The sequence below is a fragment of the Streptomyces sp. NPDC031049 genome, assembly GCF_055571015.1.
Window position 1 is genome coordinate 121,106 of the sequence record NZ_JBVIGC010000009.1, and the last position, 115,343, is coordinate 236,448.

The window sequence follows — 115,343 nt, forward strand, 5'->3', positions numbered from 1 at the left end:
AAGCTACTCACAGAACCCCCTCCCCTCTCGGTGCAACAAACACCACCCCCCCCCCCCCCCCCCTCCCCCCCCCCCCCCCCCCCCCCCCCCCCCCCCCCCCCCCCCCCGGTGCGCCCGGGCGGCACTCTTTGCGATTACGGCAACTGGATTTGTCGTATCGCGGTGTGCCGTCGCACGCTGGCGGCATCGCGAGCGAGAGGGTGACCACCATGGCGCACGACCACGACCACCAGCACCACCCGCACCGGCAGGGGCACCACCACGGCCACGACCACGACCACGACCACGGTCACGGCGACGTCGACTGGGCCGCGATGGCCCCGCTGCTCGAGGCGCAGGCGGAGCTGTACACGCCGCTGTACGAGCAGGCCATGGCCTGGCTGGCCCGGGAGGTCACCGAGCCGGGACTGGTCGTCGACGCGGGCAGCGGCCCCGGCGTCGTCTCCTGTCTGCTCGCCGACGCCTTCCCCGGCGCCCGCGTGGTCGCCGTCGACGCTGCCGTACCGCTGCTGGAGCGCGCCCGCGACCGCGCGGAGCGCCACGGCGTGGCCGACCGGTTCGCCACCCTGGCCGGCGAGTTGCCGGGCGTGCTGGACGACCTCGACTATCCCGCGGACCTGCTGTGGGCCAGCCAGAGCCTGCACCACCTGGGCGACCAGCGCTCCGGGCTGGCGGGCTTCGCCGCACGGCTGGCGCCCGGCGGCACCCTGGCGATCCTGGAAGGGGGCCTGCCCGCCCGGTTCCTGCCCAGGGACCTCGGCATCGGGCGGCCGGGCCTTCAGGCGCGGCTGGACGTGGCGCACGAGGACGTGTTCGCCCGGATGCGCGCGGAACTGCCCGGCTCCGTCGCCGAGACCGAGGACTGGCCGGCCCTGCTGGCCGCCGCCGGACTGAAGCACACCGGCACCCGCAGCTTCCTGCTGGACGTGCCCGCCCCGCTCCCCGACCGGGCCCGCGCCTATGTCGCCGAGCACCTGTCCCGGCTGCGCGAGCGGGTCGCCGACGGGGTCGACCCCGACGACCTGGCCACCCTCGACCGGCTCCTCGACCCCGAGGACGAGGCGGGCGTCCACCGCCGCCCCGACGTGTTCCTGCTGGTGGCGCACACCGTGTACACGGCGGTCAAGCCGGCCTGAGCACGCACGGCGGCCCGGCACCCCGGTGCGGGGTGCCGGGCCGCCGTGTGCACGCCGATGGCCGGGGGCCGTCAGTCCGCGTTGAACTCGGCCGGGTCCGGGCCCAGGCGACGGTCCTCGTTCAGCGCGCTGATCGCCGCGAGGTCCTCGTCGTCCAGACGGAAGTCGAAGACGTCGATGTTCTCCTTGATCCGGGACGGGGTCACGGACTTCGGGATCACCACGTTGCCCAGCTGGAGGTGCCAGCGCAGCACGACCTGGGCCGGGGTGCGGCCGTGCTTGCGGGCGATGGCCACGACCGCCGGGACCTCCAGCAGGCCCTTGCCCTGGCCCAGCGGGGACCAGGCCTCGGTGGCGATGCCCTGCTCGGCGTGGAACTCGCGGACCGCGTGCTGCTGGAGGTGGGGGTGCAGCTCGATCTGGTTGACCGCGGGGACGACCGACGTCTCGTCGATCAGCCGCTTCAGGTGCTCCGGCAGGAAGTTGGAGACGCCGATGGCCCGGACGCGGCCGTCGGCGTGCAGCTTCTCGAACGCCTTGTACGTGTCCACGTAGCGTTCCTTGGCCGGCATCGGCCAGTGGATCAGGTACAGGTCCACGTACTCCAGGCCCAGCTTGGCCAGGGACGTGTCGAAGGCACGCAGCGTGGAGTCGTACCCCTGGTCGCTGTTCCAGAGCTTCGTGGTGACGAAGAGATCCTCACGGGCGATGCCGGAGGCGGCGACGGCCCTGCCGGTGCCCTCCTCGTTGCCGTAGATCGCCGCTGTGTCGATGCTGCGGTACCCGGCCTCCAGGGCCGTCGCGACGGACCTCTCGGCCTCGTCGTCCGGCACCTGCCAGACGCCGAAGCCCAGCTGGGGCATCTCGACGCCGTTGTTCAGGATGATCGGGGGGACCTGGCTGCTCACGAGCTGTTGATCCTTCGGTTTGTGGTCAGGTGGTACGCCCATCCTCAACGATCAGGGGGCGCCGTGCATTCCTGACCGGGGAATCCCCTGCCGGCTCACGCCCGGTAGAGGGCCTCGACCTCGTTCGCGTAGGCCTTCTCGATCGCCTTGCGCTTCAGTTTCAGCGACGGGGTCAGCAGCCCGTGCTCCTCGGTGAACGGCTGGGCGAGGATCCGGAACGTCCGGATCGACTCGGCCTGCGAGACCAGGGTGTTGGCCGCCACGACCGCGCGGCGCACCTCGGTCTCCAGATCCGCGTCGCGCACCAGCTCGGCCGGGGTCATCCGGGGCTTGTTGCGCATGGTCAGCCAGTGCTCCACCGCCTCGTGGTCGAGGGTGACCAGGGCGGCGACGTAGGGCCGGTCGTTGCCGACGACGAGGCACTGGCTGATCAGCGGATGGTCGCGGACCCGCTCCTCCAGCGGGCCGGGGGAGAGACTCTTGCCACCGGAGGTGACCAGGATCTCCTTCTTGCGGCCGGTGATGGTGAGATAGCCGTCCTCGTCGAGGCTGCCCAGGTCGCCGGTGGCCAGCCAGCCGTCGAGCAGGGTCTCGTCGGTGGCCTCGGGGTTGTTCAGATAGCCCTGGAAGACGTTGGCGCCGTGCAGCCAGATCTCGCCGTCCTCCGCGATGTGCACGGTCACGCCCGGGACGGGCCGGCCCACGGTGCCGTACCGGGTGCGCTCGGGCGGGTTGGCGGTCGCCGCCGCCGTGGACTCGGTCAGGCCGTACCCCTCGTAGATCTGTACCCCGGCGCCCGCGAAGAACAGCCCGAGCCGCCGGTCCATCGCCGAGCCGCCGGACATGGCGTTGCGGATCCGGCCGCCCATCGCGGCGCGCACCTTGGTGTAGACGAGCTTGTCGAAGAGCTGGTGCTGCATCCGCAGGCCCGCCGACGGCCCGGGCCCGATGCCCCAGGCCTTCTCCTCCACCGCCTCGGCGTACCTCACCGCCACCTCGACGGCCTTCTCGAACGCACCGGCCCTGCCCTCCTTCTCGGCCTTGCGCCGGGCGGCGTTGAACACCTTCTCGAAGATGTACGGCACGGCCAGGACGAAGGTCGGCCGGAACGCGGCCAGGTCGGGCAGCAGCGCGGCGGCGTTCAGCTGCGGCTGGTGCCCGAAGCGGACCCTGCCCCGGATCGCCGCGACCTCGACCATCCGCCCGAAGACGTGCGCGAGCGGCAGGAACAGCAGGGTGGAGGCCTCGTCGCCCTTGCGGGAGTGGAACACCGGCTCCCACCGCCCGATGACCGTGTCCGCCTCGAACATGAAGTTGCCGTGCGTCAGGACGCAGCCCTTGGGGCGGCCGGTGGTGCCCGAGGTGTAGATGACGGTGGCGACCGTGTCGGGCGTGACCGCCTGGCGGTGGCGGTGCACCACCTCGTCGTCGAGGTGGGCGCCGGCCTCGTACAGCTCCTGCACGGCGCCCGCGTCGAGCTGCCACAGCTGCCGCAGCCCGGGCAGCCTGCCGATGATCGTGGCCATGGTCATGGCGTGGTCCTCGTGCTCCACGACCGCGGCACAGACCTCGGCGTCGTGCAGCATCCAGAAGCACTGCTCGGCCGAGGACGTGGGGTAGACCGGCACCACCTGGGCACCGATCGTCCACAGGGCGAAGTCGAACAGGGTCCACTCGTAGCGGGTACGGGACATGACGGCGACCCGGTCGCCGAACCGGACGCCGCGGGCCAGCAGGCCCTTGGCCAGGGCGAGCACCTCGTCGCGGAACCCGGCGGCGGTCACGTCCCGCCAGCGGCCGTGCTCGTCCTTGCGGCCCAGCGCGACACGGTGCGGGTCTTCCTCGGCATACCGGAAGACCACGTCGGCCAGACCGCCCACCGGCGGTGCCGCCGCGGACGGAGGGCTCGTGAACTCGCGCAAACCTCGCTCCCCGCTCCTCGTGACGCCCCGCCCAGCGCCGTGAAAGCTACCTCACGCCGGGTGGCGGTGGGAGGGGCGCCGACCGGGCCCCGCGCCCGCGCGGGCAGGGGCGGGCGACGGGAAATGGGCGCACATGGGGAAGGGTCGGACAGATTCCTGACCGTTGAGTAAGTTTCGGAGCCGTAACCTCCACCGAATCTGTACAAGCCGCGTACCCGCGGGTCGGTCGGGTCCCCGGGGCGGTGGCGGGCGCCGGGCGGACTCCGGGCGGGTGCCGCCGGGCGGTTTCCGGGTTCGCGGGCCGGTCCGGTGGCCGGGTGCGGCGGGCGCCGGGCGCATGTCGCCGGGCGGGTTGTGGGGCGGGGTGTCGGCGGGTGCCGGCCGGGGCTGCGAGGCCGCCGGGGCGGCCGGTGGAGGCCGGGAGGGACCGGGCGGGGGTTCAGCGGCGGGCGGCGGGGGCGTGGAGGCGGTCGCCGGCTGTCAGGACCGCTCTCGCCAGGGCGTCCGCCGCCTCCTGGGCGCTCGTGGGCCGGTGGCCGGTGGCCAGGACGAAGTCGACGCGGCCCAGTTCCGGCAGCCCGGCGCGCTCCGGCATCCGCACCAGACCCGGCGGGATCAGCCCGTGCGAGTGCGCCATGACGCCGAGGCCGGCGCGGGCCGCCGCGATCAGCCCGTTGAGGCTGCCGCTGGTGCAGGCGACCCGCCACGGCCGGCCCTGCCGCTCCAGCGCCTCCAGGGCGAGCGCCCGCGTGATGCCGGGCGGCGGGTAGACGATCAGCGGCACCGGACGGTCGGGGTCCAGCCGCAGCCGCTCCGCGCCGATCCAGACCAGCCGGTCGGGCCAGACCAGCCGCCCCCGCCGGTCCTCGGGCCGCCGCTTGGCCAGCACCAGGTCCAGCTTCCCGGCGGCCAGCCGCTCGTGCAGGGTCCCGGACAGCTCCACCGTCAGCTCCAGGTCCACCTCGGGGTGGTCGTGCCGGAAGCCCTCCAGGATCTCCGGCAGCCGGGTGAGGACGAAGTCCTCCGACGCCCCGAAGCGGAGCCGGCCGCGCAGCCGGGTGCCGGCGAAGAACGCCGCCGCCTGCTCGTGCGCCTGAAGGATCCGGCGGGCGAAGCCCAGCATGGCCTCGCCGTCCTCCGTCAGCTCCACCGAGTGCGTGTCCCGGGTGAACAGCGCACGCCCCGTGGCGTCCTCCAGGCGCCGCACGTGCTGGCTCACGGTGGACTGGCGCAGTCCGAGCCGCCGGGCGGCCTGCGTGAAACTCAGCGTCTGCGCCACCGACAGGAAGGTCCGCAGGTGGGTGGGGTCGTACACGGCTGCCATCCTAGGCCTGCTCATCATGGAACGCGATGACAGTCAGAGCGGTGTACCGGTTTCCCGATCGCCGGGCCGACGCGCACCATGGTCACGGTCCCCGCGCCCCCGGGGGGACCGTGACCCGAGCGAGCAAGTGGAGAACCGTGACACGCCTGCGACCGCGGCGCCGACCGCCGATCGACCCGTACCTCCTGCTGCTCCTCGGGACCGTCGGCCTCGCCGTGCTGCTGCCCGCCCGCGGCACCGCGGCCGACGCGGTCTCCGGCGCCTCCACGGCCGCCATCGCCGTGCTGTTCTTCCTCTACGGCGCCCGGCTCTCCACCCGCGAGGCACTGGACGGACTCAGGCACTGGCGGCTCCACGTCACCGTGCTGGCCTGCACCTTCGTCGTCTTCCCGCTGCTCGGCCTGGCCGCCGGCGGACTCGTCCCGGCGATCCTGAGCGACCCCCTCCACCAGGGCCTGCTCTTCCTCACCCTGGTCCCGTCCACCATCCAGTCGTCCATCGCCTTCACCTCCATCGCCCGCGGCAACGTGCCCGCCGCGATCTGCGCCGGCTCTTTCTCCTCCCTGGCCGGCATCGTCCTCACGCCGTTGCTGGCCGCCGCGCTCCTGGGCGGCGCCGGCGGCTTCTCCGCCGACTCCCTGCTGAAGATCGTGCTCCAGCTGCTGGTGCCGTTCCTCGCCGGGCAGCTGCTGCGGCGCTGGATCGGGGGGTTCGTCGTCCGGCACAAGAAGGTGCTGGGGCTGGTCGACCGCGGCTCCATCCTGCTCGTCGTCTACGCCGCCTTCAGCCAGGGCATGGTGGAGGGCGTCTGGCACCGGGTGAGCCCCGCCGGGCTCGGCGCGCTGCTCGTGGTCGAGGCCGTGCTGCTGGCCCTGATGCTCGCGCTGACCTGGTACGGCGCCAAGGTGCTGCGCTTCGGACGCGAGGACCGCATCGCGATCCAGTTCGCCGGCTCCAAGAAGTCTCTCGCCGCCGGACTGCCCATGGCCGGCGTCCTCTTCGGCGCGCAGGCCTCGCTGGCCGTGCTGCCGCTGATGCTGTTCCACCAGATGCAGCTGATGGTGTGCGCGGTCATCGCCGGACGCCGTGCCCGCGCCGCCGCGGCGGACGCCCCCGCCGAGGTCACCGGACCGGGGCCAGACGCAGCGTCACGAACCGCGGCCGGTACAGCGACACGTTCCGGCTGAGCTGCGCCGCCGCCCCGGTCGTCTCCAGCCAGTTGACGTCGTAGCTCAGCACCAGCCGCCCGTCCTCGCTCAGCACGGGATGCGTCTGCGGGTTGTACGCCGCGACCTCCCCCTCGGGCAGCGGCGGCCGGAACCGCGCCGCCGGGCCGTGCCACGGGCCCGTCGGGGAGCAGGCCCAGTACGCGGCGACCGTCGTCAGGCCCTCGGTGCCCGCGGCCATGGTGAACAGCACGTACGTGCCGCCGGTGCGGACGACGGAGAACGCGCTGCCCACACCGGTGCGCCGCCCGTCGCCCAGCACCGGCCGGGGAGGTGCCCCCGCCGCCCAGGCCGTGCCGGTCCAGTACCGCCAGGCGGCGGGGTCCGCGAGCCGGCCCTCCGGCACGCGTGCGACGTACGCGTGGGAGACCGGGCCGGAGCCCGCCTGCCGGTCGTCACCGCCGAACACGTACGTGAAGCCGTCCTCGGCCAGCAGTGTGGTGCCGAACAGCACCCGCCGGGACGGGTCGGGCACCAGCCGCTGGTCGAGCACCGGCACCACCGACTCCAGCCGCAGCCCCGGCAGCGACAGCGTCGCCACCTCCGTCGCGGTCGGCACCCCGTAGATCCACGGCGCCGAGCCGGCCGTACGCACCCACAGCAGCACCCTGAGGACCTGCTCCGAGGCGCCGGGGGAGCGGGGCTCGACCCGGGCCGCGACCGGCCAGCGCCACTGGTCGGGGGCCGGGTCGGTGAAGAGCGGGGCGGGCAGGGTGCGCTCGGGCCGGCCGTCGCGCATCACCACCGCCGAGTTGCGCACCAGCGGGGCCGTGGTGTCCCGCCAGGCGTAGGACTCGCCGACCGGGTTGGGCGGGGCGTGCACCCGGCCCAGGAAGGTGTCGGAGAACAGCCACAGCACCCGGCCGTCCGGCAGCCGCACCGAGTGCGTGCCGTCGCCGCCGGTCCAGTCGTCGGTGCGGGAGGAGTCGTCGCCGTACCGGGCGAACGCCCCGGTGAGCCGCTGGTCGGGCTTCCAGGCGGCCACCGTGTGCGGTGCGCAGCCGCCCCCGCCCTCCCGGGCGCCGTCGTCCGGCAGGGCGGTGAGCAGGACGGCCGCGAGAACCAGGGCCAGCAGCAGGCCGAGCCCCGTCCCCCACCGGCGTCGGGCGCGTGCGTCGTCGGGCACGCTCCGCGACGTTAGCCGCTCGCGGCCACCCGGTCCATGGGCAGGTGCAGGACGGTGTCCCCGGCCGCCGACGCCGGGTCGCCGGCGGCGATCTCCGCGTCGGTCAGCGCCCGGTCCCAGACGTGCACGTCGTCGACGGCGCCGGCGAAGTGGGCCCGGCCGTCCGTCCGGGTGCCGACGTGCACCCCGAACGGCGAGTTCCGGCTGACCGAGCCCGGCACGTCCGCCGTGCTCACCCGCGCACCGTCGACGCTCAGCGTGAGCCGCCCGCCGCCCCGGCGCAGCACCGCCCGGTGCCACGCGCCGTCGTTGTGGGCGCGGTCGGTGCGCACGTACGCCGACCGGGGCGCCGACGCGCCGTCCCGTACGGTGATCAGCCCCTGCACCCGGCCGTGCGCGGGCTCCGCGCGCAGCCAGACCTGGGGCTGGCGTACGCCGACACCGCCCATCCACAGCAGCGGCTGCTCCCCTTCCGCCGCGGTGTACCGGAACCACAGGGACACCGTGAAGTCACCGTCCCCGAGCGGCAGTCCGGGGCGGTACGGCAGGCGTACGGAGTCGTCGGCGCCGTCGAGCGCGAGGGCGGCGCCGACCGCGCCGTCCGTCGTCCGGGCGCCGCCGAGGACGGCCGCGGGCAGCGCACCGGGCGCCAGGTCCGGGGTGGCCGGGTCGGGTCCGCGGCGCGGCCGGAGCCACTCCTCGGTGAACCGGGCGAACCGGATCTCGTCCCGTGCGTCGGCCGCGCCCGCCTCGTACAGCAGCCCCACGGCGGAGCCGCCGACGGCGACCATGTCGGAGTAGCCGGCCCAGTCCCGGGTCACGATCGCGGCCCGGTCCGGGGTGTCCCAGGTGGCGCCGCCGTCGTAGGAGGAGCGGACCGCCATCGTCCGGCGGCGGTCGGGGTCGGCCGGCGCGGACAGCAGCAGACGGTCGCCGAGGCGCAGCAGTGCGCCCTGCACCTGCGGGGTGTAGAGGTCCGGGAGGGCGCGGAAGGGCGCGGCGAAGGAGCCGCCGCCGTCCCGGCTGACGGCCTGGGCGCGGTGGCCGAGGTCGGTGCCGTTCTCCTCCCGGCCGCTGACCAGCAGTGAGCCGTCGGCGCGTTCGACGAGGGTGAGTTCGGAGGGTTTGAGGCGGTGGGTGCCGTCGGGGGAGTGGCGCCCGGTGTCGGTGGCGCCGATCCGCCAGGTGTCGCCGCCGTCGTCGCTGACGACGAGGGCCGCGTGGTTGGCGGTGATCCGGGTGCCGTCGAAGGTCTCGGCGTTGACGCCGAACACCAGCCGCCCGGCGTGGGCGCCCCGGGTGAGCTGGACGCCGTGCACCGGGCCGGTGGCGTACCAGGAGTTCCAGTCGGGCGGCAGGATCTGGGGGCTCAGGTCGCGCGGCGCCGACCAGGTCGCCCCGTCGTCGTCGCTGTACTGGAGGTGGGGGGTGCGGTCGCAGGGCACGTCGCAGTTGCCGCTGTCCGTGCGGCCGGTGTTGTACGTCTCGGCCAGCAGGATCCGCCCGGTGGCGCGGTCCACGACCGGCGCCGGGTTGCCGTGGGTGTCGCCGCCGCCCTCGTTGACGACCGTCAGCGGTCCCCAGGTGCGGCCGCCGTCGGTGGAGCGCTTGAGGACGATGTCGATGTCGGCGGCGTCCCCGCAGTTGAGGACCCGCCCCTCGGCGAAGGCGAGCAGCGTGCCCTTGGTGGTGCGCACGATCGCGGGGATCCGGAAACAGGCGTATCCGGGGTCCCGGCCGGCCTTGAACAGCACCTGCTGGGTGAACGGCGCCTCCTCGCGGCGCGGCTGGGCCTGCGAGGGCTGGGCGGTGGCGGTTGTGGTGGCCAGGGCCAGCAGGGCGGCGAGGGCGGTCAGCGGCGCCCTGGCCGAGCGCGGGCGGGAGGGGGGAGAGGACGGCATCAGAAGCGGTCTGCCCTTCAGGCGGCTGGTGGGGAGCCGGTCGTCGGGGCATCAGTAGATCAAGACATGGATGTCCGATCCGTCTGGTTCGCGGTGCGGGGGGTGCGCGTGTCGCCCGTGGGGGCCGGGGCGGCGGTGTCCAGGGCGATGCGGTCCTCGCCCGCGTACACGTTCATGGAGCCGCCGCGCAGGAAGCCCACCAGCGTCAGATCCGACTCCGCGGCCAGGTCGACGGCCAGCGAGGACGGCGCGGAGACCGCCGCCAGCATCGGGATGCCGGCCATCACCGCCTTCTGCGCCAGCTCGAACGAGGCCCGGCCCGACACCAGCAGGATCGTCCGGGACAGCGGCAGGGCGCCGTTCTGGAGGGCCCGGCCCACCAGCTTGTCGACCGCGTTGTGCCGGCCCACGTCCTCCCGGACGTCGAGCAGTTCGCCGTCCGGCGCGAACAGGGCCGCCGCGTGCAGGCCACCGGTCCGGTCGAAGACCCGCTGGGCGGCCCGCAGCCGGTCGGGCAGGCCCGCCAGCAGGTCCGGGGTCACCCGGAGGCGGGGGGTGTCCGCGATCGGCCGCCGGGCCGCCGTGCGCACCGCGTCGAGGCTGGCCTTGCCGCACAGACCGCAGGAGGAGGTCGTGTAGACGTTCCGCTCCAGCGTGATGTCCGGGACCTCGACGCCCGGGGCGGTCTGCACGTCCACCACGTTGTAGGTGTTGGCGCCGTCGGCCGTGGCGCCCGCGCAGTACACGATGTTGCGCAGCTCGCTCCGCTCGCCGAGCACGCCCTCGCTGACCAGGAAGCCGGCGGCGAGCGCGAAGTCGTCGCCGGGGGTGCGCATGGTGATGGCGAGCGGTGCGCCGTTCAGCCGGATCTCCAGGGGCTCCTCCGCGACGAGGGTGTCCGGGCGGGTGGACACCGCCCCCTCGCGGATGCGGATGACCCTGCGGCGTTCCGTGACCCGTCCCATGCGCTGATCAGCCCCGGTCTCGTCGTCCTGGCGGCCGAAACGGCCCTGGGTACCGAGGGTGCCACGGGCGCCCGGCCCGCCGTGCGACGGGGCCGCCGCGTGGCGGACGGGGCTGACCGAAGCCGACAAGCCGGCCGTCCGTTTCCTGTCACTTCACCTGCCCTCGTACCGACCGGTCACTGATCAGACTGGTGGCCCCCGTACCCGAGGCACCGAGGGGGACGCCCACCCATGAACGGCTCGCGCATCACCGCCGTCGGCCACTACCAGCCCACGCGGGTCCTCACCAACGAGGACCTGGCGGCCGTGGTCGACACCAGCGACGAGTGGATCACCTCCCGCGTGGGCATCCGCACCCGCCGGATCGCCGGGCCGGACGAGCCGGTCGACGAGCTGGCCGCGCACGCCGCCGCCAAGGCGCTGGCCTCGGCCGGAGTGGCCCCCGCGGACGTGGACTACGTGCTCGTCGCCACCTCCACCGCCGTCGACCGCTCCCCGAACACCGCCGCCCGCGTCGCGGCCCGCCTCGGCATCGCGTCCCCCGCCGCACTGGACCTCAACGTGGTGTGCGCGGGCTTCACCCACGCCCTGGCCACCGCCGACCACGCCGTCCGCGCGGGCGCCGCGAGCCGGGCGCTGGTGATCGGGGCCGACAAGATGTCCGACGTCACCGACTGGACCGACCGCACCACCTGTGTGCTCGTCGGCGACGGGGCGGGGGCCGCCGTCGTGGAGGCCGCCGCCGAACCGGGCATCGGGCCCGTGCTGTGGGGTTCGGTGCCCGAGATGGGGCACGCCGTGCGGATCGAGGGCACGCCGCCGCGGTTCGCGCAGGAGGGGCAGAGCGTGTACCGCTGGGCGACCACGCGGCTGCCGGCCATCGCGCGCCAGGTGTGCGAACGGGCCGGACTGCACCCGCGGGACCTCGCCGCGGTCGTCCTCCACCAGGCCAATCTGCGCATCATCGAACCGCTCGCCGAGAAGCTCGGCGCGGTGAACGCCGTGGTCGCCCGCGACGTCGTGGAGTCCGGCAACACCTCGGCCGCCAGCATCCCGCTGGCCCTGTCCAAGCTGGTGGAACGCGGCGAGGCCCGCTCCGGGGACCCGGTGCTGCTCTTCGGGTTCGGCGGCAACCTGTCGTACGCGGGTCAGGTCGTCCACTGCCCCTGAGCGAACCGGCGGACGCCTCCCCCGGACCCCCGGCCGACGGGTCTTTGTCCTGTCAGTGGAGAAAGTTGGCAGCAATTCATGCGCGACTTCTTCCCACACCGGGCGCCCACTGCTACGTTCCCTCCGAAAGCAGGCCACGGACGTGGCCGGAAACCGGCACGCGCAGGCCATTGAGGCGGGGAGGGGCTCGTGAGACGGATGACGGCACGACCCGCGAACGCCCATCAGGCCCGGCTGCTGAAGCTGCTGCGTGACGGCGGCCCCAACTCCCGCGCCCAGCTGGGCGACCAGGTCGACCTCTCCCGGTCCAAGCTGGCCGTGGAGGTGGACCGGCTGCTGGAGACGGAGCTGGTCGTGGCCGACGGACTCGCCGCCTCCCGCGGCGGGCGCCGCTCGCACAACATCCGGCTCAACCCCGGACTGCGTTTCCTCGGCGTCGACATCGGCGCGACCTCGGTCGACGTCGCCGTCACCAACGCCGAGCTGGAGATCCTCGGGCACATCAACCAGCCCATGGACGTACGCGAGGGGCCCGTCGCGGTCTTCGAGCAGGTGCTCTCCATGGCCGCGAAGTTGAAGGCCTCGGGAGTCGCGGAGGGCTTCGACGGCGCCGGCATCGGCGTCCCGGGGCCGGTCCGCTTCCCCGAGGGCGTGCCGGTGGCTCCGCCGATCATGCCGGGCTGGGACGGCTTCCCCGTGCGGGAGGCGCTCAGCCAGGAACTCGGCTGCCCGGTCATGGTCGACAACGACGTGAACCTGATGGCGCTGGGGGAGCAGCACGCGGGTGTCGCCCGCACCGTGCACGACTTCCTCGTCGTCAAGATCGGCACCGGCATCGGCTGCGGCATCGTCGTCGGCGGTGACGTCTACCGCGGTACGACGGGCAGCGCGGGCGACATCGGGCACATCCAGGCCGTGCCCGAGGGCCGTCCGTGCGCCTGCGGCAACCGGGGCTGCCTGGAGGCCCACTTCAGCGGCGCGGCACTGGCCCGCGACGCCACGGAGGCCGCCCAGCAGGGCCGGTCGGGGGAACTGGCGAGCCGTCTGGAGACGAACGGCGAGCTGGACGCCGCCGACGTCGCCGCCGCGGCCGCCGCCGGGGACGCCACCGCCCTCGAGCTGATCCGGGAGGGCGGGACCCGCACCGGTCAGGTCATCGCCGGCCTGGTCAGCTTCTTCAACCCGGGCCTGGTGGTGATCGGCGGCGGGGTGACCGGCCTCGGCCACACCCTGCTCGCCGCGATCCGCACCCAGGTCTACCGCCAGTCGCTGCCCCTGGCGACCGGCAACCTGCCCATCGTCCTGGGCGAGCTGGGTCCCGTCGCCGGAGTCATCGGCGCGGCCCGGCTCATCAGCGACCACCTGTTCTCACCCGCGTAACCGGCACCGTCGTACCGCACTTCCGGCACCTCGTACCGCACCTCCGGACCCGCGCACCGCCCCGCTCCGCCTTGCCCTGCCCCGACAGCACCGCATCACCGCGCCGCACCGCACCTCACCCGCCCCGCTCCGCGCTGCCCTGTCCCGACCCACCGCGCCGCCCCGACCCGCTCAGCCCTGCCCTGCCCTGCCCTGCTCAGCCCTGCCCTGACACCGGCCCGCACCGCCCGCCGAGGGGACCTCACATGGCACCAGAACCACCCCTGCTCACCATGTCCGGCATCACCAAGTCGTTCCCGGGAGTCCGGGCCCTGGACGGCGTCGACCTCGACGTCCAGGCCGGCGAGGTGCACTGCCTGCTCGGCCAGAACGGCGCCGGCAAGTCCACGCTCATCAAGGTCCTGGCCGGCGCACACCAGCCCGACACGGGCACCATCCACTGGCGCGGCGAGCCCGTCACCCTCCGCTCGCCCATCGCCGCCATGCGCCTCGGCATCGCCACCATCTACCAGGAACTCGACCTGGTGGAGCACCTGTCGGTCGCCGAGAACGTCCACCTCGGCCATGAGCCGACCGCCGCCGGTTTCGTCGTCCGCACCGGCGCGGCCCGCGAGTCCACGGCGCGGCTGCTGCAACGGCTCGGGCATCCCGAGATCGACCCGGCGCGCCTGGTGGGGGAGTTGTCGGCGGCCCAGCAGCAGATCGTGTCCATGGCACGGGCGTTGTCCCACGACGTACGGCTCATCGTGATGGACGAGCCGTCGGCCGCCCTCGACCCGGACGAGGTCGACAACCTCTTCCGCATCGTCGGCGACCTCACCGCCGAAGGCGTGGCCGTCGTCTACATCTCGCACCGCCTGGAGGAGATCCGCCGCATCGGCGACCGGGTCACCGTCCTCAAGGACGGCCGGGCCGTCGCCCGGGGGCTGCCGGCGAAGTCGACCCCGACCAGCGAGGTCGTCGCCCTGATGACCGGCCGCAACGTCGAGTACGTCTTCCCGGAGCGGGCCGCCGCGCCGCCGCGGGCCGAGCCGGTCCTCACCGTCCGCGGCCTCGCCCGCGACGGGGAGTTCGAGCCGCTCGACCTGGCGGTGCGGCCCGGCGAGATCGTCGGGCTGGCCGGGCTGGTCGGCTCCGGCCGGTCCGAGATACTGGAGACCGTCTACGGCGCCCGCAAACCGACGGCCGGTCAGGTCCTCGTGGAGGGACGACCGCTGAAGCCGGGCAGCGTCCGGGCCGCCGTCCGCGCCGGCCTCGGGCTCGCGCCGGAGGAACGCAAGGCGCAGGCCCTGCTGATGCTGGAGTCCGTCACCCGCAACGTGTCGGTCTCCTCCATGTCCCGCTTCGCGCGCGGCGGCTGGATCGACCGCGGTGCCGAACTGGGGGCGGCACGCGCGGCGACCCGCGAGCTGTCGCTCAGGCCCGACAACCCGTCGGTGCCGGTGCGCACCCTGTCCGGCGGCAACCAGCAGAAGGCCGTCCTCGCGCGCTGGCTGCTGCGCGGCTGCCGGGTCCTGCTGCTCGACGAACCCACCCGCGGCGTCGACGTCGGCGCCCGCGCGGAGCTGTACGCGGTCGTCCGGCGCCTGGCCGACGAGGGCCTCGCCGTCCTGCTGGTCTCCAGCGAGGTGCCCGAGGTGCTCGGCCTCGCCGACCGCGTGCTGGTGCTGCGCGAGGGGCGCGTCGTGCACGAGGCGCCCGCCCGCGAACTCGACGAACACCGCGTACTCGACCTCGTGATGGAAGGAAGCCCGGCGTCATGACGCAGCACGTGTCCCCGCCCCGGGACGGCACCGGCAAGGCGGCACCGGCGGACGGGCCGCCCGCCTGGCGGGGCGTGATCGCCCGCGCCGACGTCCGCACCCTGTCCCTGCTCGGCGTGCTCGCCGCCCTGGTGATCATCGGCGGCATCACCAAGCCCGACCAGTTCCTGGACACCCGCAACCTGCAACTCGTCCTCACCCAGGCGTCCGTCATCGGCGTGGTCACCGTCGGCATGACCTTCGTGATCATCTCCGGCGGCATCGACCTGTCCGTCGGCGCCATCGTCGCCCTGGCCTCGGTGTGGGCGACGACGGTCGCCACCCAGGAGTACGGGTTCGTCGGCATCCTGTTCACGGCCGTCGTGGTCGGCGTCGGCTGCGGCCTGGTCAACGGCGTCCTCATCGCCTACGGTGCGATGGTCCCGTTCATCGCCACGCTGGCCATGCTGGCCTCCGCCCGGGGCCTGGCCCTCCAGATCACCGACGGCCGCACCCAGATCGTCACCGTCGACAGCGTCCTGGACCTCGGGCTGCGCAGCTCCTACGTGCTCGGCATCCCGCCGCTGGTCCTGGTCTTCGCCGCCGTCACCGTCATCGGCTGGCTGGTGCTGAACCGCACCACCTTCGGGCGCCGCACCGTCGCCGTCGGCGGCAACGCCGAGGCCGCCCGGCTGGCCGGCATCGACGTCCGCCGCCAGCGGCTGTACCTCTACCTGCTGTCCGGGCTGTGCTGCGGCATCGCCGCCTTCCTGCTGATCGTCCTGTCCGGCTCCGGACAGAACACCAACGGCAACCTCTACGAACTCGACGCCATCGCCGCCGCGATCATCGGCGGCACCCTGCTCAGCGGCGGACGGGGCACCATCGTCGGCTCCGTCCTCGGCGTCCTGATCTTCACCACCATCACCAACATCTTCGCCCTGAACAACCTGCAGAGCGACGTCCAGCAGATCGCCAAGGGCGCGATCATCGTCGCCGCCGTGCTGGTCCAGCGCCGTACCGCGAGCACGACCTGAGGAAAGGGTTCACCGCCATGCCAGAGCACATGCCTTTCGCGAGCCGCAGAGGGCTGCTCTTCGGAGCCGCCGCCGTGTCCGCCGGTGCCTTCCTCACCGGGTGCACCAGCAACGAGCCGAGCGACGGCGACGACAAGCCGGCCGCCAACGACCAGCCCGCCGCCGACGACAAGCCCGGCAAGCAGGTCACGATCGGCTACGCCGGCCCGCTCGCCGACCACGGCTGGCTCAACGCCATCAACGACCAGGCCAAGGGCCGCGCCGAGAAGTACTCCGACGTCACCCTCGAGGTCACCGAGGGCTCCAACGACACCGCCCAGCAGATCGGCCAGATCGAGACCCTCATCAACAAGAAGGTCGACGTCCTGGTGGTGCTGCCCGCCGACGGCAAGGCGCTCACCCAGGTCGGTCTGAAGGCCATGCGGGCCGGCATCCCCGTGGTCAACCTGGACCGCGTCTTCAACACCCCGCAGGCCTACCGCTGCTGGGTCGGCGGCGACAACTACGGCATGGGCCTCAACGCCGGCCACTACATCGGCGAGAAGCTCAAGGACAAGCCGAACGCCAAGGTCGTGGAGCTGGCCGGGCTGGACAACCTGGAGCTGACCAAGCAGCGCACCCAGGGCTTCGACGACGCCCTGAAGAACTACCCGAACATCAGGAAGGTGGCCCGGCAGGCCGCCGAGTTCACCGTCGAGTCGGGGCAGTCCAAGATGGCCCAGCTGCTCCAGGCGCAGTCGCAGTTCGACGCGCTGTGGAACCACGACGACGACCAGGGCGTGGGCGCCCTGCGCGCCATCGAGCAGGCCGGCCGCGACGACTTCCTGATGGTCGGCGGCGCGGGCGCCCTCTCGGCGTTCCAGGCCATCAAGCGGGACGACGGCGTGCTGAAGGCGACGGTCCTCTACCCGCCGACCATGGCCGCCTCCGCCATCGACCTCGCCCGCGCCCTCGGCCAGGGCAAGGGCATCGGCGGACTCGCCGAGTACGAGATCCCGGCCTCGATCACCCTCTACTCGGCCGTCGTCGACAAGGAGAACGTCGACCAGTACATGTCCACCGGCTTCAAGTGAGGCCCGCCGGGGCGCCCGCCCCACGAGCCTGACCAGCTCACGGGGCGGGGGCCCACCCCCCACAGCGCACCGACGACGAGGAGGACATCCGCATGGGACAGCCGCAGCAGCCCGAGGGGGCCGGGGCACAGTCAGCCGCCACCACCGGGACCGGGGCAACGGGGGCGACGGCGACCGCACGGCCACTGCGCATCGGCATGGTGGGCTACGCCTTCATGGGCGCCGCCCACTCCCAGGGCTGGCGCACCGCGGGCCGGGTCTTCGACCTGCCGCTCACCCCCGTGCTGGCCGCGATCTGCGGGCGGGACGCCGACGCCGTCCGGGCCGCGGCCGACCGGCACGGCTGGGCCGCGGCCGAGACCGACTGGCGGGCCCTGATCGAACGGGACGACGTCGACCTCGTCGACATCTGCACCCCCGGCGACAGCCACGCCGAGATCGCGCTGGCCGCGCTGGCCGCCGGCAAGCACGTACTGTGCGAGAAGCCGCTGGCCAACACCGTCGCCGAGGCCGAGGCCATGACCCGGGCCGCCGGCGAGGCCGCCGCCCGCGGCCAGGTGGCGATGGTCGGCTTCAACTACCGCCGGGTGCCCGCCACCGCGCTCGCCCGGCGGATGATCTCCGAGGGCCGGCTCGGCAGGCTGCGGCACGTGCGCGTGGTCTACCTCCAGGACTGGCTGGTCGACCCGAAGGCGCCGCTGACCTGGCGGCTGCGCCGGGAGCAGGCCGGCTCCGGCGCGCTCGGCGACCTCGGCGCGCACATCGTCGACCTCGCCCAGTACCTGACCGGCGAACACCTAGCCGGCGTCTCCGCCCTCACCGAGACCTTCGTCCGCGAACGCCCGCTGCCGGGCGGCGCCGCCCAGGGACTGTCCGCCGCATCGGCCGACGGCACCACCGGCGAGGTCACGGTCGACGACGCCGCCGTCTTCACCGGCCGCTTCCCCTCCGGAGCCCTCGCCACCTTCGAGGCCACCCGCTACGCCACCGGCCGCAAGAACGCCCTGCGCATCGAGATCAACGGCGAGCGCGGCTCGCTCTCCTTCGACCTGGAGCGGCTCAACGAGCTGGCGTACCACGACGCCACCGAGCCCGGGGAGCACGCCGGTTTCCGCACCATCCTCGTCACCGAGCCCGAACACCCCTACCTCGACGCCTGGTGGCCGCCGGGCCACGGCCTGGGCTACGAGCACACCTTCGTGCACCAGGCCCGCGACCTCCTCCACGCCGTCGCCCACGGCAGCCGGCCCCAGCCCTCCTTCGCCGACGGACTCCAGGTGCAGCGGGTGCTCGCCGCCGTGGAGGAGAGCGCCGAGAAGAACTCCGTCTACACCCCGATCGCCGTCCCGTCCGACGCCGCCTGAGGAGGCCGAAGCGGATGCCCCGCAACTTCACCCTGTTCACCGGCCAGTGGGCGGACCTGCCCCTGGAAGAGGTCTGCCGCCTGGCCCGCGACTTCGGCTACGACGGCCTGGAACTCGCCTGCTGGGGAGACCACTTCGAGGTCGACAAGGCACTGGCCGACCCCTCTTACGTCGACTCCCGCCACCAGCTGCTGGACAAGTACGGCCTGAAATGCTGGGCCATCTCCAACCACCTGGTCGGCCAGGCCGTCTGCGACGCCATCATCGACGAACGCCACCAGGCCATCCTGCCCGCCCGCATCTGGGGCGACGGCGACGCCGAGGGCGTACGGCAGCGGGCCGCCGCCGAGATCAAGGACACCGCGCGGGCCGCCGCCCGGTTCGGCGTCGACACCGTCATCGGGTTCACCGGCTCCGCCATCTGGCATCTGGTCGCCATGTTCCCGCCCGCCCCCGAATCCATGATCGAGCGCGGCTACCAGGACTTCGCCGACCGCTGGAACCCGATCCTGGACGTCTTCGACGCCGAGGGCGTCCGCTTCGCCCACGAGGTCCACCCCAGTGAGATCGCCTACGACTACTGGACCACCCGGCGGGCCCTGGAGGCCGTGGACCACCGGCCCGCCTTCGGCCTCAACTTCGACCCGTCCCACTTCGTGTGGCAGGACCTCGACCCCGTCGGCTTCCTGTGGGACTTCCGCGACCGCATCTACCACGTCGACTGCAAGGAGGCCCGCACCCGCCTCGACGGCCGCAACGGCCGCCTCGGCTCCCACCTGCCCTGGGGCGACCCGCGCCGCGGCTGGGACTTCGTCTCCGCCGGCCACGGCGACGTCCCCTGGGAGGACGTCTTCCGGATGCTGCGCTCCATCGGCTACCAGGGCCCGGTCTCCGTGGAGTGGGAGGACGCCGGCATGGACCGGCTCCAGGGCGCCCCCGAGGCCCTGACCCGTCTCAAGGCCTTCGACTTCGAGCCCCCGAGCGCCTCTTTCGACGCGGCGTTCAACAGCTGAACCACCCGCCCGGCAGGCCGGGAAACGGGGCCGGCGCCACCGCGCCGGTCCCGGGTCAGGCCTGCCCATATCCCGCTTTGTCCAGAGTTGGGAAAAAGTTCAACCGGTCCGGGCCCAAGGGGTGTTGGACCCGGAAGAACGCGGTTACCGTCCCTGAAGTGCTCAGGGCAGCCACGCCTCCGGGGTGACGGCGCACCCCGGCGCCCGCACCGCACGTCTTCGCACCCGTTCCGTACGGCTCCACCCGTTCCCGGAGGGACTTCGTGCACAGAAACACACGCAGAGGCACCAGGGCCACCAGACGCCCAGGGCTTCGTACCACCCTCGCCCTCTTCACCGGCCTGATGCTGGCCGTGGGCACCCCGGCGACCGTCGCCGGCGCCCAGCCGGCGGCCGACGAGCCGGCCGCCGCCGAAGGGCAGTTCCAGCAGGTACCGCTCGCCAAGGGCGAGCCCGAGATGGGCGAGCCGATGTCGCTCGCCGTGCTCCCGGACCGCAGCGTCCTGCACACCTCCCGCGACGGCACCCTGAGGATCACCGACCAGGGCGGCGTCACCAAGATCGCCGGCAAACTGGACGTGTACAGCCACGACGAGGAGGGCCTCCAGGGCGTCGGCGTCGACCCGGACTTCGAGAACAACCGGGCGATCTACCTCTACTACGCCCCGCCGCTCGACACCCCCGCGGGCGACGCCCCGGAGACCGGCACCGCCGAGGACTTCGCGAAGTTCGACGGCGTCAACCGCCTCTCCCGCTTCGTCCTCAACCCCAACGGCACACTGGACCTGTCCAGCGAGAAGAAGGTCCTGGACGTCGCGGCCTCCCGCGGCACCTGCTGCCATGTCGGCGGCGACATCGACTTCGACGCCGAGGGCAACCTGTACCTGTCCACCGGCGACGACACCAACCCCTTCTCCTCCGACGGCTACACGCCGATCGACGAGCGGGACAACCGCAACCCGGCCTTCGACGCCCGCCGCACCTCCGGCAACACCAACGACCTGCGCGGCAAGATCCTGCGCATCAAGGTCGCCGAGGACGGCTCGTACACGATCCCGGAGGGCAACCTCTTCGCTCCCGGGACCGACAAGACCCGTCCCGAGATCTACGCGATGGGCTTCCGCAACCCGTTCCGGATGAGCGTCGACGACAAGACCGGCACGATCTACGTCGGTGACTACGGCCCCGACGCCGGCGCCGCCGACCCCAGCCGCGGCCCGGCGGGGCAGGTCGAGTTCGCCAAGGTCACCGGGCCCGCCAACTTCGGCTGGCCGTTCTGCACCGGCGCCAACGACGCCTACGTCGACTACGACTTCGCCACCGGCGCCTCCGGTGAGAAGTTCGACTGCGACGCCCCGAAGAACACCTCCCGGCACAACACCGGCCTGGTCGACCTGCCGCCGGCCCAGCCCGCCTGGATCCCGTACGACGACGGTTCGGTGCCCGAGTTCGGCACCGGCTCCGAGTCCCCGATGGCCGGCCCGGTCTACCGCTACGACCCCGAGCTGGAGTCCTCGGTGAAGTTCCCCGAGGAGTTCGACGGGGACTTCTTCGCGGGCGAGTTCGGCCGCCGCTGGATCAAGCGGATCGAGCAGAACGCGGACGGGTCCGTCGCGAAGATCAACGACTTCCCGTGGACCGGCACCCAGATCATGGACATGGAGTTCGGTCCCGACGGCGCGCTCTACGTCCTGGACTACGGCGTCTCCTGGTTCCAGGGCGACGAGCACTCCGCGCTCTACCGCATCGAGAACGCCGAGGACGGCTTCTCCCCGATCGCCGAGGTCAGCGCGGACAGGACGTCCGGCGCGGCCGGGCTGAAGGTCAAGTTCACCGCCACCGCCAAGGACGCCGACTCCGCGGAGCTGACCTACAGCTGGGACTTCGGCGACGGCACCACGGGCGAGGGCCTGACCCCCACCCACCAGTACAAGAAGGTCGGCACCTACACCGCGACCTTCACCGCGAGGGACCCCGAGGGCAACACCGGCAACGCCAGCGTCCGCATCGTCGTCGGCAACACCGAGCCGAAGGTGAAGATCGAGGTCCCGGGCAACGGCAGCCTGGCCGCCTTCGGCGAGCCCGTGCCCTTCAGGGTGACCGTCACCGACCCCGAGGAGACCGTCGACTGCTCCAAGGTCAAGGTCGCCTACAGCCTCGGCCACGACTCCCACGCCCACGAGCTGACCAGCGAAATGGGCTGTGAGGGCACCCTCAACCCGCCGCCGGGCGACGGCGGCCACGACCCCAACGCCAACATCTACGGCGTCGTCGGCGCCAGCTACACCGACGGCGGGGCCAACGGCCAGGAGGCCCTCACCGGCACCGCGCGCACCGTGATCCAGCCGCTGCACCGCCAGGCCGAGCACTTCTCCACCCAGCAGGGCGTGTCGGTCATCGACAAGACCGGCGCCAACGGCGGCAAGACCGTCGGCGACATCCACGACGGCGACTGGATCTCCTTCACCCCCTACCGGTTCGACGGGCAGAAGAAGCTGACCGTCCGCGCCTCCTCCGGCGGCTCCGGCGGCTTCGTCGAACTGCGCACCGGCTCGCCCACCGGCAAGCTGCACGGCTCGGCGTACATCCCGCCGACCGGCGGCTGGGAGACGTTCCAGAACATCGACGTACCGCTGCGCGGGCTGCCCTCCCGCACCACGGAGATCTACCTGGTCTTCCGCGGCGGCGACGGCGCGCTGTACGACGTCGACGACTTCGAGTTCTCCAAGGACCCCTTCAAGAAGGGCAAGAAGGTCCTGGTCTTCTCCAAGACGGCCGGTTTCCGCCACGACTCCATTCCGGCGGGCATCGCCGCGCTGAAGGAACTGGGCGCCCCGGCCGGCATCACGGTCGACGCGACCGAGGAGGCGAGGCAGTTCACCACCGCCAACCTCGCCAAGTACGACGCCGTCGCCTTCCTGTCCACCACCGGTGACGTGCTCAACACCGAACAGCAGAAGGCGTTCGAGAACTACGTCAAGAACGGCGGCGGCTACATGGGCATCCACGCCGCCGCCGACACCGAGTACGACTGGGAGTTCTACGGCGGCCTCGTCGGCGCCTACTTCGACTCGCACCCGGCCATCCAGAAGGCCACCGTGCGCGTCCACGACCACGACCACCCCTCCACCGCGCACCTGGGCGACACCTGGGAGCGCACCGACGAGTGGTACAACTACCGCACCAACCCGCGTGAGCAGGCCAAGGTCCTCGCCACCCTCGACGAGACCACCTACGAGGGCGGCACCATGAAGGGCGACCACCCGATCGCCTGGTGCCAGAGCTACGGCGGCGGACGCTCCTTCTACACCGGCGGCGGCCACACCAAGGAGTCCTACGCCGACGAGGCGTTCCGCAGCCACCTCCTCGGCGGCATGCAGTACGCCACCGGCCAGGTCAAGGCGGACTGCAAGCCGAGCAAGGGCTACCGGGACATCTTCAACGGCCAGACCCTGGACGGGTGGAAGCAGGCCGGCCCCGGCCGGTTCGTCGTCAAGGACGGCACCATGGAGTCCGAGGGCGGCATGGGCCTGCTCTGGTACCAGGCCAAGGAGCTGAAGTCGTACTCCCTCAAGCTCGACTGGAAGATGCAGGGCGACGACAACTCCGGAGTCTTCGTGGGCTTCCCCGCCTCCGACGACCCCTGGTCCGCGGTGAACAAGGGCTACGAGATCCAGATCGACGCCACGGACGCGCCCGACCGCACCACGGGCTCCGTCTACTCCTTCAAGTCGGCGAACATCAAGGCCCGTGACCAGGTCCTGCGTCCGCCCGGCCAGTGGAACTCCTACGAGATCAAGGCCCGGGGCGAACGGCTCCAGGTGTTCCTCAACGGAGTCAAGATCAACGACTTCACCAACACCGACCCCGAGCGGAGCCTGACCGACGGCTACATCGGCCTCCAGAACCACGGCCCCGACGACCAGGTCTCCTTCCGCAACATCCAGCTCAAGGAACTGCCCTCCTAGGGCACCAGAACGGCGGCGGGCGGAGGACGCCGGACCTCCGCCCGCCGTCTCCCCGGGCGCCCCGCCCGGCTCCCCGCTTCCGGCGCCCGCACCCGGTTCGCGTACGACAAGGAGGCTGCCCATGTCCGCCGAACCGTCTCTCCCCGTCCCCTCCCCGGCCCCGCGCTTCGGCGTCTGGCTCATCGGGGCGCGCGGATCCGTGGCCACGACCGCGATCGCGGGCTGCGCCGCCGTCACCGCGGGGCTCCACCCGCCGACCGGCATGGTCACCGAGAACCCGCCCTTCTCGTCCTGCGGCCTGCCATCGTTGTCGTCCCTCGTCTTCGGCGGCCACGACACCGTGGACTGCCCCCTGCCCAAGCGGGCCGAGCACCTCGCCGCCGGCGGCGTCCTGCCGCACGGGCTGCCGTCGGCCGTGCACGCCGAACTGGCCGCCGCCGACCGGGAGATCAGGCCCGGCGGCCCCCTGCCCGGCGACACGGACGGTCCCTCGGCCCGGACCCAGGACGAACTGATCGAGGTGTTCACGGCCGACATCCGCGACTTCGTGCGCCGCCGGGGCCTCGCGGGCGCCGTCGTGGTCAACGTCGCCTCCACCGAGCCCGCACCCACCGACGGCACGCTGCCGCCCAGCTCCCTCTACGCGGCCGCCGCCCTGCGCGCCGGCTGCGCCTACGTCAACTTCACCCCGTCGGCGGGCCTGCACCACCCGGCGCTGGCCGACGCGGCCGCGAGGGCGAGCGTCCCCCACGCGGGCCGCGACGGCAAGACCGGGCAGACCCTGCTGCGCTCCGTCCTCGGACCGATGTTCCAGCAGCGGGCCCTCGCCGTGCGCGCCTGGTCCGGCACCAACCTCCTGGGCGGTGGCGACGGTGCCGCCCTCGCCGACCCCGCAGCGGCCGCCGCCAAGAACGCGGGCAAGGAACGGGTCCTCGCCGACACCCTCGGCGCCGCGCCCGAGGGGGAGGTCCACATCGACGACGTGCCCGCGCTCGGCGACTGGAAGACGGCCTGGGACCACGTCGCCTTCGACGGGTTCCTCGGCTCCCGGATGATCCTCCAGACCATCTGGCAGGGCTGCGACTCGGCGCTCGCCGCTCCGCTCGTGCTGGACCTGGCCCGGCTGACGGCCCGCGCCCAGGAGCGGGGCCTGTCCGGCCCGCTGCGCGAGCTGGGCTTCTACTTCAAGGACCCGGTCGGCGACGGCCCGTCGGGCCTGACCGAGCAGTACGCGGAGCTGCTGCGCTTCGCTGCGCGGCTGCGGGACGGTGCCGATGGTGCCGTCTGGGCCGGCGGTGGTGTCGGCGGCGGTGTGAGCGGTGTCGGTGGTGCCGGTGACGGCGGCGGTGACGGGGAGCGGTTGCGGGACGGTGCCGACGGTGACGGGGGGCGGCGGTGAACCGCGCCGTCGCCGGGGCGCAGGGGTCGCCGGGACCGGGCGGGTCGCCCGGACCGGCCGGGGCTCCCGGAGCGGCTGGCGCTCCCGTGCCCGCCGGGGCTCCCGGAGCGGCTGGGATGTCCGTGCCTGCCAAGACGCCGCCCGTGCCCGCCGAGACGCCCGTGCCTGCCGAGACCGCCGTGCCCGCCGGGGCACGCGGGCCGGCCGAGGAGCCCGTGCCGGGGCCGGATGGGTCGCCGGCGGGCGACAGGGCACCGCACGGGCCCGTTGGCTCCGGCGGCACCGCGCCCCGCAGCCCGCGCCTCCCCTCCCGTTCCGCGGACGCCTGGGCCGAACTGCTCCGCCTGCCGGCGCTGTTCACCGTCCCCGGTGACGCCCTGGCCGGAGCGTCGGCCGTGGGCGCGCGGCCCGGACCGCGCACCCTGCTCGCCATCGGCTCCTCCCTCTGCCTGTACGAGGCCGGCATGGTCCTGAACGACTGGGCGGACCGTGCCGAGGACGCCGCCGAACGCCCCCACCGCCCGATCCCGTCCGGCCGGGTCCGTCCGGCCGCCGCCCTCGCCGCCGCCTGCGGCCTCACCGGTGCCGGCCTGGCGCTGGCCGCCCGGGCGGGGCGCCCGGCGCTCGCGGTCGCCGCGCCGCTGGCGGCGACCGTCTGGGCATACGACCTCGCCCTGAAGCACACGCCCGCCGGCCCCCTGGCCATGGCCGCGGCCCGGGGCCTCGACCTGCTCCTGGGCGCCGCGGCCACCGGCGGCGGCACCCGGGCCGCGCTGCCCTCGGCCGCGTTGCTGGGCACGCACACCCTGGCGGTCACGGCCGTGTCCCGCCGCGAGACGACCGGCGGTTCGGCCCTGGCCCCGCTGGCCGCCCTCGCGACGACGGGAGCGCTGGCCCGGCTGGTCACCCACCGCCGTACCCGACTCCCGGCAGGCCGGCGGGCAGCAGCCGCCCCCGGCCTGCCGGGCACCAACCCGGCCCCCGACCTGCCGGGCACCACCCAGGCGGCCCGTCGGCCGGGCACCACCCAGGTGGCCGGTGGGTCACGCATCAGCCAGGTGGCCGGTGGGCTAGGCGTCAGCCAGGTGGCCGGCAGGCCGGGCGTCAGCCAGGTGGCCGGTCTGCCGGGCATCGCGCCGGCCCCCGGTCTGCCCGGGCTGCCCGGCGGAACCCCGGCGGACCGTGCCCGCCGGGCCACGGCCGCCCTCACCACCGCCTTCGCCGCGGCGTACGCCGCCACCGCGGCGCGCCCCTGCTTCCACGCCGCCCTCAACCCCTCGCCCCCGCTCACCCAACGGGCCGTGGGCGGCGGCATCCGCGCCATGGTCCCCCTCCAGGCCGCCCTCACCGCCCGCTCGGGCGCGACCGTCACGTCCTTGCTCGTCGCGTCCCTGGCACCGGCCGGCCGGAGATTCGCGAAGCGGACGAGCATGAGGAAGGTGAGCATCACGTGAGCCGGGACGCACACCGTTCGACGGTCCCCGGGCCGGTCCCGGACGCGGACGACACACCGCCACCGCTTGCCGCCCTCCGCTTCGGGTACGGCACCAACGGACTCGCCGACCTCCGCCTGGACGACGCCCTCGCCCTGCTCGCCGACCTCGGCTACGACGGCGTCGGCCTGACCCTCGACCACATGCACCTCGACCCGCTCGCCCCCGACCTCGCCGCCCGCACCCACCGGGTGGCGCGGCGGCTGGCGGACCTCGGTCTCGGCGTCACGGTGGAGACCGGCGCCCGCTATGTGCTCGACCCGCGCCGCAAGCACGGCCCCTCCCTCCTCGACCCGGACCCCGACGACCGGGCCCGCCGCGTGGACCTGCTGCTCCGGGCCGTCCGTGTCGCCGCGGACCTGGGCGCCCACGCCGTCCACTGCTTCAGCGGCGTCACGCCGCCCGGCACGGACCCGGACACCGCCTGGAAACGCCTGGCCGAGGCCCTCGCCCCGGTGCTCGACGCCGCCGCCGACGCCGGTGTACCGCTGGCCGTGGAGCCCGAGCCGGGGCACCTCCTGACCACCCTCGACGACTTCCACCGGCTGCGCCGCGCCCTCGACGACCCCGAGCCCCTCGGCCTCACCCTCGACATCGGCCACTGCCAGTGCCTCGAACCCCTCCCGCCCGCCGACTGCGTACGCGCCGCCGGCCCCTGGCTCCGCCACGTCCAGATCGAGGACATGCGCCGCGGCGTCCACGAGCACCTCCCCTTCGGCGACGGCGAGATCGACTTCCCGCCCGTGCTCGCCGCCCTCGCCGCCACCGGCTACCGGGGCCTGACCGTCGTGGAACTGCCCCGCCACTCCCACGCGGGCCCGCACTTCGCCGAACACTCCCTGCCCTTCCTCCGCCGGGCAGCCGCGGCAGCCGCCCGTACCGGCCCCGCACCGGAGGCCCCACTCCCGGGCGAGCCCTCCGCCACCCCGGAAGGGAGCAGCACATGACCCACGAGCCCGGTGCCCGCACCACCCGGTCCACCACCCCGGACCCCACGGTCACCCCCACCGCGCACGACGGCCCCGGCACCCCGCCGACGCAGGCCCCGGCCCCCACGCCCGCCCGCACGTCCCCCGCCGACCCGCCGCTGTCCGCCGGCCTCGCCGCGCGTCTCGACGGGGCCGCTCGCGCCTGGCTCGACCAGGCCCTCGAGGAGGCCGCGAACCATCCCGGCGGCCACGGGCCCATCTCCGTGTGGGAGCTGCGCCTCGCCGAGGCCGGCCGCCGCTGCGGCCCCGAGCACGCCGACGCCGCCCGCGTCCTGATCCTGCGCGCCGCCCGCGCCGACACCGAGGCGCTGACCCGCGTCTACTTCCAGGGCACCGCCGACGAACGCCGCGCCGTCCTGCACGCCCTGCCCCACCTGGTGGCCGGCCCCGACGCCCTGCCGCTCGTCGAGGACGCCCTGCGCGCCAACGACACCCGGCTGCTGGCCGCCGCCCTCGGGCCGTACGCCGCCACGCACCTCGACGCCCACCAGTGGCGGCACGCCGTGCTGAAGTGCCTGTTCACCGGCGTCTCCGTGGACCACGTGGCGGACCTGGAGCGCCGAGCCCACGCGGACGCCGAACTCGCCCGCATGCTCGCCGACTACGCCGCCGAACGCACCGCCGCGCACCGCCCCGTCCCCGGGGACCTGCACCGCGTCCTGGCCCTGACCGGGACCGGGACGCCGCCGGTCCAGGCCGCCCCCCACGGCAAGGAGTCCTGATGCGCATCTTCGACCCCCACATCCACATGACCTCCCGCACCACCGACGACTACGAGGCCATGCACGCCGCCGGAGTCCGCGCCGTCGTGGAGCCCTCCTTCTGGCTCGGCCAGCCCCGCACCTCTCCCGCCTCCTTCCGTGACTACTTCGACTCCCTCCTCGGCTGGGAGCCGTTCCGCGCCGCGCAGCACGGCATCGCCCACCACTGCACGATCGCCCTCAACCCCAAGGAGGCCAACGACCCGCGCTGCGCCCCCGTCCTGGACGAACTGCCCCGCTACCTCGTCAAGGACCGTGTCGTGGCCGTCGGCGAGATCGGCTACGACTCGATGACCCCCGCCGAGGACACCGCGCTGGCCGCCCAGCTCCAGCTGGCCGCCGACCACGGGCTGCCGGCCCTGGTGCACACCCCGCACCGCGACAAGCTCGCCGGGCTGCGCCGCACCCTGGACGTCGTCCGCGAGTCCGCGCTGCCCACCGACCGGGTCCTGGTCGACCACCTCAACGAGACCACCGTGAAGGAGGCCAAGGACAGCGGCGCCTGGCTCGGCTTCTCCGTCTATCCGGACACCAAGATGGACGAGAAGCGGATGGTGGCCATCCTGCGCGAGTACGGACCGGACCGGGTCCTGGTGAACTCGGCCGCCGACTGGGGCAGGAGCGATCCGCTCAAGACCCGCAAGGTCGGCGACCTGATGCTCGCCGAGGGCTTCACCGAGGACGACGTCGACCGGGTGCTGTGGCGCAACCCGGTCGCCTTCTACGGCCTCAGCGGACGCCTCGCCCTGGACGTCGCGCCGCCCGACCCCACGCACGAGGGCAACTCCATCCTGCGCGGCGGGGAGTGAGCGATGCGCTTCCGCCACCCGGACGGCTCCACCGTCCACCTCGCCTACTGCACCAACGTCCACCCCGCCGAGACCCTCGACGGAGTCCTCGCCCAGCTCCGCGACCACTGCGAGCCGGTGCGCCGCCGCCTCGGCCGCGACCGCCTCGGCATCGGCCTGTGGCTCGCCCGCGACGCCGCCCACACCCTGGGCACCGACCCCGCCGCCCTGCGCGCCCTGCGCACCGAACTCGACCGGCGCGGCCTGGAGGTCGTCACCCTCAACGGCTTCCCCTACGAGGGCTTCGGCGCCGGAGAGGTCAAGTACCGCGTCTACAAGCCGGACTGGGCCGACCCCGAACGCCTGGAGCACACCACCTCCCTGGCCCGCCTGCTCGCCGGGCTGCTGCCCGACGACGTCACCGACGGCAGCGTCTCCACCCTGCCGCTGGCCTGGCGCACCGCCTACGACGACGCCCGCGCCGACAAGGCCCGCGCCGCCCTGGTCACCCTCGCCGAACGCCTCGACGCCCTCGAGGAACTGACCGGCCGCTCCATCCGCGTCGGCCTGGAACCCGAACCCGGCTGCGTCGTGGAGACCACGCGCGACGCGATCGCCCCGCTCACCGCGGTCGCCCACGACCGCATCGGCATCTGCGTCGACACCTGCCACCTCGCCACCTCCTTCGAAGACCCGCACACCGCCCTGGACGCGCTCACCGAGGCCCGCGTCCCGGTCGTCAAGTCCCAGCTGTCCGCCGCCCTGCACGCCGAACAGCCCCATCTCCCCGAGGTCCGCGAGGCACTCGCCGCCTTCGCCGAACCCCGCTTCCTGCACCAGACCCGCACCGTCCCCGCCCCGGGCCCCGCCACTGCCGCCGGCTCCGCCGCCAGCCCCGGCTCCGCCACCGCCCCGGACTCCGCGGCCGGTCCCGCCGACCCCACCGCCGTCCCCGGCTCGGCCGGCCTGCACGGCACCGACGACCTCGACCAGGCCCTCACCGGCCGCACCCTCCCCGACACGGCTCCCTGGCGCGCCCACTTCCACGTCCCCCTGCACGCGGCCCCCGCCGCGCCCCTCACCTCCACGCTCCCCGTCCTCGAGGCCGCCCTGACCCGGCTGGTCGGCGGCCCGCACCCGCTCACCCGCCACCTGGAGGTCGAGACCTACACCTGGCATGCCCTCCCGCCCGAGCTGCGGCCCCGCGCCCGCGCCCAGCTCACCGACGGCATCGCCGCCGAGCTGACCCTCGCCCGCGACCTGCTCACGGACCTCGGCCTGAAGGAGCTGCCATGACCGCCACGACCCGCCCCGGCCGCTCCGCCGGACCGACCCCGCTCCTCGTCCTCGACGTCGTCGGCCTCACCCCCCGTCTCCTCGACCACATGCCCCACCTCAAGGCGCTCGGCCAGTCCGGCTCCCGGGCCCCGCTCGGCACCGTCCTGCCCGCCGTCACCTGCGCCGCCCAGTCCACGTTCCTGACGGGCACGATGCCCTCCGAACACGGCATCGTCGGCAACGGCTGGTACTTCCGCGAACTCGGCGACATCCTGCTGTGGCGCCAGCACAACGGCCTCGTCGCCGGCGACAAACTCTGGGACGCCGCCCGACGCGCCCACCCCGGCTACACCGTGGCCAACATCTGCTGGTGGTACGCCATGGGCGCCGACACCGACATCACCGTCACCCCCCGTCCCGTCTACTACGCCGACGGCCGCAAGGAACCCGACTGCTACACCCGCCCCGCCGACCTGCACGACGAACTCACCGGAAAATTCGGCACCTTCCCCCTCTTCCACTTCTGGGGCCCCGGCGCCGACCTGGTCTCCAGCCAGTGGATCATCGACGCCACCCGTCACATCATCCGCACCCGCCGCCCCGACCTGACCCTGTGCTACCTCCCGCACCTCGACTACGACCTCCAGCGCCACGGCCCCGACGACCCGCGCTCCCTCAAGGCCGCCGCCGACCTGGACGCGGCGATGGCCCCGCTGCTGGACGACGCCCGCGCCGAGGGACGCACGGTCGTCGCACTGTCCGAGTACGGCATCACCCGCGTGAACCGCTCCGTGGACATCAACCGCGCCCTGCGCCGCGCAGGCCTGCTGGAGGTGCACACCCAGGACGGCATGGAGTACCTCGACGCGATGGCCTCCCGTGCCTTCGCGGTCGCCGACCACCAGATCGCCCACGTGTACGTCCGCCGCCCCGAGGACCTCGCCGCGACCCGGGCCGCCCTCCAGGACCTGGCCGGCATCGAGCAACTCCTCGACGACGAGGGCAAGAAGGCCCACCACCTCGACCATCCCCGCGCCGGCGAACTCGTCGCCGTCGCCGAACCGGACGCCTGGTTCACGTACTACTACTGGCTCGACGACGCCCGCGCGCCCGACTTCGCGCAGCTCGTGGAGATCCACCGCAAACCCGGCTACGACCCGGTCGAGCTGTTCATGGACCCGCTCGACCCCTACGTCAAGGTCAAGGCGGCCACCGCCCTGGCCCGCAAGAAGCTCGGCATGCGCTACCGCATGGCGGTCGTACCCCTGGACCCCTCACCTATTCGCGGCAGCCACGGCCGCCTCCCAGCGAGCGACGACGACGGTCCGCTCCTCATCTGCTCCACCCCCCGCGCTGTCGGCGACCGCCTCGCGGCCACCGACGTCAAGCAACTCCTGCTCCACCTCGCCGGACTCGACTGAGCATCGGCGCCATCACGCTCCGTCGAGGTCCACCTGCTGAAAGTGAAACACACGCCACTGACAACGGCCGGTCCGGGCGCCCCCGCTACCGGCCACGGCAGAAAGAGGCACCCGTGACCAGATCCAGCGACGCCCACCGTCACGACGGCCCCGACGCCTCCGCGGCCGGCGGCCCCGACGAGTCCCTGCGCCGCAGCCTCGGCGTCGACCGCCGGCGCTTTCTGAGCACCTGCACCGCCGCCGCGACCGCGGTGATCGCCGCGCCCGTCGTCGGCGCGGCCCCCGCCCTGGCCGCGGAGGACCGCTGGGGGAGGGGCGGCCACGACCGCGGCGGTGACGTCCTCGTCCCGTGCGACCGGCGCGGCATCATCCTCTACACCGTCCGCGACGCCACGGGCCGCGACCCGCTCTCCACCGACCTGCCCTCCGGCTTCCGCGAGGTCTTCAAGGAACTGGCCCGCCACGGCTACCGGCAGGTCGAGTTCGCCGGGTACCACCAGCACGCCAACGCGCCCGGCGGCGCCGACCTGGGGACCGTCGAGGGCGCCCGGCTGCTGCGCCGCTGGCTCGACGAGTACGGCCTGCGCGCCCAGGGCAACCACGGCTTCATCCCGTCGTCCTGGCCGCTGACCACGGCGGACCTGGACACCTTCAAGAAGCACCTGGAGATCGCCAACATCCTCGGCCTGGGGCACATGGGCACCGGCGGCGACCCCACCGGCAGCTCCCACCGCGCCGACTGGGACGTGGCCGCCGACAAGTGGAACACCCTCGGGGAGATCGCCCGCCGCGAAGGCGTCAAGCTGTACACCCACAACCACGACGCCGCCTACGGCTTCCTCCTCGACGGCGGCCCGCTCGACGACCAGGGCCGCCCGACGCGAAGCTCCGGCATCCGCAAGCTGGAGTACTTCCTGAAGATCACCGACCCCAAGGCCGTCTGGCTGGAGATGGACATCTTCTGGGCGCACGTGGCCCGGTACAAGTTCCACACCTACACCGCCCACGACGGCTCCACCCGGGAGAACGTCTTCGACCCGGCCGGCCTGGTCGCCCGCCACAACAAGCGGTACCCGCTGTTCCACGCCAAGGACGGCACCGTCAACACCTCGAACGGCATGGGGTACGACATGGTCCCGTTCGGCACCGGCGACATCGACTACCGCACGTTCTTCACCCGCGTCGGCCACCGCAACTACCACAACCCGATGGTCGAGCAGGACAACGCCCCGAGCGGCACCGACCCGGCCCAGTCCCTGCGCTACGCGCAGATCGGCTACCGCAACCTCGCGGCCCTGCGCAAGCGGCGCCGCTAGCCCCCGTCCCACGGGCACGGCATCCGGCCCTTTCCGCGCCGCCACCCGGCGCGGGAGGGGCCGCCGCGGTCACGCCGCCGGCCGCCCCGGCTCAGCCGATGCCCTGCCGGTCCGGCCGCAGGGCGAAGGCCCGGTCGGCCGCGGTCGCCGCCTCCCGGTCGACCGCCTGCCGCAGCAGCTCGCGGTGGCGCAGCAGCGGCTCCTGCCGTTCGGGCGGGGCGAGCAGCAGCAGATCGTCGAGCCCGGCCAGCATGCGCCGCGCCACCTGCGGATTCGCCGCGGCACACGCGCGTACCTCGGCGAACCCCAGGTCCACCAGCGCCGTCCACCCCGGCACGGGCTGCACCAGCCGCACCGCGCCGTGCCGGTCCCGGTGCGCCACCGCGTCCAGCGGACGCCGGCTCAGCGCCGCCAGGAACTGCACGACCCGGTCGAGCGCCTGCACGGCCGTCGTCGGATCGTTGACCGCCGGGGACAGGGCGCGCAGTGCGATGTCCGACAACTGGCGCAGCCCGAACCCGAGGTCCTGGTGATAGGTGCGCTCCACGCCCACCGACACGGTGTACCGCAGCGCCCTGTGCGGCGGGGCCTGGCCCCCGTGGACCGCCAGGACGGGCGTGCCGGGAACCACGAAGTCCCCGATCCGCGGAATCAGCCGCAGCACCACCCCGTGCTTGCGCGCCACCCGCACCAGCCGCGCGATGTGCACGTCCCGCAGCACCCCCGCCCGCCCTTCGTGCGGCACCCACCCGGTCTCCGGCCCGAGCCCCGGGGCGTCGTCGCCGGGCGCCGGGACGGGCATCGCGGCCGCCACCCGGAAGGACTCCGTGGCGATCCGCGCGATCACATGGCTGATCCGCATCAGCCGCAGTGTCGTGTTCACGTACAGCACGAACAGCAGCAGGCTCACCGCCACCATCAGCAGCGTCAGGACCGACTGCACGAGGGGGACGGTGGTGACCAGACGGGGGTCCCGGACGCTGTCGTAGTTGGTCAGCACGAGCAGCGTCAGGACGAAGGTCGCCAGGAAGACGGCGAACGTCGCCTTGGTGATCCGGCTGCGGACGAAGAGCCGCACCACGCGCGGGGTGAACTGGCCGCTCGCCATCTGCACCGCGACCAGCGAGATGCTGAACACCACACCGATGAACGTCATCATCGCCGAGGCGACGGTGTTCACCACGGTCTTCGCGTCGTCCGTCCACCGCAGCAGATCACGGATCGTCTCGAGGTCGCCCTCTTCCCTCAGCACCTCGACGACGGCCGCGTCGATCTCCTGCGCCAGCAGCCACACCAGGAACACGCCCACCATCGCCGCAGTCGGCGCGAACCAGAAGGTGTCCCGCAGATGCTCCCGCAGCGGTGACAGGGCCCGCCCCCGACTCCCCGGCGACGGACCCTGCGTAACCGTCCACTCACTCATGGTGCGACCCTAGGCGCAAGGCCGCCCCACGTCCCGGAGCGCCGCCCACGCGACGGAAACGCAGGTGAAAGGCACTGCGAAACCTTGGTATGGTTGAGCATGTCGCCGCGCGGGGATCCACCCCGCCCGAGCGGCGGACACCTTGTCCGGGTGGCGGAATGGCAGACGCGCTAGCTTGAGGTGCTAGTGCCCTTTATCGGGCGTGGGGGTTCAAGTCCCCCCTCGGACACTGAACAGACGAGGACCTCGGCCTTACGGTCGAGGTCCTCGTGGCGTTTCCGTCACGCACCGTTAACCCCCGGGGTCCACGCAGAGCACCCTCGACCCGGTGCCCTTGGCCTCCCGGCCCCCGCCCCCGCCCCCCGCCCCCCGTCCGCGGCGGCCGTCACAGGGCCCCGGCGTCCCGGGCCGTCCAGACGCTCGGGTAGATCGGCCGGAAGCCCAGCTCCCGGCGGGTCCGCAGGGTGGAGGTGATCCCGGACCACGGGTCGGGGTCGGTCAGCTCGTCGAGCCCGGCCGGCACCTCGACGCCGTTGAGCTGGTACAGCTCGACCGTCGTGACGGGGGCGTCATCGGCGATGTTGTAGATCCGCCCGGCGATGCCCGGCGCGTACAGCAGACGCATCAGGCCCTGGGCGACGTCCGCGTGGTGGACCATCTGGAGGCGCTGGTGCGGCGCCCAGTGGGCTGCCCACCGCAAGGAGTCGGCGAGGTGCGGGTCGCCCTCGCCGTAGACGAAGGGGAGCCGCCCGACGCGTACGTCCAGGCCCCCGAGGGCGAGCAGTTCCCGCTCGGCCTCGGCCTTGGACGCCGGGTAGGCGCCCCACAACGCACCGCCCGGCCGGCTCTCGTCCTCCTCGGTCAGCGGACGGCCCCGTCCGACGCCGTACACCAGGTTCGTGCTGACCTGCACGAACCGGTCCACACCGGAGGCCCGCGCGGCCCGGCCCAGGGCCACCGCCGCGTCCCGGTTGACGGCCCACGCCTCCTCGTCCGGCACCCCGCGGAAGGAGGCCGCGACGTTCACGACGGCGTCCACCCCCGCGAGCGCCTCGCCGAGCGTCTCCCCGTCGCGCATGTCGCCCACGGCGACCTGGGCGCCCAGCTCCGCGAAGCGCTCGCCGCGGGCCGCGTCCCGCACCAGGACGCGCACCTGCTCGCCCGGCTGCCGCTGGGCCAGCAGCCGCGGCACGAAGCGGCGTCCGACCTGTCCCGTCGTACCGGTCACCAAAGTCAGCATGATGGGCTCCTCACGCACTGTGTCGCCGTGCCGGCTGTCGACCCGGCGACGACCAGCCTCGGCGGATGCGGGGGCGACCGGGAGAGACCTCCCCATCAGGGGACCGGGAGTCCCTGGATGAGCCGGCCGCGGTCCCGCACCCTGGAGAGGTGAACCGAGCCGAACTCGCCGACTTCCTGCGCCGCGCCCGAGCCCGCCTCGACCCCACCGACGTGGGCCTCACGGCGGGAGCCCGACGCCGTACGCCGGGGCTGCGCCGCGAGGAGGTGGCCCAGCTGGCCGGCATGTCCGTGGACTACTACACCCGGCTGGAACAGTCCCGGGGCCCGCGCCCGTCCCGCCAGATGCTCACCGCGCTGGCCCGCGCCCTGCGACTGACGGAAGACGAACGCGACCACCTCTTCCACCTCACCGGCGAACAGCCGCCGCGTCGCGAGGTGACCAGCACACACGTGCGCCCGGGCCTGCTCCTGGTCCTGGACCGGCTGCACGACACCCCCGCGATGGTGGTGACCGACTGCGGCGAGGTCCTCGCCCAGAACCCGCTGTCGCGGGCGCTGACCGGGGACGTCCTCGCCCGCCCGCCCCGGGAACGCAACATGATCCGCCGGTTCTTCCTGGACCCGGCGGCCCAGCAGCTGTTCCCGCCCGAGGACCGCCCGGAGCGCGCCCGCGAACAGGTCGCCGCCCTGAGAGCCGTGGCCTCGGCCCGCCCCACGGACCCCGCACCGGCCTCCCTCGTCGCCGAACTGCGCACCGCGAGCGAGGAGTTCGCCCACCTGTGGGACCGGCACGAGGTCGCCGTACGCCGCTCCGCCGCAAAGCGGTTCCGGCACCCCGCGGTCGGCGTCCTCGAACTCGACCGCGAGGTCCTCGTCGCCCCCGACCACAACCAGCAGCTCGTCATCCACACGGCCCGCCCGGGCACGGAGTCGTACGAACGCCTGCGGCTGCTGCGGGTGGTGGGTTTGCAGGACCTGACGCCGGCCAGTCCCTGACGCAGACCAGCCGCTGACCGCGACGGGGCGGCCGGCCGTCGCCGGCCGCCCTGCGCGGCACCGCTGTCAGTGCCCACCCGTAGCCTGCAAGCGTGACATCAATCACCCAGACCTACGCCTATCTGGACGCGTCGGCGGTGCGGGAATCCGCGTCCGGACGCAGCCTCGCCCTGGAGACCTCCGGCGGTGCCACGCCCGCGGGCGAGGAGGCCAACCCGCGCTTCTTCGACGGGTTCCTGACCGCACCGACGGCCGCGGCGACGGCGCTGCTCGTGGTCGCCGACGTCGCGGCCACCCGCTATCACCGGCCCCGCTCCGCCGCCTCGCTCGACCCGGTCGTGACGGCCGACGGCGACCGGCTGCGCATGGAGTCCTTCTCCGGCTGCTGCGGCGTCTACGCCCGCCTCGACGTCCTCGCGCCCGGACTCGACGGCGGCGATATCGGCCACGGCACCACCAATGTCGACGTCAACGCGCCTCTGCGCCAGGCCCTCGCCAAACTCGGCGGACTCGACCCGCTGCACCTGAGGGTGGGCCCCGAGGGCGTGGAGGCCACCACCTTCGACGGCCGGTTCGTGGAGAAGAAGGTCCCGCTGCCGCAGCGCTGGCTGCGCGGCTTCGCCGAGGCCCAGGTGCTCGGGGCCGGCTTCGCCCCGCGCGCCGAGGTGCCGCCCGCGCAGGCGGCCGCCCTCCTGCGGTCCCTGCCCCGGTTCACCCTCGGCTCCGGCGCCCGCACCACGCGCTGGGTGGTGCCCGAGCGGCGCACCCTGCGACCGGTCGGCAGGCCCGTGCCCGGCGCCGTGTGCCTGCCCGGCGCGGAGCGGCTGACCGGCCTGATACCCGTACTGCGGCACGCCACGGGCGTGCGGCTCTACGCCCCCGAGGCCGCCGACGGCGGCGAGGCGGCCGTCGCCTGGGAGATCGGGCTGCCCGGCATGCGGCTGACGCTGCTGCTCTCCCAGAACGCCGCACGCGGGTTCTCCGGCGAGGGCGGCGTCCTCGACGACCTCGCCACCGGCGCCGCCGCACGGGACGCGGAACGGATCGCGGAACTCCTCGCCTGGGAACCGAAGGTGGACGTGGCCGCCCTGGCCGCCCTGGCCGTCCGGACCGGCCTGCCCACCGAGCGGGTCCGCGCCGCCCTCACGGTGCTCGGGACGTCGGGGCAGATCGGCTACGACCTCGCCGAGGAGACGTACTTCCACCGCCACCTGCCCTGGTCGGCGGGCGACGCCGAGGCCCGCAACCCCCGGCTGCGCGGCGCGCGGGCCCTCGTCGCGGAGTGCGCCGTCAGGATCGACGGCGCACTCGCCTGGGTCGGGAGGGACGACCACGCCCACCTGGTCCGCGTGGACGACACCGGGCGGGCGAGCTGCACCTGCCTGTGGTGGGCGAAACACCAGGGCGGACGCGGACCGTGCAAACACGTCCTCGCCACCCGCATGGTCCGCGACACGACGAAGGAGTCGGCACGGTGAGTCTGATCGAATCCGTGGAGGCCGGCGACGTCCAGGCGGTGCTCCGACTGCTCGGCGAACTCACCCCGGAGGAGAGAGCCGCCCGGCATGCAGCGCTCGACGCCCGCTTCCGGCCCGGGGCCTGGGACCGGTGGTCACGCCTGGGCTCCGAGCAGCGCGAGGCCCTGGCCACCGCCCTGCTGGGGAGCAGGACCACGCCCCGCGAGGCCGCGGACTGGCTGGCGGACGCCCCTCACCTGCCCCGGCACTGCGGCTGGATGGTGGACGTGGTGAACCTGCACCCGGCCGCGTGGCGCGCCGAGCTGGTCGCGTGCCTCGACACGCGCTCGTGGCAGGGCTCCTACGGCTCCGAGCGATTCGCCCTGGCCGAGCACCTCGTCCTCGACACCGGCTGTCCGCCGCCCACCTCCGACGGGTTCGTTCAGGCCTGGCTGAGCGACCGGCTGCGCGACCGCCGGTTCTGGCCCAGGCGTCCCGGCCACATGCTCGGCGGCGGGCGCGGCGCCGACCTCCTCGCCCGGCTGCGCAACGACGAGTTCACGCCGGTCCTCCTCCCGCTCGCCGTGTCCCGCCCCTCGGTCGACATCGGGCGGTACCGCAAGGAACTCGTCGCCCTCGCCGCCAAAGGCGTCGTCGACCGTGCCACGCTGAGCCGCCGCACCTTCGCGGACCTGGCCCGCGACACCCCCGCGGCCCGCGCGGCGGAGAAGCAGCTGGCCGGCCAGACCCTCACCCCCGGCGAACAGGAGCTGGTGACACGCGCCCGCGCGGAACTCGCCGAACCCCTGATCGCGCGCCTGCTCCAGGACGGCACGCGCAGCGAGACCGAGCGGCCCCTCACCCACCTGCGGGCCCTCGCCCTCACCCCGGCCGAGAACGCGCCCCTGCTCCGCGACCACGTGGCGATGCTCGACCTGTCGGCCCCGGTCGCCGCCTACGGCCAGGACGTCCTCGCCGGCCTCGACGAGGCCGGGCTTCTCGAGGACGACGTACGGACGGAGACCTGCGAACGCGTCCTGCTCCGGCCCGAGAAGAAACTGGTGCGCGCCCAGCTCGCCTGGCTCGACCGGGTGGCCGCGCGGGACGCCGACCGCACCGGCCGGGTCCTGACCGACGCGGCGCTGACGTTCCAGCACCCGGACGTGGGCCTCCAGGAACGTGCCCTCGACCTGGTCGCCCGTCACCTGCCCGCGGCGGGCGACCAGGTGCCGTCCGTGCTGCGCGAGGCCGCCGCGTCCCTCGGACCGGGGCTTACCGCGCGTGCCGCCGAGCTGTTCGGCCCGCCGGAGCAGGACGCCGGCGAGCCGTCCGCCGAGGCGCCGGGGGACGTACTGCCTCCGGTGCCCGAGCCTGCGCCGGTCCACCCCGTCGCGACGGCCCCCGAGGTCGCCCCCGAGGTCGCGGTCCTGCTCGCCGACGCCGACAACGTGGTGGCCTTCGAGCGCGCCCTCGACGGCCTCGTCCGCCACGCCCGCCTGGACCGCGACACCCTGTCCAAGGCGCTCGAGCCGGTCATGCGCAGGGAACCGGCCCACACCTGGGACTGGACGCAGCTCGACCTGTACGACGTGGCGGCCGCGGTGCGCGGCGACGAGCCGAGGGACTGGCACATCCACACCCGGCACGAGCACCAGGTGCTCCGGATCCCCGGCTGCGACCTGATCACCACCCCTCCGGGAGCCCTGCTCAAGGCGCGGCTCACCGAAGCCCTCGAACTGATCGAGTCCGGCGTCCAGCCCTACCTGCTGGCCCTGCCGACCCACGCCAACGGCGCGGTGGACGCGGCCACTCTGGTGGCCCGGATCGCCGAGTTCGAGTCCCTGGGCGTCACCCCCGCGCCCGTCGACCTGGCCCAGGCCCTGCTGCGGGTCACGCCCACCGACGACCGGCAGGTGCGGGACGCGGCGGGCGCACTCCGCTCGGACGCCGGCCGGCAACTGGCGCGGTGGCTCGGCGAGGGCGGCGCGCCACACCGCGACACGGCGCCGGAGAACTGGCCGGGCGACGACCCGACCGGTGCGGAACCCGGATGGTGGAAACCCGCCGACCCCTGGACCGAGCACGACCTGCCGCTCCCGCCGGTCGCCGCGGCCGTCCTCGGCCCCTACGCGTCCATCCGCGGGCAGAACAGCTCCACCTCGTGCCACGCCCACGCCGGTGCGTTCTGGCTCGCTCAACAACCGCACCACCGCGACGAGATGGCCGCGCGCTACAGCCACACCACCCTGCGCGGGCTGCTCCCGCGGCTGACGCAGGCCCATGGCCCCGCGGGCTACGCGATGCACTGGCAGATCGTGCGCAGGCTCCACCGGGACCCGGACGCGGCGGTGGACGCCCTGCTCGTCCTCGCCGCCCAGGGGCAGTTGGACGCCAGGCTGTTCGCCGGGCAGTGGCAGGCGCTGCTGCGGCGCGGGGTGAGCACCCACACGCGGGCCACCGCCGCACTGCGCGCGGCTGCCGAGACCGGCGCCTACGCGACCGTCTGGTCGATACTCGAGGCCGCCCTGCCCGCCCTGCTGCGCGACAAGCCGGTCACGGGAGCGGGGGCCATCCTGGCGCTGGCCGTCGAGTGCGCCTCACGCTCCGGGGCGAGAGGGAGCATCCCCGAGGTCGAGGAGATGGCCGCGCGCAAGGGGTCGAGCCAGACGGTGAAGAACGCGAGGCTGCTGCGCGACGTACTGCGGTGAGCGGGGCCGGCGCCCGGGAAATCCCGTGCGCCGCCCGCCCCGGCCTCCCTACACTCACCACGTCATCGACGAGACGAGTGAGGGGGGCCGGGCCGTGCGCGACCGCACCGCAGCCACCGCTCCCCTCTCCCGGTACGAGGTGATCCTCGTGTCTCGTGCCGTCCGGTGCCCGCTGCGCGGCCGGCACCGGATGCCCATGACGACCGTCTGAGGGCCCCGCCTCACGGGTGTGCGCCCGTGCCGGGGCCCGTCATGGGAAATCGCGCCGTCCTGTCACGATGACCCGAAAGGCCACAGGCCGTGCGCACCACCACACCCACCACGACCGCACTCGCCACGATCCGCAACCTCGGCATCCTCGCCCACGTCGACGCGGGCAAGACCACCGTCACCGAGCGGATCCTCTACGCCACCGGCACCACGCACAAACGCGGCGAGGTCCACGACGGCACCACCGTCACCGACTTCGACCCGCAGGAACGCGACCGCGGCATCACCATCTTCGCCGCGGCGGTCACCTGCGCCTGGGCCGGGCATCGGATCAACCTCATCGACACCCCGGGCCACGTCGACTTCGCCGACGAGGTCGAGCGCTCGCTGCGCGTGCTGGACGGCGCCGTCGCGGTGTTCGACGCCGTCGCGGGAGTGGAGCCGCAGAGCGAGACGGTGTGGCGGCAGGCCGACCGGCACGGCGTCCCCAGGATCGCGTTCGTCAACAAGATGGACCGCGCCGGGGCCGACCTGGACGCCGCCGTCATCTCCCTCCGCGACCGGCTGCACCCCGCGCCGCTGGCCGTCCAGCTCCCGATCGGGGCGGAGGACGGCTTCACCGGCGTGGTCGATCTGGTGCGCATGCGGGCGCTGGTGTGGGCCGACGACGCCGGCACCGTGCGGGAAGAGCCGGTGCCCGACGCCCTCCGCGAGGAGGCGGCACGCCGGCGCCGGGCGTTGGAGGAGGCGGTGGCCGAACTCCACCCGGCCGCGCTGGAGGAGTTCTGCGAGCGCGGGACGCTCACCGGGGACACGCTGGTGATCGCCCTGCGGGACCTCACCCGGTCCGGCGACGCAGTGGTGGTGCTGTGCGGCGCGGCCTACCGCAACCGCGGCGTGGAGCCCCTGCTCGACGCGGTCGTGGCCTACCTGCCCTCCCCGCTCGACGTACCCGCCGTGCGCGGCACCCGCCACGACGGCCAGGAGGAGGACCGGCCGGCGGACCCGGCGGCGCCCCTGACCGCCCTGGCCTTCAAGGTGCAGGCCACCGCCACGGGACGCCTCACCTACCTGCGGCTGTACTCGGGAACCGTGGAGAAGGGAGACACCGTGCGCGACGCGACGGCGGGGCGCACCGAACGGATCGCCGGCATCCTGCGGGTGCGCGCCGACCGGCACGACCCGCTGGAGCGCGCGGAGGCCGGGGACATCGTCGCCGTGGCCGGCCTGAAGTCGGCCCGGGCCGGCTCGACCCTGTGCGCGCCGGACGCGCCGCTCGTCCTGGAACCGCCCGGCACGCCCGAACCGGTCGTGCACGTCGCGGTCGAGGCCCGCCGGTCCACCGACACCGGTCGGCTGGCCTCCGCCCTGGCCCGGCTCGCCGAGGAGGACCCGTCGCTGACGGTGCGCACCGACCCAGAGACCGGGCAGACGGTGCTGTCCGGCATGGGCGAACTGCACCTGGAGGTCGCGGCGGAACGCCTGCGGCGCGACCACGGCGTGGAGGTCACCGTCGGCCGCCCCGGTGTGGCCTGCCGCGAGACGGTCGCCGGCGGCGTCACCGGCTTCGTCCACCGGCACGCCAAACAGGACGGCGGAGCAGGCCAGTTCGCCCATGTGGTCCTCGACGTCGAGCCGTGCGAGGAGCACACGTTCACGTTCCGGTCGGCGGTCGTCGGCGGGCGGGTGCCGCAGGAGTACGTCCGTGCCGTCGAGGCGGGCTGCCGGGACGCCCTGACGCAGGGCCCGCTCGGCGGCCACCCGGTGACCGGTCTGCGGGTCACCCTCACCGACGGGCAGACCCATGTGAAGGACTCCTCGGAGGCGGCGTTCCGCACGGCGGGCCGCCTCGGCCTCCGCGAGGCCCTGCGCGCCTGCGACATGCTCCTGCTGGAGCCGGTCGCCGAGGTCACGGTCACCGTGCCGGAGGACGCGGTCGGCGCCGTGCTCGGCGACCTGGCCGCCCGGCGCGGCCGCGTCACCGGCTCCGACACCCGCTCCGGCGCGGCGGTCGTCACGGCCACCGTGCCGCTGACCGAACTGTTCGGCTACGCCACCCGCCTGCGCAGCCGCACCCAGGGCCGCGGCACCTTCACGGCCAGGCCCACGGGCTACGCACCGGCACCGGCCGTGACCCCGGCCCGCTGACGGGACCCGGTCGGCCCCTCTTCCGAACGGGGGAGGGGCCGACCGTTCCGAACGGGGGCCGGCCGTCCCGAACGGGGAGGGGCCGGCCGAAGGCGGCATGGGGGCTGGAGCCGCCCCGGCGGCGCGGGCTCCACCCCCCCGGCCCGAAAACACGTACGCGTTACGGCCGACATCTGACACCATGGGTCGCTGCGCTGCGCTGCCGGTGCCGCGTTGTCGTCAACCGTGTGTCCTGACCGAGGGGGAAGCCGTGGCGGACTGGATCTACATCCTCGATCCGCGCAGGGACACGCTGGACGGAGAACCGGCCGACAGCGAGACCATCCGCCGGCTGGCGGAGGAGGAACCGGAGCTGGAGCTGTGGCTCGGCCGCCGCAACCGCATGGTGCCGGGCGACCGCCTCTGGTTCTTCTTCACCCACCCGGAAGCCGGCGTCGCAGCGGTGGCCGAGGTCGACGAGGAGCCCTGGGAGGAGCCGGACGACCCCGACGCCACCTACCTGGTCGCCGTGACCCTGCTGCCAGAGGCGACGAAGGAACTGCACCGCGACCCGGTGGACAGGGACCAACTCGGCCTCGCACAGGTGCGGTCGGTGCAGAGGGCGAAGCCGGAGGCACTGCCGGTGCTGATGAAACGGGCAGGCTGGTGACCCGACCGAGGATGACGCGCAGGCAGGTACGGGACACCGGTCCAGGGGCCGCCGCTCAGCGAGGGTGGATCCGTGGCGCCGACGATCCGCCTCTCGGGGTGGCCATGGGGCCGCCGCTCGTGCCCGCTCCCATGTCGCAGTGAACCTGCCTTGATCTTTCGGGTCGGTGCGATCGGGTCGGCCTCTCCCCGTGGTGCCTTATTGCGTACGATGTGCAAGTGCAACCCAGTCACTACACCATCCGCCCCGCCACCCCGGCCGACCTCGACGCCGCCCGCGCCGTCATGCTCGACACCGTCTACCGCGACTTCGGCACCGGCTATGTCCCGCGCTGGCACGGGGACGTCATCGACCCGGCCGGCGCCTATCTCGCGCCGGCCCGGCACACCCTTCTCGTCGCCGTCGATGAGCGTGACGGGCAGGTGGTCGGGACCGGGGCCCTCGACTCACGTGGGCCCGCGCACCCGCCCAACCCCCGTCACGTCGCCGAGCGTTACCCCTCCGGCGAGACGGCGCAGCTGCGGCGCGTGTATGTGCGGCCCGAGCACCGGCGGCAGGGGCTCGCCCGGCGGATCGTCGACGAGCTGGTGGCCTTCGCCGTGGCCGACGGCGGGTACCGCGCCGTCTATCTGCACACCGATCCCGCCGTCACCGGGGCCGAGCCGTTCTGGCGGTCGCTCGCCAAGGTCGTGCACGACGAGCGGGAGGACGCCGGGGGCGGGCAGGGGATCGTGCATTTCGACGTGCCCATGGGGTGAGGGGGCGCGGAGATCGATGGAAATGGTTTTCATGTAAGATCTCGCGTCGTCCCGCAGTACCCCCCCTTCCCCAGTGCCCCCAGTGCCCTCGCCCTCCGTACGCCGACACCCGTCAAGGACCATGCGCCCCCACCGCCCCTGCCGCCGCGTCAGCTCCCACCGTCCCCACGCCTCCCACCGCCGCCCCCGGCTGCTCGCCGCCCTGTTGCTCGCGCCCTTGATATCCGGCTGCTTCGCCTCCGGCGGCGACAGCGGTGACGGCGCCGGCGGCGACGGCGCACGGCTCCGCGTCGCGCTCGCCTTCCCGCCCGCCGAGAACCTCTCCCCGTACGGTGCCGACGCCACCATCCTCAGCCGGCTCGGGGTCGCCGAGGGGCTGACCAAGCTCGACGCCAACGGCTCCGCCGCACCCGCCCTCGCCGAGTCCTGGCGGCGGGACGGGGACCGTGCCTGGGAGTTCACGCTGCGCGAGGCCGCCTTCCAGGACGGGACCGACGTCACGCCCGCCGCCGTGTCCGGCTCCCTCGCCCACGCCGTCCGGGCCGAGCCCGCGCCCGCCGCCCTCGCCGGGGTGAGGCTCACCGCGAAGGCGGAGGGCGAGCGGGTCGTCCGCATCACCACCGACACCCCCGACCCGATCCTCCCGCTCCGGCTCTCCAGCCCGAGCCTCGCCGTCCTCGCGCCGAAGGCCTACGGCAAGAGCGGTCGCGTCGACCCCGTCGGCACCGGCACCGGACCCTTCGAACTGACCGAGGTGAACGGCTCCACCTCCGCCGAGCTGGAACGGTTCGACGACTACTGGGGCGGACGCGCCCAGGCCTCGGGCATCGACGCCCGCTTCATCGCCGACGGCACCGCCCGCACCAACGCCCTGCGGACCGGCGAGGTCGACATCGCCGAGGCCGTTCCCGTCGCCCAGGCCGCCACCCTCGACGAGGACACCCGAAGGGACACCGCCACCACCCGGACCACCAGCCTGCTGCTCAACGCCGCCGACGGCCCCTTCCGGGACGCCGGGCAGCGCGCCGCCGCCCGTGCCGCCGTCGACACCTCCGTGCTCGCCGAGGACGTGTACGAGGGGTACGCCGACCCCGGCGCCGGCGTCTACGGACCCGCCGTGACCTGGGCCGAGGGCAAGCGGAAGAAGCCCGTCGGGCGGAGTGACGCCGCGCCGCGGCCCACCTCCGGGACCGTACGCCTGGCCACCTACGACAACCGGCCCGAGCTGCCGGAGGTCGCCCAGGTCGTCGAACAGCAACTGGAGAAGGCCGGGTTCGAGGTCGAGCTGACCGTACGCGAGTACTCGCGGCTCGAGCGCGACGCCCTCGACGGCGAGTTCGACGCCTTCGTCCTCGCCCGCAACACCCTCGTCGACACCGGTGACCCGGTCGCCGCCCTCGCCGGCGACTACACCTGCGACGGCGGCTACAACATCGCCCAGCTGTGCGACAAGGACGTCGACCGGGCCGTCGCCGCCGCCGAGAAGGCCGCCGACACCGAGCAGCGGCAGGACGCCGCCATGGCCGCCGAGGCCCGGATCCTCGGCACCGACGCCGTCGTCCCGCTCGTGCACCAGCGGATCATCACCGGCGTGGCCGACTCCGTACAGGGCGTGCTCCTCGACCCCTACGAGCGCACCCTGGTCGGCACGGGAACGCGGCGCTGAGCATGCCGCGGCAGCTCCTCACCCTCCTGTGGCGGGCCGTGCTCGCGGCCGGGCTCGTGTGCGGGATCGGGCTGCTGCCATGGCTCACCCGCACCGACCCCGCGCTGACCGTCCTCAAGGCCCGGTCGGCCGAGCGCGCCCCCAGCCCCGAGGTGCTGGCCGGCATCCGTGGCCAACTGGGCCTGGACGACGGGCCGCTTCCGCTGCTCGGGAGGTGGCTCGGCGGGCTTCCGCGCGGTGACGCCGGGCGGTCCTGGATCTCCGGCTCCGAGGTGCTGCCCGACGTGCTCCGGGCGCTGGGCGCCTCGCTGCTGCTGATGGCCGCCTCGCTGCTCGTCGCCGCCGTCACCGCCGCGCTCGTCTGCGCCGGCACGCTGCACCGGGGCGCCCGGCGCACCCTCGGCGCCCGGCGGCGCGGCGGCACCGGTTCCGCCGTGCTCGCCGCGCTGCCCGAGTTCCTCGTCGCCTCCGTCCTCGCCACCGTCGTCGGCGTCCAGCTCGGCTGGCTGCCCGCCCTCGGCTGGTACGGGCCGCGGTGGACCGTACTGCCCGCGCTCGCCCTCGGCGTGCCCGCCGGCGCCGTCCTCGGACGGCTGCTCGACGACCTGCTGCCCGGCGCCTTCGGCGAACCGTGGGCCACGGCCGCCACCGCCCGGGGGCTGACCGGCCGCCGGGTCGCCCGGATGGCGGTGCGCCGGTGCGTGCCCGCGCTGTTGCCCAACCTCGGCCTCTTCGTCGTCGGGCTGACCGGCGGCGCCGTCGCCGTCGAGCAGATCTTCGACATCCCCGGGCTCGGCCGCACCACCCTCCAGGCCGCGCTCGCCCAGGACCTGCCCGTCCTCCAGGCCGGCACCCTCGCCCTCGTCCTGCTCGCCGCCCTCGCGACCGGCGCCGCACGGCTCGCCGCCCGGCTGCTCATCGGGCCCGCCCTGCGCGACGGCGCCCTGCCCACCCTGCACCGGCCGGTCCCGCCCGCCCGCTCCCGCACGCCCCTGCTCCTGGCCGCCGCGCTCCTCGCCGTCGTCGCGCTCGGCCTGCCCCGCGACCCCCTCGCCGTCACCACCGGCGACCGGCTCCGTCCGCCCTCCTGGGAGCACCCCTTCGGCACCGACGCCCTCGGCCGCGACCTGCTCGCCCGGGTCGGCCACGGCGCCCTCGACACCCTGCTCCTGGCCTGCGCCATCAGCGTCGCGGCCCTGATCGCCGGGGTGCTCCTGGGCCTCGTTCCCCGGTTCTCCGGGTCACTCGTCGACACCGTCAACGCCGTGCCGCCCGTGCTCGCCGCGCTCCTCGTCACCGCCGTCGCGGGCAGCGGCCCCGCCACGCCCGCGCTCGCCGTGACCGCCGTCGCCTGGGCGCCGCTGGCCGCCCACACCTCCTCGCTGCTGGAGCAGGAACGGGCCGCGCTGCACGTTCTCGCCGCCCGCGCCATGGGTGCCGGGCCCTGGTACGTGCTGCGCCGTGAAGTGCTGCCCGCCGTACTGCCGCCCGTGGTCCGGCACACCCTGCTGCGGCTGCCCGGCGTCGCCCTCGCCCTCGCCTCCCTGGGCTTCCTGGGCCTGGGCGCCCAGCCGCCGTCCCCCGAGTGGGGCCTGCTCCTCGCCGAGAACCAGCCCTACGCCGAACGCGCCCCCTGGGCCGTCCTCGCCCCCGCCGCCGTCCTCGCCCTGCTCGGTGCCCTGGCCGTCACCGCGGCCGGGGGAGTGCGGCTGCCGCGGCGGACCCGGCGCCTCCCGGCCGCCGTGCCGCCCGCCCGGGCCACGACGGCGAAGGAGAAGGAACCGGCGGTGGCCGGATGACCCGGCCGTCGGCTCGCCCCGCGACGCAGAACGAGGGGGCGCAGGAAAAGGCAGCCCGGGACAAGGCATCCGGGGGCAAGGCAGCCCTTGGAACGGCAGGACGCAGGCGGCTCTCGCCCCTCCTCCGGCTGCTGATCCTCACTCAGCTCGCCTTCAACATCGGCTTCTTCGCCGTCCTGCCCTTCCTCGCCGAACACCTCGGCCGGTCCGTCGGCATGGCCGGCTGGCTGGTCGGATTCGTGCTCGGGCTGCGGACGTTCAGCCAGCAGGGGCTGTTCGTGGTCGGCGGCGCCCTGGCCGACCGCCACGGCGTCCGGCCCGTCGTGCTCGCCGGATGCGCGCTGCGGATCGCCGGGTTCGTCTGGCTCGGGTACGCCGAGCGGACCTGGACCGTGATCGGTGCCGTGCTGCTCATCGGATTCGCCGCCGCGCTGTTCTCGCCCGCCGTCGAGTCGGAGGTCGCCCGGCAGGCGGTCGCCTGGGAGAAGACCGGCGGCGGCCCCCGTACCCGCGTCCTTGCGCTGTTCACCGTCGCCGGGCAGGCCGGGGCCTTCGTCGGACCGCTGCTCGGCGCGCTGCTGCTGGCCGTGGACTTCCGCACCGCGTGCCTGGCCGGCGCCGGTGTCTTCGTCCTCGTCCTGGCCGGGCACGCGTGGCTGCTGCCGCAGCACATTCCCGGGCGGGAGCGCGTCCCCGTCCGGGGCGGCGCCCGGCTGCTGCTGCGCAACCGGCGCTTCCTCGCGCTGTGCTGCGCCTACGGCGCCTACCTCCTCGCCTACAACCAGCTCTACCTCGCCCTGCCCGCCGAGGTGGAGCGGGCCGCGGGCTCGCAGGCGCCGCTCGCCTGGCTGTTCGCGCTGTCGTCCCTGCTGGTGGTGACGGCCCAGCTGCCGGTGACCCGCTGGGCGGGGGAGCGGCTCGCACCGCGCCGGTCGATGGCGGCGGGGCTGGTGCTGATCGCCTCCGGGTTCACGGCGGTCGCCCTCGCCCGGCCCGCCGGCTGGACGGGGACGGCCGGGCTGCTGCCCGCCGCCGGGTTCGTCGTCCTGCTCACCCTCGGCCAGATGCTGGTCGCGCCCGTCGCCCGCGCCTGGGTGCCCGACCTCGCCGAGGAGGGGCGCCTCGGGCTGTACACCGGGGCGCTGTCGTCGGTCTCGGGGCTCGTCGTGCTGGCCGGCAGCTCGGCGAGCGGCACCCTGCTGGACAGCGGACTGCCGGGCGCCGTGGTGTGGCTGGTGCTGGCGGCGGTACCGCTGGCCGCGGTGGGGCTGCTGCCCAGGCGTCACCCGGCGACGAGCTCCCGCGCCGACGGTGACGCCGACGGAGATGCTGACGCCGACGCCGCTCCGGGTGCCGCCCGCTGAACCCGCGACGTCCGCCACAGCCACCGCACGTCCCGGCCGAACGACCACACCAGCAGGCCCAGCGCCAGCAGCACCACCCCGGTGCCGACCGCGTGCGGCAGCAGCCGGGCGCCCGCCACCAGCAGCAGCACCCCCTGGAGCGCGGCCACCGTCTTGCGGGCCGTGCTCGGCGGCAGCGGGGCGGTCAGCCACGGCCACAGGCGCGCCGCGGCCACGAAGACGTAGCGCATGGCGCCGATCAGCAGCACCCACGGGCCCAGGTCCATGGCCACGTACACGCTGAGCACCAGGATCAGGAACGCGTCGACCTCCATGTCGAAGCGGGCGCCCAGCGGTGTCGAGGTGCCGGTGCGGCGGGCCACCTTGCCGTCGACGCCGTCCAGGATCAGCGCCACCGCGGTCAGGCCCACGAGCAGGGACACCGGCGGGGTGCCGAAGAACGAGTCCGCGACCAGCGCGGTCACCCCGCCGACCAGCGTGGCCCGGCCCAGGGTGACCCGGTTGGCCGGGCCGAAGGCGGGCGGACGGGTGCGGTGCAGGGCCCGGGAGAGCACCGCCCACGTGGCGAACGCGAAGACCAGCCCGGTCAGCCAGCCCGCCGGGCCCATGCCGATCGCCGTGCCGAGCAGCGCCAGCAGCAGCACCTGCGCTCCCGCGCCCACGGCGGTCTCCTGTTGTACGGGCCTGGCGTCGTAACTGTTGTTCAGGGCCACCGAACACCCTCCGGCCGAGTGACAGAGTCGATCAACGCCGCTACCTTGTGCGCGGCCTGTGCACCCCTCGGTACGCAGGCGGCTTCCCGATCGTTCAGGAGGACTCCGATGAAGCGCACCGCCGAGGCCTTCTGGCTCGACGCGCCCGGACGGGCCCGGCTGAGGCAGGTGGAGCTGCCGGAGCCGGGCGAGGACGACGTGGTCGTGCGCACCCTCTACAGCGGCGTCAGCCGCGGCACCGAGACCCTCGTCTTCGGCGGCCGGGTGCCCGAGAGCCAGTACGCGGCGATGCGCGCGCCGTTCCAGGAGGGCGACTTCCCGGGGCCGGTGAAGTACGGCTACCTCAACGTCGGGGTGGTCGAGGAGGGCCCCGAGGCGCTCGCCGGCCGCACCGTCTTCTGCCTCTACCCCCACCAGAGCCGGTACGTCGTCCCGGCCGCCGCCGTGAACGCGGTGCCGGACGCCGTGCCCGCCGCCCGCGCCGTGCTCGCCGGGACCGTGGAGACGGCCGTCAACGCCCTGTGGGACGCGGCGCCGCTGGTCGGCGACCGCGTCGCCGTGGTCGGCGGCGGCATGGTCGGCTGCTCGGTGGCCGCCCTGCTGGCCCGCTTCCCGGGCGTCCGCGTGCAGCTGGTCGACGCCGACCCGCGCCGCGCCGCCGTCGCCGCGTCGCTCGGCGTCGGCTTCGCCCGGCCCGAGGACGCGCTCGGCGACCGGGACCTCGTCGTGCACGCCAGCGCCACCGAAGCGGGCCTGGCCCGCTCCCTGGAACTGCTGCGCCCCGAGGGCACGGTCGTCGAACTGAGCTGGTACGGCGACCGGCGCGTCGCCCTCCCCCTCGGCGAGGCCTTCCACTCCCGGCGGCTGACCGTCCGCAGCAGCCAGGTCGGCACCGTGTCCCCGCGGGCGGCGGGCCGTACGTACGCCGACCGGCTCGCGCTCGCCCTCGACCTGCTCGCCGACCCCGCGCTGGACGCGCTCGTCACCGGGGAGTGCGCCTTCGAGGAGCTGCCCGAGGTGATGCCGCGGCTCGCCTCGGGCGAGATCCCCGCCCTCTGCCACCGCGTCCGGTACGCCTGACCGATCCTGCCGACCGGTACGCCTGACCTGTCCGAACCGATCGGAGCAGGCGGCGGCGGAGCTGAACACGGGAGGCGGACAGGCCGTACTACACGGCGTCCCGCCGAGCGATCGGCGGGGATCAGACGCGCCACACCTGGAGGGTCGTCCGTTGTTCAGCATCACCGTCCGCGATCACATCATGGTCGCCCACAGCTTCCGCGGCGAGGTCTTCGGACCCGCGCAGCGCCTGCACGGAGCGACGTTCCTGGTGGACGCCACGTTCCGGCGCGAACAGCTGGACGAGGACAACATCGTCGTCGACATCGGGCTGGCGACCCGCGAACTGGGAGCCGTCGTCGCCGAACTGAACTACCGCAACCTCGACAACGAACCCGAGTTCGCCGGCATCAACACCTCCACCGAGTTCCTGGCCAAGGTCGTCGCCGACCGGCTCGCCGAGCGCATCCGCAAGGGCGCGCTGGGCGAGGGCGCCAAGGGACTGGCGGGCCTCACCGTCACCCTGCACGAGTCGCACATCGCCTGGGCGAGTTACGAGCGTGCGCTGTGACCGGCGCGACCACCGGCCGGACCGGCACCACGCCCGAGGTCCGCTCCGGTGCCTCCGCCGCGTACGGCACGGGTGTCAGCGCCACGTCCGGCGCGGGTGTCGGCGCCCCCTCCGGCGCGGGTGTCGGCGCCCCCTCCGGCACCGGTGTCCGTGCCCCCTCCGGCACCGGTGTCCGTGCCCCGTCCGGCACCGGTGTCCGGTCCGGCGCCGCCTCGCGGGACCGGCTGGCGTACGTCCCCGCACAGTCCTCCGCCCCGAGGAACGGCGAGATCATCCCCATGTCCCTGCGCTCCGTGCACTTCGTCATGCCGGGCGGCGTCGACGACCCGGCCGCGCCGAGCGGCGGCAACGCCTACGACCGGCGGGTCTGCCTGGACCTGCCCGCCTTCGGCTGGCGCGTCCGCAGGACCGTCGTGGCCGGTGACTGGCCCCGGCCCGACCGGGCCGCCCGCACGGAACTGGCGCGCGCCCTGCGTCGGCTGCCGGACGGCGCGGTCGTGCTGCTGGACGGGCTGGTGGCCTGCGGCGTGCCCGAGGTCGTCGTCCCCGAGGCCGAACGGCTGGCCCTGACCGTCCTCGTCCACCTCCCGCTCGCCGACGAGACCGGCCTCGACCCGGCCGTCGCCGCCGAACTGGACGCCCGCGAACGGGCGGTGCTGCGCGCGGTGCCGGCCGTCGTCGCCACCAGCGACTGGGCCGTCCGCCGCCTCGTCGCCCACCACGGGCTCGATCCCGCCCGGGTGCACGTCGCCGCGCCCGGCGCCGACATCGCGCCCGTCGCACCCGGGACCGACGGTGTCTCCCGGCTGCTGTGCGTCGCCGCGGTGACGCCGCGCAAGGGACAGCACCGGCTGGTGGAGGCCCTGGCCGCGGTGGCCGACCTGCCGTGGACCTGCGTGTGCGTCGGCGGGCTCGGCCAGGACCCGGCGTACGTGGAGCGGCTGCGGGCGCGGGTCCGCTCCTGCGGCCTCGACGACCGGCTGACGCTGGCGGGTCCGCTGACCGGCGCCGACCTCGACGCCGCCTGGGCCGCCGCCGACCTGATGGTGCTCGCGTCGTACGCCGAGACCTACGGCATGGCGGTGACCGAGGCGCTCGCGCGCGGCATCCCGGTGCTGGCCACCGACGTCGGCGGCATCCCGGAGGCCGTCGGCCGCGCCCCCGACGGCGGGGTGCCCGGCATCCTCGTGCCGCCGGAGGACCCCGCCGCCCTCGCCGCCGAACTCCGCGGCTGGTTCGGCGAGGCCGACGTACGACGCCGGCTGAAGGCCGCCGCCCGGAGCCGCCGCGCGGGCCTGGACGGCTGGGCGACCACGGCACGGAGCCTGGCCGGAGTACTGCGCCGGCTGCCGGGCGGACCACGGAGGACGGCATGAGGAAGACGGCGACGACGAGCGGGAAGGCCGCGGCTGCGGCCCGGCCGGGCCGCGCGGACGCGACCGGGACGGCGGCCGGCGTGGCCGCCGTGGCCGCGGTGGACGCCCCGCTCCGGAGCGGGCCGGGCGGCGGCTCCGGCGGTGGGGCCGGCGGCTCCGGCTTGGGCTCCGGGTCGGGCGGCGGCTCCGGAATCATGCCGGGCGCGGGCCCGGCGGGGGCTGGTGCCCCCGGCGGCGGTCGATTGGACGAGGGGTTCGTCACTCGTTCGGGCGAGGGACCCGGCGGCCGCGCCGACGAGGAGGCCGGGGCCGCGTCTGCCGGGCTGCCGGACGACGGGATCGGTGACCGGTCCGTCGTCCTGCGCGGCGACGACGGTGACGGTGAGGGCGACCGCGACCGCAACGGCGACCGCGACCGTGGTGGCGTCGGTGACGGCGGTGGTGTCGGCGGCGAGGGGCGGGCCACCGACGCGACCGGCGACGCGACCGCCGACCCGGGCACCGTTCGGCTGCGCAGGACCGGCCCCGACGAATCGCCCCGCTACGCCCCCGAGTGGCTCCGGCTGCGCGAGGGCGCGGACGCCGCCGCGCGTGCGCACGACCTGCTCGATCCGCTGCGGATCCGGCTGGCCAACCTGCCCCGTTCCGCACGCGGGTACCTCGTGCACGACGTGGGCTGCGGCACCGGCTCGATGGGCCGCTGGCTCGCCCCGCTGCTCGACGGGGCCCAGCACTGGGTGCTGCACGACCGCGACCCCTATCTCCTGCACTTCGCCGCCGTCGGCGCCCCGCGCTCGGCCGCCGACGGCAGCCGGGTCACCGTCGAGACCCGCCGCGGCGACATCGCCCGGCTCACCCCGGAGGCTCTGCACGGGGCGTCCCTGGTCACCGCCTCCGCACTGCTCGACGTCCTCACCGCCGAGGAGGCCGGCACCCTCGCCGCCGCCTGCGCGGGCGCCGGCTGTCCCGCCCTGCTGACCCTCTCCGTCGCCGGCCGCGTGGACCTCACCCCGGAACACCCTCTGGACGCCGAGATCACCGAGGCCTTCAACGCCCACCAGCGACGCGACGGCCTGCTCGGCCCGGACGCGGTGACGGTGGCCGCGGACGCCTTCGCCGCGCACGGCGCGACGGTGCGGTCGGCGTCCAGCCCCTGGCGGCTGGGCGGTCCGGGCGACGCCGCGCTCATCGCCCAGTGGCTGCGCGGCTGGGTCGGAGCGGCGGTCGAACAGCGGCCGGACCTGCGCGAGCGCGCCGACCGGTACCTGGCGGAGCGCCTCGCGGCGTGCGCCGTCGGGGAGTTGCGGGTCGTCGTGCACCACCAGGATCTGCTGGCGCTGTGCCGCCCGGCGGGCGGCACAGCATGAGGGCCCGCACGGCACCGCCTCCGACGACGGCGAAAGGGCTCGGCACCGGGACACCGGTCGGCACCGGGACTGCCGTCCGCACGGTGACACCGGACCCCACCGGGACGCCTGTCAGCACCGGGACACCCGTCGGCACCGGGACAACGGTCCGCACCCGGCCAGCCGTCCACACCGAGACGGCCGCCGGCCCCGGTACCGCTCCACGCGCACGCCGGCCCGACGGCGGCCCGGCCCCCGGCGCGGGCGACGCCGCCGCCCCCCGCCGCGGCCCGGCCCCCGGCGCGGGGAGCGACACCGCCGCCCCTCGCGCACACACCGGCACCGTCGCCCTGCGCCTGCTCCGCGCCCACCTCGGCACCCTGGTCGGCCTCGGGATCCTGACCGTGCTGCTGTGGCGGCTGGGCACCGGCGCGCTGCTGGACGGGGTGCGCCGGATCGACGCGGTGACATTGCTCGCGGCGCTCGGGATCGGCGTGGTCACCACGGTGTTCAGCGCCTGGCGGTGGGCCCTGGTGGCCCGCGGCCTGCGGATCGGGCTGCCGCTCGCCCCGGCCGTGGCCGACTACTACCGGGCGCTGTTCCTCAACGCGGCCCTGCCCGGAGGCGTCCTCGGCGACGTGCACCGCGCGGTACGGCACGGGCACAGCGAAGGTGACCGCCGCCGGGGTGTGACGGCGGTCGTGCTGGAGCGGACGGCCGGGCAACTGGCCCTCGCGGCCGTCGGCGCGGTCGTCCTGCTGACGATGCCGTCCCCGGTGCTGGGCCCGGCCCGGCAGGTAGCCCCCCTCGTGGTCGCGGCCGTGCTGGGCGCGCTCGCGGTCGTGGCCGCGCTGCGGATGAACCGGGCGCCCGCACGAGGCGGGGGCGCCCTGCGCAGGATGCTCGGCGAGGCCCGCAGGGGGCTGCTGTCCCGGCGTGTGTGGCCGGGCGTCGTGGCCTCGTCGCTGGTCGTCCTCGCCGGTCACCTGGCGATGTTCGTGCTGGCCGCCCGGGTCGCCGGAACCTCCGCGCCCGTGTCCGTGCTGGTGCCGCTGGCGGTGCTGGCGCTGCTCGCGATGGGGCTGCCGCTCAACGTCGGCGGCTGGGGGCCCCGCGAGGGGGTCACCGCATGGGCGTTCGGCGCGGCCGGACTGGGCGCGGGCAGCGGCCTCGGCGTGGCGGTGGTGTACGGGGTGCTCGGCCTCGCGGCGAGCCTGCCCGGTGCCGTGGTCCTCGTCGCCCGCCGGGGCGCGGGGCGCACGGACCGCTCCCGAGGCACCGCCCGCGGACCCTACGACCGGACACGACCCGGCGGGCCCGGCGCGCGCCCGCCGGCCGGCTCCCCGCCCTCCGGGGCACCGGCCGGCTCCCCGCCCTCCGGGGCCGTCAGCAGCGCGACATACGCACCGAAGGATTCCGCGAGGCTCGCCAGCAGTTCCTTCCCCTTTTCCGCCGAACCCAGTGAAGGACGCCCGATGACACCGGAATCGGTATAGGCGGACATACCGAGGGAGAGCAGATGACGTCGGTCGTCGGCGACGAAGTCGGAGGATTCGTACCCCGGCCGGAGGAATTCCGGATGGGCGTGCAGCAGAACGGAGGTCTCGATTTCCCCGGCGTGCATGTCGGTGAGCAGCGAGGTGACCACACCCGCCCGCACCCGCGCCTCCTCCCAGTCCTCCGGGGCCGGGAACAGCGCCATGCGCTCACCGCGCGCGGTGGCCTCCTGCACGACGTTGCCCAGGACGTAGTTGCCGCCGTGGCCGTTGACCACCACGAGCGCCTCGACGCCCGAGCGGCGCAGCGAGTCCGCGATGTCCCGCACCACCGCGTACAGGGTCGTCGCGGAGATGCTGACCGTGCCCGGCCAGGCGGCGTGCTCGTGCGAGCAGGAGACGGTCACCGGCGGCAGCAGGTGCACCGGGTGGGCGGCGGCGATCTCCCGCGCGATCGCGCAGGCGACCAGCGTGTCGGTGGCCAGCGGGAGGTACGGGCCGTGCTGCTCGTAGCTGCCGACGGGCAGCACCGCGACCTGCCGCCGCTGCTGCGCCCCCCGCCCGCGCACGTCGTCGGTGGTGTCCGCCGGCACCAGCGCCCTCGTCGTGGAACGGCTCATCCGCGCCCGGCCTTTCGTCTCGCCCACCAGAAACTCCCCGTCCGGGAATCCCCGTCCGGTCGGCCCGTCCAGGAACTCCCCTGAGGAACTCGGAAAATGATGACAGAAAAAGTTGGCATTCTCGGCAAGAAGGCACCGCAGCGCACGGACGTGGAACGCGTCGTGAATGCCCCGCTGCCCACGGTGTACGGGAAATTCCAGGCGGTCGGCTACTACGACCACGAGCGCGGCGACGAGCAGGTCGCCCTCGTCCACGGCGACATCGGCAGCGAGGGCGTGCTGACCCGGCTGCACTCGGAGTGCCTGACCGGGGACGCCTTCGGCTCCCAGCACTGCGAGTGCGGCGACCAGCTCGACTCCGCGCTGCGTGCCGTGGCCGCCGAGGGCGCGGGCGTCGTCGTCTACCTCCGGGGCCACGAGGGACGCGGCATCGGCCTGCTCGCCAAGCTGCGCGCCATGGCCCTCCAGGCAGAGGGGCTGGACACGGTGGAGGCCAACGTCGCCCTCGGCCTGCCCGTGGACGCCCGCGACTACGGCGTGGCCGCCCGCATCCTGGACGACCTGGGCGTGCGGTCGGTGCGTCTGATGTCCAACAACCCGGCGAAGCGCGAGGCGTTGACCCGCCACGGCATCCAGGTCGCGGAGCAGGTGCCGCTGCTGATCCCGCCGTGCGAGAACAACATCACGTATCTGCGGACCAAGCGGGAGCGGATGGACCACCACCTGCCCCACCTGGACGCGGTGGCGCATCCGTCCTGAGCCGCCGGCCCCGCGCCTGCGGGGCCGGTCAGTCCGTCACCGCGTCGTGCACCAGCCGTCTGAGGTCCCGGAAGACGCCGTTCGAGGACCTCGGGCGCACCTGCGTCATGAACTGCACGGTCAGCTCGCGGACCGGGTCGACCCAGAAGGTCGTCGTCGCCACCCCGCTCCAGCCGTACGTGCCGTGTGACGACGGTTCCTGGGTGCGCCCGGGGTCGATCACCACGGACACCCCGAGGCCGAAGCCGACCCCGTCGTTGCCGGGCTCGTCGTGTGCCGGGCGGCTGCCGCACGCGCGCAGGTCCGCGCCGCCGGGAAGATGGTTGCGGGTCATCAGGTCCACCGTCGACGGTGCGAGGAGACGGACGCCGTCGAGTTCGCCGCGGCGGCGCAGCAGCTCCATGAACCGGTGGAAGTCGTGTGCGGAGGAGACCAGGCCGCCGCTGCCCGACAGAAAGCGCGGCCGTCCCCGCAGCGGCAGCCCCGGGATCGGCTCGATGCCGCCGCCGTCCCGTTCGCCGTACAGCTCGGCGAGGCGTCCGGTCTTCTCGTCCGGCACCTGGAACCCGGTGTCGGTCATGCCGAGCGGGCCGAAGATCCGCTCGGCGCAGTACACGTCCAGCGGCTGCCCGCTCACCACCTCGATCAGCCGGCCCAGCACATTGCTGGCCACCGAGTAGTTCCACTGCGTGCCCGGCTCGAACTGAAGGGGCAGGCTCGCGTACAGGTCGACCGTCTCGGCGAGGTCCGCGCCCGGCCGCACCGAGGACTCCAGTCCGGCCGCGCGGTACAGGGCGTCGACGGGGTGGGTGTGGTAGAAGCCGAAGGTCAGACCGGCGGTGTGGGTCATCAGGTGCCGGACGAGGACCGGCCCGTCGGCCGGGCGGGTGACGACGTCGGGCGGGTCCCCCGCGGCGTACACCCGGGGCTCGGCGAAGGCGGGCAGGTACCGGGCGACCTCGTCGTCCGGCGACAGCCGGCCCTCCTCCACGAGCATCAGCGCGGCGACCGCGGTGACCGGTTTGGTCATGGAGTAGATCCGCCACAGCGTGTCGGTCCCGACCGGCAGCCCGGCGGCCACGTCCCGCCGGCCGTGCACGGTCAGGTGGGCGACGCGCCCGCCGCGGGCGACGGCCACGAGGAAACCCGGGAGGCGGCCCTCGTCCACGAGACCCGCGAAATGCCGGTCGAGCCGGTCCAGCGCCTTCGGGTCCAGTCCGGCCGCTCCGGGGTCGGCCTCCTGCCGCAGTCCTGCCATCCGCTCTCCTCCGTCACTGGTGGGGCTGCGTCCGGCCTACCCCGATCACGGCGACTCTCACCTCCCGGCCGGGGCCGACCGGCCGGTGCGCGCCTCCAGCGCGTGCAGGACGGCCACCATGTCCCCGCCGCCGTGCCCGAGGGCGACCGTCTCCTCGAACAGGGCGTGGCAGACGTCGAGCAGCGGGGAGGCGAGGCCCGCCGCGCGGGCCGCCTCGGCGATCAGACGGTTGTTCTTCAGCACGTCCAGCGCCGCCGCCTGCACGGCGAAGTCGCGGTCCAGCAGCTTGGGCGCCTTCATCCGGGAGACGGCACTGGCCATGGGGCCCGCGTCCAGCACGTCCAGGAACAGCCGCCGGTCCAGGCCGTGCCGCTCGGCGAAGTGGTAGGCCTCGGTCAGCCCCGTCACCAGGGTGATCAGGAACAGGTTCACCGACAGCTTGGTCAGCAGCGCGTTCGGCGCCGGACCGCAGACGAAGGTCTCCCGGCACATCGGCTCCAGCAGCCCGCGCACCGCGGCGACGGCCTGCTCCTCACCGGCCAGCATCGCCACCAGCTCGCCGCGCTCCGCCGGGACGCGCGAGCCGGAGACGGGCGCCTCGACGTACCGCCCTCCCGCCGCCGCGATGTCGGCCTCCAGGTCCCGCGAGTACTCCGGCGAGGTGGTGCCCATGTGGACGACGGTCCGCCCGGCGACCCGCGTGGCCAGGTCCGGGGTGCCGCGCGCCAGGACGGCGTCGACCGCCCGCTCGTCCGCCAGCATCAGCAGGACGGCGTCGGCCCGGGCGAACAGCTCGCCGGGGCCCTCGGCCGTGGCCGCCCCGGCGGCGCGCAGCGGCTCGGCGCGGGCGGCCGTGCGGTTCCATACCACCAGCGGCGTGCCCGCGTGCGCCAGGCGGAGTGCCATGGGCTGCCCCATGACGCCGAGACCGATGAAGCCGACCTGCATGATGCACCGCCCGTGCGTCCGAGAGTGTGGCTATGACCGTCGTCATAGTAGCCCGGCCTATGACGTTCGTCATAGGGTGAGGGGATCGAGACGGCACGGCGGGTGAGCCGGCGGGAGGCGGAGGACCATGACCCAGCCCCGGTACGGGCCCCGCGAGCGCATGGTGTTCAGCGCCGCCCAGCTCCTCAGGCGCGGCGGCGTCGGCGCGGCCGGCATGCGGGACGTCGCCGCGCACGCCGGGGCGCCCCGCGGGTCGCTCCAGCACTACTTCCCCGGCGGCAAGGAGCAACTGGTCAACGAGGCCGTCGCCTGGGCCGGCCGGTACGCCGCGCGGCGCGTCGCCCGCTTTCTGGAGGGGATGGCGCGGCCCACGCCGAGCGGTCTGTTCGCGGCGATGGTGCGGCAGTGGACCGACGAGTACGAGGCGGAGGGCTTCGCCGGCGGCTGCCCGGTCGCCGCCGCGACCGTGGACTGCGCGCGGACGACCGCCTCCACGCGGGAGGCGGCCGCCGACGCCTTCGCCGCCTGGACCCGGCCGGTCGCCGCGGCCCTGACGGAGATGGGCGTCCCCGGGGAACGGGCCGGGCCGCTCGCCACCCTCATGATCAGCTCGCTGGAGGGCGCCGTCCTCATCGCCCGCGCCGAACACGACACCCGGGCCCTGACCACCGTCGCCCGGGAACTGGGACCGCTGCTGGACGCCGCCGTCCAGCGGCGGTGACCCTCCGTCAGGAACCGCCGGGGCCGCTAAGGTTGGTCCGTCACGGCGCACGGCCGGAGCCACGGACGGGGGAGTGCGGGAATGCTGGATCCGATCTCGCTGGGCGCCATCGGCGCGGTGCTCGGAGCCGTCGGATCGGGCATGGCCAACGAGGCGGGCCGCTGGGCCTGGGAATCCGCCGGCGGACTGGTCCGCCGCATCACCGGACGCGAGGTGCCCGCACCCACCACCCCCGACCAGTTCGACGACGTGGCCCGCCTGGTGCACGAGCGCGTACGGGAGGACCCGCGACTGGCCCGCGCCTGGACCGAGTTCGCGCGGGGCGTCAGCACATCCGGACCCGCCACCGCCCCGGACCACCGCCCCTGCCTGCCCACCGCACCCCGCTTTTTTACCGACCGGCGCGAGGCCCTGCGCCTCCTCGACAAGGAGGCCACCCGCGCCCACCAGGGCCGCCCCCGGCTGGCGCTGCTCCACGGACCCGAGGGCATCGGCACCAGCACGCTCGCCGTCCACTGGGGCTGGCGGCAGGCCGCCCGCTTCCCCGACGGCCAGCTCTACGCCGATCTGCGCACCCTCGCCCCCGAGGCGGCGCCCGGCACCCTGCTGCGCGGCCTCGGCGTGCCCGACGAGGAGATACCCCCGGCCGCCGAGGACCGCGCCGGGCTGCTGCGCCGCTGCCTGACCGGCCGTCGGCTGCTCCTCGTACTCGACCACGCCCGCTCCGCCGCGCAGGTCCGGCCGCTGCTGACCGCGGCGCCGGGCGTGTTCACCATCGTCGTCGCCCGGCAGCCGCTCCCCGGCCTCGACGCGCTGCGCGTCCCGGTCGGGCCGCTCGCCCGCCGGGACGCCGTCAGGCTCCTCACCGACCTGGCCGGCAAACCCGCGCTCGCCGCGTCCCGCGCCACCCTGCCCGCCGTCCTCGACCGCTGCGCCGGCTCCCCCTACGCCCTGCGCGCCGCCGCGCCCCGCCTCACCGGGACCGGCCCGGCGCCCGCCCGGCCGGAGGTGCCCGACGTGCCCGACAGCGACCCGGTCCGCGCCGCCGCCGACGACTCCTACCGCCGGCTCACCCCCGGCGCCGCCCGCCTCTACCGGCTGGCCGGTGTCCGCGACTGGCCCGCCCTGGACGCCGCTGCCGCCGCCCGCGCCGCCGGCGGCACCGAGTCCGAGGCCGCCGGGCACCTCGCCGAACTCGCCGACGCCCTGCTCGTCGAGCGCGCCGACTCCGGCCGCCACCACTACCGGCCCGCCGTCCGTGCCCACGCCGAGCGCGAGGCCGCCGCCACCGACGGCATCGCCGCCTGCTCCGCGGCCGTCACCCGGGTCGTCCGCCACTACCGGGACCTGGCGGTCGGCGCGGCCCGCGCGGCGCTGCCGGAGAGCTGGCGGGTGCCCTCGGAGCCCTCGCCCGCGACCTTCCCCGACCGGGGCACGGCCGTCGCCGCCCTCGCGGCCGAGACCGGCAACCTCGTCCAGGCGGTGCACGCGGCCGAGGAGTTCGGGGACGCCGAGACCGTCCTGCTGCTGTGCCGGGCGCTGTGGCCGCTCCAGCTCAAGGCCGGCCACCACGACACCCTGCTGCCCGCCCTGCGCGCCGGGGCGCGCACCGCCGACGCGCACGCACCCGGCACCCGCACCTCGGGGGCGCTGCACGCCCAGCTCGCCCACACCCTCACCGAACTGCGCCGCTGGGAGGAGGCCGAGTCCGAGGCACGTGCCGCCGCCCGCGACGAACAGGCCGCCGGACACGCCCGCGGCCACGCCTCCGCCGTCGAGTTCCTCGGCCTGCTGCGGTTGCGCCAGTGGAGGTTCGCGGAGGCTCACGACCTGTTCGAGGAGGCCGGCCGCGTCCTCGACGCCGTCGGCCCCGGTGACGAGGGCGCCGCCGACCTGCCGCGCGCCCGCGCGCTGCTGGAACGCCACCGCGGCCGTGCCCTGCGCGGCCTCGGCCGCCGGACCGAGGCCCTGACCCGGCTGGAGGCCGCCCTCGGCTTCTTCCGCGCCGCCGGCGAGGCGTACAACACCGCCCGCACCCTCACCGACCTGGCCGAGACCCACCTCGACGCCGGGGCGCAGGACGCCGCGCTAGCGCTGATCGACGAAGCGCTGGCGGCACTCTCCCGGGAGAACGCCGCGTACCACGTGGCGCGGCTGCGGGCGCTGCGGGAACGGTGCGCCGCCGTCGACGGCTGACGGACGCGGCGGGTCGTCCTCGCCGGGGTCGGAACGGTCCGTCAGCCCCGGGTCCGTCAGCCCCCGGGCGTGACGGACACTCGATGGGCGACCGCACCGGTGCGCACCGTCAGGCCCCGCGCGGACAGCTCCTCCCAGGCCTTGCCCGCCGCCAGCCACGCGTGCAGCGCCGACGCGTACAGGGCCGGGTCGGCGGCCCCCTCCCCGGCCGGCTCGGCGGTCAGCCGCAGCACCGCACCGTCCCGGGTGCGGACGAGACAGGTCCGCGCGCCGTCGACATGGGCGGCGAGCGCGCAGTGCGGATGCCGACCGAGCACCTCCGCCGTCCACCGTGCGGGCGGGCCGAGGCGCGGATCGTCGGCGGCGCCCTCCCGGAACACCACGTCGGCCACGGCGAGCAGGTCCGTCTCCCGGGTGTCCTCGTGGACCGCGAGATGCGCCTCGCCGCCCGCCTCGTGCCGGGGGCCCGGGTCCGCGTACCGTGCCACCGCCACCTCGCCCGGCCCCGGCAGCCGGGTGACCACCGTCAGCGGCGTGGTCGTCCTGCCGGGCTCGTACGGCGGCAGCGGCAGCGGTTCCAGCCGCGCGGGCGCGCCGGGTTCGGGCAGACCGAGGAGGCCGTAGAAGAGGCGCCGCAGCCGGGCCGCCGACTCGCCCGGCGCGGAGCTGACGAACCGGGCCGGCCCGGACGACGGCGGGGGACCCGCCCACAGCGCCTCCACCTGCGGGCGCAGCGCCCGCACGGGGTCCAGCCGGGGTGCGGTGCGCACGAAGGCGTGGACCGGCGCGTCGGGGTCGAGCCCGGCCAGCGGGGCGGCCCCCAGCAGCACCGGCGTGCCGAGCGCGGCGGCGTAGTACGTCACCGAGCCGTGGTCGCCGATGACGGCGTCGGCGGCGACGAGCGCCTGCCGCCAGCCGTGCAGCGGGTCGATCAGCGCCAGCCCGGAGCGGCGGGCCCGGTCCAGCCAGGCGCGGATCTGCCCCGGCCCGTGACCGTGCCAGACGTTGGGGTGCAGGACCGCGGCGAGCCGGTACTCGTCGGCCGGGAACTCGGAGGCCAGGCGGGGCAGCAGGGACGGCAGGACGTCATCGCCGCCGTCGCCGAACAGGGAATCCGGGTTCCACGTGGAGCTGAGCAGGACCAGCCGCCGGCCATGGTCGGCACCGAGAGCCCGGCGGTAGCGGTCGCGGTACGGGCGGGCCGCAAGCATGCGGTCCCAGCAGGGGTCCCCGGCCAGCACGGCCGTCGGCGCCGCCTCGGGACAGACGGTGCGCAGCCGCTCGTACTGCTCGGGGTGCGACAACACCAGCGCGTCGGCGACGGGCCGCCCGTCCGGGCCGAGCAGCCACTCCGGCGACATCCCGAACACGGGCGCGGGCTTCCGGCTTCCGGCTTCCGGCATCCGGCATCCGGCATCCGGCATCCGGCATCCGGCATCCGGCATCCGGCATCCGGCATCCGGCACCGCCAGCCTCTTAGTGTATCCGACACCATGGGAGAGGACCGCCAACTTGCCCTGTATCGACCGGAGTTGGCCGCCGAAGCTCGCCGAGACCGCCAATGAGACCGGAGTCGCCAGCGCCTGATCCCAGGGCAGTACGGGCACGCCCACCTCGTCCAGCAGCGCCGCCAGCCCCGCCCGGAACGCCGACGACCCCGGGCAGGTGGCGAGCACCTGTACCCGGAGGTCGTCGTGGAACAGCGGCAGGACGTCGAGGAGCCGGGTCGCCGCGGTCACGTTGTGGACGACGAGCAGCACGCTGCGGGTGCGTCCCCGCGTCGCCCACCGTGCCGCGTCGTCGCCGACCGGCACCCGTATCCACCCGGCAGCCCCCGTCACGTCCCTCCGCCTCCCGATGCCGTCGCGCGGACCGGGCAACGATAGTCGACGCCGGGGGCGCATCGGTCAGGCCGTCACCGTCTCCGGCTGCGCCGACTCCGCGCGGGTGCGCTCGCCGAGCCGCTCGGTCGGCACCCTGTGGGTCTCCCGCGCGGACAGCGCCGCGATCACCGGCGGCACGCACAGCGCGGCCGTGAACAAAGCCACCGCGGACCAGTCGTCGCCGCCGGGACCGGCGATCCGCGCGGCGAACGTCACCGCGAACCCGGCCACGGCGAAGCCGATCTGCGTGCCGATCGCCACCCCGGACAGCCGGACCCGGGTCGCGAACATCTCGCCGTAGAAGGCGGGCCACACGCCGTTCGCCGCGCTGTAGACGACACCGAAGCAGACGATGCCGAGCAGGAACGTCAGCGGGTAGGAGCCGGTGGAGACCGCCCACAGGTACAGGAACATCGTCACCGCGCTGCCGACCGCGCCGATCAGGTACACCGGGCGCCGCCCGATCCGGTCCGACAGCACGGCCCACAGCGGGATCGCGGCGAGCGCGACGGCGTTGGCCAGGGCGCCCACCCAGAGCATGGCGGTACGGGACATGCCGACCGAGTCGCTGGTGGCGTAGGCCAGCGCCCACACCGTGAAGATCGTGCTGACCGAGGCGATCAGCGCGCCCGCGATCACCCGCAGCACGTCCGCCCGGTGGTCGCGCAGGAGGACCGCCAGCGGCAGCTTCTCGACGCCCTCCCGCGCGGCCTGCTGCGCGAACGCCGGCGTCTCGTCGAGCTTGCGGCGGATGACGTAGCCGACGACGGCCACCGCGACGCTCAGCCAGAACGGCACCCGCCAGCCCCAGGACAGCAGATGCTCCTCGGGCAGCGCGGCGACCGGGATGAACACCAGGGTGGCCAGCAGCTGACCGCCCTGCGTGCCGCTGAGGGTGAAGCTGGTGAAGAAGCCGCGCCGGTGCGGGGGCGCGTGTTCCAGTGTCATGGAGTTGGCGCTGGCCTGTTCGCCGGCCGCGGAGATGCCTTGCAGGACCCGGCAGAACACCAGCAGCGCCGGGGCGAGCGTGCCGACCTGGTCACGGGTGGGCAGACAGCCGATGAGGAACGTCGACAGGCCCATCAGGATCAGCGTGAAGACCATGATCTTCTTGCGGCCCATCCGGTCCCCGATGTGCCCGAGGACGAACGCGCCGAGTGGGCGGGCGGCGTACGCGACGCCGAACGTGGCCAGCGACAGCAGGGTCGCGGTGGCCGGGTCGGACTCGTCGAAGAAGATCTCCGGGAAGATCAGCGCGGCGGCGCTGCCGTAGATGAAGAAGTCGTAGTACTCCAGGGCGCTGCCGATCCACGCCGCGGTCGCGGCCTTCTTCGGCTGCCCGGGCGGGGCGGGGGCGCGGTGGGACGCGTCGGGGACGGACACGGCGGCTCCTTCGGGGGGGCTCCACCGTAGGCGGAGTGGGCGGAAGGTGAGCGAGGGGGAGACGTGGGCGGGAAGGCCAGAGGTGCCGAGCGGCTAATTAACCCACTGGATAGTTAGTTCGTTGGGTAGGGATGTTGCGCGTGCGTTTCCCCGCTGTCAAGGGGTCGTGGCGCGCGGTTTCCCGGCGCTCAGTCCGCCGTGCGCTCCGCCGTCAGGTACGCGATGACCATGTCCCCGAGCATGGTGCGGTAGTGCTCGCGCTGGGCCGGGTCGACCAGGTCGCGGCCGAACAGCGCGCCGAAGGTGTGCCGGTTGGAGACCCGGAAGAAGCAGAACGCGCTGATCATGGCGTGCAGGTCGACCGCGTCGACGTCGGCCGTGAACAGCCCCGAGCGCCGCCCCTCGTCCAGGATGCGGCGGATCACGTCCAGCGCCGGGGAGCCGATCCTGCCCAGCTTCTCGGAGGCGGCGATGTGCTGCGCGCCGTGGATGTTCTCGATGCCGACCAGCCGGATGAAGTCCGGGTGCTGCTCGTGGTGGTCGAAGGTCACCTCCGCCAGCCGCCGGATGGCCGCCACCGGGTCCAGGTGCTCGACGTCGAGCTGCTGCTCGGCCTCGCGGATCACGCCGTACGCCCGCTCCAGCACGGCCGTGAACAGCTGCTCCTTGCCGCCGAAGTAGTAGTAGATCATCCGCTTGGTGGTGCGGGTGCGGGCGGCGATCTCGTCGACCCGTGCGCCGTCGTAGCCGGCCCGGGCGAACTCGCGCGTCGCCACGTCCAGGATCTCCGCCCGGGTGCGGGCGGCGTCGCGGATCCGCCCAGGGGTGCGTGCCGGTTCGTCGACGCTGGTCATCGGGCTCCTCCGGCCGCGGGCGGGGTCGTGCCGGTGATTGTAGAAGGTCTTCCGCGGTCTTCCCCCGGGCCCGGCCGGGCTGCTATGACTAACGTACTGGTTCGTACATTAGCTCGTGATCAGGCGCTCAGTGATGCGCCTCTCTGGAGGTCCACGGTGGCCAAGGACTCGTATCTCGTCGGCCTGATCGGTGCCGGCATCGGCCCGTCGCTCAGCCCGGCCCTGCACCAGCGGGAGGCCGACCGGCAGGGCCTGCGCTACGTGTACCGGCTGATCGACGTCGACGCGCTCGGTGCCCCGCCCGAGGCGGTGGGCGATCTGCTGCGCGCCGCCCGCGACCTGGGCTTCGACGGCCTGAACATCACCCACCCCTGCAAACAGCTCGTCGTCGAGCACCTGGACGCGCTCGCCCCGCAGGCCGAGGCGCTCGGCGCGGTCAACACGGTCGTCCTGGACGGCGGCCGGGCCGTCGGCCACAACACCGACGTCACCGGCTTCGCCGCCTCCTTCGCCCGCGGGCTGCCCGACGCACCGCTGGAGCGGGTGGTGCAGCTCGGCGCCGGCGGCGCGGGCGCGGCCGTCGCGCACGCCCTGCTGACCCTGGGCGCCGGGCGGATCACCGTCGTCGACGCGCTGCCCGAGCGGGCCGCCGGCCTCGCCGCGTCGCTGGCCGGCCACTTCGGCGCGGACCGGGCCGGTGCCGCCCCCGCCGGCCGGCTGCCGGAGCTGCTGAAGACCGCCGACGGCATCGTGCACGCCACCCCCACCGGCATGGCCGCCCACCCGGGCCTGCCGCTGCCCGCCGGACTGCTCCATCCCGGCCTGTGGGTCGCCGAGGTGGTCTACCGCCCCCTGGAGACCGCACTGGTGCGCGCCGCCCGCGCCGCCGGCTGCGCCGTGCTCGACGGCGGCGGCATGGCCGCCTTCCAGGCCGCGGACGCGTTCCGCCTGTTCACCGGCCGGGAACCCGACAGCGCGCGGATGCTCGCGGACCTCGACGGCCTGACGGGCGCCGTCGCCGCCCCCCAGTAGGTCGCCGCCCCCCCAGTAGGAAGCAGGTACCGACGTGCGGACGTCCATCGCCACCGTCTCCCTGAGCGGCCCCCTCACCGAGAAGCTCACCGCCGCCTCCCGGGCCGGCTTCGACGGCGTCGAGATCTTCGAGAACGACCTCCTCGCCAGCCCTCTCGGTCCCGAGGAGATCCGCGCCCGCTGCGCCGACCTCGGCCTGACCGTCGACCTGTACCAGCCGATGCGCGACATCGAGGGGGTGCCGGCCGAGGAGTTCGCCCGCAGCCTGCGGCGCGCCCGCCACAAGTTCGAGCTGATGCGCCGCCTCGGCGCCGGCACCGTCCTGGTCTGCTCCAGCGTCCGTCCGGACGCCGTGGACGACGACGCCCTCGCCGCCGAGCAGCTGAGCGAACTCGCCTCCCTCGCCGAGGACTTCGGTATCCGCGTCGCCTACGAGGCTCTCGCCTGGGGCCGGCACGTCAGCACGTACGACCACGCCTGGCGCATCGTGGAGGCGGCCGGGCACCCGGCGCTCGGCACCTGCCTGGACAGCTTCCACATCCTGTCCCGCGCGGGCGGCCCCGCCGACCTCGACGGCATCGAGGCCATCCCCGGCGAGAAGATCTTCTTCCTCCAGCGCGCCGACGCGCCCCTGCTCGCCATGGACGTCCTCCAGTGGAGCCGCCACTACCGCTGCTTCCCCGGCCAGGGCGGCTTCGACATCGCCGGGCTGCTGCGGCGGGTGCTGCGCACCGGCTACGACGGACCGCTCTCGCTGGAGGTCTTCAACGACGTCTTCCGTCAGTCCGAGGCCGGCCCCACCGCCGTCGACGCCCAGCGCTCCCTGCGCGTCCTGAAGGAGTCCGTCGGGCTGGCCACGCCGCCCGCTCCCGTCGTCCCCACCGGGGTGGCCTTCGCCGAACTGGTCACGCCCGACGCCGCGCCCGTCGCGGCACTGCTCGGCGCGCTGGGCTTCGCCCGCACCGGCCGGCACCGCTCCAAGCCCGTCGACCTGTGGCAGCGCGGCGAGGCCCGGATCCTGGTCAACACCGGCGCCGCCGGACGCCGCGACGGCACCCGGCTCGCCGCCGTCGGTCTGGAGTCGCCCGACCCGGCCGGGGCCGCCCGTCGCGCCGAGGCCCTGCTCGCCCCGGTGCTGCCGCGCCGCCGCGCCGCCGGGGACGCCCCGCTGGAGGCGGTCGCCGCCCCGGACGGCACCGAACTGTTCTTCTGCGCCACCGGCCGCCCCGGACACCCCGACTGGCGCGCGGACTTCACCCACGTCGCACCCCCGCCCGGCACCGACGACGGCTGCCGCATCGACCACCTCGCCCTCACCCAGCCCTGGCACCAGTTCGACGAGGCGGCGCTCTTCCACCGCGGCGTCCTGGGCCTGAGCCCGCAGCCCAGCGTGGACGTCGCCGACCCCTACGGCCTCCAGCGCAGCCGCGCCGTCAGCGACGACGACGGCCGCGTCCGCATCGTGCTGTCGGTCGGCGCCGCACCGGCCGACGCCACCGTGCACGCCCAGCACATCGCCCTGGCCACCGACGACATCGTCACCGCGGCCCGCCGCCTGCGCGCCGCCGGCGGCCGGCTGCTGCCCATCCCCGCCAACTACCACGACGACCTCGCCGCCCGGTACGAGTTCGCCGACGGGGAGCTTCAGGCGTACCGGGAGCTGGGCATCCTCTACGACCGGGACGCGCACGGCACCTTCCGGCACTGCTACACGCTCACCGTCGGGCGGGTCTTCGTGGAACTGGTCCAGCGCGATGCCGGCTATCGCGGCTACGGCGCCCCCAACGCCCCCGTGCGGCTGGCCGCCCAGCACGCCGCCGGGGGATTCACTGCCGGCTGAGGTTCCGGGTGACGCCCGCGGCGACGGTCGTGGCCAGGATCCAGCCGGTGAGCACCAGGACGTAGGCCAGCGCCTGGTGCCCGCCGGCCGGGGCGAACGCCGCCTCCTGACCGAAGGAGATCACCGGCAGCAGCAGGTCGAGGGTGTAGAACACCGGGTTGAACGGCGGTGCCTCACCGGGCTTCAGCGGCTGCGGATGGTCCAGGGCGAAGGCCACGGAGCCGATCGCGAGCAGCGACAGCAGCCAGCCCGCGGCACGCAGCGGGCGGAAGCCGTAGCCGACGGCGGCGTCCTGCACATGCCCCCACAGGCGGGCGTACCAGGACAGGGTGGAGCGGTGGCGGCGCTGTTTGGCGAGCTGGACGCGCCGGGCCGCGTGGTCGTCGCCGATGCGGCGATAGGCGGCGGTCAACTGCTCGTAGGCGTCCGGGGCGTAGCCGTCGGCGTCGCGGTCCAGCATGGGCAGCCGGCGCTCGGCCGGTTCGTGAGGCGTGAGGGTGGTGTAGGTGAGACCACTGAGATGCACCCTCTCCGAGACCATGTCCGGCTCGACGAAGAGCACGTCGAGCTGGGCGCGCCGCAGATTGAGGGTGCCGCGCACCGGATGCGCGCCCCGGCGCAGCCACAGCTCCCCGATGGCGGCGCTGCTGGCCCGCAGGGCGGGCCCGCCCGGGTTGGACAGGCAGGCGTACGACAGGTCCACCCGGCCCGTGACCCGGGCGGCACGCAGTCCGATCCACCCGCGTATCCGCGCGTGCCGCAGCAGCAGATGCCCCTCGACGGCGGAGGTCTCGGCGTCCAGGGCGGGCCCGCCCTCGTGGTCGAGCCGGGCCCGGTTCAGGTCGACGGATCCGGCGACGGTGGTGCCGGTCAGCCGCACCTCCCCGTCGACCTGAAGGCCGGGTGCCCACAGGTCCTCGCCGATGGCCGCCTGGTTGAGCTGGAGCGCCGGGCCGTCGCCGAGGGCCGCCAGCTCGGCCCGCTCCAGGTGCACCGCGCCCGCCGTCTGGGTGCCGGCCAGCATCAGCCGGCCCCGCACCCGGCACCGGCTCAGCTGCACCATGCCGTCGATGCGGGCGCCGGCCAGGTCGAGGCCCGGCATCACGGAGCCGCGCAGGCTCAGGCGCGGCACCTGGATGCCGTAGAACTCGGGACGCTCGGTGAAGTGGCAGTGGCTCATCCGGACCGGGCGGTCGAGCACCGCGTGGGTGAGGTCGAGCGCCCCGGTGATCCGGGCCCCGGCGATCCGCAGGGCGGAGATCTCACCGTCCTCCTGGGGCGCGGTGACCAGCAGCGCCCGCAGGACCGAGGCGCGCAGCGTGCGTTCGGCTCCCCAGGCGGCGCCGGTCGCCGCGTCCTCGTCCGCCGCGGTCCGGAAGTCCACGATCTCGCCGCGGGGGAAGGCCCGCCAGACGCGCGCCTCGGCCGGTGTCAGGTCGTTGATCTCCATCAGCGAAGGACTCTGACCCGAACCGGCCGATCACGTCAACGGGCTTTCGGGGCAGCCGACTCGGCGGCTGGGCGGCGGCCTACTTCTTGGCGGCCTCCACCGCGTGGCCGCCGAACTGGTTGCGCAGCGCGGCGATCATCTTCATCTGCGGCGAGTCCTCCTGGCGGGAGGAGAACCGTGCGAACAGCGACGCGGTGATCGCCGGCAGCGGCACCGCGTTGTCGATCGCGGCCTCCACGGTCCACCGGCCCTCGCCGGAGTCCTCGGCGTAGCCGCGCAGCTTCTGGAGGTGCTCGTCCTCGTCGAGGGCGCTGACCGCGAGGTCCAGCAGCCAGGAGCGGATGACCGTGCCCTCCTGCCAGGAGCGGAAGACCTCGCGGACGTTGTCCACGGAGGCGGCCTTCTCCAGCAGCTCCCAGCCCTCGGCGTAGGCCTGCATCATCGCGTACTCGATGCCGTTGTGGACCATCTTCGCGAAGTGGCCGGCGCCGACCTTGCCCGCGTGGACGTAGCCGTAGGGGCCCTCCGGCTTGAGGGCGTCGAAGATCGGACGCAGCCGGCCGACGTGCTCCTCGTCGCCGCCGACCATCAGCGCGTAGCCGTTCTCCAGCCCCCACACACCGCCCGAGACACCCGCGTCCACGAAGCCGATGCCGCGCCGGCCCAGCTCCTCGGCGTGCTTCTCGTCGTCGGTCCAGCGGGAGTTGCCGCCGTCGATCACGGTGTCGCCGGGCTTGAGGATGCCGCCGAGCTGGTCGATGACGTTCTGGGTGACGGCGCCGGCCGGGACCATGACCCAGACCGCGCGGGGCGCGGCGAGCCGGTCGGCGAGTTCCACCAGGTTGTCCACGTCGGAGAGTTCGGGATTGGTGTCGTACCCGATGACCTCGTGGCCGGCGTTGCGCAGGCGCTCGCGCATGTTGCCGCCCATCTTGCCGAGACCAACAAGACCGATCTGCATGTCAGTGCCCTTCCTTCAGTTCGCGGTAGGCGGCCACCAGCGCGGCCGTGGACGGGTCGAGACCGGGCACGTCGGCGCCTTCGGTCAGGGCGGGTTCGACGCGCTTGGCGAGGACCTTGCCGAGTTCTACGCCCCACTGGTCGAAGGAGTCGATGTGCCAGATCGCGCCCTGCACGAACACCTTGTGCTCGTACAGCGCGACCAGCTGGCCCAGGACCGACGGGGTCAGCTCGGTCGCCAGGACGGTGGTGGTGGGGTGGTCGCCCCGGAAGGTGCGGTGCGGCACCTGCTCCTCGGGCACGCCCTCGGCCCGCACCTCCTCCGCGGTCTTGCCGAACGCGAGCGCCTGGGTCTGGGCGAAGAAGTTGGCCATCAGCAGGTCGTGCTGGGCCTTCAGTTCCTCGCTCAGCTCGGCCACCGGCCGGGCGAACCCGATGAAGTCGGCCGGGACCAGCTTGGTGCCCTGGTGGAGCAGCTGGTAGTAGGCGTGCTGCCCGTTGGTGCCGGGCGTGCCCCACACCACCGGCCCGGTCTGCCAGTCGACCTCGCGCCCGTCGCGGTCCACGGACTTGCCGTTGGACTCCATGTCGAGCTGCTGGAGGTAGGCCGGGAACAGGGACAGGTAGTGCGAGTACGGCAGCACCGCGTGCGACTGGGCGCCCAGGAAGTTGCCGTACCAGACGCCCAGCAGGCCCAGGATCAGCGGCGCGTTGGCCTCCGGGTCGGCGTTGCGGAAGTGCTCGTCGACGATGCGGAAGCCGTCGAGCATCTCCCGGAAGCGGTCCGGGCCGATGGCGATCATCAACGACAGGCCGATCGCCGAGTCGTAGGAGTAGCGTCCGCCGACCCAGTCCCAGAACTCGAACATGTTGTCGGCGTCGATGCCGAACTCGGTGACCTTCTCCGCGTTCGTCGACAGGGCCACGAAGTGCCGGGCGACCGCCTTGTCGTCACCTCCCGTCCCGGCCAGCAGCCAGGAGCGGGCCGAGGTGGCGTTGGTGATCGTCTCGATCGTGGTGAAGGTCTTGGACGCCACGATGAACAGGGTTTCCGCCGGGTCCAGGTCCCGCAGCGCCTCGTGCAGATCGGCGCCGTCCACGTTCGACACGAACCGGAACGTCAACTCCCGTGCCGAGTAGGCCCGCAGCGCCTCGTACGCCATGGCGGGGCCCAGGTCGGAGCCGCCGATGCCGATGTTGACGACGTTGCGGATGGGCCTGCCGGTGTGCCCGGTCCACTCGCCGGAGCGGACCCGGTCCGCGAACGCCGCCATCCTGTCCAGCACGGCGTGCACCTTCGGCACCACGTTCTCGCCGTCGACCTCGATCACCGCGTCCCGCGGGGCGCGCAGCGCGGTGTGCAGCACCGCCCGGTCCTCGGTGACGTTGATCCGCTCGCCGCGGAACATCGCGTCGCGCAGCTCGGCCACGCCGGTGGCGGCGGCCAGTTCCTGGAGCAGGGCCAGGGTCTCGTCGGTGACCAGGTTCTTGGAGTAGTCGATGCGCAGGTCGCCGACGCGGACCACGTACCGCTCCGCGCGGGTGGGGTCGGCGGCGAACAGCTCACGCAGGCCGGGACGGGGCAGCGCCTCCTCCCGGTGGTCCACCAGTGCGGTCCACTGGGGGCGCCGGGTGAGCGCGGGGGAGTCAGACATGGACCGGCGTCTCCTTCGTGCCCTCGCCGCGCAGGGCGATGGCGTACATCTCGTCGGCGTCGAGGCGCCGCAGCTCCTCGGCGATGAGTTCGGCGGTCGTGCGCACCTTGAGCGCCAGGGTGCGCGGGGGCTGGTTCGGCAGGGTCAGGGTGGCCAGCGGGCCCTCGGGCCGGTCGATGACGATCTCGCCGTCCGCGGTGCCGAGCCGGACGCCGGTCACCACCGGACCGTCGGTGACCACCCGGTCGACGGCGACGCCCAGGCGGGCCTGGAGCCAGCGGGCCAGCAGCTCGGCGGCCGGGTTGTCGGCCTCCGCCTCCACGGCCGCCGACGTCACCGGGACGCGGGCCTGGTCCAGGGCCGCCGCCAGCATCGAGCGCCACGGGGTCAGCCGCGTCCACGCCAGGTCGGTGTCACCGGGCGCGTAGGAGCGGACCCGGGCCTCGAGGGTCGCGAGCGGGTCCTCCACCGCGTACAGGTCGGTGATCCGGCGCTGGGCCAGCGCGCCGAGGGGGTCCTGGGCCGGGTCGACGGGCGCGTCCACCGGCCACCACACCACGACCGGGGCGTCCGGCAGCAGCAGCGGCAGGACGACGGAGTCGGCGTGCTCGGTGACCTCGCCGTACATCCGCAGCACCACCGTCTCGCCGGTGCCGGCCTCCGAGCCGACCCGGATCTCGGCGTCCAGGTGGGACTTGGTGCGCTCGCGGGGATTGCGGGGGTGCCGCTTGATGACGACCAGGGTGCGCGAGGGGTGCTCGTGCGAGGCCTCCTCGGCCGCCTTGGTCGCGTCGTAGGCGTTCTCCTCGTCCGTGACGACCACGATCGTCAGGACCATGCCGACGGCGGGCGTCCCGATGGCCCGGCGGCCCTGCACCAGCGCCTTGTTGATCTTGCTTGCCGTGGTGTCGGTCAGGTCGATCCTCATGGCCTGCGCCAGCTCCGTCCGTCTCGTGCGAGCATCTCGTCCGCTTCCGCGGGGCCCCAGCTGCCCGCGGCGTACTGCGCGGGCCTGCCGTGCCCGGCCCAGTACTCCTCGACGGGGTCGAGGATCCGCCAGGACTCTTCCACCTCCTGGTGACGGGGGAACAGGTTGGCGTCTCCCAGGAGGACGTCGAGGATGAGCCGCTCGTACGCCTCCGGGCTGGACTCGGTGAACGACTCGCCGTAGGCGAAGTCCATCGACACGTCCCGGATCTCCATGGAGGTGCCCGGCACCTTGGAGCCGAACCGTACCGTCATGCCCTCGTCGGGCTGGACGCGGATCACGATGGCGTTCTCGCCCAGCTCCTCCGTCGCCGTGGTGTCGAAGGGGGAGTGCGGGGCGCGCTGGAAGACGACCGCGATCTCGGTGACCCGGCGGCCCAGCCGCTTGCCGGTACGCAGGTAGAAGGGGACGCCCGCCCAGCGGCGGTTGTCGATCGCCAGCTTGATCGCCGCGTAGGTGTCGGTGGTGGAGGCCGGGTCGATGCCGTCCTCCTCCAGGTAACCGCGCACCTCGGCGCCGCCCTGCCAGGCCGCTGCGTACTGCCCGCGCACGGTGTGCCGGCCGAGGTCGTCGGGCAGCCGCACCGCCCGGAACACCTTCAGCTTCTCGGTGAGCAGCGAGGCCGCGTCGAACGCGGCCGGCTCCTCCATCGCGGTCAGCGCCATCAGCTGGAGCAGGTGGTTCTGGATGACGTCGCGGGCGGCGCCGATGCCGTCGTAGTAGCCGGCCCGGCCGCCGATGCCGATGTCCTCGGCCATGGTGATCTGCACGTGATCGACGTAGGACCGGTTCCAGATCGGCTCGAACATCTGGTTGGCGAAGCGCAGCGCCAGGATGTTCTGGACGGTCTCCTTGCCCAGGTAGTGGTCGATGCGGAAGACCTGGTCCGGCTCGAACACCTCGTGCACGATCGCGTTCAGCTCGCGGGCGCTCGCCAGGTCGTGACCGAAGGGCTTTTCGATGACCGCGCGCCGCCAGGAGCCCTCGGGGGCGTCCGCCAGCCCGTGCTTCTTCAGCTGCTGGACGACCTTGGGGAAGAACCTCGGGGGCACGGAGAGGTAGAAGGCGTAGTTGCCGCTGGTGCCGCGGGCGGCGTCCAGCTCCTGGACGGCCTCGCGCAGTTGCTTGAACGCGGTGTCGTCGTCGAAGTCGCCGGGGATGAACCGCATGCCCTCGGCGAGCTGCTGCCAGACCTCCTCGCGGAACGGGGTCCGCGCGTGCTCCTTGACGGCCTCGTGCACGACCTGCGCGAAGTCCTGGTTCTCCCAGTCCCGGCGGGCGAAGCCCACCAGCGAGAACCCCGGCGGCAGCAGGCCGCGGTTGGCCAGGTCGTACACCGCCGGCATGAGCTTGCGGCGGGACAGGTCGCCCGTGACGCCGAAGATGACCAGCCCCGACGGCCCCGCGATGCGCGGCAGCCGCCGGTCGCGGGGATCGCGCAGCGGGTTGCTCCACTCGGGTGCCGGGGCGACCACGGGGGCGGCACCGCTCCCGGCCGCCGTGGGTTCGGTCCCGGCCGCCGCGGCACCCCTGCCGTCCGCCCCGGCTCCGGCGCGGGGTCCGGCTCCGGAACGGGAGGCGGCGGGGGCCCCGTCCTCCGGCCGCTCGTCGGCCGTCAGCGGCTCCCCGGCGTCGACGACCCCGGCGGCCTCCCGAGCGGCCCTGTTCTCCTTGGCCTCCTTGCTCTGCTTCGTCTCCTCGGTCCCGCCGGCCGTAGGGGCGGGAAGGTCCTCGCTCATTCCCCGTCAACTCCCTTGCTGTTGAGGGACTTCGTCACGGCGTCGAGCAGGTCCTGCCAGGCCACCTCGAACTTGGCGACGCCCTCCTGCTCCAGCTGCTCCACCACCTCGTCGTACGAGATGCCGAGCCGCTCCACGGCCGCGAGGTCGGCCCGGGCCTGGGCGTAACCACCGGTGACCGTGTCGCCCTGGACGTCACCGTGATCGGCGGCGGCCTCCAGGGTGGCCTCCGGCATCGTGTTCACGGTGCCGGGAGCGACCAGCTCCTCCACGTACAGGGTGTCCCGATATGCGGGGTCCTTCACACCGGTGGACGCCCACAGGGGGCGCTGCTTGTTCGCGCGGGTGCCCGCGAGGGCGGCCCACCGGTTCCCCGGCGGCGTCCCGCCGTCGGCGGAGCCGAACACCTGCTCGTAGGCCGCGTAGGCCAGCCGAGCGTTGGCCAGGGCCGCCCTGCCCTTCAAAGCCAGGGCCTCGTCCGTGCCGAGCAGCGTCAGCCGCTTGTCGATCTCGCCGTCCACGCGGGAGACGAAGAAGGAGGCCACCGAGTGGATCGCGGACAGGTCGAGCCCGGCCGCCTGTGCCTGCTCCAGCCCGGCGAGGTAGGCGTCCATGACCTCCCCGTACCGCTCCAGGGAGAAGATCAGTGTCACGTTGACGCTGATCCCGGCGCCGACGACTTCGGTGATCGCCGGAAGACCGGCCCTGGTCGCCGGAATCTTGATCATCACGTTGGGGCGGTCCACGAGCCAGGCCAGCTGCCGGGCCTCGGCGACGGTGGCCGCCGTGTCGTGGGCCAGGCGCGGGTCGACCTCGATGGAGACCCGGCCGTCCCGGCCGCCCGTGGCCTCGTACACCGGCCGCAGGACGTCCGCGGCGGCCCGGACGTCGGCGGTGGTCATCATCCGGACCGCCTCGTCGACGGTCACGCCCCGCACCGCGAGGTCGGCGAGCTGCTCCTCGTAGCCCGCACCGGAGCCGATGGCGGCCTGGAAGATCGACGGATTGGTGGTGACGCCGACGACGTGCCGGGTGGCGATCAGCTCGGCGAGGGCGCCGGAGGCGATCCGGGTGCGGGACAGGTCGTCCAGCCAGACGGAGACGCCCTGCTCGGACAGGCGTCGCAGGGCCGCCGCGCTCGCGGGGGCTTCGGTCACTGTGATCATCTGCTTTCTCGGAAGGTGCGGGATGCTCGGATCAGCCGCGGGCGGCGGCCAGGGACTCCTTGGCCGCGGCGGCGACGTTCTCGGGGGTGAAGCCGTACTCGGCGAACAGGGTGGCGGCGTCGGCGGAGGCGCCGAAGTGCTCCAGGGAGACGATCCGGCCGGCGTCGCCCACGAACCGGTGCCAGGTCAGGCCCACACCGGCCTCGACGGCCACCCGGGCCCGCACGGACGGTGGCAGCACGCGCTCGCGGTACTCCCGCGGCTGCTCCTCGAACCACTCCACGGACGGCATGGACACCACCCGGGTGGCGATGCCCTCCGCCTCCAGCAGCTCCCGCGCGGCCACGGCCAGGTGCACCTCGGAGCCGGTGGCGACGAGCAGCACCGCGGGGGCGCCGCCGGAGGCCTCGCGCAGGACGTAGCCGCCGCGGGCCGCGTCCGGGTCCGGCTCGTGGACCGGTACGGCCTGCCGGGTCAGCGCCAGCCCGTGCGGGGCCGGGGCGGTGCCGTGCCGCCGCAGGATCTCGCGCCAGGCGATCGCGGTCTCGTTGGCGTCGGCCGGGCGGACGACGTTCAGGCCGGGGATGGCGCGCAGCGAGGCCAGGTGCTCGACGGGCTGGTGGGTGGGGCCGTCCTCGCCCAGGCCGATGGAGTCGTGCGTCCACACGTACGTCACCGGCAGCTGCATCAGGGCGGACATGCGGACCGCGTTGCGCATGTAGTCGGAGAACACCAGGAAGGTGCCGCCGTAGACGCGGGTGTTGCCGTGCAGCGCGATGCCGTTCATCTCCGCGGCCATGGCGTGCTCGCGGATGCCGAAGTGGATCGTGCGGCCGTACGGGTCCGCCTCGGGCAGCGGGTTGTCCGCCGGCAGGAACGACGACGTCTTGTCGATCGTGGTGTTGTTCGAACCGGCCAGGTCGGCGGAGCCGCCCCACAGCTCGGGGATCACCGCGCCGAGCGCCTGGAGCACCTTGCCGGAGGCGGCGCGGGTGGCGACGCCCTTGCCCGTCTCGAAGACCGGGACCGCGTCCTCCCAGCCCTCGGGCAGCCGGCCGGTGACCACACGGTCGAACAGCTCGGCGCGCTCCGGCCGGACCGCCCGCCACTCGGCGATCCGCCTGTCCCAGGCGGCGTGCGCCTCGGCGCCCCGGTCCAGGGCGCGGCGGGTGTGGGCGAGGACGTCGCCGGCGACCTGGAAGTCGCGCGCCGGGTCGAAGCCGAGGACTCGCTTGGTGGCGGCGACCTCCTCCGCGCCGAGGGCGGAACCGTGGGAGGCCTCGGTGTCGCGGGCGTTCGGCGCCGGCCAGGCGATGACGGTGCGCATCGCGATGATCGAGGGGTGCCCGGTCTCGGCTTGCGCCGCCCTGAGCGCCGCGTACAGCGCGTGCACGTCGACGTCGCCGTCGGCGGTCGGCTCGATCCGCTGCACGTGCCAGCCGTAGGCCTCGTACCGCTTCAGCACGTCCTCGGAGAACGCGGTGGCGGTGTCGCCCTCGATGGAGATGTGGTTGTCGTCGTACAGGAAGACCAGGTTGCCCAGTTTCTGGTGGCCGGCCAGCGAGGACGCCTCCGCCGAGACGCCCTCCTGGAGGTCGCCGTCGGAGACGACCGCCCAGACGGTGTGGTCGAACGGGGAGGTGCCCGCGGGGGCGTCGGGGTCGAACAGGCCGCGCTCGTAGCGGGCGGCCATCGCCATGCCGACGGCGTTGGCGACACCCTGGCCCAGCGGGCCGGTGGTGGTCTCCACGCCCGCGGTGTGGCCGTACTCCGGGTGGCCGGGCGTCTTCGAGCCGTGCGTGCGGAACGCCTTGAGGTCGTCCAGCTCCAGCTCGTACCCGGCGAGGTACAGCTGCGTGTAGAGGGTCAGCGAGGTGTGGCCGGGGGAGAGGACGAAGCGGTCACGGCCGGTCCACTCGGGGTCGGCGGGGTCGTGCCGCATCACCTTCTGAAAGATCGTGTACGCGGCGGGCGCCAGGCTCATCGCGGTGCCCGGGTGTCCGTTCCCGGCCTTCTGCACGGCATCGGCCGCCAACAGGCGGGCGGTGTCGACGGCACGCCGGTCGAGTCCGGTCCAGTCGAGGCGGTCCCCGCGATCCGATGGGTGCGTGCTCATCTTCAAGAAATCCTCAGTGGGAGCGAGGCAGCTGGTCCGATGGGTTCAAACTTAAAAGTCTGACTTTTGAAGGTGAAGGTCGGGGTGTGCCAGCCTGTGGTGAAAGTGGGACACCGCTCGGCGGCCCGGCGCGCACCTGAGCCGGCCTGTGCGCGACTGAGGAGGCACGAGAAGGACATGGCGGACGAACACCTCCAAGGCGGCGCCGACGCGCCCGGTGGCGGCGCGCCGGGGGGCGACGCGATCAGAACCCTCCCCTTCCCGGCCGACCTCAGCGTCCTCGGCGTCGGCATGTTGGTCGGACCCATGGGCGCGGGCCGCACCTGGCACGCCGAGGCGCCCCTGCACCGGGTGCACCGCATCGACTTCCACGTCGTCATGCTCTTCACCGGCGGCCCGGTCCGGCACATGATCGACTTCACCGAGTACGAGGCCGGGCCCGGCGACCTGCTGTGGATCCGCCCGGGGCAGGTCCACCGCTTCGCGCCGCACGGCGAGTACCGCGGAACCGTGCTGACCATGCAGCCCGGCTTCCTGCCCCGCGCCACCGTCGAGGCCGCCGGCCTGTACCGCTACGACCTGCCGCCCCTGCTCCACCCCGGCCCGGCCCAGCGGGCGGCCCTGCACGCCGCGTTGGAGCACCTGCGGCGCGAGTACGAGGACGAGACGACCCTGCCGCTCAGCCTGCACACCGCCGTGCTGCGCCACTCGCTCTCCGCGTTCCTTCTGCGCCTGGCCCACCTCGCCGCCAGTTCGGCCGAGGCGGTGCGGCCCGGGCCGGCGGACACGACGTTCACCCTCTTCCGGGACGCCGTCGAGGAGGGCTTCGCGACCAATCACAGCGTCAGCGCCTATGCCGACGCGCTCGGTTACTCCCGCCGCACCCTGGTCCGCGCGGTCCGGGCCGCCACCGGGCAGACGCCCAAGGCGTTCATCGACCACCGCGTCGTCCTGGAGGCCAAGCGCCTCCTCGCCCACACCGACCTGCCCATCGGCCGGGTCGGGGCGGCCGTCGGCTTCCCGGACGCCGCCAACTTCTCCAAGTTCTTCCATCAGCACACGGAGACCACCCCGGCGGCGTTCCGGGCCGAGCTGCGCTGAACGGACGCCGCGCGGCGCGACTTCCGCGGCGCGCATGCGGAAGGGGCCGCACGCGTGCGTGCGGCCCCTTCGCCTCCTGCGGGGGGTCGATGCCCTCCAGGCCCCTGCGCCCCTGCGGGGCTCAGCGTCCGAAGGAGAACCAGTTCACGTTCACGAAGTCCGCCGGCTGGCCGCTGCTGAAGGTCAGATAGACGTCGTGCGTGCCCGTCACCGCGGAGATGTTCGCCGGCACCGTCCGCCAGGACTGCCAGCCCCCGGTGTTGCCGACGGCGAAGCTGCCGATCGGCGCGCTGGTACGGCTGTCCAGGCGCACCTCCACCAGGCCGCTCACCCCGGACGGGGCACCGCTGGCCACGCGCGCGGAGAACTGTCTCGCCGCCGTGGAGCCGAAGTCGACGCCCTTGTAGACGGCCCAGTCGCCGTTGGCGAGGAAGCCGATGTTCTGGCCGCCGCCGGAGTCGAGGGTCGTCTCGGTGCCGACGCCGGACTGGCCGTCGTAGGACTCCGCCTGGATCGTGGAGTAGGCGTCGCGGCTGCCGCTCGGCGGGGGCGTGGTACCGCTCCCATCGGCCGACAGCACCTGGACGTAGTCGACGAGCATCGAGTGGCCGGGCTGGGTGCCGGCGTCCGGGCCGCCGCCGAAGGCGTTCGGGAAGCCGCCGCCCATCGCCACGTTGAGGATGATGTAGTAGCCGTGGTCGGTGGCGTTCGCCCACGTCGTGGCGTCGACCTGGGTCTCGCGGACCGTGTGGAAGTGGTTGCCGTCGAGGTAGAAGCGGATCTCCTCCACGGACGTGGAGCGGTCCCACTCCATCCGGTAGGTGTGGAAGCCGGCCTGGCAGGTGGTGCCGGTGCAGGTGGTGCTGGAGCCGATGCCGCTGGTCTCGTTGCAGGGGCCGCCGGGTGAGGTGCCGCAGTGCATCGTGGCCCAGATCGTGTTGAGACCCTGGGTGTTCTCCATGATGTCGATCTCGCCGACGGCGGGCCAGTTCCAGTAGTTGCCCCGGTAGGGCGCGCCGAGCATCCAGAACGCCGGCCAGTAGCCCTTGGCCGCGGCGCCCGTGACGTTCGGGACCTGGATGCGGGCCTCCACGCGCAGCGTGCCGCCGGCCGGGGGCTCGAAGTCGGTGCGGTTGGTCTCGATGCGTCCGGAGGTCCAGTTGCCGGCCGCGTCACGGCGCGGGGTGATGCGCAGGTTGCCGTTGCCGTCGAGGGAGACGTTGTCCGTGCTGGACGTCATCGTCTCGATCTCGCCGGTGCCCCAGTTGGCCGGGCCGCCGGGGTACGAAGTCCCGGTGGCGTACTGCCAGTTGGCGGTGTTCACCCCGGAACCCGCGGGGCCCTCGAAGTCGTCGACGAAGACCTGGTTCCAGCCGGACGGGGGCGGGGGAGCGGCGGCCGTCGCCGTCGGGCCGGTCACGGCGGTGGCCGTCGCGGCGAGGCCGAGCACGCCGACGACGGCGACGAGCGCCCGGCGCAGTGGCCGCCGTCTGCGGGGGGTGCCGGAAGGTTCTCTCATGTGGGGGTGCCTCTCGGGTGCGTGAGTGGGGAGCACGAGCGCCCCGAGGCGCGCTCGGGGCTGAGAGCGCTCTCAGAGTGCGCCCAATGTGCTCTCAGCTCCCGCCGTCGTCAAGAGGTGAAACCGAGAAAGTCCCTACGGGGCCGATGAGTTCACCGAATGAATCAGTGGCCGGAGGGCTGCAGCGCGCTGCCCGCCGTCCATTCCTTCCACGAGAGGTTCCAGCCGTTGAGCCCGTTGTCCGCGGCGACGGTCCGCTCTCCGGAGTTCTTCACGACCACCACGTCACCGAGCCGGGAGCCCGCGAAGAACGCGTGCCCCGCGGTCGCGTCGTCGTCCGGGTCCTTGGCGTCGTGCAGGCCGATGCAGCCGTGCGTGGTGTTGTCGTGCCCGAACACCTTCGCGTCGGTCCAGTAGTTGCCGTGGATGAAGGTGCCCGACGTGGTCAGCCGCTGGGCGTGCGGGACGTCCGGGATGTCGTACTCGTGGCCGAGACCGACCGTCGAGGACTCCATGCGGGTCTGCTTCAGCCGCTCGCTGATCACCATGACGCCGGACCAGGTGGCGTGGCCGGCGTCGCCGCCGGTGACCGGGTAGGCGGCGATCTTCCTGCCGTCCCGCACGACGGTCATCCGCTTCTCCGCCAGGTCGACCGTGCTGATCTGCGAGCGGCCGATGCGGAAGGCGAGGGTCTGGTCCCGGTCGCCGTAGCGGCCCTCGGCGGAGCGCACGCCCTTCAGACGCAGCCGGACCGTGACGGTCGTGCCGGGGGCCCAGTACGTCCTCGGCCGGAAGTCCAGCCGGGTGGCGCCGAACCAGTGGCCCGCCACCTCGACGCCCGGGTCGGCGGTGACCGTGATCGCCCGCTCGACCGCCGCCCGGTCCGTGACGGCGTGCGAGAAGGTGACCGACACGGGCATGCCCACGCCGTAGGTGCCGCCCGCCTCCGGGGTGACGGAGGCGGTGAGCGTCCGGCGCTCCGACGGGCCGCCGCCGGTGCCGTCCGCCGCCCGCGCGGGGGCCGCCGGGAGCGCGCTCAGGGCGGCGGCGGCCGGCAGCGCGCCGAGCGCGGTGAGCATTGTGCGCCGGGACCGGCCCGGCCGGTGCTGCTCGGGCCGGGCGGATATGGGGGACGTGCTCACGGCGTGCGGCCTTTCTGCGCGGGCCACCGGTGCGGGGCGATCGGTGCGGGGCGATCGGTGCCGGTGTGCTCTGGGGCGGCGGGATGAGTGCAGTCTGCACCATATATCTGGGTTGCCCCTGTGCGTGCCCGTCGGTGGCCTGTGACCGCTGTGAGAAATGTGGCAGACGCGCTCGCCGGTGGCCCGGGGCCACGGTCGGTCACCGGTGCGTGACCGCCTGGCTCCCCTCCGCGGGCCCTCGCCCTTGGTGACCGCCGGGCCCGGCCGGTGCCCGGGGCGTGCCATGATCGGCGCCAGGCAGGAGGCGGGCCCGCGAGGGAAGGGTGCGGACGTGAGGCTGACGGTTCTGGGCGGCGGCGGATTCCGGGTGCCCCTGGTGTACGGGGCGCTGCTGGCCGACCGGGGTGAGGGGCGGGTGACCCGGGTGGTGCTGCACGACCTGGACGCCGGGCGGCTGGCGGCGATCACCCGGGTGCTCGCCGAGCAGGCGGCCGGGGTGCCCGACGCCCCCGAGGTGAGCGCCACCACCGACCTGGACGAGGCGCTGACCGGCGCCGACTTCGTGTTCTCCGCCATCCGCGTCGGCGGCCTGCGGGGACGCGCCGACGACGAGCGGGTGGCCCTCGCCGAGGGCGTCCTCGGTCAGGAGACGGTCGGCGCGGGCGGCATCGCCTACGGCCTGCGCACCGTCCCCGTCGTCGACGACATCGCGCGCCGCGTGGCCCGCCTGGCCCCGCACGCCTGGGTCATCAACTTCACCAACCCCGCCGGACTCGTCACCGAGGCCATGTCCCGGCACCTCGGCGACCGCGTCATCGGCATCTGCGACTCGCCGGTCGGCCTCGGCCGGCGGATCGCCCGCGTGCTCGGCGTCGACCCGGACCGGGCGTGGATCGACTACGCGGGCCTCAACCACCTCGGCTGGGTGCGCGGCCTGGGCGTGGCCGGCCGCGACGAGCTCCCGCGGCTGCTCGCCGACCCGGCCCTGCTCGGCTCCTTCGAGGAGGGCCGGCTCTTCGGCCCCGAGTGGCTCCAGTCCCTCGGCGCGATCCCCAACGAGTACCTGCACTACTACTACTTCGGCCGGGAGGCCGTACGCGCCTACCGGGAGGCCCGGCAGACCCGGGGCGCCTTCCTGCACGACCAGCAGGCCGCGTTCTACGCCCGCGCCCGCGACCCCGAGGTCCCGGCGCTGGAGCTGTGGAACCGGACCCGCGCCGAGCGCGAGGCCACCTACATGGCCGAGAACCGCGAGGCGGCGGGCGCCGGTGAACGCGAGGCCGAGGACCTGTCCGGCGGCTACGAGCAGGTGGCGCTGGCGCTGATGCGGGCCGTGGCCCGGAACGAACGCACGACCCTGATCCTCAACGTCCGCAATCGCGGCACCCTGCCGGTACTGGACGCCGATGCCGTCGTCGAGGTGCCCTGCGTGGTCGACGCCACCGGCGCCCACCCGGTGGCGGTGGACCCGCTGCCCGGTCATGCCACCGGCCTGGTCTGCGCGGTCAAGGCCACCGAGCGCGCGGTGCTCGCGGCGGCCGGGTCCGGGTCCCGCGCGGCCGCCGTCAAGGCCTTCGCGCTGCACCCGCTCGTGGACTCCGTGACGGTCGCCCGCCGTCTGCTCGACGGCTACACCGCCGTCCACCCGGGCCTGGCATACCTCCGCTAGCGGCCCGGGCTCAGCCCCGGAGGCCGGGGTCCGGACGGGAGGAGGCGGCCACCGGGGCGGCGCCGGGGGCGACCAGGGGCTTCGCGGCGGCGTCGGCCGGGGCGGCCGGGGCCGCAGCGGTGTCCGGTACGGGGCCGTGGGCCGAGGCGAGGGCCGGGTCGTCCGTGTGCCGCTGCGGCAAGGGCACCGGGCACAGCGGCCGGGGCCCGGACACCACCGCGTAGTCCTGGCCCAGGAACGGCGGCACGATCTCGCCCGGGTCCTCGCCGAGCGCCAGCCGCACCGCCGCCCACGGGGCGTTCACCCCGCACAGCGCCAGCTGGTGCAGCCCGCCCGCCGGGCGGGTGTTGACGTCCATCAGCACGGGCCGGTCGCCGTACATCCGGAACTGGACGTTGGACAGGAAGTGCAGCCCGAACCGCCGCGCGAGCCGGCGGGCCGGCTCCAGCCACTGGTCCTGAAGGGTGAAACCGCGACGCCGGCCGTTCTTGGTACGGCCCACGGCCAGCCGGACCCGGTCGTCGGGGCCGGTGAGCAGGTCCACCGACACCTCCGGCTCCTCCAGCCGCGGCATGACCAGCCAGTCGACGGGCTCCTCGGCCGTCCGCACCGCCTGAACGACCAGGTCCAGCGGCACGTACGGGCTGGGGAAGCCGTTGAGCTGCGCCATCGAGTACGGCTCCCGGGTGATCACCCGGAACCCGACCCCGCCGGCCCCGGAGGCCGGCTTGAAGCAGGCGCGGTGGCCCCCCTCCTCCAGCTCCGTCACGGCGGACAGCAGTTCCTCGGCCGTGCGCACCCGCCACCACGGCGGCACCGGCACGCCGACGGCCCGGGCCGCCTCGTAGCCGGCCACCTTGTCCTGGAAGACGGCGACCGCCTCGGCCCGCGGCGCGAGCAGCGCCGTGCCGGCCGCCTCGAACTCGGCGCGGTGCGCCACGATCGCCGCCTGGTGCAGCCGGGGCACGAACACGTCGATGCCCCGCCGCCGGCACTGGTCCAGGGCGTACTCAACGTACGCGGCGGGGGAGAGGGACTCCGGTTCCAGCTCGGCGGTGTCGGCGGCGGCCAGGACGGGGGAGTCGGGGTCACCGTGGGTGGCGTGGATCTCGACGGCGCGGTCGCTGGGGTTTCTCCGCAGCTGCTCCACGAAGAACACGTTCTCCGCGTACGTGCGGTTGAGCCAGACGCGTACGCGAGAGACCATGCAGGCCACCTTTCACGGTTCGCGGGCAGGGCGAAGCAGGGCCGTGCCCGGCCAGGGGAGATGAAGGGACACCGAGCCGCCCTGCGCGGGGGGAGGTTCGAGACGGTGGTGTTGGGCCGATCATAGGGGCTCGGAGGCGTTGCCGCGCAACGCGTGTGTCAAGGATGCGCCCACCGCCGCCCGATGCCCACCGGGCGTCCGCCGGCCGGGCGTTCCCGGGCCTGATCACCGGGCTCCGCGCCCTTGCGGCGCCGTGTTCCGCGCCTCCCGGATCGCCGGGCTCCGGCCCCCCGAGTCGCCGGGCTCCGCCGCGCCGGTCGCGCTTGTCGGCCGGTGTCCGATGTGATCTCGTGGAACCGGCGCGTGGGCCCGGGTCCTGGGACCGGGACGGACGGGTCCCGCGGGGACGCGCCGCGGTGACGGTGCGCGGAGGACGGCCTGCCCGGAGGGGGGACCGAGTGGTGACGGCGACGACGGGGAACCAGGGAGTGCCGCGCCCGCGCCCGGTCCGCGGAGGAAGAGGCCCGGTGATCGAGGAACTGCTGCCGGACACGGTGGTCGCCGTGGAGGCCGTCGGCGTGGACGAGAGCCGGCCGGTGCCGCCGCTCCACCCCGAGGAGGCCGCGGCCGTCGCCCGGGCCGTCGCCAAGCGGCGCCGGGAGTACGCGGTCGTCCGCGCCTGCGCACGGCGGGCCATGGAGAAGCTCGGCGTGCCACCCCAGCCCGTCCTGACCGGCGAGCGCGGCGTGCCCCTCTGGCCGGCCGGCCTGCTCGGCAGCATGACCCACTGCGACGGCTACGGCGCCGCCGCCCTGGTCCGCGCCGCGGACCTCGCCTCCCTCGGCATCGACGCCGAGCCCGCCGCCGCCCTCCCGGACGGCGTACTGGACACCGTGGCCCTGCCCGCGGAGCGGGCCCGGCTGCGCCGGCTGGCCGCCGAACGGCCCGGGGTGCCCTGGGACCGGCTGCTGTTCAGCGCCAAGGAGTCGGTGTACAAGGCGTGGTTCCCGCTCACCCGGGCCTGGCTGGACTTCACCGAGGCCGACATCGAGATCGCCCAGGACCCCGGCGCCCCGCCGCAGGGCACCTTCCGGGCGGCCCTGCTGGTGCCGGGACCCCGTGTGGGCGGCCACCGGCCGGCCCGCTTCGAGGGCCGCTGGACGGTCCGGCACGGCCTGGTGGCGACGGCGGTCACCGTTCCGCACACCTGACCGACGGCCGCCCGGCGGCACCCTGGTCAGGGGGCCGGCGGGGTCACGGCCCTGTCAGGCACGGGGGCACCAGCTCGCCAGCATCCGGAAGAACTCCTCCTCATTGCCCGTCAGGCCGGCTGCGGACAGCGCCTGTTCGGCCTCGGCCAGCACGGCGGGCGGCACCATGGCGGGGCCGTGGCCGTCCGGCGGGCCGGCCGCCGTGTCGAAGGCGGCCCGCACGGTGTGCAGCAGCCGCAGATAGGCCTGGACGGCGGTGCGCTCGCTGTCGGTCAGCACGGCGGTGGTCATCGGTCGGCTCTCCCCAAACGACGGCAACGAAGCACGCCGCCCGCACGGCGACGCCACCCACCAGCTTGCCGCCCACCACTGACAATGCCGCCGAACAGCACGCCGATTCGCCCACTCGGGCGGGTCCGCGCCGCGCCTCCCCGATGCGCGCCGCCCCCCCCCGCGCCCCCCGAGGGCCAACGGGCCGCCGGACTAGCCGAGATAGCCCAGCGAAGCCTCGATCCGGCCCGCCAGGTGGTCCCGCTGCACCGGTCCCCGCAGCGACGAGCCCGCCAGCCACGTCCGGCACTTGCTGGCCAGCAGCAGCCCGAAGCTTTCGGCCTCGTTCTCCTCCGCCTGGTCGAAGCGGGTCCGGGCGGCCACCGCCCGTACGGTCGCCCGCAGGGCGTCCTCGTCGAGCTGGTCGCCGATCACCCGGGCCGCCACCGCGCCGCCCTCGGTCCGGTGGCCGCAGTGCCCGGCCTTCATGTGCCACAGCTCGTGCCCCAGGATGACCAACTGGTGGTTGGGCGCGGTGCGTTCCTCCACCACGACCAGGTCCTGGTCGGCCATGTCCAGCCACAGCCCGCTGGCCGTGCCGGGCGGGAACGCGGCCGTGCGGAAGAGCACGGGCCGGCCGCGGCGCCGGCTCATCGCCCCGCAGAGCGCGGCGTACAGGTCGGCGGGCGGCACCGGGGCGTCGAGCGTCAGCTCCGCGACCAGCTCACCGCACAGGCGGCGCATCTCCCTGTCGATGCTCACGTCTCTCCCCAGGCTCACGACTCGGGCCGCTTGACGCTCTCCAGCAGCATGTCCAGCCACTCGGCGACCTTGTCGCGGTGCTGGTCGGTGGGCAGCTGTGCGGCGCGCCAGGCGATCCCGCGGACGCCGTGGTCCTGGAGCAGCCGCTCCAGCGGGTCGTCGGCCACCGCGGCCGTCTCCCGCTCGCGGTCGGCGAGCTTTTGCAGGAGTTCCTGCTCGGTGTGCTGGAGAACGCTGGCGAGCGCCTCGGGGTCCTCCGCCGTGAGGAATCCGGCGTGCACCCGGAAGAAGCGCTGGATGGCGTCGCAGTGCTCCATGGTGGGACGCCGGTCGCCGTTGATGAGCGCGCCCGCCTGCTGCCGGGACATTCCCGCGCCGTCGGCGATCTCCTGCTGGGTGTACTTGCGGCCGTTGGGCTTGAGCCGGGTGCGGCGCAGCAGGTCCAGCCGTTGCACGAACCTGGCCTGCACATCGGGCTCGCCCGCCGGCCGGCCGCACAGCAGCGCTCCCACCACGGGCTCGGGGACACCGGAGGCCACCGACAGGCGGCCGACGTCGAAGACCTCGGCGTGCGGTACGCCGAGCCGGTCGGCGAGTGCGGTGACACGGGCGACCACGGCCTGGAGCGCGGCCGTCGGCGTGGTGCCGGGTCCCTCGAAGCCACCTGTCACCGACAGATCTCCTACGTCTCTCACAGGACTCACAGGCTTCTCACAAGCGGGTTGCCGTGAACTTCCCGGAGAGTAGCGGGTGGTTCGAACTCGCATCCAGGTCTCGCCACAACTGTGGCCAATTTCAGCCGTCAACCGGCATGAAATGCCACGATAGTTGACATGCCTTGCGTGGGGGCACCAGGATCGGGGCGCCGCGTGAAGGCCGCATAGGCAAGAGGGGTGACCTCCCGATGGCATTTCAGGCAGGAGGGCAGCGGCCGGCACCGCGGCCCTGCCCCACGACTCCCGACGCTCAGGCGTACCTCCAGGACTACGCCGCGCTCCTGGAAGCCGTCACCTTCCCCTCCCTCGTCGTCGACCACCGCTGGGACGTGGTGCTGGACAACAGTGCCTTCCGCGCGCTGTTCCGGGACGTCGGAGGGCACCCGACGGCCATGCCGGGCGACAACTTCCTGCGTTTCGTGCTGTTCCACCCGGACGCCGCCAACGTCCTCGGCGACCACGAGTCGAGCTGGTTCCTGCCGATGCTGGCGCAGTTCGCGAACGCGCTGGAGCGCCACGGCCACGACCACGTGCTCCAGACGATCCGCCGCGACATCGCCCAGGACCCGATCATGGAGGCCGCCTACCGGCAGGGCCTGCCGCACTGGATCCGCGCGGTCGGCGTGGAGGCGGTCGACCCCGACGGTGCCGTACGGCCGCTGGTCCACCCCGATCCGCGCCGCGGGGTCACCGAGTGCCGCGTCGTGGTGGAGACCCCGAGGGCGCTTCAGGACCTGGGCTGGACCCGGCTGACACTGGTCCTGCGCGAGGCGCCCTCCGCGCCGCCGCGCCGCCGCGGCACCCGGCGTCCGGCAGGCCACCTGAGGGTGGTCCCGCCCGCCGACTGAACGCCCGCCGCGCCCCGCGACGGGCCGAGCGCTTCACTCCGGCCGGGTGCCCCGTCAGCGCGCCGACGGCGTCGGCACCCTTCCGCCCTAGAGTGCTGTGTGACATATTACTGTCGTGAGCGAGCCGCTGACCTGCGATGTCGTCGTGGTCGGCGCCGGAGTCGTCGGCGCCGCCTGCGCCCTGTACGCCGCCCGCGCGGGCCTCACCGTCACCGTCGTGGACCGTGGTTCCGTGGCCGGCGGCACCACCGGAGCCGGAGAGGGCAACCTCCTCGTCTCGGACAAGGAACCGGGACCCGAGCTGGAGCTTGCCCTGCTCTCCCTGCGCCTGTGGCGGGAGCTGGCCGACGAGATGGGCGCGGCCGTCGAGTACGAGGCGAAGGGCGGGGTCGTCGTCGCCCGGACCGAGCGGGCCCTCGCCGGTCTCGAAGCCCTCGCCGGCGCCCAGCGGACGGCCGGCGTCGAGGCGGTCGCCGTCCCGGCCGGCCGGCTGGCCGACCTGGAACCGCAGCTGGCCCCCGGCCTCGCCGGCGCCGTGCACTATCCGCAGGACGCCCAGGTGATGCCCGCCCTGGCCGCCGCCCACCTGCTGCGGGCCTCCGGGGCCCGGCTCCTGACCGGCCGGACGGTGACCGAGGTGCTGCGCCGGCCCGGCGGCGCGGTGCGCGGGGTGCGCACCGACCGAGGGGACCTGCACGCCCCCGCGGTCGTCAACGCGGCCGGCACCTGGGGAGGCGACCTGGCCGCCCGCGCGGGGGTGCACCTGCCCGTGCGGCCCCGGCGGGGCTTCGTCCTCGTCACCGAGCCGCTCCCGCGCCGCATCCGGCACAAGGTGTACGCCGCCGACTACGTCGCCGACGTGGCCAGCGACTCGGCCGCCCTCCAGACCTCGCCGGTGGTCGAGGGCACCGCGGCCGGACCGGTGCTCATCGGCGCCAGCCGGGAACGGGTCGGCTTCGACCGCACCGTGTCGCTGCCCGCCCTGCGCGCCCTGGCGGCGGGTGCCACGCGGCTCTTCCCGTTCCTGACCGGCGTACGGGCCATGCGGACGTACGCCGGTTTCCGGCCGTATCTGCCCGACCACCTCCCGGCGATCGGCCCCGACCCGCGCGCCCCCGGCCTGCTGCACGCCTGCGGCCACGAGGGCGCCGGCATCGGACTGGCCGCGGGCACCGGCCGGTTGATCGCGCAGGCGCTCACCGGCACGCGCCCCGATCTCGACCCCGCACCCTTCCGCCCCGACCGCTTCCCCGAGGAGGGCGTGTGAACCCGCTCCGACTCGCCCGGGCCCGACCCGGCCCCCCCTTCACCGTCACCTTCGACGGCCGGGAGATCCGGGCCCTGCCCGGCCAGACGGTCGCCGCCGCGCTGTGGGCGGCCGGTGTCACCTCCTGGCGCACCACCCGGGGCACCGGCGGCCCGCGGGGCGTGTTCTGCGGGATCGGTGTCTGCTTCGACTGCCTGGTCACCGTCGACGGCCGGCCCAACCAGCGGGCCTGCCTGGTGCCCGCGCGGCCCGGTGCCGTGATCGGCACCCAGGAGGGGACCGGCCATGCGGAGTGACCTCGCGGTGATCGGCGCGGGCCCGGCCGGCCTCGCCGCGGCCCTGGCGGCAGACGCGCGCGGGGTGCGCGTCACGCTCGTCGACGCCGCCGCCGGTCCGGGCGGCCAGTTCTTCCGGCAGCCCGCCGCCGAACTGGGAGCACGGCACGCCCGCGCGCTGCACCACCAGTGGCGCACCTGGGAGCGGCTGCGCGACGGCCTCGCCGCCGGCGGCGTGCGGGTCCTGACGGAGCATCATGTCTGGTGCGTGGAGCGGCGGCCCTCCGGTGGCTTCGCGGTGCACGCCCTGCGCGGCCCCGGGCAGGACGAGCCGGCCGTGGTGCACGCCGACACCGTGCTGCTGGCGACCGGCGGCTACGAGCGGGTGCTGCCCTTCCCCGGCTGGACCCTGCCCGGCGTGATCACCGCCGGGGGCGCCCAGGCCATGCTCAAGGGGGCCCTCGTCGTCCCGGGACGGACCGCCGTCGTGGCCGGCACCGGGCCGCTGCTGCTGCCCGTGGCCGACGGACTGGCGGCGGCGGGCGTACGGGTCGCGGCCCTGGTCGAGTCCGCCGACCCGCGCCGCTTCCCCCGGCACGCCCGCGCCCTGGCCGGCAAGCTCCCGGAAGGCGCCGGACACGCCGCCCGGCTGCTGCGCCACCGCGTCCGCCTGCTGACCCGGCACACCGTCGTCCGCGCCCACGGCGGGGGGACCGGCGCAGCCGACGGCGGGGGAGACCGGCTCACCGGCGTCACCGTCGCCGCCCTCGACACCGCGGGCCGCGTACGGCCCGGCACCGAACGGCACCTCGCCTGCGACACCCTGGCGGTCGGCCACGGCATGCTCCCGCACACCGACCTCGCCGACGGCCTCGGCTGCGCCCTCGACGGGACGGCCGTCGCCGTCGACGCCGAGCAGCGCACCACGGTGCCCGGGGTCTGGGCCGCCGGGGAGACGAGCGGCATCGGCGGTGCGGGTCTCGCGCTCGCCGAGGGCCACATCGCCGGCCGCTCCATCGCCGCACGGCTGCGCGGCGCCCCGTGCGATCCGGCGCCCGCGGCCCTCGCCGCCCGCCGGCGTCTGCGCCGCGCGGCGGCGGCCCTCGACTCCGCCTACGCTCCCTCCCCGCACTGGACCGACCAGGTCACGGACGACACCGTCGTCTGCCGCTGCGAGGAGGTCACCGCCGGTGCCGTCCGCGACGCCCTCGACCTGGGCGCGGGCGACACCCGCACCGTCAAACTGCTGACCCGCGCGGGCATGGGCTGGTGCCAGGGCCGGGTGTGCGGCCCGGCGGTGGCGTCACTCGCCGGCTGCGCGGACACCCCGCCCCGGCGGCTGTTCGCCCGCCCCGTCCCACTGGGCGTCCTCGCCGGCCTGCCCACCGAGGACGACGCGGACGACGACCGGCACACCGGGGACGGCGTCGCCACCGGTCCGCACGCGGAGAAGGCCGCGGCCGTCGGCCTGCCCACCGAGCAGGACCCGGACGGCGACCCTCACGCGGAGGAAGGCGAGGCCGCCGGCCCGCCCGCCCGGGATGGCGTCGCCACCCGGCCGCGCGCCGCGGAAGGCGAGGCCACCGACCAGCACCCCGAGGAAGGACCCTCATGACCGACCACCGACCGTGGCGCGGCGTCCTCGTCGCCACCGCCCTCCCGTTCCGCGACGACCTCTCCGTCGACCACGACGCCTACGCCGAGCATTGCTCCTGGCTGGTCGCCAACGGCTGCGACGGCGTCGTCCCCAACGGTTCGCTCGGCGAGTACCAGGTCCTCACCCCCGAGGAGCGCACGAAGGTCGTCGAGACCGCCGTCGCCGCGATCGGCGGCGACCGGGTCATGCCCGGCGTCGCCGCCTACGGCTCCGCCGAGGCACGCCGCTGGGCCGAGCAGGCCCGTGACGCCGGCTGCGCCGCGGTGATGCTGCTGCCGCCCAACGCCTACCGCGCCGACGAGCGTTCGGTCGTCGCCCACTACGCCGAGGTGGCCAGGGCGGGCCTGCCGGTCGTCGCGTACAACAACCCCATCGACACCAAGGTCGACCTCGTACCCGAACTGCTCGCCCGGCTGCACGCCGAGGGGCACGTCCGCGCGGTGAAGGAGTTCTCCGGCGACGTCCGCCGCGCCTACCGCATCGCCGAACTCGCCCCCGAACTGGACCTGCTGGTCGGCGCCGACGACGTCCTGCTGGAGCTGGCGCTCGCCGGCGCCAAGGGCTGGGTCGCCGGCTACCCCAACGCCCTGCCCGCCGACTGCGTCGCCCTGTACCGCGCCGCCGTCGCCGGCGACCTCGCCACCGCCGTCCGCCTGTACCGCCGGCTGCACCCGTTGCTGCGCTGGGACTCCCAGGTCGAGTTCGTCCAGGCGATCAAGCTGTCCATGGATGTCGCGGGACGGCACGGCGGGCCCTGCCGCCCGCCGCGCATGCCGCTGCCGCCCGAGCAGGAGGCGGCCGTGCGCACCGCCACCGAGAAGGCCCTCGCGGCCCGGCCCGCGTAGGAGGGAGCGGACCATGCGCAGCAAGCTCGTGCTGCACGCCGTCGACTCGCACACCGAGGGCATGCCGACCCGCGTCGTCACCGGCGGGATCGGCACCATCCCCGGCGCCACCATGAACGAACGGCGGCTGTACTTCCGCGAACACCGCGACGACGTCAAGCGGTTGCTGATGAACGAACCGCGCGGACACTCCGCGATGAGCGGCGCGATCCTCCAGCCGCCGACCCGCCCCGACTGCGACTGGGGCGTCGTCTACATCGAGGTCTCCGGCTACCTGCCGATGTGCGGCCACGGCACCATCGGGGTGGCGACGGTCCTCGTCGAGACCGGCATGGTCGAGGTCACCGAGCCCGTCACCACCATCCGCCTCGACACCCCGGCCGGTCTCGTCGTCGCCGAGGTGGCGGTCCGGGGCGGTGCCGCCACCGCCGTGACCCTGCGCAACGTGCCCTCGTTCGCCGTCGCGCTGGACCGCACCGCCACCCTGCCCGACGGCCGCACGGTGACGTACGACCTCGCCTACGGCGGGAACTTCTACGCCATCCTGCCGCTGGCCGGGTTCGGCCTGCCCTTCGACCGGGCCCGCAAGGACGACATCCTCGCCGCGGGCCTGTCCCTCATGGAAGCGATCAACTCCGAGGACGAGCCGGTCCACCCGGAGGACCCCTCCATCCGCGGCTGCCACCACGTCCACGCCTACGCCCCCGGCTCCACCGCCCGGCACTCACGGCACGCCATGGTGATCCACCCCGGCTGGTTCGACCGCTCCCCGTGCGGCACCGGCACCAGCGCCCGCATGGCCCAGCTGCACGCCCGGGGCGAACTCCCCCTGGAGACCGAGTTCGTCAACGAGTCCTTCATCGGCACCCGGTTCACCGGCCGGCTGCACGGCACCACCGAGGTGGCCGGCCGACCGGCCGTGCTGCCCAGCTTCACCGGCCGCGCCTGGATCACCGGCACCGCCCAGTACCTGCTGGACCCGGCCGACCCCTTCCCGGCAGGCTTCGTCCTGTGAACCGCAACGGCCCCGCGCTGCCCGTCCTGGGCGGCAGGAAACCCAGTCACCGCGAGCGCGTCGCCGACGCGCTGCGCGCCGCGCTGATCGCCGGCGAACTGCGCCCCGGCGAAGTCCACTCGGCGCCCGCACTCGCCGCCCGCTTCGGCGTCTCCGCCACCCCGGTGCGCGAGGCCATGCTCGACCTCGCCAAGGAGGGACTGGTCGACACGGTGCCCAACAAGGGTTTCCGGGTCACCGCCGTCACCGACCGGCAGCTCGACGAGTACACGCACATCCGGTCCCTCATCGAGATCCCGACCACCGCCGGACTCGCCACCACCGCCGGCCCGGACGCCCTGGCGGCCCTGCGCCCCGTCGCCGAGGAGATCGTCGCCGCCGCGGCGGCCGGCGACCTCATCGCCTACGTCGAGGCGGACCTCCGCTTCCACCTGGGCCTGCTGGCGCTCGCCGGCAACGAGCACCTCGTGCACGTGGTGCGGGACCTGCGCCGCCGCTCCCGGCTGTACGGGCTGACGGCACTGGTGGAACAGGGGCGCCTGGAGGCGTCCGCCGAGGAGCACCTGGAGATCCTGGACGCGCTGCTGACCCGCGACGAGGACGCCGTACGGGCCGTGATGACCCGGCACCTGGGGCATGTCCGCGGACTGTGGGCCGCCCCATGAGCCCGTCCCCGGTCCGGGCCCGGCCCCGCACCCCGTTACGCAAGCAGCTTGCATATTTTGCGCTACGCTTGCGGCCATGACGCGACGACTGGCCGAGGTGGCGAAGAAGGTCGGGGTCAGCGAGGCCACCGTCAGCCGGGTGCTCAACGACAAGCCGGGTGTCTCCGAGGCCACCCGCCAGGCCGTGCTCTCCGCCCTCGACGTCCTCGGCTACGAGCGGCCCACCCAGCTGCGCGGCGAACGCGCCCGGCTCGTCGGCCTGGTCCTGCCCGAGCTGCAGAACCCCATCTTCCCGGCGTTCGCCGAGGTCATCGGCGGGGCGCTGGCCCAGCTCGGGCTGACCCCGGTGCTGTGCACCCAGACCAAGGGCGGCGTCAGCGAGGCCGACTACGTGGACCTGCTCCTCCAGCAGCAGGTCTCCGGCGTCGTCTTCGCCGGCGGGCTGTACGCCCAGGCCGACGCGCCCCACGACCACTACCGGCGGCTCGCCGAGCGCAACATCCCGGTGGTGCTGGTCAACGCCGGCATCGACCAGCTCGGCTTCCCCGGCGTCTCCTGTGACGACGCCGTCGCGGTCGAGCAGGCCTGGCGGCACCTGGCCTCGCTCGGGCACGAACGGATCGGCCTGGTGCTGGGCCCCGGCGACCACATGCCCTCCGGGCGCAAGCTGGCCGCCGCGCGGGCCCTGGGCGAGCTGCCCGACGAGCGTGTCGCCCGGACCATGTTCTCCATCGAGGGCGGCCACGCCGCGGCCGTCCGGCTCATCGAACAGGGCGTCACCGGCTTCATCTGCGCCAGCGACCCCCTCGCCCTCGGCGTCGTCCGGGCCGCCCGCCGCAAGGGACTCGACGTGCCGGCCCGGATCTCGGTCGTCGGCTACGACGACTCGGCGCTGATGAACTGCACCGAACCGCCGCTCACCACCGTGCGCCAGCCCATCGAGGCCATGGGCCGGGCCGTGGTGGAACTGCTGAACGCGCAGATCAGCGGCAGCTCCGTGGCGGCCGAGGAGCTGTTGTTCGAACCGGAGCTGGTGGTGCGCGGCTCGACCGCCCAGGCCCCTCGCGACTAGCCGCCGCGCCCGTCCGCCCGCCTGTCGACGGTTTCCGGGCCGCGCGCGACATCTTGCGAACGACGCGTCAAGGGGACGGGGCCGCACCGCCGGCGGACTCCCCGCCCTCCGGAGGCGTCCGGCGCCAGGTCACCTGGACCTGGAGATGCCCCTGCGCGCCGGTGCGGGCCAGGACGGCGCCGACCTCGGCGTCGAGCTGGATGCCGAACTCGACGGTGACCTCGTCCGGACGCTGCGGAAGCGCGCTCATCCGGCTCAGCGTCGCGGCGGCGGCCCGGCGCACGCCCTCCAGCGCCGACTCGAACGACCCCGTGGCCCGCGCCACCAGGTCGGAGGCGCTGGTCGCGTCGACCACCCCGCCGTCGAGGTGGTCCACCTGCGCCACGACGGTGCCACCGTCCTCCAGCTCGAACCGCAGCAACTCGGCCATGCGCTCCCCCGTCCGTCCCGGTGACCCGACGGGTTCTCTGTGCCCACCGGCGCACCGCGCGAATCGTCCGGAAGGCCCCGCGAAGTCGCCCTCGGACAGGACGATGCCGACCTGAACTCCGGGCGGAAACAATCCACTTCCGGCCCATGTGGCTGCCAGGTGCTCTTTCGGTGCGGCAGTCGAACGGTCAGTATGAGAGGGAGCCCGTGGACGCGAAGCAACCACTTTCGACACAGCTACTAGGGGGCAGCGGGACGTGACGACTTCTGCGACCGAGTTCGAGACCGATCTCGTCGATCTCAGCCGATGTGGGCTCCAGGACGTGATGACCTCCCACGACCCCCGGTTCGTGGACGCGCTGCACACCCTCGTGCGGCGCCTGGGTGAGACACCGGCGCTGCAGAGCGCCAGCGGGGGAGCGGGCAGTCCGTACCTGGCCGCCGACTGCGGCGACGACGACCTCCCCTCCTGACGCCGGATGACGAATCCGCCCGCCGGCAGCCGGACCGGGCTCGGTACCCACCGCACGCCGGTGTCCGATCTCGACGAGACGGCCGCCGGACTCGTCGCGCCGTCCACCGCCGAGCGGATGCGCGCGGTCGAACGCAGCCGGCGCATGCTCATGCTGCGCGCCGTGGTGGACGCCGCGGGGGAGCCCGCCGCCGCACCGCAGCCGCTGCGCCCGGAAGCCGCCATGGACCTGCTGCTGCGCGTGGAACGGTCCCGTCCGGACGTCGTCGTCGACCTGCTGGAACACCCCGGCACCGGCACCTGGGCGGTGCGCATGCTGGAGCGCCTGCGGGCCGGTGGCCGAACGGACGACGGGACCGGCGGCGCGCCACCGCTGTGGGCCGAACTGGGCTACCTGCACTGCCTGGCCGCCGCCGGAGCACTGCGCGCCGGCGTCGCAGGAACGTTGCGCCTGCCGGTGTACGGCGACGCGCTCACCCTCCCCACCCTGGGGCGCCTCCAGCTCGCACCCCAGGCCCGGCCGGCACCGGCCGTCGCCACCCTGCACATCCGCCGGTCCGGCGACCGCTGCGCGCTGCTCGTCCTCGGTGACCGCACGACGCCCCTGCCGGCCGATCTGCGCACGGCCGGCGGGCCCTGGCATCCGCTGCGCCGCGTCGCCTGGAGCCGCCTGCCGGACGACCCGCCCCTCGCGCTGGAGGAGGGCGACCCCTACCGGGACTTCCGCACCGGACCGTCCCCGGCCGTCTCCTCGCTCACCGGCACCGAGGCGGACCGCTGGCGGCACCTGCTGTGCGAGGCCGGCGAACTGCTGCACGCCCGGCACCCGCGCGCCGCGCAGCTGGTGGCCCGGACCCTGCGGGTACTGGTGCCCCTTCCGGCCGCACCCCGGTTCCGCACCGCCAGCGCCTCCTACACCGAGGCCGTCGGCAGCGCCCTGCTGTCCCTGCCGCAGGACGCCGTGGAACTCGCCGTGTCCCTGGTGCACGAGGCCCGGCACTCCGTCCTCAACGGGCTGCTGCACCAGCTCCGGCTCACCCACGGCGAGGGCCCGCTGCTGTACACCCCCTGGCGCGGCGATCCGCGCCCCGTCTCCGGCGCGCTGCACGGTGCCTACGCCTTCGCCGGGGTGGCCGACTTCTGGCGGGTCGAACGCGCCGCCCTCGACGGCCGGGCGGCCGACCTCGCCCACTTCGAGTTCGCCGTGTGGCGCGGGGCGGTCACGCAGGTGCTGGACGCCCTCCCGGCGGGCGGGGCGCTGACGGACCTCGGGCGGCGGTTCGTCGCGCGGATGGCCGCCCAGGCCGGAGCCTGGGCCGGCGAGCCGGTGCCCGACCGGCCGCGGTCGGTGGCCCGCGCGGAGGAACACGACCTGCGGGCGGTGTGGCGGGGCCGGCATCTGCGGCCGGACCCCGGCCCGGTGCGGGAGGTCGCCGCCGCGTGGCGGCGCGGCGCGGACCCCAAGGAGGCGCCCCCGGTGCCCTCCCGGCTGCGGCCGGACTCCGGGCCCGGGTCCCCCGATGCCCGCAGCGAACTGCGCCGGGTGCTGCTGACCGAACCCGGGACGCTGGCCGACCGCGCCGCCGACGCCACGGACACCGCCCGGCCCCCGGCCCTGGCGGCGGCCGACGTGGCCCTGCTGCGGGGCGCGGCGGACGACGCCGCCCGCCGCTACCGGGACGTGCTGGCACGGCATCCCGCCTCGGCGTCCGCCTGGGCCGGGCTGGGGCTCGCCCTGCGCGACTCCGGCCGGCCCACCGCGGCCGGTGCCCTGCTGCGCCGCCCGGAACTGGTCCGCGCGGTGACCGAGGAGCTGCGCACCGGACCGGGCGCACCGCCCGACCCGGTGGCGATCGCCGACTGGATCGGCCGCTCCGCCGCGGTGGACGAGGACCCCTGACGGGGCCGGGCCCTCGGCCGGCTCAGGCCCCTTGACGGGGCCGGGCCCCTCGCCGGCCTCTACCCCCTCCTCGTCGGCCGAGGGCCCCCGGCGGGCCGTACGGTCGTCAGGAACAGACGTGGCGCCCGCGCGAGCGCGGGAAGGGGACGCGGAGGCCCCGGCGGCGCGCGGCCCCGTGCGCGAACCGCCCGCCGGAAGCGGACGACCGCCCGGCCCCGCGGCGGTCACCGGACGGGGCGGGCGGTCGGAGGGGTCGACGGGACGGCGCCTCGGCAGCAACGCCGGCCGCAGGGCCCCGGCAGGGAGGCCGGCCGGGCGGCGAGCCGGCCTGCCGGGGCGCCCGGCGTCAGAGCGGCATCGGGTCGATGTCGCAGTTCGCCGGCCGGTTCTCGGCGGCGGCGACGGTGGCCGGGTGGTCGTCGCCGAGGACCCGCTCGTACCGGGCCAGCGTGTCCGTCTGGAGCGCGTCGGCCTCGTCGACCCGCCCCAGCAGCCGCAGCCCCAGCGCGAGGTTGACGCTGGTGGCCAGCGTGGCCGGGTGGTCCGGGCCGAGCCGCTGCCGGCTCTGCTCCAGCGTGCGGGTGCTCAGCTCCACCGACTTCTGGACCTCGCCCAGTTCGTACAGGTCGGCGGCGAGGTTGGTGGCGCAGGCCAGCACGTTCGGGTGGTCCTCGCCCAGCTTCTCGCCGAGCGCCGGCAGCAGCCGCTCGTTGAGCCGGCGGGCCTCCTCGCTGCGCCCGAGCAGCCGGAGGCAGACGGCGTGGTTGACCTGTGCGCCGAGGGTGTGCGGATGCTCGGCGCCGAACAGGCGCGCGTACCCCTGGCAGCCCCGGTCGCTCAGTTCCAGGGCCTGCTGGAGGTCGCCGCTGTGGCGCACGTCGACGGCGTGCGCCAGCAACGCCGCGAGCGTCTCCGGGTAGTTGTCGCCGTAGCGGTTGCGGAACAGCGCGAGCGCCTTGGAGGACAGTTCGAGCGCCTTCTCGTGGCGGCCCGCGCGCCGCTCGGCCACCGCCAGACCGCGGTAGCCGCCGATGGTGTTCGGGTTGGTCGACCCGTAGTTGTACTCGTAGCGGCTGACGACCTCCTGCTGCTGGTCGCGCGCCTCGATGTACTCGCCGGCCTCCTGCCGGTCGACGGCCACGCCCGCGAGGGTGCCGAGGGTGGACAGGGCGTTCTCGCCCAGCTCCTCCAGCTTGCGGCGGTAGGTGTCCTGGTCCAGTTCGAGCGCCTGCCGGAAGTCGCCGGTGAGCCGGAGGTTCAGGGCCACGCGGTGGGCGACGATCAGCGTGGACACGTCGTTCGGGCCGAACAGCCGCCGGCTGGTCTCGAAGATCTGCTGGTCCAGCTCGGAGGCCCGGGCGAAGTCGCCGCGCATCCGCAGGTCCCAGGCGAGAATGGAGATGATCTCCAGCGTGCGCTCGTGCTCCGGGCCCAGCGTCCGCGTCATCGCCTCCCGGGTGCGCTGGTCCAGTTCGTACGCCATGCGGTAGTGACCGAGGATGCGCAGCGCGTCGCCGTAGAGCTTGGCCGCCATCAGCACGTGCTCGGCGTGCTCGCCGTCGACGCGCTTCCAGGTCTCGTAGGCCTGCTGGGCGAGGTCGCGGGAGCCCTCGTGGTCGCCCCAGGAGAACATGTACTGGATCTCGTTGAGCACCAGTTGCCGCACCCACGGGTCGGCGGACTCCACGGCCCGGCTGCTGATCACGTGGGGCAGCAGCTCACCGTACTGCCGCCACTGGCCCGGGTCGGCCGGTGCGCTGGGGTCGCCCTTGGCCAGCAGCCGGTGGGCGCCGTTGCGCATCTGCTCCTTGACGGTGTCGGGCATCTGGTTGATCAGCACCCGCTGCACCAGTCGGTGCAGCTGGAGGGTGTTGGTGCTGTGGTTGATCCTGGCGAGCGCGTAGCGGTTGATCTCGCGGATGGCCCGGCCCAGCCGGATCGGGTCGCTGAGGGCGGCGGCCAGCTCCGGCGGCACCGGGGCGTCCCGGACCCCGGTGAGCAGCCGGCGGGAGATGGGCTCCGGGGCGAAGAAGGCGCACACCTGGAGGAGCTGGAGCGCCGCCGGATGGTTCTTCTGCAACCGCTCCAGCGAGACGTTCCACGCGGCCGCGACGGACAGCGGGTAGTCCGGCGGCGGATCGCTCAGCATCAGCTCCGCCGCCTGCTGTTCGAACAGGCGCAGGTACTCGTCGGCGGGCATGCCGGTCTCGGAGAGCCAGACGGCGGCCTGCTCGATGCCGAGCGGCAGGTCGCCGAGGGTCTCGGCGAGCCGGTCCGCCGTGCGGTCGTCGAGGCTCGGAGCGCGCAGCTGGAGCAGCTGGCGGCTTTCGTCGCGGGCGAAGACATCGACCTCGAGAGGGCGCGCCGCGGTCGCCCACTGGGAGTTGCGAGAGGTCACGAGAATGCGTCCTGGGCCATTGGTGGGGAAGAATTCGCGAACGGCGTCCGGGTCCTCGGCGTTGTCGAAGACCAGCAGCCAGTTCTTGTACGGTTCGCCGACGCGCAGCGCTTCTATGACCGCGGGCACGGCGGTGTTGGCCTCGCCGCTGCCGACCTCCAGGCCGAGCCGCCGGGCGAGCTCCACCAGCATCTGCCGGATCTGCTGCGGCTGCTCGGAGGGGATCCACCAGATGACCTGGTATTCGTTCTGATGGCGGTACACGTACTCGACGGCGAGCTGGGACTTGCCCACGCCGCCCATGCCCTGGAGCGCCTCCGGGAGCACCGCCGTGGTGCCTTCCTGGAGCCGCCGGTGCAGGTCCTCGAGCAACTGTTCGCGTCCGGTGAACGCACGATTCCGTGGAGGCACGTTGCCCCATACGGGCGGCGGTTTCTGAGCCCCGTCGACCCTGGTCCTCGCAGGGACAGGCTGCACGCCACTCACGGACACGATCCCTCCAACGTCTGCATTCGATCCGAGGTCGCCTCCCGGGGGGAGGGTTGGGTGCGTCTCGCCGGGAGGCGCGGACCTCGGACTGCCGAACTCATCACTCTGTGTATCACGGTCATGACCCGTGGTGCTGCCCGCGGGCGGGGCGGCGGGCGCGGGGGCGGCGGCGCTCACCGGCGCGGCGCTCAGCCGGTCGTGGAGCACGCTCGCGGCGGCCGTGTGCTGCCCGTCGAGCGCGCTGAGGGCCGGCAGCACGGGGGCGAGCCAGGTGCGCACCCCGTCCAGCGGCAGCCGCGCCGCGCGGCTGGGGTCGGTGAGCAGATCGCGGGCCTGGCGCAGGGCGCCGCCGGTGGCGGCCGGCAGGATGGTCGCCAGATGGTCGAAGACCACCCGCACCGCCAGCGCGGTCTCCCTGCGGGTGCCCTCGGCCAGCAGTTCCTGCCGCACTCCCGCGGCGAACTCCAGGTCGATGCGCGCCGACGGCGGCACGTCCGGGGCGTCGGGGGCGGCCGGTGCGGGCTGGAGCAGCCCGCTCACCAACAGCTCGGCCAGGTGCCAGGGACGGGCCTCGGGCAGCAGCCGCTGCTGGAGCACCTGGAGCACGGAGAGGTTGACGGGGATGGCGGCGCCGAGCCGGGCCAGGTGGTAGGCGACGGGGCTGAGCTGCGCCCGCAGTCTCCGGACCCGGTCGGCCGCCGACAGCGGCGCCGGCGGGGCGGGTTGCCGTACGGCCGCCGGCGGCGGCTGGGCGGCGGACACCGGCACCGTCCGCACCGTGTACTCCGCCGGCCGCTCGTGGCGCAGGAACCGGGCCCACGCGCCCAGGCCGTCCGGGGTCAGCTCCAGCACGGGCAGCGGCAGCCACCCGGGGCCCTCACCGGTGGCCGACGGTGGCACCAGCCCGTCCGGACGGTGGGCCCAGCGGGCGTTCGCGGCGGCCGGCCCCGGGCTGCGCAGCCGGGTGGGCGCCGGCACCACGGGTAACCGCGACCAGAGGTACTCCGGCAGGACGCTCACCACGGCGACGGGCACGTCCGACGCCCAGCGGGCCAGCCGGCGGTACGTGGCCCCGTCCCGCCAGTGGGGCGCGTACATGTCGGTCAGGACGAGCACCATGTCCCGGCCGCCGGCACCGGGCGCGACGGGGGCGGTCCCCACGGACCGCCAGTGCCGCACGCGGACGTCCCGGAACGCGCCCGAGCCCGCCAGCACCGACGCGAAGCGGGTGGCCGTGCGGGTCCACAGGGCCATGGACTCGCCGTCGTCGACCACCAGGGTCACCGTCAGCCAGCGTTCTTCCGCCGGGCCGTACCGCGGTACCCACACTCCCTGCTCGGCCCGCGACTCGGCGGTGCCCTCCTCGTCCAGCAGCCGCACGGTGCGCGAGGGCAGCCGCAGCCGCAGCGGGCGCAGGGCCTTCTCCAGCGCCCGGGAGCGCTCCAGGCCGGGGCCGGCGAGGAGGCCGGCCCGCGGATCGTCGTCGTGGTGCGCCGTCGCCCACGCCCCGGACGGCGGCGGTGCCGGCGCCGGCGGGCGAGGGTCCGTCCGCCCGTCCGCGGCGGTGTCGTCGAGGGGGTGGGTGTCCGCGGGCCCGGCCCCGTCCGCGGGGACCGTGCCGTCCGGCGGTTCGCCGGCCGGCAGCGGGCGTCCGTCCTCGTCCGGGGGCGCGGCGGGCGGGTCCTCGGCCAGGACCGGGGCGTCCGCGTCCTCGTCCGTGCCCGCCCGGTCCCCGCGGTCCTCGCGGCCGTCGCCGTCCTCACCGTCCCGGCCGGCGCGTACGGCCCGGACCCGGAGGTCGAGCTGCGCGGCCAGCCAGACGGCCTCTCCCACGTCGTACACGGTGGGGCGGGCGCACGCCTCCCCGCGCGAGGCGATACCCGGCGCGGTGCCGTCGCTCGCCCCGCCGTGCTGGGAGGCCGGCAGGGTCATGCAGAACCGACCTCGTCCAGCCTGCGCCACAGCGAGTGCAGCAGCCGGTTCCACGAGGCCTCGTCGGGACCCGCGGGGGAGATGCGCAGGAACTCCGCGTTCAGCAGCTGGTCGGCGGCGAGCGTGCCGCCCGCCAGGGCGCGCGAGAGGAAGTCCCGGATCATCGCGGAGCGCTCGCCGCCCTCTCCGGTGGCGAACTGGGCCGCCAGCATGGCCGCGAGCCGGTCCGCGTCCGGCGCCGCCATCTCCAGCGTCAGACAGCGGCGCAGGAACGCGGGCGGCAGGGAGCGCTCGCCGTTGCTGGTGATCACCACGAACGGGAAGGCGCGGCAGCGGACCCTGCCGTGGTGCACCACGTACGTGTCGTCCGGGTCGTCGGTGTGCACGGTGACGTCCGGCATCCGGGACCGCACCCGGGACAGCTCGGGGATGCGGAACTCGCCGTCCTCGAAGACCCCCAGCAGGTCGTTGGCGAGGTCGGTGTCGGCCTTGTCGAACTCGTCGATGAGCAGCACCCGCGGCGTCTCACGGGGAATCAGGGCCGTGCCCAGCGGGCCGAGCTGGACGAAGTCGCCGAGCCCGGCCGGCGACTCGGAGCCCTCGCCCGGCTCCTCGGCCGCGTCGGCGTCGGAGCCGTGCAGCGCGCCGCGGGCGGCGGCCTCCTGCACCCGGCCGATCGCGTCGTAGGCGTACAGGCCCTCCTTCAGGGTTGACCTGCTGGTGATAGTCCAGCGCAGGACGCGGCCGAGGTCGAGCTCGCGGCTGACCCGGTGGGCCAGGCTGGACTTGCCGATCCCGGGGGCGCCGGTGACGATCAGTGGCCGCCGCAGGAACAGCGCCGCGTTGACCATGTCGGCCTCCTCCGGCGGCGCGGACCGCAGACGCACCTCGGGGGAGCCCAGGCGCCGGCGGATCTCGGCGTCGTCCCGGGGCGGAGGGCCGGTGACCACGGGGCCGCCGTCGAAGTCCCGCCACGGGGGCGGGGGCGGCAGCAGCTCCGCGAGCGGCGCGGTGGCGCCCGGCCCGCCCGAGCCGCGGTAGATCCACCACTCCCGGGCGTCCTCGGTCACGGCGGACGCGCCTTCGGGCACGCCGGGTTCCCGCGGGACGTCACCGTTCATCGCCACCCCCCTCTCCCGGGCCCGCGCGGGGTCACCGGGCGACCGACTCCGGGTCCGTCACGGCCAGGGGTCGGTCGGTCGTCGTGCCGGCCAGTCACGCAGGTGCCGTGACCGGTGTTCAGGTCGTCACACCCTAGTGGGTCACGCAGCGCCTCGTTCGCGCTCAAGCAATTGGCTCGGGAACTTCAGGAAGTCTGTTCGGGTCGTCCCACAGCACGGCAAGACGAGGGCCACAACCCTCGGCGTTATGGTCCCCCGTACCGGGAGCGGAGCGCAAGCGCGTCAGCCGGTCCAGAATCCGGCTCAACTCGCCCTCCAGCGCACCTTCGGCCACGGCGGGCAACGCGTCGGCGGGGGCGCCCGAACGGCTCCACAGCAGCAGGGGAAGCCCCGCCTGAAGGCCCACGAGGAGTTCCTTCCTGCCGTGCTCGTCGTCGGGCGGCGAACCCAGGGTCATCAGCACGACGGCCGGATCCCGCGCCAGACGCGCGTAGAGCAACTCGCCGCGGGCGCCGTCGCCTTGGGCGCAACGGTGCACACGGGCCGGCCGCTCGTCGGCCGTCAGCACGTCCCAGCGCTCGTTCCACACCCGGTGCAACTGCTCTGCGTCGATGCGCTCCTTGCTGCGGACGACGACCGTGTAGTCCACTCCGAGCGGCGGCCCGCCCAGTTCGTTGTCCCACACGGCGTCCGCGCCGAAGGCGCTGTGCCGCGGCCACTCCTCGACCGGCTCGTTCACCAGCGACAGGGGGAGTATGAACTCCAGTACGAGACCGCCGCGATGGGTGCGCAACCGGGACTCCTCCCGGTCGACGAGGGTGGCGACATGACGGCGCACCTCGGAGGCGGGCACGGACCGCTCCTCGCGCCTGCGCGGCTCCCAGACGGCCGTGGTGTTCACCCAGCAGCTGACGTCGACCCGATCGGGTGAGGTGGTGGCGGGCGCGAGCCGGATCAGCAGATGCGCGGGCCGCTCGGGTTCCTTGCGCCGTATCCCGGCATACGTCCGGGAGTCGTCGAGGATCCACTGCGCCTCCATGGTGTCCCGCACGGTGGTGCGCACCTGGCGGCTGATCCAGGCGCGGATCGCGTCCCCGCGCTCCGCGGTGAGCAGGACGGCCAGTTCCTGGAGGAAGCGCACCGTGCGCGGCGCGCCGTCCGGCGGGCGGTTGGTGTGGGCGAGCAACTGGTAGGCGTCCCAGGCCGTGTGCACGATCTCCGGCAGCGGCCCGAAGTGGTCGCCGGCCGCCGAGTGGTAGACGGTGTCGAGCGAGGGCACCGTGGTGCGGTCGAGGCCGGCGAGCAGCTGGGCCAGCTCCCGCTGGGCGGGGTCGTCGAGGACCGGCGGCACCACGGGGTGGGCCAGGGACGCGGCGTGCCGCGACGGCAGGTCGTAGTCGGCCAGGTGCTGCACGGCCTCGGTCAGCCGCCGCCAGCCGTCCGGGACGGCGCCGAACGTGCGCACCATCGTGACGATGTGGATCTTCTTGTCGTCGAATTCCGGTACCGACAGGCGCAGTCGCAGACGGTCCATGGCGTCGAGGATGCAGACCCTGCGGGCCACCAGGTCGTCCAGGGCCGACACCTTCATCAGGGCGTCCGCCAGCCGGGCGGCGGCCTGCGGTTCCGGGGAGGTGGTGTCAGCCATCGGCGCCCAGCCGGTCCGGCCACGTCCGCCGCGCCTGTGTCACGAAGTCCTTCACAGCGATGGTGTCCCCTTCCAGCCACTGCACCGCGTCGACCAGGGCCGCGGGTCCCTCGGCGAAGTCCCCGCACCGGCGCACGATCTGGTACAGCTGCATCCTGGGCGTGCCGGCCCGGGCGGTCCCCGCGGCGATCGCGGAGGGCAGCTGGCCGAGCAGCGGGGCCGCGGGGTCCGTCCGGAACGTGTCCATGGCGAGCAGCCGGTCCACCAGCGGCCACAGGGCGCTCGGCGGTGCCGGCCCGTCCGGGACCGGGCGGTGGGGCGTCCGGGCGCCGGGCACCGCGAAGGGAGTGCCGTCCAGGACGTCCAGCGGAATCATCCAGGCCACCCGCGGCGCGCTCGCACCGCCCGCCGGCCCGGGCGCCAGGACCGCGGCGAGGACGCCGACGACCAGCGCCCGTCCGGCGTGCCACACACCGGCCCCGCTGAAGCCCTTCGCCACGGGAGCGCCGACCGCGTCGAGCCCGTCGATCTGCCGCCAGGCGGGATGCGCGCCGCCGGAGCCGACCACCTGTCCCCGCGCCCAGACGCCGTCCGGCACACCCGCCGGATGCCCGAACACCGAGACGCGCCCGCCGGTGTGGTCACCGCACACACCGAGCGGCGCGGGCGCCACCGGCGCCGGTGGCGGCTCCGCCAGGCGCAGCACCGCCAGGTCCCCGGCGGGGGCGGAGCGCAGCCAGCCGCCGTCGGCGACCTGTGCGCGGACCGGCCCGGCCGGGTGCCCTCCGGCGGCGGGGAAGTCCAGCAGGACCTCCGCGCCGGGCGGCGGCCCGGGATGCGGTCCCGGCAGCCGCAGGGCGGCCTCGACCACGTGCGCGCAGGTCAGGACCGTCCGCTCGGTCAGCAGTACGCCGGCGCCGATGCCGGCCGCGCCCCGGTGGTCCCGTACGCGGGCCCGCCAGGTGCCCGCTCCCTGCGATACGTCAGCCTCCGACATTCCGTGACCCCACGTGTTCCCCCTCGTTCCACGCGTGCGGAAAAACCAGGGTAAGCCGAGTCGAAGAGCTTGGGTACGGGTGAGGTGCGGGTCGATCCCTGGCGCGTTCAGCGCTTCAGCTCCCGGTGCGCGGTCTCCGGCAGCCGCAGGTACACGGCCGACGACAGCAGGCACAGCGCCGCGACGTACCAGGGGAACAGCCCGGCGTTCCCCAGCTCCTTGAAGAGCGTGCCGACGTACGGGGCCGTGCCGCCGAAGAGCGCGACCGTCAGCGAGTACGGGAAGCCGATGCCCGCCGCGCGCACCCGCGCCGGGAACACCTCGGCGTTGACGGCCGCGCTGATCGAGGTGAACCCGGTGAGCAGGACCATGCCGGCGCACTGCACGAGCAGCAGCACGGCGAAGGAGTCGCGCAGCGTGTGCAGCAGCGGCACGCACAGCAGGGCGAAGCCGAGGCCGAAGAAGAGCAGGAGCGGGCGGCGGCCGAAGCGGTCGGAGAGCATCCCGCCGAGCGGCTGGAGCAGCGCGAAGAAGGCCAGCGAGAGCGTGCCCGCGAGCAGCGCGTCCGACTTGTCGATCCCCGCGTTGAGTTCGGCGTACGTCGGCAGGTACGACGTCCAGGTGTAGTAGGCGATGGTGCCGCCCGCGGTGATGCCGCAGATCAGCAGGGACTCGCGCGGATGCCGGCGCAGCGCCTCGAACAGGCCGGGCCGCGGGGCGCCGCGCTGTTCGGTGCTGCGGGTCTCCTCGGCGCCCTGCCGGATCCAGAAGCCGACCAGGCTCAGCACGGCCCCGACGACGAACGGCACCCGCCAGCCCCAGTCGTCCATCGCCGGCTCGGAGACCGTGGTCACCAGCAGCGCGGCCAGCCCGGAGGCGGCCAGTTGCCCGACGGTGGTGGAGACGTACTGGAAGGAGGAGAACAGCCCGCGCCTGCCCGGCCCCGCCGACTCGACCAGGAAGGTCGTCGCGGCCGCGAACTCCCCGCCCACCGAGAGGCCTTGGAGCAGCCGGGCGAGTACCAGGATCACCGGTGCCAGCAGACCCGCGGACGCGTACGTCGGGGTGAGCCCGACCAGCAGGCTGCTGCCGCCCATCAGCAGGATGGTCACCGTCAGCGCGGACCGCCGTCCGCGCCGGTCCGCGATCGAGCCCATCAGCAGCCCGCCGACGGGACGCATGAAGAAGCCCACCGCGAACACCGCGAACGCCGACAGCAGCGGGACCAGTGAGTCGTCCGCGCCCTCGGGGAAGACCTGGTCGGCGATGTAGGTGGCCAGGAAGGTGTACGCGTACCAGTCGTACCACTCCACGGCGTTGCCCACGGAGGCGGCGAGGAGCTGGCGTACGGGCCGTCGGGTCGGTGCTTCAGCCGTCTGCATGACTGTCATGATCGCGACCATTTCCGGGGTGTGCGGCCGGCACACCTCACGTACCGACGACTTTCACATGAGGGCCACCGCGCCCTTCCCTGACGTTTGGTGCTCCTGGAACACTCCTTGCGCGCGCATTCCGTCATGTCCGGTACCGTCCGGCCGGCCGAACCCACCTCAGGCGAGAGGCTTCCCACCCCCCATGTCCGAAGTCAACCGGCGCCGATTCCTCCAACTCGCGGGCGCGACCACGGCGTTCAGCGCCCTGTCCGCCAGCATCCAGCGGGCCGCCGCCCTGCCGGCCAACCACCGCACCGGGACCGTCGAGGATGTCGAGCACATCGTCGTCCTGATGCAGGAGAACCGTTCCTTCGACCACTACTTCGGCAAGCTGAGGGGCGTCCGCGGCTTCGGCGACCCGCACCCGGTCACCCTGCCGAGCGGCAGGCCGGTGTGGCACCAGGAGAACGCCGGCACCGAGCTGCTGCCCTTCCACCCGGACGCCGACGACCTCGGCATGCAGTTCCTGGAGGGGCTGCCGCACGGCTGGCCGGACGGCCAGGACGCCTACCACGACGCCCGGTACGACCGGTGGCTGCCCGCCAAGGGCAGCACCACCATGGCGTACCTGACCCGCGAGGACATCCCCTTCCACTACGCCCTCGCCGACGCCTTCACCGTCTGCGACGCCTACCACTGCTCGTTCATCGGCTCCACCGACCCCAACCGCTACTACATGTGGACGGGCCACACCGGGAACGACGGCGGGGGCGGCGGCCCGGTCCTCGGCAACGACGAACTGGGCTACGACTGGACGACCTACCCCGAACGCCTGGAGCGGGCCGGGGTCTCCTGGAAGATCTACCAGGACATCGGCGACGGGCTGGACGCGGACGGCCACTGGGGATGGATCGACGACGCCTACCGCGGCAACTACGGCGACAACTCGCTGCTGTACTTCAACAAGTACCGCGACGCCGCCCCCGGCGACCCCTGGTACGACAAGGCCCGTACCGGCACCGACGTCAAGAACGGCGACGGCTACTTCGACCTGCTGCGCGCCGACGTCCGGGCGGACCGGCTGCCGCAGATATCCTGGATCGTGGCCCCCGAGGCCTTCACCGAGCACTCCAACTGGCCCTCGAACTACGGCGCCTGGTACATCGCCCAGGTCCTGGACGCGCTGACCTCCAACCCGGCCGTGTGGGCGAAGACGGCCCTGTTCATCACCTACGACGAGAACGACGGCTTCTTCGACCACGTGGTGCCGCCGCTGCCGCCGAAGTCGGCCGCGCAGGGCCGCTCCACGGTCGACGTCTCCCTGGACGTCTTCCCGGGCAGCGCCACCCACCGCGAGGGCTTCTACGGGCTCGGGCCCCGGGTGCCGATGCTCGTGGTGTCGCCGTGGAGCAAGGGCGGCTACGTCTGCTCCGAGACCTTCGACCACACCTCCCTCATCCGCTTCATGGAGCGCCGCTTCGGGGTGCGCGAGCCGAACATCTCGCCCTGGCGGCGGGCCGTGTGCGGCGATCTGACCGCCGCGTTCGACTTCTCCCGCCGGGACAGCCGGCCCGCCGAACTGCCCGACACCGACGCCTACGAGCCGCCGGACCGCGAGCGTCACCCCGACTACCGTCCGACGCCGCCCGCCGACCCGGCCATGCCGAGGCAGGAGCGCGGCCTGCGCCCGGCGCGTCCCCTGCCGTACGCCCCGCACGTCGACGGCTCGGCCGACCCGGCGGCCGGCACGTTCACGCTCACCTTCGCCTCCGGGGCGCGGGCCGGGGCCGCCTTCCTCGTCACGTCCGGCAACCGCACCGACGGGCCGTGGACGTACACCACCGAGGCCGGCAAGACCCTCTCCGACACCTGGAACTCGGCCTGGTCGGGCGGCACCCACGACCTGGCCGTGCACGGCCCCAACGGCTTCCTGCGCGTCTTCAAGGGCCCCGGGAAGACGGCCGGCCCCGAGGTCACCGCACGGCACGTGCGCGACGACGTCGAGCTGGCCTTCACCCACCACGGCTCCGCGGCGGTCCGCCTGACGCTGGCCGACGCCTACACGGGCCGGACCCGGACGGTGACGGTGCGCCCCGGCGCCACCGTCCGGCACACCGTCGACCTCCGGCACAGCCGGCGCTGGTACGACCTGACGGTCACCTCGGCGTCCGACCCGTCGTTCCTGCGCCGGTTCGCCGGGCACGTCGAGAACGGGCGGCCGGGGGTGAGCGACCCGGCGATCGTCACGGAGTAGCCGCTACAGCACGGTCAGGTGCCCCGGCTCCGGCTGCGGTCGGTTGCGGTTGCGGCTGCGGCTGCCGGGGCCTCGCGGCACGTCCGCGCGGGGCGCGTCGGAGGGTGCGGCCGGCGGGGGAGCCGGGTGCCCGGTCCTGCGCGGCGGGGCCCGGCGGGGGGTCCCGCGGTGCGTCCGGCGCGGGGGCGCCGTCGGCGGCGGCCGGGGCGTGGGCCGGTGGGGGTGTGCCGTCCGTGCCCGTCGGGGCGCCCGTCGGGGCGCCGGTCGGGGCGCGGGTCAGTATCAGTACGCCCCGTGCGGCCAGGCCCGCGCCGGTCAGGGCCAGCAGGACGCCGGCGGGGCCGCCCCGCAGCCGCTCGCCCAGCAGCGACACGCCGATCACCGCGGCGGCCACCGGGTTGGCCAGGGTCACCACGGCGAGCGGGGCGCCCAGACCGCCGCGGTACGCGGTCTGCGCCAGCAGCAGGCCACCCGCCGCGAAGGCCGCCACCAGCACCGCCACGCCGACGACCTGCGCGCCGGGCAGCGAGCCCGAGCGGCCGGTGGCGGCGACCGTGACGGTCTGCGTCAGCGCCGAGGCGACCCCGGAGGCGATGCCCGAGGCGGTCGCGTGCCGCAGGCCCGGCCGGGCGCCCGGCCGGGACAGCAGGCCGAGCAGCGCGGCCGTCGCCCCCGACACGGCCAGCGCCTCCGGCACGCTCAGCACGTCGTCGGGGGCCGGGCCGCTCGCGGTGAGCAGCAGCGCGCCCAGTCCGAGCAGGGCCAGCCCGGTGCCCTGCCACTCGGCGGGACGAACGCGCCGGCCGGCGGTCCGCGCCCCCAGCGGCACCGCCGCGACCAGCGTGAGCGCGCCCAGCGGCTGGACGAGGGTGAGCGGCCCGTACTTCAGGGCCGCGACGTGCAGCAGGGCGCCCGCGGCGTTCAGCGCGACCGACCACCACCAGGCGCTGCTGCCCAGCAGCCGCACCGCGCCGGTGGCCGGACGGCGTGCGGCCAGCCGCTCCTGGGCGACGGCCGCGGCGGCGTAGGCGACGGCGGAGACCAGGGACAGCCCGACGGCGAGCACGGCGGCACTCACGCGACCGCCCCCGCCGCCCCCGCCGGTCTCCGATCCGCCGCCGGCTCAGCCCCCGCCGCCCCCGTGGGCTGCGGTGCTCCCACGGTCCTCGACGGTGGCGTCGGCCCCGGCGGGCCGGTCGGGCGCCGGCCGGCGCGGGTGCGGGCCACCAGGGTGCGGGGCCGGCGCCGGGGCGGGCGGAGCAGCGCGAGCGCCAGGCCCAGCAGAGCCGTGGCCACGAGCACGTCGAGCCAGTAGTGGTTGGCCGTGCCGACGATCACCACCAGGGTGATCAGCGGGTGCAGCAGCCACAGCCACCGCAGCCGGGACCGGGTGGCGACGATCAGGCCGACCGCCAGCATCAGCGCCCAGCCGAAGTGCAGGGACGGCATCGCCGCGAACTGGTTCGACAGCCCGTCCGTCTCCGGCGGGCCGTACACCGACGGCCCGAACACCCGGGCGGTGTCCAGCAGACCGGCCGCCGTGAGCATGCGCGGCGGGGCGAGCGGGAAGGCCAGGTGCAGCACGAGCGCGGCACCGGTCACCGCGGCCAGCGCCCGGCGGGCCCAGAGGTAGTGCCCCGGCCGCCGCAGGTACAGATACACCAGGAAGGCGGCGGTGGCCGGGAAGTGCACGGCCGCGTAGTAGGTGTTCGCGAGCTGTACGAGCGTGTCGCCGTGCAGCAGCAGGGACTGCACCGCGCCCTCGTCGGGCAGCCGCAGGGCACGTTCCAGGTCCCACACGCGGTGCGCGTTGGCGTAGGCCTCGCCGGTGTGGCCCGCCGCCAGTCGCCGGCCGAGTTTGTAGACGGCGAAGAGCCCCGCGACCAGCAGCAGCTCACGGAGCAGCGGTGGTCGCGCCGGTGTGTCCGGCTCCCGTTCGGCGGGCTCGGTGCGGGCGGTCATCCCCGGTCCCTTCACTGACGGTGAGGCGTGTGGGCGGTGTGACGGGACTCATCGATACGGTTCCGTTCCGATACGGAAGTGTACCGATACGCTGGAGTACCGGTACACTGGCGTATCGATGGCCGACGGAGACGCGGCCACGCCAGACGCGGAGGAGCGGCACCGATGACGGCACACGCGGCACACGCGGCGGACCGGCCGGAGACGGCCGGGACCCGGGGCACCGCGCCGCGCCGCTCCAAGCTGACGCCCGAGCGGGAGCGGGAGTTCTTCGACACGGTCGTCGAGCAGATCCGCGAGTGCGGGTACGACGCCGTCACGATGGAAGGCGTCGCCGCCAGCACCCGGTGCAGCAAGTCCACGCTCTACCGGCAGTGGAAGACCAAGCCGCAGTTCGTCGCCGCGGCCCTGCGCTCGCGCAGCCAGGTGCGCTTCGCGGGCATCGACACCGGATCGCTCGCCGAGGACCTGCGGCGGGCGGCGCGGGCCGCGGGGGAGTGGTCGGGCGAGGACACCCGGCTGCTCCAGGCACTCGGCCACGCCGTCATGCAGGACCCGGAACTCCAGCGGGCCCTGCGCGAGGCGATCGTCGAACCGGAGATCGCCGCGCTGCGCGCGATGCTGGAGCGGGGCGTCGAGCGGGGCGAGGTGCCCGCCGGCCACCCGGCGCTGGAGTACGTCCCGGCGCAGATGTTCGGGGTGCTGCGGGTCCGGCCCGTGCTGGAGGGGGAGTACGCCGACGCCGACTACCTGGTCCGGTTCGTGGAGGCGGCGGTGCTGCCCGCGCTCGGACTGACCTGAGACCCAGGTCGCCGTCCACGGGATGACTGGACGGTGACCTGCCCGCGCCGCACCGTGGGGACGGGGGCGGCGCGCACCCACCGGCCGGGTGGGGCGCCCTGTGAGCGGAGGGGCGTCCCGCCCGGCCGGCCTGTTGCCCCGCCCGGCCGGGCGGGGGGGGCGGGACGGTTCAGACGTCCTGGCCGGAGCCGCGGCCCGAGGCGGCCTCGATGCCCTCGGCGATGTCGTCCATCACGGACTGCCGCTCCCCGACGTCCACACCGATCCGGACGACGACGATGCGCTCGGGGTTGGCGGGCGAGGGCAGGGCGAGGGACTCGACGTAGCCGTCGGCGCCCTTGCTGGTGACGGCCTTCCAGCGGACCCGGTAGCCCTTCTGCCCGGCCACCGTCACCGCCTCGGACGCCAGCACCTCGTGCGAGGTCAGCGAGCCGTAGCCCTTGCCGTACGACTCCTTGGCGTTGGCGGCGATGTCCGCCTTGGCGACCTGCTCGGCGGTGCGTCCGTCGGTGCCGAGCACGAGCGCGGGCGCCGAGTACGCGCCGCCCTTGGAACACTCGGCGGAGGTGTCGCCGGGGCAGGCGTAGGTCTCGTCGGAGGAGACCGACGCGCCGACCGTGATCTCCTGGCCGTACCAGCCGTCCGGGATCGGCAGGCTGATGCCGCTGATCGAGTCCGTCACCGAACCGCTGTCGATCTTCGGGGGGCCGGAGCGGTCCGGGGAGGGCGACTCACGGTCCGAGCCGCCGTCGCCGCCGTCGTCCTCGCCGAAGGGGCCGTCCTGGCGGCCGGGACCGTCCGGGCTCCGCTGCTGGGAACCCACGCGGTCCTCGCCCGCGCCGTCGCCGGACAGGGCGTACACGCCCACGCCGATGCTCGCCAGGACGACGGCGGCCACCCCCACGGCTATCCCGGTGCGCAGCCCCCTCCGGCGGTCTTTGGGCGGCTGGGCCGGATACCCCGGATGACCGCCGTACGCCGGAAGCCCCGGGTACGGCGGAGGCGCGGGCTGCTGCGCCGGCCGACCCGCGGGGTACGCCGGCCGACCCGCGGGGTACGCCGGCCGACCCGGGGCCG

Annotated in this window: 88 protein-coding genes, 1 tRNA gene and 1 pseudogene (1 of these 90 cut by a window edge); 53 read left to right on the forward strand and 37 right to left on the reverse strand. The window is 74.4% G+C overall.

The window, feature by feature from the left end:
- Window positions 1-209: 209 nt before the first annotated feature.
- The gene (locus tag ACZ45Q_RS17295) at window positions 210-1,136 is read left to right on the forward strand and encodes a class I SAM-dependent methyltransferase (RefSeq protein WP_468261451.1); all 927 of its coding nucleotides are present in this window, start codon (window positions 210-212) and stop codon (window positions 1,134-1,136) included.
- Between the two features lie 71 nt (window positions 1,137-1,207).
- On the opposite strand, the gene ACZ45Q_RS17300 is transcribed toward ACZ45Q_RS17295, so the two are convergent.
- The 3 genes from ACZ45Q_RS17300 to ACZ45Q_RS17310 form a co-directional block, all read right to left on the reverse strand.
- Window positions 1,208-2,044 (reverse strand): aldo/keto reductase, encoded by an 837-nt coding sequence (locus ACZ45Q_RS17300; protein ID WP_468261454.1) that lies wholly within the window; start codon window positions 2,042-2,044, stop codon window positions 1,208-1,210.
- Window positions 2,045-2,139: 95 nt separating this feature from the next.
- Window positions 2,140-3,966 carry an AMP-dependent synthetase/ligase gene (locus ACZ45Q_RS17305; protein WP_468261457.1) on the reverse strand — a complete coding sequence of 609 codons (1,827 nt, stop codon included), beginning with the start codon at window positions 3,964-3,966 and terminating at the stop codon, window positions 2,140-2,142.
- Window positions 3,967-4,405: 439 nt separating this feature from the next.
- The gene (locus ACZ45Q_RS17310; RefSeq protein WP_468261460.1) at window positions 4,406-5,281 is read right to left on the reverse strand and encodes a LysR substrate-binding domain-containing protein; all 876 of its coding nucleotides are present in this window, start codon (window positions 5,279-5,281) and stop codon (window positions 4,406-4,408) included.
- 146 nt (window positions 5,282-5,427) lie between these two features.
- On the opposite strand from ACZ45Q_RS17310, the gene ACZ45Q_RS17315 reads away from it, so the two are divergent.
- Window positions 5,428-6,477: a bile acid:sodium symporter family protein gene (locus ACZ45Q_RS17315; RefSeq protein WP_468261462.1), complete on the forward strand. Its 1,050-nt coding sequence runs from the start codon at window positions 5,428-5,430 to the stop codon at window positions 6,475-6,477.
- Here ACZ45Q_RS17315 and ACZ45Q_RS17320 read toward each other — a convergent pair.
- Genes ACZ45Q_RS17320 through fdhD form a run of 3 tightly spaced genes read right to left on the reverse strand, consistent with a single transcriptional unit; the run spans window position 6,413 to window position 10,508 of the window.
- On the reverse strand, window positions 6,413-7,642 hold the full coding sequence (locus tag ACZ45Q_RS17320) for a DUF4185 domain-containing protein (protein ID WP_468261465.1): 1,230 nt from the start codon (window positions 7,640-7,642) through the stop codon (window positions 6,413-6,415). The genes ACZ45Q_RS17315 and ACZ45Q_RS17320 overlap by 65 nt on opposite strands.
- A gap of 11 nt (window positions 7,643-7,653) precedes the next feature.
- On the reverse strand, window positions 7,654-9,543 hold the full coding sequence (locus ACZ45Q_RS17325) for an exo-alpha-sialidase (protein ID WP_468261468.1): 1,890 nt from the start codon (window positions 9,541-9,543) through the stop codon (window positions 7,654-7,656).
- A 59-nt stretch (window positions 9,544-9,602) separates the two neighbouring features.
- On the reverse strand, window positions 9,603-10,508 hold the full coding sequence (gene fdhD, locus ACZ45Q_RS17330; protein ID WP_468261470.1) for a formate dehydrogenase accessory sulfurtransferase FdhD: 906 nt from the start codon (window positions 10,506-10,508) through the stop codon (window positions 9,603-9,605).
- 231 nt (window positions 10,509-10,739) lie between these two features.
- Between fdhD and ACZ45Q_RS17335 the strand changes: the two genes are divergently transcribed.
- From ACZ45Q_RS17335 to ACZ45Q_RS17410, 16 genes are all read left to right on the forward strand, one after another.
- Window positions 10,740-11,678 carry a beta-ketoacyl-ACP synthase III gene (locus tag ACZ45Q_RS17335; RefSeq protein WP_468261472.1) on the forward strand — a complete coding sequence of 313 codons (939 nt, stop codon included), beginning with the start codon at window positions 10,740-10,742 and terminating at the stop codon, window positions 11,676-11,678.
- A gap of 198 nt (window positions 11,679-11,876) precedes the next feature.
- Window positions 11,877-13,058, forward strand: coding sequence for an ROK family protein (locus ACZ45Q_RS17340; RefSeq protein ID WP_468261475.1), 1,182 nt, complete (start codon window positions 11,877-11,879; stop codon window positions 13,056-13,058).
- A gap of 245 nt (window positions 13,059-13,303) precedes the next feature.
- Entirely contained in the window at window positions 13,304-14,821 is a 1,518-nt protein-coding gene (locus tag ACZ45Q_RS17345; RefSeq protein WP_468261478.1) for a sugar ABC transporter ATP-binding protein, read from the forward strand.
- Window positions 14,818-15,837: an ABC transporter permease gene (locus tag ACZ45Q_RS17350; RefSeq protein ID WP_468261480.1), complete on the forward strand. Its 1,020-nt coding sequence runs from the start codon at window positions 14,818-14,820 to the stop codon at window positions 15,835-15,837. Before ACZ45Q_RS17345 ends, ACZ45Q_RS17350 begins: the two co-directional genes overlap by 4 nt.
- Before the next feature lie 17 nt (window positions 15,838-15,854).
- Entirely contained in the window at window positions 15,855-16,910 is a 1,056-nt protein-coding gene (locus tag ACZ45Q_RS17355) for a substrate-binding domain-containing protein (RefSeq protein ID WP_468261483.1), read from the forward strand.
- A gap of 92 nt (window positions 16,911-17,002) precedes the next feature.
- Window positions 17,003-18,274, forward strand: a complete 1,272-nt coding sequence (locus ACZ45Q_RS17360; RefSeq protein ID WP_468261484.1) for a Gfo/Idh/MocA family protein — start codon at window positions 17,003-17,005, stop codon at window positions 18,272-18,274.
- Window positions 18,275-18,288: 14 nt separating this feature from the next.
- Window positions 18,289-19,287 (forward strand): sugar phosphate isomerase/epimerase family protein, encoded by a 999-nt coding sequence (locus tag ACZ45Q_RS17365; protein WP_468261487.1) that lies wholly within the window; start codon window positions 18,289-18,291, stop codon window positions 19,285-19,287.
- A gap of 263 nt (window positions 19,288-19,550) precedes the next feature.
- Entirely contained in the window at window positions 19,551-23,255 is a 3,705-nt protein-coding gene (locus tag ACZ45Q_RS17370; protein ID WP_468261490.1) for a ThuA domain-containing protein, read from the forward strand.
- A gap of 121 nt (window positions 23,256-23,376) precedes the next feature.
- Window positions 23,377-24,654, forward strand: coding sequence for an inositol-3-phosphate synthase (locus ACZ45Q_RS17375; protein ID WP_468261492.1), 1,278 nt, complete (start codon window positions 23,377-23,379; stop codon window positions 24,652-24,654).
- A gap of 116 nt (window positions 24,655-24,770) precedes the next feature.
- Window positions 24,771-26,108 carry an SCO3242 family prenyltransferase gene (locus tag ACZ45Q_RS17380; protein ID WP_468261495.1) on the forward strand — a complete coding sequence of 446 codons (1,338 nt, stop codon included), beginning with the start codon at window positions 24,771-24,773 and terminating at the stop codon, window positions 26,106-26,108.
- Between the two features lie 116 nt (window positions 26,109-26,224).
- Window positions 26,225-27,094: a sugar phosphate isomerase/epimerase family protein gene (locus ACZ45Q_RS17385; protein WP_468261812.1), complete on the forward strand. Its 870-nt coding sequence runs from the start codon at window positions 26,225-26,227 to the stop codon at window positions 27,092-27,094.
- A complete protein-coding gene (locus ACZ45Q_RS17390) occupies window positions 27,091-27,858 on the forward strand; it encodes an EboA domain-containing protein (protein WP_468261497.1) in 768 nt (255 codons plus the stop codon). Before ACZ45Q_RS17385 ends, ACZ45Q_RS17390 begins: the two co-directional genes overlap by 4 nt.
- Window positions 27,858-28,706 carry a TatD family hydrolase gene (locus ACZ45Q_RS17395; protein ID WP_468261500.1) on the forward strand — a complete coding sequence of 283 codons (849 nt, stop codon included), beginning with the start codon at window positions 27,858-27,860 and terminating at the stop codon, window positions 28,704-28,706. Before ACZ45Q_RS17390 ends, ACZ45Q_RS17395 begins: the two co-directional genes overlap by 1 nt.
- A 3-nt stretch (window positions 28,707-28,709) precedes the next feature.
- Window positions 28,710-29,981, forward strand: a complete 1,272-nt coding sequence (gene eboE, locus ACZ45Q_RS17400) for a metabolite traffic protein EboE (protein WP_468261502.1) — start codon at window positions 28,710-28,712, stop codon at window positions 29,979-29,981.
- On the forward strand, window positions 29,978-31,384 hold the full coding sequence (locus tag ACZ45Q_RS17405; RefSeq protein ID WP_468261505.1) for a nucleotide pyrophosphatase/phosphodiesterase family protein: 1,407 nt from the start codon (window positions 29,978-29,980) through the stop codon (window positions 31,382-31,384). Before eboE ends, ACZ45Q_RS17405 begins: the two co-directional genes overlap by 4 nt.
- Before the next feature lie 113 nt (window positions 31,385-31,497).
- Window positions 31,498-32,700 carry a sugar phosphate isomerase/epimerase family protein gene (locus ACZ45Q_RS17410; protein WP_468261508.1) on the forward strand — a complete coding sequence of 401 codons (1,203 nt, stop codon included), beginning with the start codon at window positions 31,498-31,500 and terminating at the stop codon, window positions 32,698-32,700.
- A gap of 91 nt (window positions 32,701-32,791) precedes the next feature.
- On the opposite strand, the gene ACZ45Q_RS17415 is transcribed toward ACZ45Q_RS17410, so the two are convergent.
- On the reverse strand, window positions 32,792-34,123 hold the full coding sequence (locus ACZ45Q_RS17415; RefSeq protein ID WP_468261511.1) for a DUF2254 domain-containing protein: 1,332 nt from the start codon (window positions 34,121-34,123) through the stop codon (window positions 32,792-32,794).
- Window positions 34,124-34,267: 144 nt separating this feature from the next.
- Between ACZ45Q_RS17415 and ACZ45Q_RS17420 the strand changes: the two genes are divergently transcribed.
- Window positions 34,268-34,352 (forward strand) — tRNA-Leu (locus ACZ45Q_RS17420).
- A gap of 156 nt (window positions 34,353-34,508) precedes the next feature.
- Here ACZ45Q_RS17420 and ACZ45Q_RS17425 read toward each other — a convergent pair.
- On the reverse strand, window positions 34,509-35,363 hold the full coding sequence (locus tag ACZ45Q_RS17425; RefSeq protein WP_468261513.1) for an NAD-dependent epimerase/dehydratase family protein: 855 nt from the start codon (window positions 35,361-35,363) through the stop codon (window positions 34,509-34,511).
- 149 nt (window positions 35,364-35,512) lie between these two features.
- Between ACZ45Q_RS17425 and ACZ45Q_RS17430 the strand changes: the two genes are divergently transcribed.
- The 9 genes from ACZ45Q_RS17430 to ACZ45Q_RS17470 all read left to right on the forward strand — a co-directional run bounded on the left by ACZ45Q_RS17430 (window position 35,513) and on the right by ACZ45Q_RS17470 (window position 49,120).
- A complete protein-coding gene (locus ACZ45Q_RS17430; RefSeq protein WP_468261516.1) occupies window positions 35,513-36,361 on the forward strand; it encodes a helix-turn-helix transcriptional regulator in 849 nt (282 codons plus the stop codon).
- Between the two features lie 92 nt (window positions 36,362-36,453).
- Entirely contained in the window at window positions 36,454-37,839 is a 1,386-nt protein-coding gene (locus ACZ45Q_RS17435; protein ID WP_468261519.1) for an SWIM zinc finger family protein, read from the forward strand.
- Window positions 37,836-40,526: a DUF7824 domain-containing protein gene (locus tag ACZ45Q_RS17440; RefSeq protein WP_468261520.1), complete on the forward strand. Its 2,691-nt coding sequence runs from the start codon at window positions 37,836-37,838 to the stop codon at window positions 40,524-40,526. The genes ACZ45Q_RS17435 and ACZ45Q_RS17440 overlap by 4 nt, the downstream gene beginning before the upstream one ends.
- Window positions 40,527-40,826: 300 nt before the next feature.
- Entirely contained in the window at window positions 40,827-42,884 is a 2,058-nt protein-coding gene (fusA, locus tag ACZ45Q_RS17445; RefSeq protein ID WP_468261522.1) for an elongation factor G, read from the forward strand.
- 250 nt (window positions 42,885-43,134) lie between these two features.
- On the forward strand, window positions 43,135-43,533 hold the full coding sequence (locus ACZ45Q_RS17450) for a hypothetical protein (RefSeq protein ID WP_468261524.1): 399 nt from the start codon (window positions 43,135-43,137) through the stop codon (window positions 43,531-43,533).
- 284 nt (window positions 43,534-43,817) lie between these two features.
- Window positions 43,818-44,291: a GNAT family N-acetyltransferase gene (locus ACZ45Q_RS17455; RefSeq protein WP_468261815.1), complete on the forward strand. Its 474-nt coding sequence runs from the start codon at window positions 43,818-43,820 to the stop codon at window positions 44,289-44,291.
- A 121-nt stretch (window positions 44,292-44,412) separates the two neighbouring features.
- Complete coding sequence (locus tag ACZ45Q_RS17460; RefSeq protein ID WP_468261526.1) at window positions 44,413-45,957, forward strand: ABC transporter substrate-binding protein; 1,545 nt, start codon at window positions 44,413-44,415, stop codon at window positions 45,955-45,957.
- A 2-nt stretch (window positions 45,958-45,959) separates the two neighbouring features.
- Window positions 45,960-47,756, forward strand: a complete 1,797-nt coding sequence (locus tag ACZ45Q_RS17465; RefSeq protein WP_468261529.1) for an ABC transporter permease subunit — start codon at window positions 45,960-45,962, stop codon at window positions 47,754-47,756.
- Window positions 47,753-49,120, forward strand: coding sequence for an MDR family MFS transporter (locus tag ACZ45Q_RS17470; protein WP_468261532.1), 1,368 nt, complete (start codon window positions 47,753-47,755; stop codon window positions 49,118-49,120). Before ACZ45Q_RS17465 ends, ACZ45Q_RS17470 begins: the two co-directional genes overlap by 4 nt.
- On the opposite strand, the gene ACZ45Q_RS17475 is transcribed toward ACZ45Q_RS17470, so the two are convergent.
- Window positions 49,039-49,833, reverse strand: a complete 795-nt coding sequence (locus ACZ45Q_RS17475) for a CDP-alcohol phosphatidyltransferase family protein (RefSeq protein ID WP_468261536.1) — start codon at window positions 49,831-49,833, stop codon at window positions 49,039-49,041. The two genes, ACZ45Q_RS17470 and ACZ45Q_RS17475, sit on opposite strands and share 82 nt — an antisense overlap.
- A gap of 108 nt (window positions 49,834-49,941) precedes the next feature.
- Here ACZ45Q_RS17475 and ACZ45Q_RS17480 point away from each other — a divergent pair, with 108 nt between their 5' ends.
- The 5 genes and pseudogenes from ACZ45Q_RS17480 to ACZ45Q_RS17500 form a co-directional block, all read left to right on the forward strand.
- Window positions 49,942-50,913 (forward strand): zinc-dependent alcohol dehydrogenase, encoded by a 972-nt coding sequence (locus tag ACZ45Q_RS17480; RefSeq protein ID WP_468261538.1) that lies wholly within the window; start codon window positions 49,942-49,944, stop codon window positions 50,911-50,913.
- 151 nt (window positions 50,914-51,064) lie between these two features.
- On the forward strand, window positions 51,065-51,463 hold the full coding sequence (locus tag ACZ45Q_RS17485) for a 6-pyruvoyl trahydropterin synthase family protein (RefSeq protein WP_468261541.1): 399 nt from the start codon (window positions 51,065-51,067) through the stop codon (window positions 51,461-51,463).
- A 224-nt stretch (window positions 51,464-51,687) separates the two neighbouring features.
- A complete protein-coding gene (locus ACZ45Q_RS17490) occupies window positions 51,688-52,839 on the forward strand; it encodes a glycosyltransferase family 4 protein (RefSeq protein WP_468261819.1) in 1,152 nt (383 codons plus the stop codon).
- Between the two features lie 509 nt (window positions 52,840-53,348).
- The gene (locus ACZ45Q_RS17495) at window positions 53,349-54,206 is read left to right on the forward strand and encodes a class I SAM-dependent methyltransferase (RefSeq protein ID WP_468261822.1); all 858 of its coding nucleotides are present in this window, start codon (window positions 53,349-53,351) and stop codon (window positions 54,204-54,206) included.
- A pseudogene (locus ACZ45Q_RS17500) lies at window positions 54,203-55,330 on the forward strand (lysylphosphatidylglycerol synthase transmembrane domain-containing protein); the annotation flags it as partial. The gene ACZ45Q_RS17495 and the pseudogene ACZ45Q_RS17500, both read left to right, overlap by 4 nt.
- Before the next feature lie 146 nt (window positions 55,331-55,476).
- On the opposite strand, the gene ACZ45Q_RS17505 reads toward ACZ45Q_RS17500, so the two are convergent.
- Entirely contained in the window at window positions 55,477-56,301 is an 825-nt protein-coding gene (locus ACZ45Q_RS17505; RefSeq protein ID WP_468261824.1) for a creatininase family protein, read from the reverse strand.
- Between the two features lie 99 nt (window positions 56,302-56,400).
- On the opposite strand from ACZ45Q_RS17505, the gene ribA reads away from it, so the two are divergent.
- The gene (gene ribA, locus ACZ45Q_RS17510) at window positions 56,401-57,060 is read left to right on the forward strand and encodes a GTP cyclohydrolase II (protein WP_468261544.1); all 660 of its coding nucleotides are present in this window, start codon (window positions 56,401-56,403) and stop codon (window positions 57,058-57,060) included.
- A 28-nt stretch (window positions 57,061-57,088) separates the two neighbouring features.
- On the opposite strand, the gene ACZ45Q_RS17515 is transcribed toward ribA, so the two are convergent.
- Window positions 57,089-58,318 (reverse strand): serine hydrolase domain-containing protein, encoded by a 1,230-nt coding sequence (locus ACZ45Q_RS17515; RefSeq protein WP_468261547.1) that lies wholly within the window; start codon window positions 58,316-58,318, stop codon window positions 57,089-57,091.
- 57 nt (window positions 58,319-58,375) lie between these two features.
- Complete coding sequence (locus ACZ45Q_RS17520) at window positions 58,376-59,266, reverse strand: NAD(P)-dependent oxidoreductase (RefSeq protein WP_468261550.1); 891 nt, start codon at window positions 59,264-59,266, stop codon at window positions 58,376-58,378.
- A 127-nt stretch (window positions 59,267-59,393) separates the two neighbouring features.
- On the opposite strand from ACZ45Q_RS17520, the gene ACZ45Q_RS17525 reads away from it, so the two are divergent.
- Entirely contained in the window at window positions 59,394-59,987 is a 594-nt protein-coding gene (locus ACZ45Q_RS17525; protein WP_468261553.1) for a TetR/AcrR family transcriptional regulator, read from the forward strand.
- An 81-nt stretch (window positions 59,988-60,068) separates the two neighbouring features.
- Complete coding sequence (locus tag ACZ45Q_RS17530; protein WP_468261556.1) at window positions 60,069-62,183, forward strand: tetratricopeptide repeat protein; 2,115 nt, start codon at window positions 60,069-60,071, stop codon at window positions 62,181-62,183.
- A gap of 56 nt (window positions 62,184-62,239) precedes the next feature.
- Here ACZ45Q_RS17530 and ACZ45Q_RS17535 read toward each other — a convergent pair whose 3' ends face one another.
- The 3 genes from ACZ45Q_RS17535 to ACZ45Q_RS17545 all read right to left on the reverse strand — a co-directional run bounded on the left by ACZ45Q_RS17535 (window position 62,240) and on the right by ACZ45Q_RS17545 (window position 66,303).
- Entirely contained in the window at window positions 62,240-64,024 is a 1,785-nt protein-coding gene (locus ACZ45Q_RS17535) for a hypothetical protein (protein ID WP_468261559.1), read from the reverse strand.
- A 66-nt stretch (window positions 64,025-64,090) separates the two neighbouring features.
- A complete protein-coding gene (locus ACZ45Q_RS17540) occupies window positions 64,091-65,449 on the reverse strand; it encodes an MFS transporter (protein ID WP_468261562.1) in 1,359 nt (452 codons plus the stop codon).
- Between the two features lie 188 nt (window positions 65,450-65,637).
- A complete protein-coding gene (locus tag ACZ45Q_RS17545; RefSeq protein ID WP_468261564.1) occupies window positions 65,638-66,303 on the reverse strand; it encodes a TetR/AcrR family transcriptional regulator in 666 nt (221 codons plus the stop codon).
- A gap of 156 nt (window positions 66,304-66,459) precedes the next feature.
- Between ACZ45Q_RS17545 and ACZ45Q_RS17550 the strand changes: the two genes are divergently transcribed.
- Both ACZ45Q_RS17550 and ACZ45Q_RS17555 read left to right on the forward strand, forming a co-directional pair.
- Window positions 66,460-67,335: a shikimate dehydrogenase gene (locus ACZ45Q_RS17550; RefSeq protein WP_468261567.1), complete on the forward strand. Its 876-nt coding sequence runs from the start codon at window positions 66,460-66,462 to the stop codon at window positions 67,333-67,335.
- Window positions 67,336-67,369: 34 nt separating this feature from the next.
- Window positions 67,370-69,175, forward strand: coding sequence for a bifunctional sugar phosphate isomerase/epimerase/4-hydroxyphenylpyruvate dioxygenase family protein (locus ACZ45Q_RS17555; RefSeq protein ID WP_468261570.1), 1,806 nt, complete (start codon window positions 67,370-67,372; stop codon window positions 69,173-69,175).
- Here ACZ45Q_RS17555 and ACZ45Q_RS17560 read toward each other — a convergent pair.
- The 7 genes from ACZ45Q_RS17560 to tkt all read right to left on the reverse strand — a co-directional run bounded on the left by ACZ45Q_RS17560 (window position 69,162) and on the right by tkt (window position 79,249).
- A complete protein-coding gene (locus ACZ45Q_RS17560) occupies window positions 69,162-70,625 on the reverse strand; it encodes a membrane-associated oxidoreductase (protein ID WP_468261572.1) in 1,464 nt (487 codons plus the stop codon). The genes ACZ45Q_RS17555 and ACZ45Q_RS17560 overlap by 14 nt on opposite strands.
- 79 nt (window positions 70,626-70,704) lie before the next feature.
- On the reverse strand, window positions 70,705-71,586 hold the full coding sequence (gene gnd, locus ACZ45Q_RS17565; protein WP_468261575.1) for a phosphogluconate dehydrogenase (NAD(+)-dependent, decarboxylating): 882 nt from the start codon (window positions 71,584-71,586) through the stop codon (window positions 70,705-70,707).
- 1 nt (window position 71,587) lies between these two features.
- A complete protein-coding gene (gene pgi / locus ACZ45Q_RS17570) occupies window positions 71,588-73,240 on the reverse strand; it encodes a glucose-6-phosphate isomerase (RefSeq protein WP_468261577.1) in 1,653 nt (550 codons plus the stop codon).
- Entirely contained in the window at window positions 73,233-74,168 is a 936-nt protein-coding gene (gene opcA / locus ACZ45Q_RS17575; RefSeq protein ID WP_468261579.1) for a glucose-6-phosphate dehydrogenase assembly protein OpcA, read from the reverse strand. The genes pgi and opcA overlap by 8 nt, the downstream gene beginning before the upstream one ends.
- A complete protein-coding gene (gene zwf / locus ACZ45Q_RS17580) occupies window positions 74,165-75,967 on the reverse strand; it encodes a glucose-6-phosphate dehydrogenase (RefSeq protein ID WP_468261582.1) in 1,803 nt (600 codons plus the stop codon). Before zwf ends, opcA begins: the two co-directional genes overlap by 4 nt.
- A complete protein-coding gene (tal, locus tag ACZ45Q_RS17585; protein ID WP_468261584.1) occupies window positions 75,964-77,133 on the reverse strand; it encodes a transaldolase in 1,170 nt (389 codons plus the stop codon). The genes zwf and tal overlap by 4 nt, the downstream gene beginning before the upstream one ends.
- A 31-nt stretch (window positions 77,134-77,164) precedes the next feature.
- Window positions 77,165-79,249 (reverse strand): transketolase, encoded by a 2,085-nt coding sequence (tkt, locus tag ACZ45Q_RS17590; RefSeq protein WP_468261587.1) that lies wholly within the window; start codon window positions 79,247-79,249, stop codon window positions 77,165-77,167.
- Between the two features lie 177 nt (window positions 79,250-79,426).
- On the opposite strand from tkt, the gene ACZ45Q_RS17595 reads away from it, so the two are divergent.
- Window positions 79,427-80,350, forward strand: coding sequence for a helix-turn-helix transcriptional regulator (locus tag ACZ45Q_RS17595; protein ID WP_468261589.1), 924 nt, complete (start codon window positions 79,427-79,429; stop codon window positions 80,348-80,350).
- A gap of 121 nt (window positions 80,351-80,471) precedes the next feature.
- Here ACZ45Q_RS17595 and ACZ45Q_RS17600 read toward each other — a convergent pair whose 3' ends face one another.
- Together ACZ45Q_RS17600 and ACZ45Q_RS17605 are read right to left on the reverse strand one after the other, a co-directional pair.
- Window positions 80,472-81,869 carry a glycoside hydrolase family 16 protein gene (locus tag ACZ45Q_RS17600; protein ID WP_468261591.1) on the reverse strand — a complete coding sequence of 466 codons (1,398 nt, stop codon included), beginning with the start codon at window positions 81,867-81,869 and terminating at the stop codon, window positions 80,472-80,474.
- Window positions 81,870-82,033: 164 nt separating this feature from the next.
- The gene (locus tag ACZ45Q_RS17605) at window positions 82,034-83,011 is read right to left on the reverse strand and encodes a L,D-transpeptidase (RefSeq protein ID WP_468261594.1); all 978 of its coding nucleotides are present in this window, start codon (window positions 83,009-83,011) and stop codon (window positions 82,034-82,036) included.
- A gap of 331 nt (window positions 83,012-83,342) precedes the next feature.
- Between ACZ45Q_RS17605 and ACZ45Q_RS17610 the strand changes: the two genes are divergently transcribed.
- On the forward strand, window positions 83,343-84,680 hold the full coding sequence (locus ACZ45Q_RS17610; protein ID WP_468261596.1) for a 6-phospho-beta-glucosidase: 1,338 nt from the start codon (window positions 83,343-83,345) through the stop codon (window positions 84,678-84,680).
- A gap of 10 nt (window positions 84,681-84,690) precedes the next feature.
- Here ACZ45Q_RS17610 and ACZ45Q_RS17615 read toward each other — a convergent pair whose 3' ends face one another.
- Window positions 84,691-85,887, reverse strand: coding sequence for an ATP-grasp domain-containing protein (locus ACZ45Q_RS17615; protein ID WP_468261599.1), 1,197 nt, complete (start codon window positions 85,885-85,887; stop codon window positions 84,691-84,693).
- Between the two features lie 527 nt (window positions 85,888-86,414).
- On the opposite strand from ACZ45Q_RS17615, the gene ACZ45Q_RS17620 reads away from it, so the two are divergent.
- Window positions 86,415-87,098 carry a 4'-phosphopantetheinyl transferase family protein gene (locus tag ACZ45Q_RS17620; RefSeq protein WP_468261602.1) on the forward strand — a complete coding sequence of 228 codons (684 nt, stop codon included), beginning with the start codon at window positions 86,415-86,417 and terminating at the stop codon, window positions 87,096-87,098.
- A gap of 54 nt (window positions 87,099-87,152) precedes the next feature.
- Here ACZ45Q_RS17620 and ACZ45Q_RS17625 read toward each other — a convergent pair whose 3' ends face one another.
- From ACZ45Q_RS17625 to ACZ45Q_RS17635, 3 genes are all read right to left on the reverse strand, one after another.
- On the reverse strand, window positions 87,153-87,389 hold the full coding sequence (locus ACZ45Q_RS17625; protein WP_468261605.1) for a hypothetical protein: 237 nt from the start codon (window positions 87,387-87,389) through the stop codon (window positions 87,153-87,155).
- 192 nt (window positions 87,390-87,581) lie between these two features.
- The gene (locus ACZ45Q_RS17630; protein ID WP_468261826.1) at window positions 87,582-88,112 is read right to left on the reverse strand and encodes a toxin-antitoxin system, toxin component; all 531 of its coding nucleotides are present in this window, start codon (window positions 88,110-88,112) and stop codon (window positions 87,582-87,584) included.
- Window positions 88,113-88,144: 32 nt separating this feature from the next.
- Window positions 88,145-88,801 carry a helix-turn-helix domain-containing protein gene (locus tag ACZ45Q_RS17635; protein ID WP_468261607.1) on the reverse strand — a complete coding sequence of 219 codons (657 nt, stop codon included), beginning with the start codon at window positions 88,799-88,801 and terminating at the stop codon, window positions 88,145-88,147.
- Window positions 88,802-89,034: 233 nt separating this feature from the next.
- Here ACZ45Q_RS17635 and ACZ45Q_RS17640 point away from each other — a divergent pair, with 233 nt between their 5' ends.
- The 8 genes from ACZ45Q_RS17640 (at window position 89,035) to ACZ45Q_RS17675 (ending at window position 96,490) form a co-directional block, all read left to right on the forward strand.
- Window positions 89,035-89,694: an MmyB family transcriptional regulator gene (locus ACZ45Q_RS17640; RefSeq protein WP_468261609.1), complete on the forward strand. Its 660-nt coding sequence runs from the start codon at window positions 89,035-89,037 to the stop codon at window positions 89,692-89,694.
- Window positions 89,695-89,809: 115 nt separating this feature from the next.
- On the forward strand, window positions 89,810-90,961 hold the full coding sequence (locus ACZ45Q_RS17645; RefSeq protein ID WP_468261611.1) for an NAD(P)/FAD-dependent oxidoreductase: 1,152 nt from the start codon (window positions 89,810-89,812) through the stop codon (window positions 90,959-90,961).
- Window positions 90,958-91,257, forward strand: coding sequence for a (2Fe-2S)-binding protein (locus ACZ45Q_RS17650; RefSeq protein WP_468261613.1), 300 nt, complete (start codon window positions 90,958-90,960; stop codon window positions 91,255-91,257). The genes ACZ45Q_RS17645 and ACZ45Q_RS17650 overlap by 4 nt, the downstream gene beginning before the upstream one ends.
- A complete protein-coding gene (locus tag ACZ45Q_RS17655; protein ID WP_468261616.1) occupies window positions 91,247-92,851 on the forward strand; it encodes an FAD/NAD(P)-dependent oxidoreductase in 1,605 nt (534 codons plus the stop codon). Before ACZ45Q_RS17650 ends, ACZ45Q_RS17655 begins: the two co-directional genes overlap by 11 nt.
- Complete coding sequence (locus tag ACZ45Q_RS17660; RefSeq protein ID WP_468261619.1) at window positions 92,848-93,738, forward strand: dihydrodipicolinate synthase family protein; 891 nt, start codon at window positions 92,848-92,850, stop codon at window positions 93,736-93,738. Before ACZ45Q_RS17655 ends, ACZ45Q_RS17660 begins: the two co-directional genes overlap by 4 nt.
- A gap of 13 nt (window positions 93,739-93,751) precedes the next feature.
- The gene (locus ACZ45Q_RS17665) at window positions 93,752-94,753 is read left to right on the forward strand and encodes a proline racemase family protein (protein ID WP_468261621.1); all 1,002 of its coding nucleotides are present in this window, start codon (window positions 93,752-93,754) and stop codon (window positions 94,751-94,753) included.
- Window positions 94,750-95,418: a GntR family transcriptional regulator gene (locus tag ACZ45Q_RS17670; protein ID WP_468261623.1), complete on the forward strand. Its 669-nt coding sequence runs from the start codon at window positions 94,750-94,752 to the stop codon at window positions 95,416-95,418. The genes ACZ45Q_RS17665 and ACZ45Q_RS17670 overlap by 4 nt, the downstream gene beginning before the upstream one ends.
- A 76-nt stretch (window positions 95,419-95,494) precedes the next feature.
- On the forward strand, window positions 95,495-96,490 hold the full coding sequence (locus ACZ45Q_RS17675; protein WP_468261626.1) for a LacI family DNA-binding transcriptional regulator: 996 nt from the start codon (window positions 95,495-95,497) through the stop codon (window positions 96,488-96,490).
- A 67-nt stretch (window positions 96,491-96,557) separates the two neighbouring features.
- Here ACZ45Q_RS17675 and ACZ45Q_RS17680 read toward each other — a convergent pair whose 3' ends face one another.
- Window positions 96,558-96,920, reverse strand: coding sequence for a CU044_2847 family protein (locus ACZ45Q_RS17680; protein ID WP_468261629.1), 363 nt, complete (start codon window positions 96,918-96,920; stop codon window positions 96,558-96,560).
- Between the two features lie 256 nt (window positions 96,921-97,176).
- Between ACZ45Q_RS17680 and ACZ45Q_RS17685 the strand changes: the two genes are divergently transcribed.
- A complete protein-coding gene (locus ACZ45Q_RS17685) occupies window positions 97,177-97,392 on the forward strand; it encodes a hypothetical protein (RefSeq protein WP_468261631.1) in 216 nt (71 codons plus the stop codon).
- Window positions 97,393-97,452: 60 nt separating this feature from the next.
- Window positions 97,453-99,291, forward strand: coding sequence for an HEXXH motif domain-containing protein (locus ACZ45Q_RS17690; RefSeq protein ID WP_468261634.1), 1,839 nt, complete (start codon window positions 97,453-97,455; stop codon window positions 99,289-99,291).
- Between the two features lie 346 nt (window positions 99,292-99,637).
- Here ACZ45Q_RS17690 and fxsT read toward each other — a convergent pair whose 3' ends face one another.
- From fxsT to ACZ45Q_RS17715, 5 genes are all read right to left on the reverse strand, one after another.
- A complete protein-coding gene (gene fxsT / locus ACZ45Q_RS17695) occupies window positions 99,638-104,110 on the reverse strand; it encodes an FxSxx-COOH system tetratricopeptide repeat protein (protein WP_468261636.1) in 4,473 nt (1,490 codons plus the stop codon).
- On the reverse strand, window positions 104,107-105,231 hold the full coding sequence (locus tag ACZ45Q_RS17700) for an AAA family ATPase (protein ID WP_468261638.1): 1,125 nt from the start codon (window positions 105,229-105,231) through the stop codon (window positions 104,107-104,109). Before ACZ45Q_RS17700 ends, fxsT begins: the two co-directional genes overlap by 4 nt.
- A gap of 163 nt (window positions 105,232-105,394) precedes the next feature.
- Window positions 105,395-106,879: a VMAP-C domain-containing protein gene (locus ACZ45Q_RS17705; protein WP_468261641.1), complete on the reverse strand. Its 1,485-nt coding sequence runs from the start codon at window positions 106,877-106,879 to the stop codon at window positions 105,395-105,397.
- Window positions 106,872-107,876 (reverse strand): trypsin-like peptidase domain-containing protein, encoded by a 1,005-nt coding sequence (locus tag ACZ45Q_RS17710; RefSeq protein ID WP_468261644.1) that lies wholly within the window; start codon window positions 107,874-107,876, stop codon window positions 106,872-106,874. The genes ACZ45Q_RS17705 and ACZ45Q_RS17710 overlap by 8 nt, the downstream gene beginning before the upstream one ends.
- A 107-nt stretch (window positions 107,877-107,983) precedes the next feature.
- Window positions 107,984-109,279, reverse strand: a complete 1,296-nt coding sequence (locus tag ACZ45Q_RS17715; RefSeq protein ID WP_468261647.1) for an MFS transporter — start codon at window positions 109,277-109,279, stop codon at window positions 107,984-107,986.
- Between the two features lie 172 nt (window positions 109,280-109,451).
- On the opposite strand from ACZ45Q_RS17715, the gene ACZ45Q_RS17720 reads away from it, so the two are divergent.
- Window positions 109,452-111,503, forward strand: a complete 2,052-nt coding sequence (locus ACZ45Q_RS17720) for a phosphocholine-specific phospholipase C (RefSeq protein WP_468261650.1) — start codon at window positions 109,452-109,454, stop codon at window positions 111,501-111,503.
- On the opposite strand, the gene ACZ45Q_RS17725 is transcribed toward ACZ45Q_RS17720, so the two are convergent.
- Together ACZ45Q_RS17725 and ACZ45Q_RS17730 are read right to left on the reverse strand one after the other, a co-directional pair.
- A complete protein-coding gene (locus tag ACZ45Q_RS17725) occupies window positions 111,493-112,581 on the reverse strand; it encodes a DMT family protein (RefSeq protein WP_468261653.1) in 1,089 nt (362 codons plus the stop codon). The genes ACZ45Q_RS17720 and ACZ45Q_RS17725 overlap by 11 nt on opposite strands.
- Window positions 112,578-113,465 carry a phosphatase PAP2 family protein gene (locus ACZ45Q_RS17730; protein ID WP_468261656.1) on the reverse strand — a complete coding sequence of 296 codons (888 nt, stop codon included), beginning with the start codon at window positions 113,463-113,465 and terminating at the stop codon, window positions 112,578-112,580. Before ACZ45Q_RS17730 ends, ACZ45Q_RS17725 begins: the two co-directional genes overlap by 4 nt.
- A gap of 165 nt (window positions 113,466-113,630) precedes the next feature.
- On the opposite strand from ACZ45Q_RS17730, the gene ACZ45Q_RS17735 reads away from it, so the two are divergent.
- The gene (locus ACZ45Q_RS17735; RefSeq protein ID WP_468261659.1) at window positions 113,631-114,266 is read left to right on the forward strand and encodes a TetR/AcrR family transcriptional regulator; all 636 of its coding nucleotides are present in this window, start codon (window positions 113,631-113,633) and stop codon (window positions 114,264-114,266) included.
- 169 nt (window positions 114,267-114,435) lie between these two features.
- Here the strand turns inward: ACZ45Q_RS17735 and ACZ45Q_RS17740 are convergent, their stop codons facing one another.
- Window positions 114,436-115,343 carry the 3' portion of a DUF2510 domain-containing protein gene (locus ACZ45Q_RS17740; RefSeq protein WP_468261662.1) on the reverse strand. The gene runs 340 nt beyond the window's last position, so only the last 908 of its 1,248 coding nucleotides appear in the window; its start codon lies off the right edge, out of view; it ends in the stop codon at window positions 114,436-114,438.

Excerpts from the sequence above, each read along its gene's own strand:
- ACZ45Q_RS17295 (WP_468261451.1), top strand. The coding sequence starts at position 210 with ATGGCGCACGACCACGACCACCAGCACCACCCGCACCGGCAGGGGCAC.
- ACZ45Q_RS17325 (WP_468261468.1), bottom strand. The coding sequence starts at position 9,543 with ATGCCGTCCTCTCCCCCCTCCCGCCCGCGCTCGGCCAGGGCGCCGCTG.
- fdhD (WP_468261470.1), bottom strand. The coding sequence starts at position 10,508 with ATGGGACGGGTCACGGAACGCCGCAGGGTCATCCGCATCCGCGAGGGG.
- ACZ45Q_RS17335 (WP_468261472.1), top strand. The coding sequence starts at position 10,740 with ATGAACGGCTCGCGCATCACCGCCGTCGGCCACTACCAGCCCACGCGG.
- ACZ45Q_RS17340 (WP_468261475.1), top strand. The coding sequence starts at position 11,877 with ATGACGGCACGACCCGCGAACGCCCATCAGGCCCGGCTGCTGAAGCTG.
- ACZ45Q_RS17345 (WP_468261478.1), top strand. The coding sequence starts at position 13,304 with ATGGCACCAGAACCACCCCTGCTCACCATGTCCGGCATCACCAAGTCG.
- ACZ45Q_RS17350 (WP_468261480.1), top strand. The coding sequence starts at position 14,818 with ATGACGCAGCACGTGTCCCCGCCCCGGGACGGCACCGGCAAGGCGGCA.
- ACZ45Q_RS17355 (WP_468261483.1), top strand. The coding sequence starts at position 15,855 with ATGCCAGAGCACATGCCTTTCGCGAGCCGCAGAGGGCTGCTCTTCGGA.
- ACZ45Q_RS17360 (WP_468261484.1), top strand. The coding sequence starts at position 17,003 with ATGGGACAGCCGCAGCAGCCCGAGGGGGCCGGGGCACAGTCAGCCGCC.
- ACZ45Q_RS17365 (WP_468261487.1), top strand. The coding sequence starts at position 18,289 with ATGCCCCGCAACTTCACCCTGTTCACCGGCCAGTGGGCGGACCTGCCC.
- ACZ45Q_RS17375 (WP_468261492.1), top strand. The coding sequence starts at position 23,377 with ATGTCCGCCGAACCGTCTCTCCCCGTCCCCTCCCCGGCCCCGCGCTTC.
- ACZ45Q_RS17380 (WP_468261495.1), top strand. The coding sequence starts at position 24,771 with ATGTCCGTGCCTGCCAAGACGCCGCCCGTGCCCGCCGAGACGCCCGTG.
- ACZ45Q_RS17390 (WP_468261497.1), top strand. The coding sequence starts at position 27,091 with ATGACCCACGAGCCCGGTGCCCGCACCACCCGGTCCACCACCCCGGAC.
- ACZ45Q_RS17395 (WP_468261500.1), top strand. The coding sequence starts at position 27,858 with ATGCGCATCTTCGACCCCCACATCCACATGACCTCCCGCACCACCGAC.
- eboE (WP_468261502.1), top strand. The coding sequence starts at position 28,710 with ATGCGCTTCCGCCACCCGGACGGCTCCACCGTCCACCTCGCCTACTGC.
- ACZ45Q_RS17405 (WP_468261505.1), top strand. The coding sequence starts at position 29,978 with ATGACCGCCACGACCCGCCCCGGCCGCTCCGCCGGACCGACCCCGCTC.
- ACZ45Q_RS17415 (WP_468261511.1), bottom strand. The coding sequence starts at position 34,123 with ATGAGTGAGTGGACGGTTACGCAGGGTCCGTCGCCGGGGAGTCGGGGG.
- ACZ45Q_RS17425 (WP_468261513.1), bottom strand. The coding sequence starts at position 35,363 with ATGCTGACTTTGGTGACCGGTACGACGGGACAGGTCGGACGCCGCTTC.
- ACZ45Q_RS17455 (WP_468261815.1), top strand. The coding sequence starts at position 43,818 with ATGCTCGACACCGTCTACCGCGACTTCGGCACCGGCTATGTCCCGCGC.
- ACZ45Q_RS17460 (WP_468261526.1), top strand. The coding sequence starts at position 44,413 with ATGCGCCCCCACCGCCCCTGCCGCCGCGTCAGCTCCCACCGTCCCCAC.
- ACZ45Q_RS17465 (WP_468261529.1), top strand. The coding sequence starts at position 45,960 with ATGCCGCGGCAGCTCCTCACCCTCCTGTGGCGGGCCGTGCTCGCGGCC.
- ACZ45Q_RS17470 (WP_468261532.1), top strand. The coding sequence starts at position 47,753 with ATGACCCGGCCGTCGGCTCGCCCCGCGACGCAGAACGAGGGGGCGCAG.
- ACZ45Q_RS17480 (WP_468261538.1), top strand. The coding sequence starts at position 49,942 with ATGAAGCGCACCGCCGAGGCCTTCTGGCTCGACGCGCCCGGACGGGCC.
- ACZ45Q_RS17505 (WP_468261824.1), bottom strand. The coding sequence starts at position 56,301 with ATGAGCCGTTCCACGACGAGGGCGCTGGTGCCGGCGGACACCACCGAC.
- ribA (WP_468261544.1), top strand. The coding sequence starts at position 56,401 with ATGACAGAAAAAGTTGGCATTCTCGGCAAGAAGGCACCGCAGCGCACG.
- ACZ45Q_RS17515 (WP_468261547.1), bottom strand. The coding sequence starts at position 58,318 with ATGGCAGGACTGCGGCAGGAGGCCGACCCCGGAGCGGCCGGACTGGAC.
- ACZ45Q_RS17520 (WP_468261550.1), bottom strand. The coding sequence starts at position 59,266 with ATGCAGGTCGGCTTCATCGGTCTCGGCGTCATGGGGCAGCCCATGGCA.
- ACZ45Q_RS17525 (WP_468261553.1), top strand. The coding sequence starts at position 59,394 with ATGACCCAGCCCCGGTACGGGCCCCGCGAGCGCATGGTGTTCAGCGCC.
- ACZ45Q_RS17530 (WP_468261556.1), top strand. The coding sequence starts at position 60,069 with ATGCTGGATCCGATCTCGCTGGGCGCCATCGGCGCGGTGCTCGGAGCC.
- ACZ45Q_RS17545 (WP_468261564.1), bottom strand. The coding sequence starts at position 66,303 with ATGACCAGCGTCGACGAACCGGCACGCACCCCTGGGCGGATCCGCGAC.
- ACZ45Q_RS17560 (WP_468261572.1), bottom strand. The coding sequence starts at position 70,625 with ATGGAGATCAACGACCTGACACCGGCCGAGGCGCGCGTCTGGCGGGCC.
- gnd (WP_468261575.1), bottom strand. The coding sequence starts at position 71,586 with ATGCAGATCGGTCTTGTTGGTCTCGGCAAGATGGGCGGCAACATGCGC.
- pgi (WP_468261577.1), bottom strand. The coding sequence starts at position 73,240 with ATGTCTGACTCCCCCGCGCTCACCCGGCGCCCCCAGTGGACCGCACTG.
- opcA (WP_468261579.1), bottom strand. The coding sequence starts at position 74,168 with ATGAGGATCGACCTGACCGACACCACGGCAAGCAAGATCAACAAGGCG.
- zwf (WP_468261582.1), bottom strand. The coding sequence starts at position 75,967 with ATGAGCGAGGACCTTCCCGCCCCTACGGCCGGCGGGACCGAGGAGACG.
- tal (WP_468261584.1), bottom strand. The coding sequence starts at position 77,133 with ATGATCACAGTGACCGAAGCCCCCGCGAGCGCGGCGGCCCTGCGACGC.
- tkt (WP_468261587.1), bottom strand. The coding sequence starts at position 79,249 with ATGAGCACGCACCCATCGGATCGCGGGGACCGCCTCGACTGGACCGGA.
- ACZ45Q_RS17595 (WP_468261589.1), top strand. The coding sequence starts at position 79,427 with ATGGCGGACGAACACCTCCAAGGCGGCGCCGACGCGCCCGGTGGCGGC.
- ACZ45Q_RS17600 (WP_468261591.1), bottom strand. The coding sequence starts at position 81,869 with ATGAGAGAACCTTCCGGCACCCCCCGCAGACGGCGGCCACTGCGCCGG.
- ACZ45Q_RS17615 (WP_468261599.1), bottom strand. The coding sequence starts at position 85,887 with ATGGTCTCTCGCGTACGCGTCTGGCTCAACCGCACGTACGCGGAGAAC.
- ACZ45Q_RS17625 (WP_468261605.1), bottom strand. The coding sequence starts at position 87,389 with ATGACCACCGCCGTGCTGACCGACAGCGAGCGCACCGCCGTCCAGGCC.
- ACZ45Q_RS17630 (WP_468261826.1), bottom strand. The coding sequence starts at position 88,112 with ATGCGCCGCCTGTGCGGTGAGCTGGTCGCGGAGCTGACGCTCGACGCC.
- ACZ45Q_RS17640 (WP_468261609.1), top strand. The coding sequence starts at position 89,035 with ATGGCATTTCAGGCAGGAGGGCAGCGGCCGGCACCGCGGCCCTGCCCC.
- ACZ45Q_RS17655 (WP_468261616.1), top strand. The coding sequence starts at position 91,247 with ATGCGGAGTGACCTCGCGGTGATCGGCGCGGGCCCGGCCGGCCTCGCC.
- ACZ45Q_RS17660 (WP_468261619.1), top strand. The coding sequence starts at position 92,848 with ATGACCGACCACCGACCGTGGCGCGGCGTCCTCGTCGCCACCGCCCTC.
- ACZ45Q_RS17665 (WP_468261621.1), top strand. The coding sequence starts at position 93,752 with ATGCGCAGCAAGCTCGTGCTGCACGCCGTCGACTCGCACACCGAGGGC.
- ACZ45Q_RS17675 (WP_468261626.1), top strand. The coding sequence starts at position 95,495 with ATGACGCGACGACTGGCCGAGGTGGCGAAGAAGGTCGGGGTCAGCGAG.
- ACZ45Q_RS17680 (WP_468261629.1), bottom strand. The coding sequence starts at position 96,920 with ATGGCCGAGTTGCTGCGGTTCGAGCTGGAGGACGGTGGCACCGTCGTG.
- fxsT (WP_468261636.1), bottom strand. The coding sequence starts at position 104,110 with ATGACCCTGCCGGCCTCCCAGCACGGCGGGGCGAGCGACGGCACCGCG.
- ACZ45Q_RS17700 (WP_468261638.1), bottom strand. The coding sequence starts at position 105,231 with ATGAACGGTGACGTCCCGCGGGAACCCGGCGTGCCCGAAGGCGCGTCC.
- ACZ45Q_RS17705 (WP_468261641.1), bottom strand. The coding sequence starts at position 106,879 with ATGGCTGACACCACCTCCCCGGAACCGCAGGCCGCCGCCCGGCTGGCG.
- ACZ45Q_RS17710 (WP_468261644.1), bottom strand. The coding sequence starts at position 107,876 with ATGTCGGAGGCTGACGTATCGCAGGGAGCGGGCACCTGGCGGGCCCGC.
- ACZ45Q_RS17715 (WP_468261647.1), bottom strand. The coding sequence starts at position 109,279 with ATGGTCGCGATCATGACAGTCATGCAGACGGCTGAAGCACCGACCCGA.
- ACZ45Q_RS17720 (WP_468261650.1), top strand. The coding sequence starts at position 109,452 with ATGTCCGAAGTCAACCGGCGCCGATTCCTCCAACTCGCGGGCGCGACC.
- ACZ45Q_RS17730 (WP_468261656.1), bottom strand. The coding sequence starts at position 113,465 with ATGACCGCCCGCACCGAGCCCGCCGAACGGGAGCCGGACACACCGGCG.
- ACZ45Q_RS17735 (WP_468261659.1), top strand. The coding sequence starts at position 113,631 with ATGACGGCACACGCGGCACACGCGGCGGACCGGCCGGAGACGGCCGGG.